This is a genomic window from Psychrobacter sp. Ps1 (genome assembly GCF_022129425.1).
Taxonomy (GTDB): Bacteria; Pseudomonadota; Gammaproteobacteria; order Pseudomonadales; family Moraxellaceae; genus Psychrobacter.
The window spans coordinates 1-115,343 of the sequence record NZ_JADQAN010000008.1; the positions used below are offsets into that span (position 1 = coordinate 1).

Sequence of the window (115,343 nt, forward strand, 5' to 3'; positions counted from 1 at the left end):
CTATGATCTTAGAATGAAGCTGTTTGCTGGTATCATTAATTCCGAGCTTAAATTATGACTTTTGCAAGAGGTCTAATTAGCAAAAAAATTATTGATACATTAATAGATTATGTATCTAGTATTCCTGATAAGCCATTTGGTGATTTTAATATTGGACTGCTAGATAGTTTTCATGAGTATTCTGAGGGTTTAGCAGACTATGCTGAATCAAAAATAATTAACCCTTGTTTTCATTATATTGAAGATATTATCAAAAATAGTAATGACTTAATAGAAGCTGAGGATGATTCAGAAATATATAATAGTAACAACCTAAATTCTGTTGAAGAGCTAATCTATACACTTGATTATTACTCGAGTAATTACAGAATAAAAAATATAATTAACAGCTATGCCGAAGCAGCAAGACGCTGCTCTCTTTTTGCATATAATATTGTTGATGACGACGATTTAGCTTTAGAACTAATTAACTGGGCGGATAGCTTACCTGCATATGGCTCTATAAAAGAAACTATCTCAAAAGATAAGCAGGTTTTACAGGATAGGTTAGCAAATAATCTGTTAGAAGTTCAGATCGAACCTATTATTGATTGTTTAAAGTCTGATATATCATCACTAGATGATGCCAAAAATAGAATCAATATGTTTGAACATATGCTTCAAAAAATACCTGTTGAAAGCGAACATTATGTTGGGATATCAAGTGCTTGTGTTAAAAAATTACTAAATTATGTGATTGATAGCTTTAATCAAACAATGGAGATGTTTAGTGATGATAAGGACATCAATAGTTTAAAATATAAAGCTAAAAAATGCGAAGAGATCATAGCAAGTCTCATATATTTTACAATGGATTATGATACTCAGCAGTTTTTTAATAAAACTTCTAGAGATATCAGTAAAGAAAAAAATGATATTGATTCTATAGCTGAAAAAGTGAGTAGCAATGAACTGACTACTACGAGCGAATCGAGTGGGGGATTTATTACTGGATCTTTATATAGCCTTAGTGAACATACTGGTATCAATTTAGCCTTTCTAAGGATAGTGTTTGTATTAGGTACTTGGATGACTGGATTTTGGGCGGGCATAATTCTATATGTAGTGTTAGCTTTTATAGTCCCTAAAAAGCAATAATTAAAATAAATATTATATATAGTAAAGGTGAAATAAATGTATAAAAAGCAAGTGTTTCTATTGTTGTTAGCTAACTTTTTAGTTGTTAATCCCGCTTTAGCCGCTACTGATAAAGAAGTATTGCAGTCAGTTACAGCGTTACAAGAGAGTAGTAAACAATATAATATTGACCTTCAGAAACTAAACAAAAAAAATGATGTGTTAAGGACTGAGCTAATAAAACGTGACCAAAAATACCTCAAAGATATGGCGGCTCTCAATATTAAAATAAGTGATTTGAGCACTCAGCAAGTAGCAACTGATGGTGAGCTAAATAAGGTCAACGACTCTGTTATTAGCTTAAATAAGAATACTGAAAATAAAATATCTCAATTATCGCAGCAGCTTAATAGCTTAAGTGAGAATACACAAAATACAACGTCTCAATTATCGCAGCAGTTAAGTAGTCGCACTATTGCCATTATTGCTGGATTATTGACACTATTAGGCTTATTAGCAGCAAGTTTCTTCGCGCTTAAAAAACGCCAAACTGAAAGCAGCGTAGGGCTATTAGAAAAAGTGCAGTCGGCGCTAACTAACGTAAAGTTGTCTGAAGAACATATTGTCAAATCTGATACGCAACTGGCTGATAAGCTCCTAGAAGTATTAGAGCAGATGAAACAAACGCCTATCCTACCAGCTGTTCCTCCTGTGACTGAGTCAGCTGTAGCCACTACAAGCCATGAGCCTGACCATGGACTGGCAATCAAATTAGCTGATGAGATACATCGGATGCGTAAGCGCATTGAAGCACTGCCAGATGATACCAAAGGACTAAAATCCTTGAGTAAATCATTAGAAAGACTAGAAGAAGAGCTTAAAGAGCAAGGCTATGACATCATTGATTATATAGGAACATCCTATAATGAGAACATGTCCATTCAAGCTAGATTTATTCCTAGTGATGATTTGGATGAAGGGCAGAGTGTCATTACTAAAGTGGTGCTACCACAGGTCAATTATCAAGATAAGCTCACTCGTATGTCTGACGTTGAAGTCAGTGTAGGCTAAAAATTGCTAAAATAAATTATAAAATAAAGGAATGATAATGCGTCAAAAAATAGATTTTGGTATTGATTTAGGCACGACTAACTCTGCTATCGCCGTCATGCAAGATGGTGAGGCAGTAATTATTAAATCAGATGACAATCAGATGGATACCACATCGTCATGTGTATCGTTTAATAAAAAACAAACTATATTCGTTGGGTTGAGCGCCAAGCAAGGTATAGACAGAGAGGCTGTTAATAACTTTAAAAGACGTAAATATGCAGAACCAAATGGCTACCAAGAGTTTAAACGTAACATGGGTACAGACCATCAATATCGTTCAAGTAATATGAGTAGAAGTTATAGCTCAGAAGAGTTATCTGCTGAATTGTTGAAGAAGCTCAAAGGTTACGTAAGGGAAGAAGCTATCGTAGCTGCTGTCATCACGGTACCTGCGATGTTTGAGCAACGTCAATTGGATGCTACTCAGCGCGCAGCAGAGTTGGCAGGTTTTGGTTACTGTGAGCTGTTGCAAGAGCCGATAGCCGCCTCTATCGCCTATGGTGTTAAAGCCAGCAGTCAATCAGGGTATTGGTTGGTGTTTGACTTTGGTGGCGGGACATTTGATGCCGCGTTGATGCATGTTGAAGAAGGCATCATGAAAGTAGTTGACACTGAAGGCGATAATCATCTTGGCGGTAAAGACCTTGATGATGCTATCGTTGATCAGCTGTTAATACCTGAACTACAGCGACAATGTAGCTTGGATGAGACTTTATCCAATGACAAGTTTCGAAAACTATTACAAGAGGCTTTGAAAAAACCTGCAGAAGACGCTAAAGTTTCACTATCTTCTAAATCACAATGGAGCTATTTTATTGAGGATTTAGGGGAAGATGATGAGGGTGACGAAATAGAGGTCGATATAAGCGTGACTTTAGAGCAATACGAACAAGTGGTCACGCCAATATTTCAACGCGCCATTGATATTACTAAAAAATTGCTAGCACGTAATAATATTGCAGGTAATGACTTAACCTCATTGATTTTGGTTGGTGGTCCTACATTTCAACAGACATTACGTCGTATGCTAACAGAGCAGATAACCCCAAAGATTGATACCAGTATTGACCCTATGACTGCAGTAGGAAGAGGGGCGGCTTTATTTGCCTCTACTAAAAATATTCCACAAAACTTACAAAAGCGTGATACCAGTAAAGCCCAGCTAACTCTAAGATATCCAGAAACGACGGTAGAAACTCTTGAGAATCTTGGGCTTAGAATCGATAGAGAGCTTTCAACAGCTAATCTACCAGAAAGTTTTATCTTAGAGATAGTTAGAAATGATAGTGCGTGGTCATCAGGTAAACTAACCATAGATAATGATGTTGAAATTATTGAATTACAGTTAAATGAAGGCAAAAGTAATCAGTTTAATATTAAATTATTCAGCCCTGATGGTGCCCTTATTCCTTGTGAGCCTAGTTCTATCAATATTATTCAAGGGGTTAAAATTGCGGCTGCCACTTTGCCTCTTGCAATTGGTTTGGAAATTTTTGATACACTCACAACTAAGCAGGGTGTATATGCACTAGATGGTTTAGAAAAAAATAAAACCCTGCCCGCTAAAGGAAAGGGTGTTTTTAAAACTATGAAAGACGTACGTCCTAGTGTTAAAGAGGATGTATTGACTATTCCTATTTATGAGTTTAAACAAGAAAGCTCGCGAGCGCTGCATAACTCTCGTTTTGGTCAATTTATTATCACTGGTGCAGATTTACCAAGCTTTTTACCAGCAGGTAGTGACATTGAAGTCACGTTAAATATCGATGCGTCTCGTCGAGGTAAGCTGTCTGTTTATATTCCAGCGTTAGATGAGAGTTTTGATTTTGATATCGTATCAACGATTGACACAGATATTTCTACAGATCAGTTAAAGCGAGAGTTATCCCAAGCTCGTCAAGTAGCTATAGAGCTGGCCTCTGAAGGTAATTATGAAGCAGAAATGAAAATAAATGACATTAATGAAGCAGAAAAACTACTAGAAGCTCGTAGTGAGGATCGTTCAACCAAGGATAAAGTTAGATCTGATTTAAAAAATACCTTTGTTGAATTAGATAAATATGAAGCAGAAGGTGCGTGGCCAAAAGCACAAGGAAAGTTAAAAGTAGCACTTAAGTCGTTAAGAGATACCAATGAGAATAATGGTAATGCTAAAACTCGTAGTATGATGTTTGAATTCGAGTCTCAAGCGCAGCAAATTTATTCAAAACAGGATGTTAATAGTGCTATAAAACTAGAAGATCAAGTAAGAGACGTTACCTTTGAAGTTTATCGTCAGGATAGAAACTTTTGGATATCATACATTATATACATGGATGAGAGCTTCGATGAAATAACTTGGACAGATGAACAAGCCGCTTATCGAGGATTACAGCAACTTAAACAACTGTTAAACTCAGAACCAAGTAAAGAGGTTTTAGAAGATGCTGTAATCGCTGTTGCTCAGTATATGACACCTGAGAGCCAAGCAAAAATGCAGAACGTCGATACCAGTTTATTACGTAGATAATTTATGAATAATCAGAGTGCTTTTGCACGCCATGACTATATCGATAATGACTATCAGGTAAAGTTTTTTCTGGGTAATGATGCTATTGCTGAAACTTATCAGATCATCACTGGTCAAGATCAGCTTAAAATCCTTAAGCTCATCAAGCCTGAAAGTATCTCTATAATAGACTTAGAGCTTCTTAAGTCTAAGCTTGGAAAATATTCGAGAGTTCTCGAAGATAACGTTATCAGCAATTCTATTTTGAAGTCTTTTACTAATGAGAGACAGCAGTTCTTTTATTTTTTACAAGACTTTGTAGTTGGTGAGTCTTTGTTAGAATTAATAAATAGAGAAATTTACTTAGACGTCTATTTAGCATCGAAAATTGCTAATCTAACTTTGATATTGTTATCAAAGTTAGATTGTTTAGAAGGCATTACAATTACTCCTGATAAAGTCTTTTTGAGTTATCTATCTGATGAACTATCTATTTATTTAGCGCCTTTTAGCCTTACTGACTTCATACTAGATGAGACAAAAGGTGTCCCAACCTTATCATTTGTATATGGGCTTGATTCAAACTTCCAACAGTCCATCAACTCCTTTTACTCAGTAGCAACGCTTCTATATCGTTGCATCGTTGGCATGCTGCCTTGGGATTATGATATTGATTGGTCTCGTTCAAAAATAAGTATCTTGAAAATAACTCAGCTGCATAGAGCATCTTTCCTATTAAAGAAATCTAACTTTTATCAATTTATGCCAGAGGAATTAGGAAATATTCTTTATGAAGCATTAGCCTATGAGAAACTTGATACCTTTGCTGATGATATAGGGAGTTTTATCCAACGTTACTATGAATTTTCTAAGTATGAAGATTATAGAGGTGTAGAAGATAAGCAGAATGATGAAATAATAGCGATAAATGAAAAGAGTGTGGGACTTGCTCAAGTTGCAGGGATGAAGGGTTTAAAAGAAACCCTACAGATAGATGTGATTAATCCTCTTAAAGACCGTACTGCTCATCTGAAATATGGTATCCAACCCCTCAACGGTCTGTTGCTATATGGACCTCCTGGCTGTGGTAAAACCTTTATTGCAAGGCAGCTAGCTGAAGAATTGGGATATAGATTTTTTGAGGTTAAACCTTCAGATCTTGCCAGTACTTATGTACATGGTACTCAAGAGAAAATAGGAAAACTGTTTCGGGATGCAAGATTAAATGCGCCTTCAATCATATTTATTGATGAGGTTGATGCGATTTTACCGAGTCGTGATAGTGATAATTTGAACCACCACTATTCTTCAGAGGTTAATGAGTTTTTAGCACAGTTAACAGACTGCAATGAGAGGGGTATATTTGTAGTGATGGCCTCAAATCGACCAGATGTTATTGATAAGGCAATATTAAGAACAGGGCGCATTGATAAGATCATATATGTGTCATTACCTGATTTCATTTCAAGAAAAGAACTTCTAAAACTATTGTTGGAAAATAGGCCAAAGGAGAAGCTGTTAGATTTGGATAGCTTATCAATGCTACTGGCTGGCTATGTCTCTAGTGACATTAAGTTCATAGTAAATGAAGTTGCTAAAATTGCAATGAAAAATGAGCAGCCTATAAATAGCAGTCACTTCATGAACATTACACAGAAAACCGCTCCTTCAGTTAGCTTTGATCAGATAGAGAGATACGACTCTTTTGCTAATTTATCATACTAAATCTTGCATTTTTTATATTGAAAATATTCTCACCCTGTATTATTAGTTGATAAGAATTTTTTGTAAATCAAGCCTTTAATACATTTATCATATTTGGAGTCTCAGTGTTCTTACGATAGATTTAATAGGTATGTTTACGTCGCTTACTATCTAGAAGCAGATTTTCTACTACTTATGCTGCTCAATATCAACTGTGAGCCATACTCTCAGCTTGTGGATCATGTTTCCTAAGATTAAGTGCAAATGATTAAGCCCTGCTGTTTGATACTATGTTACTTCTTTTATCGTTTGCGATCTCAATTCATCTAAGTAGTTCGCCCACTCTTGCAGCATCTCTTTGCGCTCAGTTAAAAATTGAGCACGATTATATGCCCGCCCGTGCATGTCAGGCACGCGATGACCCAGCTGCAACTCAACAAATCGTTCATCAAATTTAAGCTGCTCAACAATCATGGTACGGGCGCTGGCGCGGAAACCGTGGATAGTGTGAGTGTCACCAGCAATGCCAAGCCGCTTTAGAGCTTGATTCATTGTGTTTTCACTCATGGGTTGTACAGTAGTGTGAATGGCAGGGAATACGAACTCAGACCTTTTATGGTCAGATAGGGCGGTTAAAATCTCAACGGCTTGATTAGGTAATGGCACAATTAATGATATACCTGTCTTGCGTTTTGTCTTGCGGGGCGTGAAAGTCCACGTCTTTTTTTCTAAATCAATTTCATCCCATCTAGCATAGCGCATTTCACCAGCCCTGACAAACAACATCGGCATAAGCTTTAACGCGCACCTAGTCTCGAATAAGCCTTGATAGTCGTCAATAGCACGTAACATAGTACCAAACTCTTTAGGGTCTGTAATCGCAGGATAATGCTTTGTAGGGGGTTGTTTTAACGCCCCTTTTAAATCTTGAGTAACATCACGCTCAGCGCGGGCGGTCTGCACCGCATATCTAAAGACTTGACCCGCCAGCGATTTCATCTTCAACGCGGTTTCAAGATAACCTTTAGCCTCAACGACCTTGCAGGCGTCAAGCACGTCTATTGGCTTGATATGGGTGATAGGTAGATCGCCAATGCTATCGCTTAGGTAGGCAGCATAGCGGCGGTTATTCTTATGCGTGGCTGGTGATAAATGGGTTTGTCTTGATATGTACTCTTCTGCAAGCATGGCAAAGGTATTATTAGACTCTAATATCTGTTGGCGTTCATCGTCCTTTTTAACCTTACGGGGGTCATGCCCGCTGGCAAGCATGGATTTAATATCAGATCGCAACACCCGCGCATCCGCTAAGCTGATTCCAGGATATTGCCCTAAAGTCATTGTCACCCGTTTTTTAGTAATAGGCGTGGTGAAGTCAATGCGCCATGATTTTGTGCCCGTTTTGCTTACATACAAATACAAGCCACCGCCGTCAGTTAAATTATAAGCCATGCCAGTAGTTTTGGCTTGGCTTACCTGAGTGTGGGTAAGGGGTTTCACTACTTTAGCCATGTTTTTACAGTATCCTATAAGTGGTTTTTAAGCTGATACTGTATAGAATACTGTAATTATCACAGTATGCAACGGTTAATTATGGGTAGGTATGGTTAGTTAAAGGCAATAAAAAACCCCTGTAAGCTATGCTAGTAGGGGTTTATGGGTCATTATGGGTATCTTATGAAGTGCGCCCACCAAGACTCGAACTCGGATCGATCGCTTAGGAGGCAACTGCTCTATCCTGTTGAGCTATAGGCGCATTATGGAGTGACATTGTAGAAAAAAGCAGTCATAAAAGCAATCAACAAAAGATAAATAAAGACAATTTATCCTTACTCACCATTGCTAAGCGCGTCAGTGACATCTACAGCATGATCACCTGATGCATTTTTTGCCTGTGAGGTTGGTTTAAATAAGTCATTTACACTGTTCTTATAACCACTAATGTTCTCATAATCATATTTTTTTAGTATGTCTTGACCTGTGCTCGATAGTAAAAAATTACGAAAGTTAATAGCAGTTGTATCGTCTGTCAGGATGACACCTTCAAGCGCTTGTTCATCTTTTAGAGCATAGTTAAAGGGATTTAGAGTGTGTATCTCTTTATCATTATTCTTGTCAGAAGCATCATTTGTACCAACACCCTCAGTACCTTTCTGACTTTGACTATTGCTATCTTGTGCCTGTTGCAATTCTGACTGTAGGAGTGATACCCGTTCTGTAGATAGGCTATCGTCATTGGTAATAATCATATCTGTATCAAAGACATAATCAGAGAGTTTGTCTTTGGTAGAACCACTACTTGGTACTGTAAGAAGGTCGTTAGAGGGTACATAGCTCGCTAACACTTGTACGTGCGGATAACGAGATTCAAAGCTCACAATGATATCGTCCAAAGGTATCTGTAACTTCTTTTCTGCTCGAATATATAGAACACTATCAACAATCTCTCTTGATTCATCACCTTTCGTACTAGGGTCTGCTTCACTTTCACTTGCCATGATTGGCAATGGGTCTGTGTTTTTTTGATTACTGGTCCACAACCAAATGAAGACCGCGATAAAGATTGTGAGCAGTAGCAAGATTAGCCCAGCCAGCAGTAGTTTGTAGTCTTTCATATATTACTGCTCTTTTATTATTAGTTGATTCATAGCAACGTTTATATACAGGGTGGTATCTAGTTTTCAAAGCTTTTGTTCTAGTACTTCATCGGTTAATTCAGCCAACATGTCTGCAAAGATATCTGTGTCTGCAGAAGGGGTAGATACTTGTTCTTCATTAACCTCACCACTTTCATCAGTATGGCCATTGGTTTGGCAATCTGTTAGAGGATCAGATTGGTCGTTTAATACCTTGGCAGCAGGTGTAGTAGTTTGATGCGCTGCTAACGGCGATTCACCGGTTAATAGTCTGTCTTTTAACCATCTAAACCCATGTGCCTCCCACCATGCTTCAAAACGTGGCAACGTGCTACTACGTACCGCTACAGGTAGATCTAGCGTTCTCAATTTCTGCGCAAGGATAGGGTCGCTGATAGCTTGATGGATGCTCAAATAAAGTGAGCTACTATCATCGGTATAGGGTCGTCTGTTTTTCCATGATCTCTCATCGATTTTCATACGTGGCAGTTGCCACAACTCACCGCGATAATACACGACGTATAAGCGTTGTTTTGGATGGACAAAAATGGCATCAATGGGACGCAATGGCATAATATTAAGTAATCCCGTCAATAGAAAGTGTTATTTAGATACAGGTTGTAAAGGTCGATTTAAAAACCGCAATGAGATTATTTCATTGTAAATAGGAATGATAGTATAAAACGACACTAGATGTCGCAAGCTTATTATAATATCGGCATTTACACTAGTAAACGATAACCATCAATGGCACACTGATAGCAAATTTGGCAAGTCAACGTTATCAATGGATATGTAGAATTTGCTACTATGATTGTTTTTGTTTCTGGCCCTCATGCTAGCAGAAATGCATCATAGTAACGACCATCAAACATGGATTGATGAGTATCGATTTTTGTTTTGTCTGGACGTTTTATAGCGTTTTTGACATTGGATACAGACATCTCATCATAAGTGAAGCCTTTTTTATTAATCCTAATATCTAACCCTTATTTCAATCAGATTATTGTCTATGTTCACTATTATTCAGTCGCACCGTACCGAAAACCTCGTTGATCAATTGCTTGTACAGTACCAGTCCAAGGATCAGCCTGTTTTTGAGCCTTTTATTGTCATTGTACCGTCAATGGTATTGGGTGATTGGTTGGATAAAACTATTGCTAGCCGTGCTGGTATTAGTACCTTGGTGCGTACTAAATTTTGGGGCCAGTATCAATGGACGCTGATGCAAGATGTATTGACCCGCCATAATGCATACTTACTGGCGCAAAACCCTGAAGCGACAACTCTAAACGTGCCGGAAGTGGCGGTGTTGTCACCGACAGTAATGCAGTGGCGATTGTTTGGTTATTTGACTTATTATCAGGAGTCGATTGTTGCAGATGAAAAGCATCCAGTTCATCCATTGTTAGCGTCTTTGATTGATGACCCACAGGCAAGCGCTCAACAAGACAGCTTACAACAGGATAAGGCGCAACAAGATGCTCGCATTTGGCAGCTGGCAAGCGATTTGGCTAGGGTGTTTAACCGCTATTTGACTCACCGTGAGGATTGGTTGGCATTATGGTCGCAAAACAAGCCGTTGAGCGTAAGTGAGTTGATAGCGGATAAAGACGCCTTATCCCTGCGCTTTGATAAGTATGCGCGAGGCACGCCTGAGTGGTTGGTCGACCATTATGTTGAGTTAGAAATTTCCCAACGATTCTTGTGGTCGCATTTGTTTGCCGATGTTCATCTACACCGTGTGGCACTGGAGCGTGCGTTCTGGTCAGCTTTAAAAGGTAACAAAGCGAATGAGCGTGATCAGTTGCCCAAAGTACTGCGTATATTTACCATTCAGCAACTGCCACAGACCGAGTTAGACTTTCTACAGAGTCTGTCGCAATACATGAATATCACGCTATTGCATTACAATCCATCAAAGCTGTTTTGGGCAGATATCGTTGATAAATCATGGTTACAACGCCAGCAGATTATTAATCCTGAGAGTGTGTTTTTGCGTGATTATGGTCACAGCTTGCTATCGCGTTTGGGCAAGCAGTCGCGCGATGCGTTTGCGATGCTTGCCAATTTATCAGGTAATGAGCAATACGACGATGCGCTAGTCGAATGGCAAGATAACTTTGATAAAGGTGTAGATAATGTGCTCGGTCATTACGATTATGAAAGCATAGATGCTGCTGATGACGCTGTCAGTACTCAAGATGCCCAAGGTAACCTGAGCTTATTAAAACGTTTGCAAAATGATGTGTTGATGCTTGATGAGCAATCGACCCAGCAAGCAACGGCTGCTACAGTCTCACAAGCAGTAAGCAAGCAACTAGAGCCAAGCTTTGATGGAGATAAGCCAGCAACGGCTTGGTATGAAGATGAAGCGTTAGAGAATAAGCGTTTTGAGAAAGACCGTTTTTGGGCAATCTCTTCCCAAGATAATAGCCTAAGCATTCATTCGTGTCATAGTTTGCAGCGTCAGCTTGAAGTGCTGCGTATTATGATTGGTCGTTGGCTAAATGAACCTATCAGATCTGGTGAGAAGAAACGCCATATCTCCGACATCGTTGTGCTGCTACCTGATGTTGAACGTCATCATGCATTGATTGGCTCTATCTTCGTCAATGGTAAAGGTCAAGACGGTTTGACTTTGCCTGCTAAAGTGACTGGTGTTGTTGATGCCGACATTCGCCAGTTATGGGAAGCGATTATCGGTTTTTACAAGCTATTGGGTAGCCATAGTGCCCGTTTTGAAGCAGCTGAAGTCTTAGACTGGCTCATGTTACCGCCTTTATTTGAAAGCTTTGGACTGACTCATGAGCAAATGAGCCGTGGCTGTGATTTATTGGTAGAGGCGGGCTTTATTCGCGGTTTTGACGAGCTTCATCTTAAGCAAACGTTGGACGGTAATGATTACGACTATCGCTTCAGCTTTGCACAGGCATTAGACAGATTAACTTTAGGTCTGGTCATGCCAGAGGCCGAGTTAAGTGACTGCTTGTATCCTTTAGATGAGGATGAATGGCCAAGCACTGCGTTACCAGAAATGACCTTGCCGTTACCACAAGTGAGCCTAAATGATGCGTTGATTGTTGAAGCGCTTTGCCGTATTTATACTGGCTTGGTTGCACGACGTGATGATCATACACAAAAAATGAAAGCGGAAGATTGGCTCGATCAGATTGAGACACAAGTTATCCATCGCTACTTTGGCGATGTGGATCAAACACGTACCATGCGCGCCATTTACAACGCGATGAATGGCTTTAAATCAAGTCTACGAGCCAATCGTCACTATAGGCAGTACGCTAGTGGTGATGTCGACAACAGAGAAGTGGAGCAGAAGCTAGCAGGTGTGGAGCAATTGCCGCTCAAGCTGAGCTTTATGCTAGACAGTATCGAAAACGAGCTTGAGAGTCAGCAGGTCAGTGCGGAGCCGACGGGTGTGATTACCTTTGGTCGATTCGGTGCACTAAGAAACGTGCCTTTTGAGCTGGTGGTGATGCTCAATATGGATCTCTCTGAGTTTCCTGGGCGTGACCGAGACAACCGCTATGATTTGATGAAAGCGACCAATGCACGCCGCGGTGACAGAGTTAGTGAAGATGATGACAACGGTGCATTTTTAGATGCACTACTGTGCGCGCGTAGTGCATGCTGGATGTTCTACAATGGCCAAAGCTTGACGGACACTCATGAGCATCTGCCAGCCAACCCAGTGAGCGAGCTATTGCAGTTTTTGCAAGGCGAGGTGCAATGGCAGGTGAACTCGCTTGAGACATTACCCGAGAATATTGATCCGACTACCGAGAGTCTCAAGCGCTATTTGCCTAAATTGATTAAGCAGTGGTTGGTGACTGAGCATCCTGCACTCCCTTTCCATGAGAGTCTGTTTGAGACAGAAATCGAAGGCACTGATGTTTTTGAGCAAGTGTCTCCTGATATTGATGACAATGCTAATGCCAAGGTTAATATCAATGCTCAGGTTACCAGCCCTTTCGATATGATTGATGAGCTGGATACTTTATTAAATACAGCCATGCGCAAAACCAAACTGGCTCAGAAAAAGCAGTTTCCGCCTGCGCCGCTTTGGCAAGCGGTGTTTGACACATTAAAAGGTCGAGTATCTAGTGAGCATAAAGAGTTGGTGGGCTTGCCCACGAAGGCGCAGTATGAGTCAATCGCTCAGGTGCTTGGTCAAGGCTTAGGTCAGCTAGGTCAAGTAGACAATCAAACCTTGTCTGCAGTGGCTAATATGCTAGCGCTAGATACAGCTGTTGATGCTAGCGATGTCAATAACATGACAGAGGTGCTCATCCAAGCTTTATCTGATAGCATATTTAACATCGGAGAGATAGATATTGAAGGAGAGTTGGCTTACCAAATACGCCATCCTGCCAAAGCGTTCTTACGGGCTCAAAAGGTGCATGTGGTGCAAGGTGAAGAAGCGCTGTCGCAGCAAGAGCCGCTATTCTTAGACAGTTTAACTACCTATCAAATTAAAGATCATTTGATTAAACAGTTGGTTACTGATGAGAATAAGAAAAATGATAGTAGTGCAGCGGATGAAACTACCACTCCAACTCTAATGTATCAAAAAATTATGCCTGCTGGTGTCGCTCGCCAAACTACATTACCCAATCAACAAAAGAAACTGCAACAGCAATGTCTAGAGTTCAAAGAGCAGCTAATTGCTAATGGCTTTGATGAAAGCAGTATTCTCAACGAGAGTAAGGCAGATAGTAGCAGTGTATTGCAGCTACTGACGCCAACCGCCGAGCATCCGGTTCAGATAGAGCTAAAAAATATACTGAGTAGCACTGACAACGAGTCAAGTAATCAGACGTATATAGAGGGTATAGAAACACTGTTTAAGCTGTTGCCAAAAGTCATTAAGATAAAGGGCTCAGTACCAATATCAGCACCCATATCAGTTATTCAGGCAGGCGTGCCTTATGCTCAGCAATCGCCTAAGCAATGGTTAAATATACTGCCCAATTCTGCTAGCCCTAGACATTTGCTCAAGTTTTGGTTGTCACATTTGTATTGGCAAGTAGCCAGACGTACCACTGCTGAGCAAGTGGCATTAAATGATGGCGTGAGTATTTGGCGCTTTAATAAGCCTAGCTCGCAAGTCAAAAAGTATGACAAAGTGATCGCATTTAAATTAAGCCCGATCGTGTATGAAGATGCAGTAATTGAGCTGATAAAATGGGCTGTTTTTGGCAAATTAACGGGTCAAGTGCCCATTACGTTATTACCAGAATATGCACTTAACTACCTTGATAAGTATTTAACCGCTGAAGAAGGTGACAGCAACTGCTACTGGCCAAAACGAGCCGACTTCTCAGACTGGTTAAGACCTAACTACAACTCAGACACGGTATACGATACTTGTTCGCAGCATGCTATTTGGCAGTACGTGCTACGTGACCAAAATGCGTTTAAGGCGCTATCGGCAGCTCTGACTACATTAGCCCAGCCATTATACGCGCCGATGTTTAATGCGTTAACTAACTTAGATAGTTAGCCAGTTATTTAGAACAGCCTCTAATTAGTTTTTGCTATTTTGTTCTAGGGCGTGTCTTTATTTCAAAAATGGTGATAAAAATGAGATAAATTGCCGTCAAACGAGGAAAATAGTGCCGATAATATCGGGATATTAACCAGCTATTTGACGATGTTTGGCAAAATTTAGCTATTTTTAGCCCATTTAGATAACTATCGAGTGAATTGAAGACACGCCCTAATAAATAATAATTAAAAGTATGCGCCCATATGACAGACCTTAGCGATCCAACCAATACCATTGACTCGTCTACACAACCGAACTTATTTGATGAATATTCAGATGAGCTGCCTTCGTCTGCTGTACCTGAACGTAAAAATGATGTCATACCAGCAGTTGACGTCGATCTAACGGGTAAACACCTAATCGAAGCCTCAGCGGGCACGGGTAAAACTTGGACGCTGACCGGTATTGTACTACGCCTACTGATCGAAGCGCGACGTGCGCCAGAGCAAATCATCGCCACGACTTTTACTCGAGCTGCCGCTGCCGAAATGCGTCAGCGTATCCATGATCGTTTGGTAGATTTTTATCAGCTATTACAATGGGTCACTAGCCTAAGTGCTGATACTGGCAATAAAGAGAGTCTCTATCCCAACATACTGCAAGTTATGCCTGAGGGAAATAAAGACGCACAAGCAGGCAGTAATTCAGACGTAGACGCAAACGTTGAGACAGGCATTGACGATTTAAATCAAGACCTTGCTACTGATAAGCAAGCGGCGGCAGAGAAACGTAAACAAGCAAAAAAAGACCGCGAAGATTGGCTGGTTAATCAGGCCAAATATGTGCGCTTAGATGGCATCATGCAAGATCCTATTAACCTGCATCTTGTCGGCTATTTGCTAGATCACGTGTACAGTTATCCAATGGCGGAAGCTATCAGGCGTACTGCATTGGTACTAACCACCTTGGATAAGCTATTTGTAGGTACGCTCGATAGCTTGGCGCAAAAATGGTTGACGGAGTACAGTAGCGAAACTGGTCACCAGCAGGGTATGGGGATTATTGAAGACAGCAGTATTGAACAAGTTACCGATAGTATTGTTCATGATGAGCTGCGTCAGTTTCAGAGCCGCTTATATTATGAGCAGCCTAAACTTTACGCGCTGATGGATCAGCAAGGTAAGCTGTCTGCAGTGGGTGATCATAAAAAGTATGTGACTCGCTCGCTTAATTTTATCTCTGCGCCGATTGATGAGATAAGGATTGAGAAAGGCTTTGACTTTGATGCATATGAAAAGCTAATCAATGAGTTTTCTCAGTTAGATTTAGCAGATATCCAGCCTTATTTAAATCCTGATTATAGAAAGTCTCAAGGGTTTCGTGGTGGTTCTAATCTAACCAAACAGTTTGATGCCATTATCGAGGTGCATCAAAAGATATCAGAGTATCAGCTGACCTTTAATAGCTATTTAAATGAGAGCGAAAACAAGATTTTGACATCATTGCAGGATTCTAGATATCCCGATGAAGATGGTAAAATTAAGAACTTTAATAAGAATAAAGAAAAAGAGCATCAGACGCTTTTTGAATTAGAGACCATTAGTAAGTTAATGGCTATTTTAGACATGCTTGATAGTTTAAATCAGCATATTTTGTTGGTATTAGCCAATCTTAACCGTCATATTGTGCTAGCTGTTCGCAATAGGCTGCCAGTAATTTTAGAAGAGCGCGGCGAGACGACCTTTAGTTTGCAGATGGTACGCTTAAACCAAGCATTGACTGGCCGCCAAGGAGATAAGCTGGCGCGTTATATTCGTCATCATTATCCTGTGGCATTGATTGATGAGTCGCAAGATATCAATGGCGAGCAAGCCATTATGATTGAAAGCATTTATTTGCCAAAGAATAAGCGTAAACAGTCGGACAATGACAAGCAGTCAACCACTAAAAAAGCCAATAATGAGTTTCTGCTATTGGTTGGTGATCCCAAACAGGCTATTTATGGGTTTCGCGGTGGCGATGTGGCCAACTACAACTATATGAAAGCCCAGTTTGACAAGAGTACGCTTTGGACACTTGATATCAATCGCCGTTCAAATGCCGGTGTGATTAACGCATTGAACTGCTGGTTTGGCATGGCTGATGCAGCAACTGCTGAGAATAAGCTGTCGCAGTTGGGTACTGGTATTCACTACCAACATATCAAAGCGGCAAAACCGGAATATGAGCTGTCTTGGTTTAATGAGTCAGATAGGCTAGATAACGTATTGGTGACAGAGGTTCTCTCTGCTCAGCCAGTGAGCTTGTTGCATCTGCCTTATGATAAGGACAAAGAGTTTGATTACGACGAGCATGAAATCACAGCTCGCCATATAGCCACTTTGCTTAATAGTGGTCAGACACTCAAAGGTAAGCCGATTCAGCCCAGTGATATTGGGGTGCTGGCACGTGCCAAAAAAGATCTGAAAAGGGTCGAAGATGAGCTAGTGAAACTTAATGTGCCGACTTTGACTACTAGTGATGTCAGTATCTTTGAGACTATTATGGCAGAAGATGTGGCAGCATTGCTGAGTGCCATGCTATACCCGTATCGTCATGACATGATTAATCGGGTATTGACCAGTCATCTATATGGACTGAGTATCAAAAACATCAAAGCCATGATGACGGATCATGAGTCAGGCATTACCGAAGGTAGCAGTGCACCAAGCGCCCATTCAAATAAGTCTAATTCGAAAGACTTCTCAGCGAATGAAGCTACTGATATTAAAAAAAGCTATCAAGACTTTATTACTTATCTAAAAGAAGGGGCACAGCGTTGGCAGCACTTTGGCATCTTATCAGCGCTACATTATTTATTAGATAAAAGTCCTGTGCAGCCGCAAGGCGTTTGGCAGGCCCTAGCTGCTCATCCAGAAGGTGACCGTCATATCATGGACTTGCGTCATGTGATGGACATTTTGGCGCAGTATGGTCTAGGCATGGGTGAGTATGAGTTGCTGGCGTGGTTTAGGCAGCATATAGATGCAGCACCCAACAGTGATTGGGCTAAGCAATATCCGCTACCGACAGAGTCTGGTGTGCAATTGATGACTATTCATAAGTCAAAAGGGCTTGAGTTCCCTATTGTCTATGTATTGGGAATGGGTGATGCCAGTAGGAAGTCTGGTAATAAGGAAGACTATGGGCTGTACCTATATAATGCGCAACAAGCGCCTTCAGCGCTAGTGCGGCAGTCGCTAGAAGTACAGCAGCCGATAGACAGTCAATCGACGGGTAATCAGCGCCGCTTCTCACCATTGCAAGGCTCTGCCACGGATGAGGGTTACTATACGGATATCGAGACACAAGAAGGTTTTGATGAGATAAGACGGCTTGGCTATGTGGCATTTACTCGAGCCAGTGAGCAGCTTTATGTGGTGCTGCGAGATCCGAGTAACAAGACAGGATTTGAGCTAAAGCCAGTGTTTTATTGGTTTGAATCGCCAGAAGCAAAGTTTGAGCTGCCGGATAGGCTCAAAGGTACCATAGGCATGCTCAGAGGTCATAAAGTTAATGAGTTCTATGACAATAATTACGCAAGCAATGGTGCTAACTCAGCAGGCGTAAATGACAATGTTCAGATAGTTGCTATCAAGTCAAATGCTCATAAGCCTAAAACAGAGGCTATTGAGTACGCGCCATTTTCTGAGGTGATGAAAACCAATTATTTTTATGGTTGGGCTAAGACCAGCTTTACCGCTTTAGCACGTCAGCTAGATGAATCTACACAAGCAATGGCGATAGTGGATGAGCGTATTGATGATGCGATAGACATTGATATGACAGAGTCTTCAGTTTCAGACCTCTCTTCACTGAATAGTAAAGAGTCTCTCGAACAAGACGATGAACTCAGTCCTAAGTCAGAAGATGATATCCGCTTTACTTTTGTAAAAGGTGCCAATGCTGGTACGTTTTTGCATGAGATATTTGAACAGATTGATTTCACTAATAAAGCCCAGTGGTCTCAGGTTATTGATAGAGCCATTAGTAGCTATCAGTTGCCGCTCATATATAGTAGTTCGGAACAACAAAGCCGCAGATCCCAAGGTAAGAAACAAAGAAATAGCGATGGGTTTGATCTTGAGTCAATAGATACAACCAAGCATGAGGCATTAGTTAATTGGATTGAAGAGGTGCTGCATGCGCCACTGTTGGCTTCCAATCAACCCTTGATTGCTCTTGATAAAGGTAAGCGATTTGCCGAGTTAGAGTTCAACATGGGGCTGTCAGAGAATTTCAAAGCACAGGATATTAGTAAGCTTTTCCAACAGTATTTACCTGACGAGACAGATAAACACGTCACTCTAGTGCCACAAAACAAAGCACATCTGTATCGTTATTTGCGTGGTGAGATTGACTTGGTGTATGAGCATGCTGGCAAGTATTATGTGGTCGATTATAAAAGTAACTTTCTAGGAAATAGCCTAAGCGATTATAATGAAAATACGCTTAAGCAAGCAATGTCTAAAGCGGGGTACTGGCTACAAGCAGCAATCTATCAAGTAGCATTACATCGGTTCCTTGCTATGAGGATCAGTGATTATACGGGTAACGAAGATAAATACTTAGGCGCTGTAGAGTACGTGTTTTTACGCGGTGTGTATGACCCGAATGCTCAGGCAGCTACTATGCCTACATCGCAAGATGTGGTTCAGTCTAATCACGATAGCTTGAGCAGTAATAGTTGCTATGGATTGGTTACTTGGGATATTCCCATTGCATTCATTAAAGGTCTAGATGCATTGTTTGGCCTGCCGGATTAATAAACCTTATATAGCAACTAGGTAGATAAAAATTGTTATAGCAGTTAATCAGATTAATAAGAGATAAATATACAATGAGTAATGATAATAATAAAAGTAAGTCAGCCATTAGCTTACAAGAGAGCTGGGCCAGTAACATCAGCGATTATATTTTGCTGCGCCGTCAGCAAACACATGTAGCATATGACGCAACAGATGCAAAGATAAACGATGAAAATAGAAGAATAGGTAAGTCGGAAAACAATGACTTATTTACTGCTCTATTCGTTATTTTAGCGGCTCATTTGGAAGAGGGGCATACTGTATTAACTGTCGATACGGCCGATCATGAAGCTCCCATGCAAGGTCAGATTAATGGGGAAATAGTCACGTTATATGCATGGCAGCAGCAATTATTAGAGATACTAGCAACACCAATTTTTGCGCTGATTGATACTCAGATAAAAACGCAACTAGACACGCAACTAGACGATGACACTACAACGGAGACATCGCTATTTGTATTACTAGATACTTTGTTTGGTCAGCGAGATTACCTGTGGGCGCAGCTAGCACTTAGTAATCATGAAAAAGAGACGTTGATCAAACGTTTTGATGCGATAACTACGTTATATCAGCGCTTGAAAAATAGCGACTTAAATACTTTCGTCCATTCAATCCATGAGCATGCTTTATTTGCTAACGTTGAGGCGAATACTAATTATAACAACAATCAAAATAGCCTAAGCAAGGATAATCAACCAATTATTTATAACATCGCTAAGAATAAAAAGACTCAAGGTTCAAAAATCACATTTTGGCTACACCGCACATGGCAAGCAGAATTTAATTTAGCAAAAAATATCAACAATATCTTAAATCAGCAAGTAAGTCCTTTACAGATAGCAATACCTGAAAACCTTCATGAGCACCAAGTGAAGGCAATCAATGTCGCTAATAATAATGCGTTTAGTATTATTACTGGTGGTCCAGGCACAGGTAAAACATATACCGTGGCTCAATTGGTCATTGCGCTGCAGCAAGCGACAGAGAGTGGGGGGGATGGGGCTGAGTATATTCGATTCAGTACGGACAGTGCCAGTTTGGCATTGGCCGCACCGACGGGTAAGGCTGCCCAACGTATGCAAGAATCTCTACAGGCGGCTTTAGATGACGCAAATGTAGAGTTGCAGTTGCAAGAGGCAAAAACCATCCATCGTCTACTAGGTATCGGTCGAACGGGTAGACCGCGCTACGATGCCAACAACCCACTCGGTGAAGATATTATCATCGTTGATGAGGCATCTATGCTCGGAGTCGAGTTGGCCAATTACCTTGTGAGCGCTGTAAAGCCAGGTGCTAGGCTGATATTATTAGGCGATGCTAATCAGTTAGCAGCCGTCGATGCAGGAGCAGTATTGGCTGATCTATGCCGTATTCCACTACTGCAACCAATACACGCAGAGCTAACAGAGAGCCGCCGATTTAGCGCCGAGTCAGGTATCGGTAAACTGGCCACTCAAATCAATAAAGCAGAGACAAATCTTCAAGCTATTTGGCAATTATTAAGGCAAGACGCTGCTTTGAGTTTTCAATATGTTAATACGTTACAAGCAGAGTCCATATCAAATAACAAGATAAAAAATAGCCTAAGCAAAGGAAAAATTATTTTAAAAACCTCAAGTAATTACCGATCATACATAAATAAAATTAGAAGTTTACTAGAAAATCCAATAGAAAAATCCGTGCCAGAATCAGTTAAAAGTACTACCTCTTCGTTAATGGAGGTATTTAATCAATTTAGAATTTTGACCGCTGGCCACAATGGTGAATGGGGCGACCACTATATCAATAACTACCTCACTCAATGGCATCTTGCTGAGTTAAAGTTACCATTGGGTCAAAACACATGGTTCCATGGACGTCCTGTTATGGTTTTACAAAATAACTATGAGCTTGGGCTATTTAATGGGGATATTGGTTTCTGCTTACAAATATCAGATGAAAGAAGCCAATTAGAGGTATTCTTTGAAAATAAGACACAAGGGATAGCTGTTAATTTGCTAAATGAAGAGGTGATAGCCACGGCGTATGCAATGACTATTCATAAGTCGCAAGGATCCGAATTTGATCATGTTGCTATTACTTTTGATAACAGCCATGCACGGTTACTGAGCAAAGAGCTTATCTATACGGCAGTGACTCGTGCTAAGAAGCAGGTAACGATATATAGTACCAAGCACGCCTTAGAAAAAGCAGTTCAGACACCAACTGAGCGGCATACTGGTTTGGCATTACAGTTTTAACGATTCATTCAAGTTGTTGTCGACGCAATAAGTCAGCGCAATAAAAAAGCATCCAAATTGGATGCTTTTTTAGGACTTAACTATTTTAATCAATTAAGTCTAGAATTAAACTTTGTCTTCTTTGATTGCATAGATACCTGGCAGGTGACGCAAGTAACCATGGAAATCCATACCACAACCGTAAACATAGCGATCTGCAACATCAATACCCACAAAATCTACGTCAAAATCTGCAACTTTGCGATCATGTTGCTTGTTAAGCAAGACACAAGACTCAAGTGATAGAGGCTTTTCTTTGCTTAATTCTTCAACAACTGCTTTTAGGGTAATACCTTCGTCAAAGATGTCGTCAATCAACAATACGTGCTCACCTTCGATACTAACATCAGGCTTGAATTTCCAATCAAGCTCATTAGTACCTTCGTTATCACGATAACGAGTCGCATGAATATAGTGCATGCGATGGTAGAACGTAAGATGTGTCAGTAGTTGACCAGCTGGGATCAATCCGCCGTTCATCACGACCATAACAATTGGGTTTAGACCAGCATAGTGTAGATTGAGCTGAGCGGCCAAACGCTCATAAGCAGCAGCTACTTCGATACTGCTAATAAGGCACTCTGAGTTGCGTAAGGTTTTTTCAATTTCTTGGTTACTGATTTGGGTCATCGGGTGCGCCTTTGGTAAAAAGTGCCGCTTATTTTAGCAAATTTTAGTGAATTTGCCCAACGTCATATGACTTTTGGGACAAAATTAATCCAACTTTTGGGGTTATTCTGGCTTTTCTATAATAAATGGACGGTAATAATTGGCCAATCTATTCAATGAGTCATTTGGTAGGTCAGGTAATAGCTTATTAAGTGCCATACTCATGCCTTTATCAATTGCCGATTTGGCAACTGGAACTGACTTACGTTTGATCATGCCTAGCTTTAATGTCTCGGCATAACGACTGATAAAGTGGGTCAATGTTTCTTCGTTCATGGTTTCAAGTGCCGTTTTAAATTTGGCTCTATCTACATGCTCAGGCGTGATAGCAGCAAACCCTTCAGTGATTGTATTCGCATCTTTTTCTGATAGTTTAAAGCCGACACGTTTAACGCCTTCGTTATCAATAAAGGTTGCGTGATCTCTTAGAAAATGAAAACTTGGTAATACGTCTTTGTTGTTTTCTTTACCTAGTAAGATATTGAGTAGAGTGTCTGTCGCGCGTTCAATCGTTCCAACAATTTTACGCATAGAAGCTTGGCGCTCAGGGTTAGGAATAATATCTACCAAACCAACCAATAAATTATCAGTAAGATCACGCGCTGTCTGATGCGTAAGAGCATCGCGATAAGGGTAGTACTCTACATTCTCATTTGAAGCAACGACTTGTTCGGCCTCACTGATTAAAGCTTTTAGTTTATCTGAGGGTACGAATCCAAAATAATGTGCCATTGCACTTCCTTTATTTGTTGTTTTTTATGTCTTACTTGCGTTACATTTATCACCAAATCGGTTATTATTCAAACAAAGTTTTAGTCTCAGGCTCATCAAACCAAATGCTGATTAGTGAAATGCCCTAGTTATAAGATAAATGACTTTGTTGATTGGTAATAATTTTGCAAATTGCTAGAATTTACCTAAACGATAGATGAGCTGAGTCACTCATCGCACACTAATTTAGCATATTTTTCATATTTTAATTCAAAAAGCTTGAACTTATAAGGCTATTGACTACTTGTCTAGGGAGAGATGAGATGAATAGTGCTATTGTACTACTATTCGCCGTTGCCGCTATGCTCTGCGGCTACGTATTTTATTCAAAATTTATCGCCACCAAAATTTTAGCATTGGACAACAGCCGTCCTACACCCGCACATACGATGAAAGATGGGATCGATTATGTCCCTACCAATAAGTATGTATTGTGGGGGCATCACTTCACGTCAGTGGCAGGGGCTGCACCAATTATCGGTCCTGCCATTGCAGTCATTTGGGGCTGGGTGCCTGCCATTATTTGGGTAGTGGTAGGTACTATCTTTATGGCTGGCGTACATGATATGTCTGCTATTTGGGCAAGTATGCGTAATAGAGGTCAGTCGATTGGCTCTATTGCTGGTACTGTCATGGGCACACGTGTCCGCAGCTTGATGATGGTTGTTATCTTCTTATTACTACTGATGGTCAATGCTGTATTTGGTGTAGCTATTGCCAATATGATGATCAAGACGCCATCTGCGGTATTGCCAGTTTGGGGTGCCTTAGTGGTTGCCTTTATCATCGGGCAGTGTATCTATCGCTACAATATGAATTTGGTCTGGGTGTCCATTATCGGGGTAACTGCCTTGTACGGGCTTATCTATCTCGGCCCTATGTTCCCGATTGTGTTACCTGAAACCGTGATGGGCTTGCCTGATAACGCAGTATGGATCTTGATCTTGTTCGCCTATGCGGCGATTGCGTCGTTGTTGCCCGTATGGATGCTGCTTCAACCTCGTGATTATATTAATGGCTTACAGTTATTTGTCGGTTTGATTTTATTATATGCTGCTATTTTTATTGGCACGCCTAATATTGTCGCGCCAGCCGTTAACACTGCATTGCCAGCCGATACACCGTCACTGCTGCCATTGTTGTTTGTGACAATTGCTTGTGGTGCCATATCAGGTTTCCATGGTTTGGTCGCCACAGGGACTACCTCTAAGCAGATTGATAAAGAAGAAGACGTTCGTTTCGTTGGTTACTTCGGTGCATTGGGTGAGGGTATGCTAGCACTTGGGGCAATCCTTGCAGCAACCGCAGGTTTTGCGACTCTTGGTGATTGGCAAGCGGTCTATCAAAAATTTGGTGATGGCTCTATCGGTGCGTTCATCGATGGCGGTGCGACCATCTTGAATGCAGGCGTTGGTATCGATATGGTGCTATCACAGACCATGCTTACAGTAATGGCTGCATTGTTTGCTGGTACGACGATGGATACTGGCGTACGTTTACAACGTTATATCTTCCAAGAATTTGGTGAATTTTATAATTTACCCGTATTGAATAAGAGTGTCGTTGCAACGTTACTTGCTGTCGGAAGCTGTTTGTTATTAGCGTTCGGTGCTGGTGGTATCGATGGTGCTGGTGGTATGATTATTTGGCCGCTATTTGGTACGACCAATCAGTTAATGGCCGCCTTAACCTTAATGATCGTTACCATCATCTTATTACGTAAGGGCAAGCCAGTTTGGTACACCTTAGCACCATTGTCGTTCTTGTTGGTTATGACTGTCTTTGCACTATTGATTCAGCTCAAAACCTTCTTTGCTGATGGTAATTGGCTACTTATTATTATGGACATTATTATCTTAATCGCAACTATTTTAGTGACGTTTGAGAGTTTGTCTGTACTACGTAAAGAGTGGTCATTACATAAAGGCAAAAGCGGTGAGGTTTAAACATTAACCCATATTAAGTATCTGTTTAATAAAAAACGCTAGCAGCAATTGCTGGCGTTTTTTGTATCAGATAGGCATGATAGATCATAAGAATTAAGTAAAATATGAGTACATTATGGAAAATGAAAACACATCGAATGATATAGAAAACCTTCAACCACTAGAGAGCACTCAACCATGGTGGCAACGGTTTAAGAGTGGATTAAATGAGTTTTATCATGCGCCTTATCGTCAGACGATGGCACGCGCGGCACGTGATGAAGAAGATTTTTTTATGTTGCTTATGTTTGCTGAGAGCTTGGGAATTGATAATCCCGCCAGCTTTTATACATTAGAGTTGCAACCATTATTTTTAGAGAACTTTCATGAGTGGCATACACGTATGGGAATGGATAGATGTCCATTTGACCACGTCGGCTGCTGCTAACAGTAGTGGATTGACTATATAAAAAAGTAGCTAAGCATTTATTAGATAATGAGACAAAATACGAGATAATGATATGGCATTACACCCTTTACATGGATTGGTAGAGCAGTTAGAGACACAACCGATTATATTTATCGGCGGCAAAGGCGGTGTAGGGAAGACCACCACTGCAGCAGCCCTAGCCAGCTACTATGCAAGCCAGCAGCAAAAAACCTTAATTGTCTCAACCGATCCAGCACATAGTTTGGGTGATGTATTAAATGTAAGACTCAATAATGATAAAACGGTAATATCACCTTATCTAGATGCTATTGAGTTAAATCCTGATGTGATTGTCGATGAGCACTTCGCTCAAGTCGAAAATACGATTAAAGCTTATGCCAACCCAGATATGATGCCAAAAATTCGTGAGCATCTGAGGCTATCTAAGTCGGCACCTGGCGCTCAAGAAGCCGCGATGCTCGAATCCATGTGTCACCATTTAGTCGAAGCGGCAGATGCTGGGTATGAACACATCATCTTTGATACCGCACCGACAGGTCATACTTTGCGATTATTGGTATTACCAGAAATGATGGGGGCATGGACGGATGGGCTGCTTGCACAGCAGCGACGACAGGCCAAACTACGTTCGGTGGCGACGCATTTGGACAGTCACAATCAGAAAAACAGCACGCAAAAGAACGACGTAGCCAATCCGTTTGCAGCCAAAAAATCAGATCGCTGGGAGCAAGCTGTCTCAGTATTAGAAAGACGTAAACAGCTGTTTCGCCAAGCAGGGTTGCTACTACATGACCGTACACAAACAGCGATTGTGTTGGTGATGACCGCTGATGTTTTACCATTGGCTGAGACCAAGCGAGCTATCGAGCAATTAGAAGATAGTAAGCTCATGCCAGCAGCAATCGTCATCAATCAGCTGATATCAACTGCGCAGTCGGATGAGTTTTGGCGACGCCGCGCTGAGCGTCAGCAGCATCTACTGCAGGATATCGAACAAAGCTTTACCAAGTACCCGCTGTATCCGATTTACCTGCAACAGACGGATGTACGTGGTACTGATGCATTGAGTGCGTTGTTAAGTGTATAAAGTGCATAGATAGTTCGCTGGTAATTTATGACTCACGCTTATACGACTGTAGTTTACCTGACAGCGACCATGCCATGTCTGTGCGTAATAACTGAGCTTGTTCGGACTTGCCGCTGCTAAGCGACGACCATTGTGGTTTACCACGCGCTTTTTTGAGCTCACTTGGTAGTTTGTGTGCTGGCCATACCGTAATTGGATTATTGTCTTCATCTGCATGGTCACTGTCGTCAGTTAACGACGTTCCAAGACTACTGTTTTCGCTCTTATATAATAACTGAGTGGCATCTGTAGCAGCATGACCACGATGACGTAAGGCCGTAAGTAAGTCTAATGCTCGTGTTGCTAATAGCGTCAATGTTGCAGGATCAATATATAAGCGTTTTACCCCAGTAATCCTATCGGCAATACTGCTGGTGTTTGATAGTAATCCACCAGCGATACCACCTATGGCGGCACCCAATCCCAATGTCGTACCTAGGGCTGCGGCATCGATACCTAGTCCTAGAAGCGCACCAGCTGCTGCACCAGAAGTGGTACGAATACCATAGCTTTTGAGAAGTTCAGGGTCGAAAGGGTCTTGTTGATAGGCTTGTAATTCAAGCGGCGTTGCTGCGACGGCATTGTCATAAAACTTATAAAGGTTAAGTAAGTTGTGCTGCATCGCACGCTCACTTTGCCTAACCGCTTCTTGCATTTGCTGTAACACAGGAAGTGGGTCGTCATCTTCATTGATCTCGCGTACGAAGGCGGCGACATTCAACAAAAAATCAGCGATGATAATATTGGCCTCGTCATACAGCTTCGCCCAATCCTCAGTCCGTCGTTGCATCAACTGCTCAAGCATCTCAGAGTGGGTGAGCATGGTTGCTAGGTTTTTCCATAGGCGCATTTCATCTTCAAACTCAAACGCGACCGAATCGAAACGCGTTGAGATATGCAGATTGCGTCTTGCCAGCATCGTCTGCCAGTCGTCGATATTGGCATTCTGGCTGTCTGTAAAATTAAAAACAGGCATGACAGGAATCGCAGCCCAAGACAAAATAGCTAGCTCGTCTTTATATTTACCCAATACAGGCTCACGAGCATCTACCACGTAAATGGCCATATCACTTGTCAGCAGCTGACGAATTACTTTGGATTCTTGACTATAATCATAGGGCAACTCGTAGTTGTCTGCACCTTGAGCAACATCCGCCGCCAAAAACTGCTGTAAGCGTTCAATACCATCACGGCGACTGGCAGTGTTGTCCTCTAGCCAGTCCATAAGCCCTGAAGCATCTTCCAGACCAGGTGTGTCGTATAATGCCACTAGCACCTCACCAGTTCGACTGTCTGTCAGCTGTGCTTGCTCAACGTGACGTGTGGTTGCAGCTTCGTTTTTGACTTCACCAAAATATACGTCTCGCAATAACGTGCGCAGTATAGAGGTTTTACCCGTATTGGTATGACCGACAACGGCTAATTTGAGCGGTTCACCACTGGCGATGGTTTTCTTTGTTACCCTTGACACTGGTGCTGTCGTTGCTGATGCTTCGGTTGATACAGGTTGATTATCCTGAGTAGCTATTGACTGAGCTACTGTGTATTTTGATGTGTTGTCTGAAGGATGATTTGAGACATCAGAAGTTGGCTCATAAGCTTTGTCCGCAAAGAGACCTGCAGGCTTATTATTTTCATGATTATTTTTATTGTCATTATTCATAGTAACGTCTTATATTTATTGATGACCGAAATACATAGTAGCCATTTATTGTAAAACAAATCTGACTGGGTATCGGTTATGAATGCGTATTGTCATATCATAAATCGTAGGCTAAGCGAGATTGACACCGTATCCAATTTATAGAGAATTGACTATATTAGACAGCACTTGGTGGACGCAGCAGTACCTTTAGCTTTTTCTTTAACCCTTTGGCACGAAAGAACCGCTGCCACATACGGTAAAAGACCCCAAATATTAGGCTAATGATATTATCGTGGCTGGCTTCACCAACGGCACCGTATTTAACGGGATTGTTGACGGTATCTTCTTCTACATAAGTGCCGAACCAGCGGTCAAAAATAATGAGAACGCCGCCGTAATTTTGGTCAATGTATTCGTCGTTGGTGCCATGATGGGCGCGGTGATTGGATGGGGTATCAAAGACATACTCAACCCATTTGGGAAATTTCCCCACGGTTTCGGTATGGATAAAGAATTGATAAATCAAATCTAACGCATAAAAGAAGAATACCCAGACTGGATGAACCCCTAGCATCATCAGCGGAACAAAAAACAACCACCAACCCGTTACAGAGTACAGCAGGCTTTGACGCATGGCGGTGGATAGATTCATATGATCATCTGAATGATGCACGACATGTGCTGACCAAAACCAATTCATACGGTGTGACGCACGATGGAACCAGTAATAGCTAAACTCAACCGCGACGAATATAGGTATGGCGGTAAGCCATGTCACCTCAATAGTAAATAAGCGATATTGATATAACCATAAGCAGATAGGTATGACGATAAGCGCTTGGACAATCAATTCAAACCCTAGATAAGAGCCGCCCAAACTAAAATTGGTCATCGCACGGCGCCAACTAAAGCTTTTACTATTGCCACGCTTGGACTGATACAGCCATTCTGCTAAAAATAACAAGAAAAATGGGCCACCAGCCAGCGGTAGCAGCCACTCCTGCCAATACGCAGGTAGAATGCTTGCCAGCATTGGCTGCCACGACTCTGGCGCAGCCGTTAAGATACTTTGGTTTAACGCATCTCGGTAACCATCCAATAGTTGACCATACTGACCTAGGGTCATAAGGGGGCTGTCTAAAGAGATATCTGCTGCCATCTTGGGCTCCTAGCCACTATAAAACATCCTTGTCATCTTGATATAACGTCACAGCTATCAAAATATATCTTAACAACTGTTATATCAATAAGTCTTTAAGCCTGTCTGAGGTTATAGATCTATAATATTTATTTATTGTATATCATGCGAGTCATAATGATAAGTTCATATATGAAAAATAGATTGCAAGTAATAGATTAAAAATTAGAATGTATTAAGCATCTATATCAACCAAGCCAATTTTTCGTGCAGAGAGCGCTGTTTGCCATTGCTTATAGCGAACTGCTTGTTTGTCTAATGGCTCATCATCGGTACGTGCATCAGTCAAGCTAGCCGCAGAGTTGGTATCGCTAAGCAGCTGTACAATAAGCCCATCTTTGGCGTGAGTAGCGATTTGATCGATTTTTCGTAGCGTACCGCGGTCGGGCAGTGCGTTGCTATGAATGCCAAGTAAGACCTGTACAGGATGCGCATCTAAGTAGTTTTTAAGCCGTGCCATATCATCACGGTCATCAACGATGCCAAAATCCTCAACTTCGCTTGATTGTTCAAAACCATGGTTGCTGCCATCAAGCCCTGACTGCCACCATTCGTCCTGATTTGCAGGGTATTCAAGCAGCGCAACTAACTTTTTGCCCATACTGACCGTCGCTTTTGGGGCGATAGGGGCTAGCGCTTCTATAAAGTCATCAGCATCTACCACGTGCCGCTGCCAAAAGTTTAGGATTTTTTGATAATACGGCTGTTTGATATCCAAACGCATTTTTTTGCGGCGGAACATCAATGCACAAAACGCCCATGCTATCGCTCTAGGTACAATGCCGTACATCAGCAAGCTACCAATCAGTAATCCTGCCCACTGCCGTGCAACAGACAGCGGCATCGCTTCGGTGACAAGCCTGCTCTGTGCGATCGCTGTACTGTCTGGCACACCAAACCCTACCATACTCGGTAGCCATCCTAATACTTGAGTCAAGCTCACCAGCGCCTGATCAGAGAGTAAGGTTGACTCCCAGCTAAAGCTATACTGACGTACAATCAGCAAAAATATAATTGCAAGCAGCATACCGGTCAATGTCGCAAGCCACAACTGATGGCTAAACCGCCCCAAATACCAACGCATACCGCTGTGCTGCAACTGGCGTTCATACAGATCGACAGCCGCTTTGGTCACATCGTCTTTACCGCGTATGAGATAACTTGGACTGACAAAGCTCGCAAACCAGCTGGGCGATTGCTGATCTCGATTGACAAGTGTCATGAAAAGCCAGCCGCCAAGCATAATGGTATGAAAACCAAGTAGACAGACCAACACATAAAAGAAATTCACAACATTAGACTGCAATAGCGTGAATAACCCCAAAAACCCTGAGATACACCACACCACGCTCATAACGATCATAATGCCTTTTATACGACCGTCAATCTTGCCTAGCACACGCGCAAGCGCCCCGTTACTATCTATACGTGATGCCCGTCGATGCAGCTTTTGAATAGGCGTACCGTCCTCGCCCTGTAGCTTTTCCGTGATTAATAACGGGTCAGTGGCAAAGACGTGCTGATCGGTCTCTAAAGCACGTACCAGCTCGGTCAGTTGATCTTGGGGTGATAGCATAATGCGATAATATCCGTATGAAGGCGTCAATATAATAAATAGGAAGCAAAAAATGCGCGTTCTAATCGTTATAGATTATTGTAGCGTATATAGAATGAGGATGACTTGTATTATTTTTATCATAGTAAACGCTTATAAAGTCAGCCAAAATGAATAAATGAAACCCAATCGTGTCAAAAAGCGTATCAAAGAGACATATCAAAAAAAAGGAAGGTGGCGTATGAATAACGAAATGAATAATAAAACCTATCTTATCATCGGCGGAACAGGCGGCATTGGTCAAGCCATGGTGCAACAGCTAATACAAGGAGCGACTGCTAATCAAACGGACAGTCAATCTAATCAAAGCCATCGCACACAAGTCTTCGCCACTTATCATCGCAATGAGCCAAACATTGAAGCAGAAAACCTGCACTGGCTCCCGATGAACGTCAGTGATGAGGACAGCATTAAAAAAGCTGCCGATACCATCAAACAGACAGTCGGTCACGTGGATTGGGTAATCAACTGTGTAGGACTATTACATACAGCGACAGCGCAGCCAGAAAAGGCCTTGCGACAGATGGAAACGGAGTTCTTTTTGCAAAACATGCAAATCAATGCGCTAGCCAGTTTGCTGATAGCCAAACATATCAAACCATTGCTCGCCAAGGCTAATCGCAGCGCCAATCATCCTGCTGTTTTTGTGACCGTATCAGCCCGCGTCGGTAGCATCACTGATAATCAGCTAGGTGGCTGGTATAGCTATAGAATAAGCAAGGCGGCGCTCAATATGGGCATGAAAAACTTAAGTATTGAATGGGGCAGATCACTTAAAGATGTATGCGTGGTGGTTATGCAACCAGGCACCGTGAATACTCAGTTGTCTGCACCATTTCAAGGCAATGTCGCTGAAGGACATCTATTCTCGCCAGCGTATAGCGCAGAGTGCTTATTGGAGGTGCTCTCAGGTATGACTGCTAGCCAGTCAGGCAGTTTTGTCGATTGGGCAGGAGAGTCAATACCTTGGTAGCCGTTAAACTGACGCTAGCGTACTAGTAAGCCATCAATCTAATACGCTTCAAACAGCGACATAAACTCATTCACAGGCGTCTGCTCCAGCCTTTCTTGATCGTCGCATAACCCAACGATCTGCTGACAACGGCTGTCGACAAAGCGAGTTGCCAGACTGGCACGGAACTTTGCCTCTAATACAGGAATGCCTTCGGCGCGGCGGCGTTTATGACCGATAGGATATTCAACAGCCACTTTTTCTGTACTGCTGCCATCGTTAAAAAATACTTGAATGGCATTGGCAATAGAGCGCTTGCTTGGGTCATGATAGTCTTTTGAAGACTTCGCGTTTTCTTCTACAACCATCTTGCTGCGTAGCTCATCGATTGATAAATGCTGTTCGTGATAGTCATCCTCGTAGTTCTCTGCCATCAGATCGCCTGTCAACAACGGCACAGCCACCATATACTGCAAACAGTGGTCACGATCGGCTGGATTGTCAAGCGTGCCTTCTTTAGAAATGATGCGAATCGCTGAGTCATGGGTAGTTAGGACAATTCTCTCGATATCGTCAATTCTGCCTTTGATGTGTGGGTGTAGAATCACCGCGGCTTCACAAGCAGTTTGCGCATGAAACTCAGCCGGAAAGCTTATTTTAAATAAGATGTTTTCCATCACGTAACTACCAAAATCCCGCTGGAATTTAAAGCGACGATCGTCTTCAGGCTTTGTCGCTAGATCCTTATTGGTATGGCTAAATAGCACATCATAGAATCCCCACTGCGGTGCGGTTAATGCGCCAGGGACACCCATTTCACCACGCGCTGTTATATCTACCAGACGTACCGCACGACTGGTCGCATCACCTGCTGCCCATGATTTTCGGCTGCCAGCATTGGGTGCATGACGATAGGTGCGCAGTGCCTGACCATCGACGATAGCTTGTGAGATGGCTGCCATGATGCGCTCACGTGGCAGCTGATAAAGTTTTGCGACGACGGCTGTTGATGCTAACTTGACCAAAAACACATGATCAAGACCCACACGGTTGAATGAGTTTTCGAGTGCCAGTACACCTTGTATCTCATGCGCCATGATCATAGCCTCAAGCACTGCTCTCATGGTCAGTGGTGATTGACCTTGGCTGATATTTTTTTGACTAATATAGTCGGCGACCGCCAAGATACCACCCAAGTTATCAGAAGGATGGCCCCATTCAGCAGCAAGCCACGTATCGTTATAGTCAAGCCAGCGCACCATACAGCCAATGTCAAAAGCAGCTTTGATGGGGTCTAGTCTATATGAAGTGCCAGGCACGCGAGCGCCATTCGGCGTTATTTGATCGGCGCAAATGGGACCCAAATGCTTGGTGCATTCAGGGAAGCGCAGCGCAAGTAAGCCACAGCCTATGGTATCCATCAGACAGTGGCGTGCGGTATTCCACGCATCAGCAGGGTTTGGTGATTGATCGTCTATTGAGTAATTGAGAACGTAATCGGCAATTTTTTGAATTTCATCGTCGTATTCTGGACGGACGTTGCTCTCTACCGTCGCATCGTTTGTATTTGAATTGGCTTTATTTGAATGATTATCTAAGTGATTATCTAAGTGATTATCTAAGTGATTATCTAAGTGATTATCTAAGTGATTATTTAACATGGTTGTTACCTCTTCCTGAGTGTGCTACTTCCTTGACGGATTATCTCAGCCATCCTTTTAAAGGAATCATCATTTAAAAGTAGCATACTCAATATGGAACAACCAATTTGAATTATGTTAAGAATTAAGATGTTAGTAGCGAATCTAAATCATTAAGTACAACAGACCTAAAACAAACAAAGCGGCCATGATAAACAGCAGGAAACTTAAAACTTTGGTCGTGGTTGACGCAGTGTCCGTGCTCTCTTTTTTAATTTTGTTTTTCTTAGCAACGTATAGCACCATTTTTACATGCTCGATATTGTCCTCGAGGTAGTGCTCGCCTTCAGGCACAAAACCTAATGACTCATAAAAACTCAGTAAGTAAACCTGTGCTGAGATGATAATCGGACGCTTTTTACCATACTTTTTGCGGCACTGTGCAATAGCCTGATTCATCATCTGCCGTGCTAGGCCATCACCTCTATGCTCCGATAGCACAAGCACTCTACCGATAGCAGGCATCGCAGTGTGGTTGGTCTTAATGGTAGGGTCAGCAACCGATAGATTGGATTTTAGCTTATTAAACTCAGGTGGAATGATACGACAATAGCCCACCAATGCTGCATTTTGATGAGCGATTAGGTGCAAGCAATCAAAATCAACTTCATCCATATCTTGATAGGCACAGTTTTGTTCGACGACAAACACTTGCGAGCGCGCCTTTAGGATATGGTAAAGATCAACTGAGGTCAGCTCGTCAAAGGTTTTTAGAGAAAATTCACAATTCATAATAGTCTAGCTTCTGGCGATAGGCGGTAAAATAGAGGCATTATAACGATTTAAGTACGTATTAACCATTCCTAACCGTTTAGGGTCTGGCTGATTTTGTCTAAGTTTAGGCTATCAGACATAGCGCTAAAGATTTCAAAATATTTGCCGCGTTGGGCATAGAGTGCCTCGTGCGTACCTGTCTCAACCACTTCGCCATTTTCTATCACCACCAGATCGTCGGCATCGATAATTTGAGCGATATTATGCGAGACCATAATGACGGTACGGTCTTTTTTGATCAGATCGAGGCTTTTTTTGACCTGCTGACTGGCGATAGCATCTAGACTGGCTGTCGGCTCGTCTAAAAACACAATAGGCGGGTCTTTTAAAAACATCCTTGCCAGCGCGATACGCTGCTGTTGACCACCTGATAAGGATTTGGCAGTACTCTCATAGCCATCAGCTAACCCTATGATCTGCTCGTGGATAGAGGCTTTTTTTGCAGCCACGATGATGTCATCTTCGCTAGCATTCATATCGCCATAACGGATGTTTTCACTAATCGTACCCGAAAAAATATGATTACTCTGTAGGACTAGGCCGATGCGCTGACGCAACTCATGGGTATCACAGTCAGCCAAATCATGCCCATCTAGGCAAATCGTGCCAGCGTCTGGGGCATAGAACTTGACTAATAGATTGATAATCGTGCTCTTGCCTGCGCCAGAAAGGCCAACCAACGCGGTGATACGATTAGGCTTGATAGTAAAGCTGACGTTTTTTAGCGCTTGCGTGCCATTAGGATAGGTAAAATCAACGTTTTTAAGCTCGATATGGCCCTTTAGGTTTTCGCTACTGATGCCATCGATGTTTTCGACTTGTTTATCGTCTTCTAAAATATCGAAAAAACCTTCGGCATAGGTCAATGCATTATTAATCTGGTCGTAGATGCGGTGTAATTGACGGATAGGAGCGGCGACATTTTGAAATAGCATGACATGAAACAAAATCATGCCAATGGTCATCTCACCTTGTAGCACAAAATAAGCGGTGAGCAGGATGATAACCACCACACCAATCTGCTCGATAAAGGTTTTGATGGCATCATAAATAAAGCCAATACTACGAATGCGTAGCTGATTGTCGGTCATTTCCTTTTGAATGGCTAAGTGCTTCTCAGCCTCGATGGACTCACGGACAAAGGATTTCACCACGCTGATCGAATTAATCAAAGAGATCACCAAACCGCTTTTTGCTTCTCTATAGCCGCGCATCTGCCGACGAAAACCTTGTAGACGCTGCGCTTGTTTTTGACTGATAAAAAAGTAAATGGGTATGATAATAAGACCGACCATGCCCACCCAAAAATTGGTCGAAAACATGATAATAAGTGCCACAATTGCATTGGCAAATAGCGGTAGCATGTCGATAAAGAAGTTTTGCACGAGGCTGGTTAAGCTGCTGACCCCATAATCAATACGGGTTTGCAACTTGCCGCTGTCGTTTTCGCTACTGGTATAAAATGCCATCCGATAGGTCAAGATGCGCTCAATGATTTTTTGCGATAAATCACGTGATAGATTGATACGAATCTTTTCGCCGAAGAAGCGTTGCCCAAACGAGATGAATATCGACAATATCTCTTTGGTTAAGAGTACCGCACTGATAATGGTCAGCATGCGCACGCCAGCTTCCCAAGGCTCAGCGAGGGTAGCGATTTCGGTCAAGGTATCAACGGCATAGCGCAGCACAAAGGCATTAACTTGCGCGGTAAAGGAGCCTAGAGCAGTCAGCGCTAAGGTGGCGATGATAAGCAAGCGATAAGGCGCGGCAAATACCGCCAGTTTTTTGAGGATATCCCACAGTAGTGCCCGCCGTTCTTTCTTTTCGACTGGCGGTTTTTTGTCTAATTGCACACGGCGTGGCTGGGGAGATGTTGGCATAAAACTCTATCGCAAATTGAAATAAGCCATGGCTACGCTTAAAATGCATCCGCTGGCACAAAAACTTCACCAACCATAATACGCCTTGCTGAGCGGCTCATCGACACTTTTTTGGCTTGCCAGCGCCCATCGACCAGTTCGGTTTTTCCGCCGACGAGCAATGTGCCTGATGGGTGGCCAAAACGCACCTCTGTCAGCTCGCCAGCGCCTGCTGCTTGATTGACGAGCGTGCCTTGTGTGGTTGCTGCAGCGGCAATAGCGACGGCTGCTGTACCCATCATGGCGTGATGCAGTTGACCCATACTCATGGCACGTACCACTAAATCAATCTCACTTGCATCGACCGACTTACCACTAGAGGCGGTATAGCTCTGTGCTGCGCCAACCCAAGCGACTTTAGGAATGTGTTGGCTGGTCTGTGCCTCGCTCACGTCTTTAAATAATCCCATCGCAACACCGCCTGTGGCACGGATTTTCTCAAGTTTAGCAAGTAGCTCACCGTCGCTATTGATGTCGCCTTGTAATTCAGTACCGGTAAAACCTAAATCTTCTGCTTTCATAAAGATGGTTGGGATACCTGCGCTGATAAAAGTGGCTTTGACGCTATCAGATTTTAGACCACAATCTGACACATCAAAATCATCGACTAAGTTGCCAGTAGGGAACATGTCGCTGGTCGCATCTACAGGATCGATAAACTCAATTTTGACTTCAGCCGCTGGGAAGGTCACACCGTCCAATTCAAAGTCGCCCGTTTCTTGAACTTGTATTTTGTTTTTTTCATCTAAATAGACAGGCACATGGGCAATAATCGTCTTACCGATATTTTCTTGCCAAATGCGTACTTCACAAATACCGCTATCTGCATTGTCATCGATACTATTAGCAATTTTGTCGGCATCGACCAAACCCATATTAATGGCACAGGCACCAACGGCTGCGGTTAAGTTGCCACAGTTACCCGCCCAGTCAATCATTGGTTTGGCGATATTAACTTGTCCAAACAGATAATTCACATCATGATCTGAGCTAGACGAGGCCGATAAAATAACCGTTTTTGACGTACTAGAGCTACCATTGCCCAAACCATCAATCTGCTTGCCATAAGGATCTGGACTACCGATGACCCGTAATAGGAAGTTATCACGTGACTCGCCAGCGACTTGGCAACGCTCAGGTAAATCAGATAATTTAAAGAATGTCCCCTTTGAGGTACCACCGCGCATATAGGTAGCAGGAACGGATATTTGCGGGGCGAAAGAGGCTTTTGATTTAGTATTGGTTTGGGCCACTGTATTAAGTCCTTTTTATATTGTTATAAGATTGGGTATGGTGTCATCAGAAAGTAAATATAAACGCCTAAAAACGCTCGTTAATAATGATAGCGACAAGAAATAATCGTCAGATAGTTATCATCGACGGCATATACCAACCGATTGGCGTCATCGATGCGTCTTGACCAAAAGCCAGATAGGTTTTCTTTTAGGGGTTCAGGTTTGCCAATGCCTTCAAACGGATTTCGCTTACATTCGGTGATGAGTTTGTTAATACGTTTGAGTGTCTTCTTATCTTGCGTTTGCCAGTACAGGTAGTCTTTCCACGCAGCATCTGTCCATGCTAGTTGTTCACTCATTATCAGACCCTTTGCATTGATTAAAGCCTTTGAGTTCAAGCACTTTCAATATCGCCATCCGTATGCTCATTATTATCGCTGCTACCATCACCTTTATCACTATCTTCTACCGTATCTATTAGCTCACCCGTAACAGTCTTGCCAGCTTTATATTGGGCAATAGAGTCCGCTAAGTGCGCCGCATTGGCAGGAGATTTTAATAGATAGACGGTTTCCATCAGGCTATTGTAATAATCAAGCGACATAACGACCGCATCATCAGCGTCACGGCGGGTCACGATAGTGGCGTTGGCATCATCATTTACCATGTCTAGAACGGACTTTAAGTGCTTTCTGGCTTCTGAAAAACTAACGACTCTCATGGCTTATTCCTCTCACGACATACTTCATAACTTGTACAATATATCGTACATATTACGCTATTGGTGAAGCAAACTCAACATTTAGCTATTTTTCAACATTAAGATATAAGTAAGAAAGCTCAGTGTGTAGCGTGCAAACCATTTTTTGAACTAAGCTTTAACATTAGCAAATAAAAGCCGATGTCATATAAACAAGTTATACAACATCGGCGACTTTTATACTTTGCTACTTATCACACTAAAAACTACAGGATAGCCTTAGACAATATCGAGCGTACCTTCGATAAACTCTTTAGCAAAGCGTTGTAGCATACCGCCAGCGTTGTACATTTTTACTTCATCAGCCGTATCTAAGCGGCAGATAATAGGCGTCTCAGTGGTACTACCATCGGCACGATGAATCACTAGGGTCATCAACCCGCCAGCAGAGACTTCACCTGTGACATCAAAGGTTTCTGTACCATCGATATCTAACGTATGGCGAGTCGTGCCTTCCTCAAACTGTAAAGGCAGCGCGCCCATACCCACTAAGTTTTGACGATGAATACGCTCAAAGTCTTCAGCAACGACGGCTTCTACGCCAGCGAGACGCACGCCTTTGGCAGCCCAGTCACGGCTTGAGCCTTGACCATAGCCATCACCTGCGATGATGATAAGCGGCTGCTCACGGTTCATGTAGGTCTCAATCGCTTCCCACATGCGCATGACTTGACCTTCTGGTTCGACGCGCGCCAGTGAGCCTTGGACAACTTCGCCATCTTCATCGCGTACCATTTCGTTCAATAGCTTAGGGTTGGCAAAGGTGGCACGTTGCGCGGTTAAATGGTCGCCGCGATGGGTCGCGTATGAGTTGTAATCTTCAGCAGGCAAGCCCATAGTATCTAAGTACTCGCCAGCTGCTGATGAACCAAGAATGGCGTTTGATGGTGACATATGATCGGTTGTGATGTTATCACCAAGGACTGCAAGCGGACGTAGGCCTGTCAGTTTATTTTTCTTGGCCATTTTGCCTTCCCAGTACGGCGGACGGCGAATATAGGTCGTCATTTCACGCCAGTCATATAATGGGCTTAGTGCCTTACCTGTGTCTTTTTTGGCTTCATCAAACATTGGAATATATACCGCATTGAACTGCTCAGGCTTAACAGCAGAAGCAACAATGGCATCCACTTCTTCGTCATCAAACCAGATGTCTTTTAGATAGACATCATTGCCGTCTTGGTCTTTACCCAACGAGTCTTTTTCAATATCAAAACGAATATTACCAGCGATGGCATAAGCGATAACCAGTGGCGGCGATGCTAAAAATGCTTGCTTGGCATACGGATGGATACGACCGTCAAAGTTACGGTTACCAGATAGCACTGCCGTGGTGAACAAATCATTGTCGATGATTTCTTGCTCGATGTCAGGGTCAAGTGCACCGCTCATACCGTTACATGTCGTACAGGCAAAGCCTACTACATCAAAACCGATTTCTTGTAGCTCTGGCATTAGACCTGCTTCTTCTAAATACATTTTGACCGTTTTTGAGCCGGGTGCGAGTGATGACTTAACCCACGGTTTGCGCAATAGTCCTTTGGCATTCGCGTTACGGGCGACAAGACCTGCGGCAACCATGTTGCGAGGGTTTGAGGTATTGGTACAGCTGGTAATCGCCGCGATAATCACTGCGCCATCTGGCATGAGACCATCTTTTCGTTCAGGGAGTTTTTGATCAGGCGCGTGGGCGATGCCTTTGGCCACCAAATCATCGGTAGATACACGGGCATGGGGACGCGACGGGCCTGCCATGTTACGACCGACTGATGACAAATCAAACTCAAGGACGCGTGCGTATTCGGCTTTTTCCATGCCGTCAGCCCATAGGCCAGTTTGCTTGGCATACTGCTCAACCAATTTAATCTGTTCCTCAGAACGCCCCGTCAGACGTAGATAGTCAATGGTTTGCTCATCGATATAGAACATCGCAGCAGTTGCGCCATATTCAGGCGTCATATTGGAGATAGAGGCGCGGTCACCGACACTTAGCTGGCGTGCACCGTCACCAAAGAATTCAATATAGGTAGAGACCACACCTGCATCACGTAAAAATTCCGTCATCGCCAGTACGAGATCCGTACCAGTGATGCCTTTTTGCAGTTTGCCTGTTAATTTAACACCAACGTAATCAGGTAGGCGCATATAGGATGGGTTACCTAGCATGACGCTTTCGGCTTCTAGACCGCCAACACCGATTGAGATCACACCTAGTGCATCGACCATCGGCGTATGGCTATCCGTACCGACCAACGTATCGGCAAACGCGACTTCTTCACCCGCTTTATTGTGTACGACTTGTACGACAGGTGACATTTTCTCTAGGTTAATCTGATGCATGATGCCGTTACCAGGCGGTACGACGTTCACATTATCAAAGGCATACTGACACCAGTTAATAAAATGAAAACGGTCATCGTTGCGGCGCTCTTCAATCGCGCGGTTCTTCTCAAAAGCGTTTTCTTCAAAGCCTGCGTGCTCAACGGCCAATGAATGGTCAACGATAAGCTGAGTTGGCACGATAGGGTTTACCTTAGACGGATCACCGCCTTGCTCAGCGATGGCATCACGTAGGCCTGCCAAATCAACAAAGGCCGTCTGACCCAAAATGTCATGACAAACCACGCGGGCAGGGTACCAAGGAAAGTCTAGATCTTGCTTGCCTTCGATATGCTGCTTTAGCGCATCGGTTAACTCTTCTGGTGGGCAACGGCGTACTAGGTTTTCACACAATACTTTTGAGCAAAATGGTAGCTTGTCATACGCGCCAGCTTCGATACTCTCGACAGCCTCGCGGGTGTCAAAGTAATAAAGATCAGTACCGGGAAGTGGCTTTTTGAATTTTTCGTTCATTGGTTGTACTAGGGCGTTGTCCATAAGTCACCTTTGGCTGTTGGCTAATTATAATAAGTAGTTAAGCGTTGATATTGGGTAAAAATTCATTCCTTTAGCAAAATCATCGTTCGTTATCATAGGCTTTGCTAAAGAAGCGATATCGAAAATTAAAAGGGCGTGGTCTATAAAAAAGATAGCGTATGACGATTAAACCTAAAAAAATAACAAGGCTCAATCATCATAGTTGTATCAGCTAACGGCAATGCTAGCTGATAGTAAGTACGTAACAATAGCTACTTAAAAGAAATCAACTTAACGCGCGCTCATCTCTGGTACTGGGCGCAGATCTTCACCTGTATATTCTGCACTTGGGCGAATGATACGGTTATTGGCACGTTGCTCAAACACGTGAGCAGCCCAACCTGTCAAGCGTGAACAGACAAAGATAGGGGTGAATAGCTTGGTCGGGATACCCATGAAGTGATAGGCTGATGCATGGAAAAAGTCAGCATTACAGAATAGCTTCTTCTCACGCCACATGACTTCTTCACAGCGTACTGATACTGGGTACAACACTTCATCACCAACATCAGCAGCTAGCTTCTCAGCCCAACCCTTAATCACAACGTTACGCGGGTCTGACTCGCTATAGATCGCATGACCAAAGCCCATGATTTTGTCTTTACGAGCCAGCATACCCATCATTTCTTCTTCAGCTTCATCAGGTGAGCTAAAGCCTTCAATCATATCCATCGCCGCTTCATTCGCTCCACCATGCAATGGACCGCGTAGTGAACCGATGGCACCAGTGATACAAGAATGAATGTCAGATAAGGTAGATGCACACACACGAGCGGTAAAGGTCGAAGCATTGAACTCATGCTCTGCATAAAGGATAAGCGAGACGTTCATTACTTTTTCGTGTAGCTCGTTTGGTTTTTCGCCTTTGAGCAAATGTAAGAAATGTCCGCCAATAGTGGCATCATCTGTATCGGTCTCGATACGTACATTGTCGTGGGTAAAACGATACCAATAATTGATAATCGATGGGAAGGCCGCTAGCATACGGTCAGTTTGATCGTTTTGCTGAGCAAAATCAGTTTCGGTCTCAAGGTTGCCAAGCATAGAGCAGCCAGTACGTAGCACATCCATTGGATGCGCGTCGGCTGGGATACGTTCAAGTACGTCTTTTAATGCTTGTGGTAGGCCGCGTAAGCTTTTGAGTTTGGCTTGATAGGCATCAAGCTCACTTTGAGTAGGCAAGTTGCCGTATAGCAGCAAATACGCCACTTCTTCAAAAATACATTTATCTGCCAGCTCTGATACATCATAACCGCGATAGGTCAGACCAGAGCCTGATTTGCCAACGGTAGATAGAGAGGTTTTACCAGCGACTTGTCCACGTAGACCTGCGCCTGAAAGTTCTTTTTGTGCTGCCATGTTTACATTCCTTTTGTTGGTAGCTTTTTTGAGTGAAAACGATGTTTCTGATAATAAATTTATTGGTTAATGACTATAGCGCCAGTTTAGCGTTACGCAGGCTGTTCAGGCTGTGGACCGTCTAAATCGACGTTACAACGCTCAAATTCAGCTTCAATGGGGCCATTTAAGACTTCCATTGCGCTGCCTTCGCCTTCTGCATTATTGATCTTCATATACTTGGCACCCAGTGGTGACTCCATAAATGTCTGAATCTCTGTCATTTCTTCTGGAGTAGGGTCAGCCATTGGCGTTGCGACTTCTTCGCCATTCATGACACGCAATTGCTCATTGCCAAAAGCAAGCAGTTTTTTACCTACATCCGACGTATAAAAGTCATCTAACTCTTTTAACTCCGCATCGGTAAACTGACTCTTATAAAAACGATCGACTTCCGCTTTACCCAATTCTTTGTCTCGTGACTCAAGGCAGCTGACTTGCTCTTCACTGAGCGCGCCGCTATTGATAATTGGTGCAAACAATAGGCTGTTGACGGTATCTAACGTAATCGTCGTCATGATCAAGTCATTTTGAGCATCAGTCTCTGATGGCGCAGTTTCGCTTTCGCTAACCACAGTCTCGCTCGTATCACTGGTAGTATCGTCGACGTTTTCTGGTGTTTTATCACAGCCTGTCATGAATAACAGCGCCGCAAGCGTGCTACTAAGTAGTGAGGATTTGACAACCGTATGAGCAGTAGAAAATGGCATAAATAACCTAAAGGTAAATGAAGACGGGTTTTGAAACGATAAACCACACAGAGGTGGTTTATCGTTTCGGCGTTGCTAATTGCTAATTGCTAATTATTAGTCGTTAACTACTTATTATCAGCAAATAGCTTGTCTAGTGTCTGCTCAAACTCATGATAGTTCAAGAAATCATAGAGCTCCATACGGGTCTGCATAGTATCGACGACTTTGTCTTGCGTGCCATCATCTAATAAATGCTGATAAACGTTCAATGCTGCTTTGTTCATAGCGCGGAAAGCGGATAGTGGATATAGCACCATCTCGACACCCACACTATACAACTGGTCAGTGGTATATAGATCTGTCTGACCAAACTCTGTCATGTTTGCCAGTACTGGAATGTCGAGTACATCAGTGAACTTACGATACATCTCGATATCGGTCAGCGCTTCTGCAAAGATCATATCTGCGCCCGCTTCTTGAAAGGCGACGGCACGTTCAACAGCAGCGTCCAAACCTTCTACTGATAGGGCATCTGTACGAGCCATCACCACAAAATCAGGATCAGTCTTGGCATCTAGTGCTGCTTTTAGGCGATCAACCATCTCTGAGATACTAACGATTTCTTTGTTAGGGCGATGGCCACAACGTTTTTGTGCCACTTGGTCTTCGATATGTACCGCCGCGACGCCTGCTTTTTCCATTTTTCTGATGGTTTGAGCGATGTTGAACGCGCCACCAAAGCCAGTATCGATATCAACCAATAATGGTGTATCAACGGCATCGGTGATACGGCGAGCATCTTCTAGTACGTTATCAAGGCTGGTCATACCTAGATCAGGCAAACCAAACGAGGCATTGGCCACGCCAGCACCAGAGAGATACAACGCTTGATGACCAACTTGGGTGGCCATCATCGCTGTATAGGCATTGATAGCGCCTGCAATCTGTAATGGCTGGTTATTATCATTTTTTTGAGTGAGAGCACTGCGAAAGCGTCCGCCTGCTGAAGATGAAGTCATCTGATTGTCCTTACATGGAGGGAAAATATTCTAATTGTTGTAGCTGATTATACTCAATTATTCATGCCTGAAAAGTTTGGGTTCTTGATTGGTATTTAATTTAAATAATAATTGAATGTATTATTTTTAATAGTATTCATAACTCAAATAGCATTATGCATTTATTGGTAATTTCTTATGATAAGTATTCATATTGCTTAAAATCACAGCTTTTAGAACCTTCTATTTTTTACATTTAGTTACAATTACTAAAAGTGTATTGTCTTATTAGTATAATTACACTCATTAAAAAGCCCCAACAGCTAGGCTATTAGGGCTTATGTTTCGCTTAAATAAAATTGTTAAGCGATGAGTTTTAAATTAAGCAAAAAGCTTAAGAAAATAGACCTGACATATTGGCCAAGAACAATAACGCGAAACCTGCTAAGAATATCAAGCCTGCGATAGACAGAGCATTCATACCTGCTGACAGTTTCTTATGCTTTTTAACCAATGAGTAGTTTAACCAACCAAAAATAGGCGCAGAGACGAACGCCGATATCATGGCAAATTTAAGCATAGCGCCTAGTTGTCCTGTGAAGAAAGTGATAATTACTAGACCACCACCGATAGCATAGGTCGTCCAAAAAGCGATCTGCTTTTTATTGATTTCGCTTTCACCTTTTAGCAGGCGCCAGCATTCAGCATTAGCGCGTCCATAGCCATCAGCACAGGTAATGGTTGTGCCGAACATACACATAAAGGCGACGAAAGCGACCAGCAATCTCGACCATTCACCAATGGTTGCGGTATACATATTGATTAACTGGTTGATATAAGCACCGCCGACCAACTCAATCTCTTGTCCTGATCCGTACTGGACAAACACGCCTAACGATAAGAAGAACAAGGCCAATATCGCTGAGACGGCATAGCCAACATTAAAATCTAACAAGCCTTGGCTATGCGTGGTGTGATCCGCTTTGACTTTGGCAGAGGTCCACATAGAGGTAATTGCAGCAAACTCAAGCGGTGCTGGCATCCAGCCCATGAGTGCTACGATGAATCCCAACGTGGCTAAATTCCAAGGAGAAGCCGCCACAAAATCTACTGCCATAACGGTTGGCTTGCCAGCTGCAATGATAACTGCAGCAACGGTAGCCGTGGTAAGCGCAATCATAATCCACTTAGTCACACCATCGAGCAACTTATAATGCCCTGCAATCAAAAAGAACCAAGAGACTGCGACGATAATGAGAGATAACGCCATTGTCGACAGACCAAGTGAGGCTGGCAACATAAAGCCCAAAATTACGGCAGCAATAAGTGAAACCGCACCCGTACTAATAACCGCTGACAAGATAGAAAGAATAAAATATATCCAGAGGTATACCTTTGAGCGTTTGGCATAGCCTGCAATCAAACTCTCGCCAGTATCGTAGACGTAGTCAGTTGCAAAGCGAAAAAACGGATACTTAAACACGTTAGCCAATACAATCATAATAGCCAATTGCCAACCATAGATAGCACCCGCCTGTGTTGATGAAATCAAATGCGAACCACCAATGGCAGCAGTTGCCATCAAAATACCTGGGCCAAAGATGCGCCAGCTAAAGCCCTCTTGTTGCGAGGCAACGCTATCGTCAGGGGCACTTGGGTTGTTGAGTTGTTGTGTGGACATGAATACCTCGAAATGGTTAAAACAGCAAATTATCACTTACCTGTGTCAGCTTGCCAATGATCATGAAAGAACGTCCTATAAACCGTCTAAATATAAAACGATTTACATCGTATCGACTTTATCACACCAACACTGTCTAGGAGAATGATTATTCTAGTTATTATTACTATTTGTTTGCATTGCTATTCTTGTTAGTTAGCATACTTATAAAATAATATCAATATTTAAAATGAATTATTTTTGGCGGTTCTTTATAACACAATATTCATCGGATATCTGCCCATTTAGGCCTGTGAAACAAAATTTTGCTGCCGATAAGTAATGCCGCGCTGTTCGTAGACGTGATAAATGGCTGTGAGCAAATCAGGTATTTTTGGGTGTACAAAGTCTTTGAGGGTGTGTAAATAAATAGGGGAGGTGACATTTTCATGAACCAAACGTTGGTAGCTGATCTGTTCCGTACGTACGGTTTGCAAGCTGGCAGGCACCAATGTAATGCCTTCGCCTGCCGCGACCAGCCCCAATGCGACCTGCAAATCGCTGACTGTCGTGGTCATGAAAGGTGAGATGCCATACTGGGCAAATAGATGTAGTAAAGGCTCAGTAATAGGATCGCTAGACGCTGCTTCATGAGTAGCAGCACGGTTGACTCTATTTGTAGACAGCTTATCGTTCGCTTGGGTCACTGCCTCTGTCGTCACCGTGGACGATACTGGCAAATGTGTTTGATGATATAAAATTAAGCGATTGTTCGCTAGGTCTATCAAGCGTTGCTTACGTACATTGGCAAGCGGGTGTGATTTTGGTAATGCCACCACATAGCGTTCATGACGTAGCAGAATCTGCTGAATCCATGGATCTTGATGCGCAAATCGGCCAAAGCCAATATCAATCTCACCAGACTTGAGGGCATCCATTTGTTGATATGAGCTAATGTCTTTTAAATTAACGTCGATATCAGGGCTGAACTGTTTAAGCGTGGCAATGATTTCAGGCAGCAGGCCGTATAGCACTGAGGGCACAAAACCTATATTTAAAACGCTGCTGGGTGCTGATAGACGCTGAGTCATACTGGTCACAGTGTCAATCTCGGTCAGTATGGTGCTTATTTTATCGTAGAAAAAACTGCCCGCTTCAGTCAGATGTAGTGGTCTGTGGTAGCGATCAATAAGCACCACGCCCATGTCAGTCTCTAACTGTTTTAGCAACCGACTCAGGCTCGGCTGAGACAGTCCTGTCTTGGTGGCGGCCGCGCTAAAGCTGCGCAAATCTGCAACCGCGATAAATGCATTGAGCTGTTTTAAATCCATACTATTGAGCCTGTCATAGTCTATGCTATCTCTACATAGAACAGTTCTTAAGATTGGTTTATCATATTATTTAGAATAGTTCTTATCAATATTAGCGCTATCCCATAAATTGTGCTTGAAGATAATAGGTCGAGCAACTATATTGTTGGCTAATAACACTGTTACACTATAGTAAGAAAATTCATTCTAGCAATCATTTAAGACCAGTAAAAAAACTGGTTTGGTATTATTCTATGAGCGACGAAAAAGAAGACGCTGGCACCGATTTTGAAGGAAAATTGGCTAGAATTATTGACCAAAAGTCGCGTAAGCGTAATAACAATGATATCTATGAACGCTTTATTAATCGAGTTCATGGTTCTGAAGAGAACGATCAGGCTGCGTTTGAAACACTAGAAAGTGCAAAGAACCTTGCCGCTTTCGAACCCTTGAGCACAGAAGAGTTGCAGCTGTTTGAAGATCAAAGCAGTGAACAAGAATTATTACTAGAAACAGAAGATGCTACAGCAGAAAACACCACCTCTAAAGCCTCTACAAGCACATTATTTGAAAATGTATCTGAAAATCATGTGCTGAATATCGCTAATGATAGCGACAGTATTAGTATTGATGTCAATGATGTCAGTTCAGATACAGAGGCCCCAGAATATATAGATCGCAACAATATAGATAGTAGCAATCAAACAGAGTCGCCCTCTACGGTTGACCATAGTGAATCTAACATAACTGAGATATCGGATGATGATTCTTTAAACATTTCTTTAAACATAGAGAATGTGTCTGAATCAGTTATCGAAGAGCCAGTCATAGACAACAAAGTAATCCAAAGCAAGAAACCTCTTATTATGGCTATGGCGATTGGTTTAGTCGTATTGGTTGCTATTGGATTAATGCTTATATTTTCAGGAGTCTTATCTACTTCTGCGGTTGATAGTATAGACAACAGCACTGATGGCAACGTAGAGAGAGACAGTAAACCAGCCACTAATCAGCAAGATACTTTGGGCAACAATAGTCAGGACCTGCCAGCTGCTAATGAATTAGAGTCAACTTCTAAAGATCCTACACCAGAAGATGATGCCACTGTTATGGCTACTGAAGAAGCTGCTATAACTTATGAAGATTTTAGACAAGAGTCACAGACCACCTTATACCGCGAAACCAATGATTAAAGGATTTACGTTTTATACCATTTTTAACAGTTAGATAACCGTCTATCAATTTATTCGAGACGTTCGTACTAGAAATCTTTGCAATACAATATAAAATTCGTATCATTATGTAAAAGGCATGGTTCTGTGCCATTGATGATATGAATTATATGGTACATAACTATGAACGACTCAGAAAACGTGAATAATGATATCGAGCCAAAAAGCATCAGACCCCGTAGTCTTGTTCTTGCTATTATCAGTGTCATCTGTATTGTTCTAATATCTGCCTTCTATATGTCTAACCGTATCTCTTCCACGCTATCTCAAGCGTCGACGACTAATAACGGTTTAACAGTCAGCAATATTACTAAAGAAGTTAATGCTAATCAGACTGTACAACAGCATTCGAATAGCCAAAATCAACCTAGCAGACCTATAGTTATTGACGGTCATGAAGATGACACCGCCATTAGCTATCATGACTTCAAGCAAGAAGCGCAAAATGTGCTGTTTCGTGAGGAAGAAAAGATCATACAAGCTAAGTACAGTACACATGGTCTTACGCCTGCTGTCAGCGCTGCAGATTTTAAGATAGAAGCACATAAAACCTTATATCGTGAATCCAGTTATTAGAGCTGCTATTAGCGCTATAAAATTATATTAACAGCTATAAATCAGTAAGTGACTAACATTAAGCCTCATTACTCTTCTCTCATGTTTAGAGAAGAGTAATGAGGCTTTTTTTGTGGGCTTAATGCTCCATGCTTTAGCTAGCTTGCAGGTCGTGTTAAGCCAGTTGCTTTTTAAGCGTTCGTAAACGGCTTTTAAATTCTGAGCGGTCAACATAACAGCCTTTGAGACGACGCTCACCGACGTTTTCATCAAATGCGTTACGCCCATGCAGGACTCGGCGGTTATCAAAAACCACCATTTGACCAGCCGCTAGTTTTAACTCAATCTTATAGCGACTGTCTTTTAATCGAGCCATCAGCTCTCGATAAGCAAGGTAGTAGTCGTACATAACGTCGCTTGGCAAATCAAAAACATCTGCAAGATGGGCGTTGTATTTGATTTCGACAATATTGCCAAAGTTGTCTAGATTGATGACGGGGTGGTGCTCACGGATATCATGGGCGCTGTCATGAAAACGAAAGGGGATGGCATATTCGGCCAGCAAGCGAAAATACTCAGGCTGTTCTTCTCGTAACCCTTCTAACACCTTTAATCCGTCTACGAAAGTAGATTCGCCGCCTATGCTTTCATTACTCAAAAAATGCAAAAATTGATAGCCTGGAGGTAACTCCTGATTTGGCAAGTCGGTATGCAAAGGTAATGAGAGCGAGGTATAAGCTAAATTGATCGGCGACTTCTCTGATATCACATCAAAGGTCATGCCAAAATTAGTCTGCCGCAGGTAATCAACTCGCATGGCGGTCTGTACGCCAGCATCAGAGTCATCTGGCATATTATCAATAATAGTAAGCCCATATTTATCTAGCGCACTCATCCACTCATATAAAGCGCTGTCACTGGTCATGATGCTGTGTTGGTCATACATCGGAATGTGGTCAATAAACGTGCCATTCCAGCTTTCATAAGGACTGCTATGATCCTTGGCCAATGCACTAGAATACCCAAACTCACGTAACCAGCTTTGTTCAAAGTGGCTGATATGTGCTTGTTCTGACCATTCAATCGTCAGCGTTGTATCATAAAAAGAGACAGAGAGTGGATGGATATCTTTTGAGATACTCAGCAAATCAAAGCTACGCTCGCCAGTGTGCGGATGAAAAGCCGATGGGCAGTTATCACGCAGCCAGATATAGTGGTAGGTGCTGTCAATACCATCATTCCAGCGTATTTTAATAGCGCGGTCAATGAGCGCAACGGATTCTATTTGATAGTCAGTTGCTACGGCGATGTCTAGAGATGGTGTTGATTGAGGCGTTTCCATTGGAGCAGACCCTATATATACATGAAGTAAAAATATATTTTACGGTATCTTGTTCGGATCGGTTATTCAAACAATGAATTACGAATCACTTAATAGGCAATATCAATCAACGCAGTACTAAACTGCGATTGATATCTGGCGAGATATTTTTTGAAGGGTTTTGAATAATATTAAGGCTTCGCGAACGAAGCCTTAATATTTGCGACAATTGGTATAAGCTTTTTATTTATCCGAAAGCTAATTATCGAAAAGCTACCTTAACCAGTATTTCGTAACCCTGCAGCTAGCGCATTGATACTACGGATTAATGGATCTTCTACATTAAGGTCGCCATGTGCCGAATCGTTTGGGGTGTCCTGTTGTCTGGCACGCTTTAACAGCTCAATCTGGATATAGTTAATAGGATCTAGATAAGCGTCTCGCCATTGCAGGGATGAGGCAAGGTTTTGCTGATTGGACAATAAAGAGTCTTGCTCAAGCAGAGAGTTTAATCCTGAATTGGTCAGCGTGTATTCATCGGTGACCGCTGTCATGATTTTTTCGCGTAACGGCTTATCATCACACAGTTGGCTATAAGCCTCAGCGATATTCATATTGGCTTTGGTAAAGGCCATCTCGATATTACTGATAAACACGCTAAAGAAAGGCCAATGCTGATTCATCTCTTTCATCAATGCTTCGTCTTTTTTGACGCTATCTAGCGCACTGCCTACGCCATACCAAGCAGGTAGGGTAAAGCGTGCCAATGACCAGCCAAACACCCAAGGAATCGCTCGCAAGGTGGTTTTACTTGGTAGGCCTTTTTTGCGATGGGCAGGACGTGAGCCAATGTTTAATAACGAGATTTCTTGTACTGGGGTCACCTCGGAGTAGAATTTATAAAACCCTTCGGTATGATCGGTCAGCTCGCGATAGCGTTGTTCACCTGCATCTGCTAAGCGTGCAAACAGCGCTTCATACTCTGGCAACTCAGTCGGTTGTACCACAAACCTTGTCGAGCAGGCTTTAAGTGTACCTGTAATAGCCATGGTCAGCTCAAACACAGCGGTGTCTGTATTGGCATACTTGGCATAGAGCACTTCGCCTTGCTCAGTTACCTTAATCTGCCCATGCAGCGTGCCTGCTGGCTGTGCCGCAATGGCTTTGTGCGTTGATCCACCACCACGGCTCACAGAACCGCCACGACCATGGAACAAGCGTGTTTTTATACCATATTGTTCAGCAATGTTATTAATGGTTTGCTGGGCACTATAAAGCTGCCATGCTGAAGTGATAATACCGCCGTCTTTTGATGAGTCTGAATAACCCAGCATAATCTCTTGCGTGTTATCCGTGTTCTGTAGTAGTCCACGATACAGTGGATTATCTAATACGGCAGGCAAGATTTTATCGATATTTTTAAGATCTTCGATGGTTTCGAACAACGGCGCAACTGGCAAATCAGCAGACAATTGACCTTCGTCATCAATTCTGCATAAGCCTGCAAAACGCATGAGCAGCAATACTTCTAGTAGCTGGCTAGCGTTATTGGTCATCGAGATCACATAGCTACCAAAAGTAGCTTGTCCCACCAGTTTGCGTAGAGTAGCGACCGAATTCATCAGTGACAATTGCTCACGCGTTTTGTCTATTAGGTTGTCAGTATAGATAAGCGGCGTGCCTGGTTTTTCTAGCAAGCGCGTCAACCATTCTTGACGTTCGGTTTCGCTTAACGTCTGATAATCAGGCAGGTTGGAGGCACTAGCAAAAATATCAGCAATGACTTCGCCATGATAAGACGATTCCTGACGGATATCGAGCGCAGCTAGATGGAAACCACAGGTTTTGACCAGACGAATCACATCGAGTAATAACCCATCTGCATGTGCTGTGTCATGAGTATTCACGCTATGACGGATAATGCGTAGGTCTTCTAGTAATTCTTCTGGGTTGGTATACGCATCTTTTTCGGCCTCGATATCCGTGCCTTTGCTTTGAATGCGGCGATTGGTGGCTTTGACTTTAGTCAGAATGATAGAGAGCAGTCGACGATAAGGCTCATTACTGTAATCATCGAGATTGTAGTCAAATACCCGCTGATCGAGCTCATCGTAGCTTTTTATTTTGTTATATACGTCAGAAGATACCGTCACGATAGTGTCGCTATGAATAAGCTGTCGGCGCAGTTTTTTGATCAATACTTGGTAGTGACGCAGCACGGTATCAGCATGCATCAACACGGCACGCTCTGTGGTTTCAAAAGTCACAAAAGGATTGCCATCTCTATCGCCACCGATCCAAGAACCAAAGCTCATAAAGGCAGGCAAGGGATAGTCTGTAAGCTCCGGATAGATATCGACAATGGCTTTTTTGATATTACGATACACTTTAGGAATGGCATTGAACAAACTGGCATTAAAGTAATGCAAGCCATTGTTAATCTCATCATATACCAACGGCTTACGGGTGCGCACTTCATCAGAAGACCATAATAGATCAATCGTTTGCGCAGTTTGTTCTTTAGCTTGCTCGTAGGCGAAGCTGTTTTCAGACACGTTATTTAAAGCGTCGCTATGCGTGAATAGACTTTGTAAGATATTCATCGTAGTACGGCGACGCGCTTCGGTAGGATGCGCCGTAAATACAGGTGTAAACTTCAGCTGATCAATCAGCTCTTGCATTTGAGCAGGCTCAATATTGCGCTCACGACACTCAAGTAAGGTACGACGAAATGATCCTTCCCAGCTTTGCTCGGACTGCATACGCTGCGCATGACGCTGCTCACGCAAGTAATTCTCTTCGCTTAGATTGGCTAGGAAAAAATAGATAGAAAAGCCGCGTATGACGTTTTTTAAGGTTTGATTGTCCAAAGAAGCAATAAAATCGATAAGCTGCTGTTTATGTGCCTCATTCGGCTCACGGCGCTGTTGAATAAAGCCTTTACGCAGCGTCTCAATCGTATCTAGCGTCTGCTCACCAGATTGGCGAGAAATAGCATCACCTAATAATGAACCCAACAAGCTGGTGCGTTTACGTAGTACGTTGTTATCTAGTGTCATCTTCAACCTTCCTATCAAATGAGTGGATACAATACTATGGTTATCTTATACGTAATATCCTTATGGTTTTTTGCAATTTAACATAAATAGGTGAGGCCTGCTTGATGTTGATAGCAACTTTTTTACTAGTAGATATTAGCAGACCTCTAATGCACTATTATTAAAGCGATTTTTTATGACCATGCTCATTGCTATATTCTATCCAAAAGTCCGCATTATCCACTCCAGCCTTTCTAGGGTCAAAGACAGGGTTTATACCTAATTTCATCTGCTCGTCGTAGTCTTTTAGAACTTTTAGAGCAACTTTACTTAGAAGTAAAATGGCAATGAAATTTAAGTAGCACATACTACCAAACCCTATATCACCTAACGCCCACATCATACCGATTGACTGGACACTACCAGTGAAACAAACGATTAAAAAGACCAGTTTGAGTACATGCTTGAGAATGGGGTAGCGCAGTTTATTGTCCAAATAGACCAACGTAGTTTCGGCAATATAGTAATAAGCAACCAAGCAGGTGAAGGCGAATAAAAAGATAGCAATCGCAACAAAGCCACTTCCATACTGGTTAAAGACAGTAGAGACAGCCGCTTGGGTAAATGCCGTACCAGCTTCAACACCAGGCATATTATCAACTAGGGTTACACCTTCAGGGGTCACCACGTTATACATGCCAGTTGATAGGATCATTAGCGCTGTTGCAGTACAGACAAGCACCGTATCGATGTAGATAGAGAAGCTTTGCACTAAGCCTTGTTTAGCAGGATGTGATACTTCGGCTGCCGCTGAGCTAAAGGTCGCCTCGCCAGCACCCGCAACGTTTGAGAAAACAGCACGGCGTACGCCCCAAGAGATTGCGGTCCCAACCATACCACCAAACACTGCATCCATGCCAAAAGCGCTCTTAAAGATAAGTGCAAACATTGCAGGAATATTTTGAGCGTTAAATGCCAATACAATCACCATCATAAGGATATAACCGATTGCCATGACAGGTACGACTTTTCCTGCAAAATTAGCAATACGCTTTACACCGCCAAATATAATGATACCTAAGAGTACGACTAGGATAATCCCTGTTACAACAGGCGGAATATTAAATGCTGTATTAAAAGAGTCCGCAATGGTATTGGCCTGAACACCAGGCACTAACACGCCGTAAGATAGACAGGTCACGATAGCGACGATGATAGCAAAAGGTTTTAGCTTCAATCCTCTTTCAATATAGAACGGGGAGCCGCCACGATATTGATCACCGACCTTATGTTTGTATACCTGCGCTAAGGTAGACTCAATAAAAGCGCTAGCACCACCTAACACACCCATGAAAATCATCCAAAATACCGCCCCAGGGCCACCTGCTGCGATGGCTGTTGCCACCCCAGCGATATTACCCACACCAATACGTCCTGATAGCGCCATACAGAAAGCTTGGAAGGAACTAATCCCTGCTGATGAGCTTTGTTTGTCGAACAACAGACTAATCATTTCTTTGAAATAACGGATTTGTACGGCGCGAGTCATAATCGTAAAATATATGCCGACGCCTAACGCAAGATAGACCAGGGCGTCACTCCAAATATACCCGACGATAGTATTGATGATATTTTCCATAACTTTACTTCCTTGTAATGTTTTTGGTTATGCTGACTTGGGCGTGGATAGCGGACAATGTCAGTTTTTAGTTCACCAACCAGATAGTTTTGGTTTGGGTATACTGGGACAACGCCTCTAAGCCATTGTCACGACCGCCGAAGCCAGATTGTTTATAACCACCAAAAGGTGTCGTAATATCGCCCTCAGAAAAACCATTAATCGAGACGGTACCAGTTTTAATAGCGGATGCCACGCGGAATGCGCGATGGATATTTTGTGTATAAAAGGAAGCGGCAAGCCCATAATTACTCTGATTGGCGAGCTGAATAGCTTCTTCTTCGGTTTCAAAACTTGTGACAGCTAAAAGTGGACCAAAAACTTCTTCTTTAAACAGCGTCATATCCGGGCTGACATTATCAAAGATGGTAGGCTCGATATACCAGCCACTACCGACTTCCATTAGCAATGCTACCTATACAGGTATTATCAATAGGGCTGTAGTTAGGGAGTGTTGTCTCGGATACTGGTGCTGTGGTATCTATTAAATGGCCTGCCCAAAGCTGTTGGTTGCTGGCGAGTTCGAAGACTTGCGCTGTGGTCATACTCATTAGATTGTCCTTTTCTATACAATGGTAGGAATGATAAGAATGGTGCGATGTATCAAGACAGAAGTGCTAAAAATGACTGAGTCTCTTCTTTTGACATATCAGTCAAAGGTAGTCGTACTGACCCAATATTGATGCTCCCGTAGAGTGGATAGCAGGATACATGGCTGTCATCAGCTCCTTAGCATGGTTCCAATCGCCTTTTTGTGTGGCTTCAAACAATGCGACTTGTTCTGCTGGAAATACGTTAGCCGCACCAGCGATCCAGCTCTTAGCACCCCAAAAGAAGAAATCTACTGGTTGATCGTCACAACCACAGACCACTTCAAAGTTTTCAAAATCAGCCTGTAGCATACGTAATGCATGGCTAAAATCGCCACTGCTCTCCTTGACGCCTACAATATGAGGATGTTTGGATAAATGCGCGACGGTTTCAAATTCAATGCTCACACCGACGCGTGCTGGAAAATTGTACATAATGATAGGCAGGTCAGTGGCATCAGCGACGGTTTCAAAGTGCGCAATAATACCGTCTTGGTCTGGTAGGCTATACGGATTGGCTGATAACATTAAACCGTCGTAGCCCAAATTTTTGGCTTGATGAGCAAGTTCGATAGAATGATTGGTCGATAAACTGTTGATACCTGCAATCAGAGTGACTTTGCCTTTGGCAGCATCAGCGATAGTGGTCAAAACCAGTTCGCGCTCTGCAGGCGAGAACGTGTAGTATTCACCCGTTGTACCGCAAGCTACGATTCCGGTAACGCCTTTTTCTATGAATACATTGACCAGTTCGGTTAACTTTTGAGTATCGATATCTCCATTAACATCGAAAGGAGTAACGATAGGGACTAAAACGCCATGAATGTTCATATAAATATCCTTATTTGGAAGTAAAAGCCGTTAGTCAGCCATGAGCTGTTAGCGACGTTGTTGGTTCTATGAGTTGTCATAGAGATAAGATGTTCGATTATTATTTAAAAGATTTAAGTTTGAAGCGGTTTAGACGATAGGCAGTAGGATCTACCATGGCAGTATCGCCAAAATACAAAGCCGCGATCATCTGTGCGCTTATGACAGCTTGGGTCAGACCTAGATGCTGATGACCAAAGTTTAAAAAGACTGAATTACGTCTATCTATGACAGGTAGTGAGTCTGCTGTAGAAGGTCTAAACCCCATCCATTGCGTATTGCTGTCACTATCTAGTGGGATCTTTAGCATTGCTTGAGCTTGTTTCAACAGCATATTCGCACGGTTCATGTTTGCTGGCGCCTCAAGTCCTGCATACTCAACAGTGCCAGCCAAGCGCAGCCCTTTTTCCATTGGTGTCATAATAAAGCGGCGATCCATGCTAGAAATAGGGATGGTAAGACGCTGACTTTCGTTAGGAAGCATCAGGTGATAGCCTCGCTCTGTATCCATTGGTACTGAGACGCCTGTTAGCTGTTTGGCTAAGGCTTTAGAATGCGCCCCTGCGGCGAGCATAATTTTGCTGGCATGAAGCTGCTTTTGTGTCGTCGTCAAACGAATACCATCAGTTATTACTTCCGCGCTCAGAACACGGCAATTTTCATAAATCTGACCACCAAGCGATCTAAAAATAGTACTTAATTTATGGGTAATGGCTTCTATATTGGTGATATGACCTGTCTCTGGAAAAAACAAAGCACCCAATTGATTGTCTTTTAACGCAGGCTCAAGATCTGTCAGTGCTGATTGTGAGAGTAGTCTATTAGAGACACCTAAACTATTTAAGCGTTGACCATGTTCAGTCAGCACTTTTAGACTGTTGGGCGTCTCTGCGGTTAATACAGATCCTTGTATTTGTACCCAAGAATGTAACTGCCACTCTTTGGTGAAATCTTGCCAAGCTTGAAGGCTCTGTGCATTTAATGCCAAAAGCGCTTGGTGACTGCGTGCAAATGGTTCGGTACGCATATTAAGTAATAACTTGAAGGCCCATGGTGCTAAGCGTGGAAGGTAGCGCCAATCTATACGCAGAGGTCCTTCAGGGTTGAGTAGCATGGCAGGAACATGTCGTAAGATACTGGCATCAGCGATAGGGAAAACCTGTTCAGTGGCAATGTGACCTGCGTTGCCATAAGTTGCACCGCGACCGATTTTATCCGCTTCCAAAATCGCAACTTTTACCCCACGAGACTGTAGAGTAACCGCAGCACATAGCCCGATAATGCCACCACCGATGATATGTATATCAAACACTTGTGTGTCCATGAGAGTCTCGCTTTTCTGACCTTACTGAGCAGTGATTGGTTGCGTTCTAGAAGCCATACAAACTGGTATCTATAAAGAAATACCCCATTTGAACGGATCGCTATCTTGAACGATGAGAGAGGTCTCTGCACATACGTAGGCGTACCCTCGGATCGTGGGGATAATAGTATTGATAGAGTGGTTATGAAGAGGGCTATGATGACTAAGTACATCAATAGACTGATAGCTGGCACTAAAGACACTGCCAATGATGCTTTGCTGATACCAAGTCTCACCAGGTGCAAGTACATTGTCTGCGGCTAAGCAAGCCAATTTGGCACTGGTTTCAGTACCACAAGGAGAGCGATCGTAGGCAGATCCAGGGCATAATACGAAGTTTTTGCTGTTAGTGCCGGCGAGATCGCTCTTGCCAAACAGTTCTATATGATCAATTTCGCCATTGTCAGCACCCGTGATTCCAGACTTATGAAGTGCTTTTTTAATCTGTATGCTAAATTGAGTAAGCGCCTCAACATTATTGGCTTCAATAGCTTGCTTATGATCGTTGACTAAGAAAAACCAATTACCACCCCAAGCGATATCTCCATAGACAGGACCGATATTGGGTACTTGAACTTCTACTTGTTTTTGGTAGCGGTAAGAGGGTACATTCTGGACGCTACAACTACCATCATCATGCAAGGTTGCTTTAACTAGGCCTACGCTTGTTTCTAGATAGTGATCACCAGCGGTTATTTTTTGTTGATAAGCTAGAGATGCAATAACGCCGATAGTGCCATGGCCACACATACCTAAATAGCCATGATTATTAAAGAAGATCACGCCAGCCGTGGCACGAGGATCGGAAGGCGGGCACAAAAGCGCTCCGACAAGCACGTCATTACCACGGGGTTCTAGGATAATACTTTGACGTAAATGATCGAAATTCTGTTTAAAGTCTTGAAGTTTTTCTTGAATCGTTAGTCCACTAAGCTCAGGAAATCCTTCATACACCATACGAGTAGGTTCACCGCCAGTATGGGAATCAATAATCTTAAGAGTGAAAAGCGTATCAAACATGATTGCCTACCTGATTCATCCGTGAGTTAATAGCGTTATTCATAAATGAACAAGGCGTAAATATAGAATGACGTTTTTCAGAAAAGCAGTCTTGATGTTTTTATATGAATAAATGCGCATTTCTGCACAGGTTATAAGGATATTTAGGAGTATAAATATGGTGTAGCACCCTAAAATACCTGAAAAGCTCAACGACAAGCTTGAGATGCTATATGGGAATATACCGATGCGGCCGTTAGTATTAGAAACACCTACAGAACAACTGTCAAAACACCTACAGACTTATCAACCAGCCAATTTTGATGAGTTTGTTGGCAATATATCGTTATTGATGCCTCTGTTTGACACTATGAAAAATGTGGTGTTCTTTGTTAAAGATGACCAAGCATGCTATCGATTAGTCAGTAAAACGCTCATTAGACGCAGCGGGCTTAAAAACAAAAAAGCACTAATAGGACTGACTACAGAGCAAGTATTTTTGGAGTCTCAGGGCAAGGATTATCTCAATCAGGATCTTAGAGTGTTAAGGGAAGGCAGGGAGATTATTGATAAGTTAGAACTACATAGTTATGCATCAGGACAGCTAGGATGGTGTATCACGCAAAAAACCCCCGTCTATGATGTAGAAAATCATATTGTAGCGATGGTAGGTATATCAGTAGATATTGATGAATATAACGAGCGGATATTACGTAAGCACGCTCGGTTGGCAAGCGTAGATCAATACGTACGAGACAATCTTGATCAAAAAATTAATATTGGCCAATTGGCGAAATTGGCAAATCTTAGTCAATCGCAATTGGAGCGTACCTTCAAAGCAGTGCTCAATATGTCACCCATTCAGTTTGTACAAAAAATGCGCTTAGAGCATGCCATTCGACTATTAGCGAATCATAAGCTAACAGTAACTCAAGTCTCCTTAAACTGTGGATACGGTGATCATAGCGCCTTTAGTCGACAGTTTAAGCAGTTTACTGGCATGTCTCCTGTGAACTTTCGTAAAATACATTTCAAAGAGCCATAAATAAAAGCAAAAAATATGGTTTTTGATTTGAAAATAACTCTCTAACGACTCCGAAGCTCATCTATATAATCTGCCCAATCTTGCATCATCTGTACCCTAGTATCGATTTCGTCAAGTCTGTTGTAAGCCCCGCCATGTGTGTCTTTTATCCTGTGACCTAGTTGTAATTCTGTGACGATGTCAGAATAGCGTAGCTCAGGCTGTTCCATGAGCAAAGTTTTAGCGGATGCTCGAAATCCATGCGCACACTGCACATCTTTGTATCCAAGCCGATGGAATATCTGTACCAACGTCGCTTTACTGATATAGGCATTGCTTGAACCTCGCATCGACGCAAATACATATTCCTTATGCCCAGTAATTGACTGAATATTTCGTAATCGAGAAATCACTTGCGTGGCCAAGGGAACAACTAAGTGCGAGACCATATCATCACGACCTTCGCCTTTGGTCGGGGAGAATGCCCATGTATTATTGTCCCAATCGATGTCATCCCAACGCATCGAGCGCAGATCGATACTACGCACAAATACATAAGGCAATAAGTTCATCGCCTCTAATGTGATCTTACTTGCACCTCTAAAATCAGACATATCTTTTAGAAGCGTCGCAAACTGATCTGGTTTGGTGATGGCTGGCAAGTGATTGCCTGAATTAGCAGGTGCAAGCTCACCACGGGTATCAATTGCCACATTTCTATCGCACAACCCTCGAGCAACAGCGAATGAAAACACTTTTTCAGTATACAGACGAGTGCTTGCACCAACGAAAGTTGCTTGATTTTCATTGTTTTGGATAGACTCACACACACTCAGTATCATCTCACTGGTGATATCGTCCATTCTTAAATCACCAATTTCTTGGCACATATATCCTAAACATAAATCCCAAAACTTGAGGGTTGACTCACTGTATGACGGTTTTTTAGATTTACTTTGATTGCGACCTGCTGTTTTGTGTTCTCGCCATGCTTGAGCAATGTCAGAAAATGGTGCGTTTTTTAGGTGAGTATATTTATTGGTTTGTTCTTTTTGCTGGATAGCTTTAGGGTCAGAGCCTTTTGCGACCATATCAAGAATGGTGTCTGCTTTATACTTAACCTCATGGAGACTGACATCCTCAATCTTACCTAACATCATCCTAGGGCGTTTGCCCTCGATATGCGGATGGGAGTAACGTAAGTAGTATTCCTTTTTGCCATTTGGATAAATACGAAGACTTAAGCCAGCTACACCTGAGACACTGACAGAATAATCTTTGTCTCGGCATTCGAGCTTGTTGATATCGTTTGCTGTGTCGATAGCCATAATGTATATCCGTCATATGATAATTAAGGTTGATGATAGGTTTATGATTGATGACTTATAAAAAGTCTCTTCTGTAGAAAAATATAGAAGTATTGGACACTATCATGGACACTGGTATTCGTTAGTGTTGTTAGTAAAGCCTTTTAGATAATAGTTTTTAAGACGTAATTATCCCCAAGTGAACCTTGGGGATAATTATAGCATAGTGGCCAAATATTGAGTGGGCCATACGCTGAGAGGGTTACACGGCATTTCTACCAGTTATTTCGGTACATAGTTAAATGCGATTATGGTATCCATGATTGATTCGGCAAGGAGTTGAGCATATTCTCTATAAAACACATGCTCCTGTACTCGCACAGAATATAAAAATCAGGGTCATAGTACTGTTCTGTGCAAATTTAGAATGCACCAATTTTGAAGGGTTTATAGAAAATATATAACGAAAGGCTGAATATATTAAAAAATATCAATAGATAGCTCATTCATCTTAAAAATGGCTTGATAACAATAAACAGAGGATGGCTGTTTGTGGGTAGATAAAATTTATCGCTACGCAAAAGAAAACAGCGTCAGTTCTAATTATTTAACAATCTGTCTATGATTTAAATTTAAAAGGTTATACGTGATGACTTGGGTATAGCGTTTGAAGGCTAGATAAGATTAGAAATATTCGAAGGAGTTATATCGTTTGGCTGGGTTTTTGCAATTTAATCTATTTTGGCAATATTAGAAGATATCTAACCATACAAATGATGGTTATCAAAAATAGGCTATTAGCATATCTATATTAAAGACTTAGCCAGCGGGCATAGATAATAAAACCAAACTATCGCAGACGAGCAGCCATGATCATCTCGAATAAAAAGATAAGAACATATTTGGACGTAGTTATGAGTATTTTAGCGAAGCATAGAATATTAATGGCCAATTATATAGAGCATTCAAATCTCAATGCCTAATAAATCGTTAGATGACCGATGTAATAATATGCCTGCCAGAGATGCTTAGAAGTAAAACTGATCAAGCGTAAAGTATCGTCCAAAAGATTCGATTGAATTAACAGGACAGAGTTAGTTGGCGAGAGCTAAACAGTTTGGTAGGATGTTTATATCCAGTAGCATTAGAAGTATCTGATAATCCTGATTCTATAGTTAGTAAGATCTAAGCCCGCTACTTGATAGACTTAATTTAACATAATATACATTATACGAAAACAAACCAACGGTTTTAGTAGTTAGGCGAAAAACCATTTATACCATGTCATTCTGATACCTTAACTCGGATTTGATATTAGTTATAGACTTTTACTAACGACAAGTTTCAAGCAAATGCTGACGCAAAGTTTTGCCATCCCGATCTAAAACCACGTCTGCGACTTGGCAATTTTTATCATTGTCATCACATGACAGCTCATAATAAACATCGCTACCTTGTGCCAAGCTAACCTGAACCAATCCTTGAGCAGTTATTGAAAACTTCTTGTCTTGCGTATAGTCAGGATCTTGCGAGTTCCAAAGCACATCGTAATCTATATTGCAGGACGTCTGAGTTTTATCAAAATATTCTTGCTCAAGTTGCATGGCTGCTTGCAAGTCAGCATCTGCATATTGCTGCAGCACTACAGGATTACTCATACCTTGGTCATCAATATCTTGTTGGTACATTTTCGTGATAGTCGCAATCTTTATATCAGCCATGGCATTTTGTTTCTGATCTACTTTTGATACATCCGCTATAGCGTGACCGACAGGCATCAGTCCTATGGTCAATAGTAATGTCAGCGATTTATATGTTGGCATCTTATTCTCTGCGAGCTTTTATCCTATAAGTGTTACCGACTATTACATCATACCTATATTCGGACTCTGCTGTATTATCGTATCATTCAGGTTTACTTACCAAAATATCGATTACATAGTGCTTTTATGGTATTTTTTACCAGTTCCCATGACAATTTATAGTGATGTTTCTTTCGCTAATAACTGTGCTAAGGATGATTTTATGATGACATTACCTTCTTTTTTTAAGGAAAAATCTGCGACATTAGTCTCTAGCAGCCTTCTGTTATTCACGCTAGCTGCTACGGGTTGTCAGTCTGCTTCTGAGTCCAGTGAAGCCATTGTATCTCAGCCAACCAGTAGCTCATCAACACCTAGTAATGCTGATATCAGCCAGCAAACCCTTAGGCAGCAAGCGTTACGTATACAGCGCGCACTGGCAAATAAGGACTTTTCTAGAATCACTAATGATATCCATCCAACACGTGGCGTTCGTTTTTCGATGTACGCTTATGTACGGCCTGAGTCAGATAAAGTCTTTAGCCGCGGGCAATTTGCACAGTATTTACAGCAGTCTAACATTCAATTTACTTGGGGCGAAAAAGACGGTACTGGCGATCTATTGGTCACGCCGTTGCCTGCTTATCTGGATACTTGGGTGGATGGCAAAAAGTTCAATAATGCTAGTATCAATGTCAATGAATTCAAAAATAATAGTAATTCTATCAATAATTTAAAAGAAATATACCAAACATCAGATGTTGTAGAATTTTATTATAAAGGCACGGATGAGTATGATGGTATGGACTGGCGGGTACTACGCTTGGTATTTGATGAGTATCAAGGCAAGCGTTACCTAGTGGCTATCATTAATGACCAATGGACGGTTTAAGGTGTAGAGAAAGATTGCCCGACAACTTTTATAAGGCTTGTTTAAAGTGACAGCTTACTCTATCTGGATATAAATGCTATGTATATTCAATTAAAGATATATAGCGGATTGTGCTACATGGTTTTTGGTATAGTTTTTAATGACAAGCTTTGTTACTAGCCCTCTAACGACAACATATTCATAATCAATTTGATCAAATTTTTTTTGGTTGGGGTCAGACTCAGCGACCAGTAAGATTAAAGCTGCAAGCCCAGTATTATTGATGACCATGTCGCCTTTATTATTCAGCAGTCGGTGGTTACGGCGTAAAAAATCCACGAACAAAAAAGCGCCGCTGCAGTGCTCAACGTCTAAATTGCACGCCTTGAGGAGATTTGATGCGATAACCGACTGATATAACCACGTCTAAGTCATAAAAAGTCACCGGGCGATCAGAATTTGCAATATGCATTTTTTGTATATTGCTTTTTTCAGCGATTTCTTCATCTTTTATGGCCTTGGCGATATGACAAGAAATTACTGATTGATCACGACCAAACAACTCAGTCATTTGTGCTTATGACAGCCAGACAGTCTCTTGCTCAAAACGTACATCCACTTGCGCCTTTCCATCAGCACTTTCATAGATCTCTACTTTTGCCACATTATCACTTATAGTGTTAATCATCTCAGCTTCCCCAATTCCAACATGCTTATGCTGTCTTAAATACAGTTTACTGTCACCATCTCTATAAATATCATTTATAACGGCGTCTGCCGAAAGAATTTCACCATAATCTGATAAATATCCGGATAAGCATCAACCAGCTTTTGCGGTGTTTCAAAAAACACTTCACTCAAAACCGCAAAAAACTCAGCAGGATTGGTTGCGCCATAACGATCAAGTCCTGACTTGCGATGTGTTTGAAAATCTTCAAAATCGCGGCTCATAATCTGTGTCCAGTTTGCAGGATCCATATCAGGTTGCATCGGTGGAAAACCATTGGCGCGGCCGTTCATCATATCGAGCTTATGTACAAATTCATGAATGACAACGTTGTGTCCGTCACGTTCGCCTGAGTACTTAGCGTCCATCCATGAGAGAATGACAGGCCCTCGCAGCCATGCTTCTCCGCTACGGTGCTGAGTGCCCTCATGGACGATACCAAACTCATCCACCGTGGTGCTAGCACTCTTGTACGAGCCAGGATAAATGATGATGGATGACCAACCAGCATACCAATCAAGGCCTAAGTTCAAGATCGGCAAACACGCTTGCAGTGCAATCGACTGTCTGATAGCATTCGTAATTTCAAAGCCTTGTGCACCAGTGATAGATTTATCAGCTAAAAATAATGTTGCTAACTCAAATAAATGTTTCATCTCGTCAACATTTAATCTATCAAGTATCACGATGCGCTCAGCCGCTTGCATCCAGTCAGCCTGAGTAAATTCACTGTTGTCTAGTATGCGCTGTTCACGCCAGTCTTTTATGATGCCAAACATAATTTGCTATCCTTAAACCTTACGATATTGAAATAACTCAGCCTAGCATGCACTCACTTGCCACAAATATGCCAATATCGTTACTAAGAAGACTTTATGGCATCTAACTGCACTTCTACCACTCGTAGCGCCATTGATTTCCAGTCCAAATTTATATCATCAGTAAACACCATGTGGTGACTGATACTCACGTACCCATGTACGATTGCCCAAATATCTAGCGCTATTTGTCTGCGCTCCTCAATAGTCGCACCATCTGGTAGATACGAGCCAGCCACCCGTACCAGTTTTGAAAATGCACTGTCTCTGGCTGCAACTGCTTCTTCAGAGGGCTGATATCCTGCATCAGATTCCCCAAAAATCAGCCGATAGTGCGCCTCATATTTCTCGCCTACATTGAGATACCCTAGGCACGCCTCTAGCACTTGCTCTTTGTTTGCCTTACCTTCTGGAATGACATCCATGGCTTCACGGACGAGATTAAATCCTTCTATGTACAGCGCATCTAGTATGCCTTGCTTACCTTGGAAGTGACTGTATATACCGATGGTGGACAGTCCTGCCCGCTTGGATATGGCGCGTACACTCAAGGCTTCCCCACCCCCTTCTAAGAAAAGCTCAGATGCAGCGTTTAGTATTTTGGTTCTGGCATCCATTAGATTCTCACTATGTCTTGACAATTATAACAGTGTTATTCTAGTATATAACACTGTTATGCACAAACAATTATGAATTGATTGTGTTGATAGAAGCTCAACTTAGAGTAAGGACACTATGAGTATTCAACAGCTAGAAACGGATTATCTAATCATTGGTAGTGGCGCGGTGGGCATGGCTTTTGCCGATGTGCTGCTCACAGAAACAGATGCTAATATTATTATCGTCGATAAACATCATAAGCCAGGCGGTCATTGGAACGATGCCTATTCGTTTGTCACCTTACATCAGCCGTCGTCTTTTTATGGCGTTAGCTCACGTGAGCTTTGCGGCGGTATGATTGATAAAATTGGTTTAAATAAAGGCTTGTCCGAGCTGGCGTCAGGCGCAGAAGTCATGGCGTACTTTGATAAAGTCATGAAGCACACGTTTTTACCAAGTGGCAGCGTGAAATACTTCCCGATGTGTGAGTACAAAGGCGACGGCAAGTTTTCATTGTTGCTGTCTGATACCAGCTATGAGGTTAAGGTCAATAAGAAAATCATTGACGGTACTTACTTCAAAACCTCAGTACCAGCGACCCATACCCCAAACTTTGAGATTGCTGATGGTGTTAAGTTTGGCCCATTAAATGATTTGCCGAGTCTAACCAAACCTCGTGATGGTTACGTGATTATCGGCGGCGGAAAAACAGGTATTGATGCGGTTTTATGGCTACTAGAGAGTCAAATTGACCCAGACAATATCACGTGGATTATGCCAAGAGATGCTTGGCTGATCGATCGTAAAAATACCCAACCCTCTCGTGATTTTTTCACCCATACTATTGGAGCACAGGCTACTCAGGCAGAAGCGATTGCTGAGGCAGAAAACATCGAAGACCTGTTTAATCGTTTAGAAAAAGGCGGCGTATTAATGCGTATTGATCCAAATGTACGCCCGCAAATGTTCCATGGCGCTACCATTAGCAGTGAAGAGCTCAAGCAGTTACGCCGTGTTAAAAACATTGTACGTAAAGGTCGCGTGACCCGCTTAGATACTGACAAGATTTATTTTGGTGAGGACAGCATTTCTACCACCCCCAACACCATGCATATCGACTGCTCTGCACGGGCAGTACCAGTGACAGAGACGTACGATGTATTCAAAGGTGATACCGTGGTGGTGCAAACCGTACGTACCTATCAACCTGTATTTAGTGCCGCATTTATCGCCCACATTGAAGCCAGTTATGATGATGAAACCATCAAAAATGAGTTGTGCCAAGTGGTGCCAATTCCAAATCATGATAAAGCAGAGAGCCTTGCCAATAAACTCTCTGCTTTTTTTGCTTTATATACTGACTACAGACATACACCTTACTCATAATCTTTAAACTTAAAAGCTGTAGTTTACATTGCGGTTTAATGCACCCAACCTTCGTCTTTTAGATAATCATGCAACCCTTCAGCGAACTGTCTGTAGCCCGCAGCATTGGCATGAATTTTATCAGACTTTAAAGCCTCATCTGACAGTACAGTTGACCAGCCATCAGAATACAGAGGTATGCCTTCAGCTTCCGCAATATCTTCATACAGTGGATTATCACTTGCCTTGCCAAACAAAGCACTGGTACTGAGATACGGCTCAGCGATTAGGACAACGTCAATATTTTTGGATTGTAAGGTGTCTATAGTCGCGATGATATTGGCACGAGTGGTATCAGGCGCAATGCGCTGCAATACATCATTACCACCCACACCCAGTAAGACCAAATCAGGGTTTTGCTCAATGATCTCATTCACTCGAGTAAGCACATCTGCAGATGTATCACCATTGACCCCCGCATTAACGACGTTCCATTTGCTTAGCTCTGCTAGCACCGTAGGATATGCTGTTTTAGGATTTGCGCCGTAACCATAGGTTAATGAGTCGCCAAGTGCGACCACTGTGCTACCAGCGGGCAAGGTATCTTGTTGTGGTTCGCTACCACAGCCAGTCACACTGATAATCGCTGACAACCCTATACCTGCCAGCATTAAAAACCTACCACGTAGCTTCATGTCTTCTCCCCTCCTGTTTTTATTGAGTTAAACTTATTAGAATTAGGTTCAAGTTTTTAAAAATCTATTATTTAACTCTTGTTGTATATTGCTCATTAACCGTTGTATAGTCCATACAGGAGATAGACTACCTGTTGGGCGCAGTACAAGTGCTACTCTACTTAGCATAGACAGTGTATTCATCATAAAGTATAACTTTACCAAGGATACGTGAGGTATTTATGAATAAAACAGCATCTCAAAGTCAGTCTAAGGATGGAAACCCAGACAAAGAAAAATCTGCAAATCAAAGTCAGAGCCAATCCATTAAAGTGCCCAATGATAATACTAAAAGTCCCGCGTCAACACCGACCGAAGATACCTTCACAAAAGACACTTCAGAAAAACCTGAGAAAAAACCACAAAGTTTCGATGAATTGCAGATAAGTAAGGGTAGGTATCGCCCAGTGGCACAAGCTGTTGGCCATTGGCTTGATAACATCAACATGGATGCCCTCAATTATCTAAACGAACAAGCAGAAAATATCTTTTACCGTAAAGGGGTTACCTTTACCGTCTATAGCGATGCCAAAAACATCGAGCGTATGATTCCGTTTGATATCATTCCACGCATTATTGCCGCGAGCGAATGGAAACAAATAGAAGCAGGCTGTAAACAGCGTATCACGGCTCTCAATGCATTCTTACATGATATCTACCATGACCAAGCCATCATGAAGGCAGATATTGTCCCTGCCAGCTACGTCTATGCCAGTGGTTGCTATGAGCCATGGATGATGGGCATTGAGCTCGACAAGCCTATCTATTCGCACATCAGCGGTATTGACTTGATTCGAGACGAGACAGGTAAATTTTGTGTGTTAGAGGATAACTTGCGTACCCCATCAGGCGTCTCATATATGCTTGAGAGCCGCAATATATCAGAAACACTATTAGCTGACATATTTACTGAAACGCCTATCATGGGCATCAGTGATTACCCTAGCCGTCTCAAGGCCTGTCTTGCCAGCTCAACATCCAAATATGATCCACAAGTCGTCATTCTAACGCCAGGTCGTTTTAATAGTGCCTATTATGAGCATGCCTTCTTAGCGCATGAGATGAATGTACCACTTGTCCATGGTTATGATTTGGTCGTTGAGGACAGTAAAGTCTATATGCAAGGCATTCGTGGCAAGGTACAAGTCGATGTGATCTATCGCCGCATTGATGATCCCTATATTGACCCGTTAGCCTTTAAATCTGATTCCATATTGGGTGTATCAGGGCTAATGAGTGCTTATCGCGCTGGCAACGTGGTGATTGTTAACGCCCCAGGTACGGGCGTGGCCGATGATAAGAGTTTATATCCTTTTGTGCCAGATATGATCAAGTTCTACTTAAATGAAGAGCCTATCCTACCTAATATTGAGACATACCAGTGCCGTAAGCCCGACGATCTCAAATATGTGCTCGATAATCTAGACAAGCTGGTAGTAAAAGAAACACAGGGCTCAGGCGGATACGGGATGCTTATTGGTCCGACGTCGACCAAAAAAGAAATCGAAGAATATCGTGTACGCCTACTTGAAAACCCAGCCGGCTTTATTGCCCAACCGACTATTTCTCTATCTACCAATCCCACTGCCGTAAGCGATGGTATCGCACCACGTCATATTGACTTGCGTCCTTTTATCCTCAGTCATGGTGATGGCACAGTAGATATTGTACCCGGTGGTCTGACACGAGTGGCCATGGTTGAAGGCTCTTTAGTCGTCAATTCATCACAAGGCGGCGGTATCAAAGACACTTGGATTATTGATGATAGTGATTTAGACAGCCAGCAGACCGACAAGTGCTCGCCTTTATCATCAATAGGTGTCAATGCTTCAGGGCACGCGAACTACTATGATCGCGTCCAGCCCTTAGAAACAGGTTACGAGAGTTTAGATGATGCGCCCATGATACTGCTACTCTCTACCGCCAGCCACTTGATATGGCTAGGCCGATATAGTGAGCGTCTGTATTACTACGACGATGTTATGAAACAACTTATCAAAGGCGATTTCAAAAAATCACAGATCAGACATCTAATTAGTCATTTAGGGTTTGCCGTTGATGGTGAAGTGTCACTGACCACCATGAAAGCACAAATGATGGCTGATTTGGAACAAAACATCATACCCAATATCGTGCAATCGATTGAGGATAATGTCCAAGAGGCCAAAGGTGTCATTGGTAAAGATACTGCTGAGTTATACAACTTGATCAAGCGTTTATCGAGTGCTGGCACGTATCGAGCAGCGACCTTGCAGCTACACGCGTGTAACGCTGCGATGAAACAAGAAAATCCGACAGTGACTTGCTTCTGGCAATTAGGGCGTCACTTTGAGCAGCTTGAGCGTGCCGTCTTGTTGGGAGAGGATTCAACAGAGATCAGTTTTGAATTCAGACATTGGATTAATGAGTTGCCGGAAAATACGCGCTGGCGTGAGCTTATCCGCTTGACCAACCAGATGATCAGGTCAAAGAAATTTAGTGATTTTGCGCTGATTAGCAAGGAGTTCAATCTCATACTGCGTCAAGGTGTATAGAAGGTGTCTAGCCAAAAACCAATAGCAATGGCTCATGAGACATATGGAATAAACAGAAAATAGAAAGACGCTATAAGGAAAATGCCATGAAACTTCAAATCAGTCACCAAACCAACTATTATTACGATGAGCTGGCGCAGCGCAGTGTACAGTATATACGTATGACACCCATGCAAATGCCGCACCAAACCATTCATAAATGGGATGTCATGCTGCCTAAAGTGGCGACCAACCAAAAGGACGGCTTTGGTAATGCATGGCTCACGCTCAGTCGTAACGAGGCACATAACAACTTACAAATGCAGGCGTCGGGTATCGTTGAGATCAACACCGAAACCGAACGTTTAGAGGATATGGATCATGTCCCCTACCTGCTATTTACCGTACAAACCCCTTTGACCAAATGCTCACAAGAGATGCGAGAATTTGCAGCACCATATCTGAAAACCCCTACTCATGACAGCTTAAAGGCGATGGCGAATGCCCTTATTATGAAAATGCCTTTTGTTAAAGACGTCACACATGTGGGCACAACTGCTGCTGAGGCGTTTGCGACAAGTGCCGGTGTGTGCCAAGACCATACACATGTGTTTTTAAGTATCTTGCGCGATCAACAAATTCCAGCGCGTTATGTGTCCGGTTATCTGTATGACGATACCGAAAATCACATGGCCAGTCACGCATGGGCTGAGGTTTGGCTGGATGGTTACTGGTATACTTTTGATATCTCAAATCAGGCGTTTACCCCAAACTCACATGTGTATGTGGCTATTGGGCGAGATTATCTAGATACGGCGCCTGTTCGCGGCGTGCGTATGGGCGGCGGTTACGAAAATCTTTACAGTTTGGTATTAGTCAAAAAGCTATCATAGCGTTTGCTATTTTTTATTACGTTTATTCATCAAGGGTATTTTATGACTTATTGTGCTGCCATTCGTCTAAAAGACGGTATGGTCTTTGCCAGTGACACGCGCACGAATGCCGGTGTTGATCACATATCGACATTCAGAAAGTTGTATCAATACGGCGTTGAAGGCGAGCGCTTTATGGTGCTACAGACAGCTGGTAGCTTAGCGACATCGCAGGCAGTGTTCAATAAACTACAAAGCGACATTGACCAGCGTGCTGAGAGTAACCTCAATACAGTAGCGACGTTGTTTGATGCCGCGCAAATGGTTGGTGAATGTATGCGTGATGTTATGAACCATGCAAAAGCAGTCGCTAACTCTACTCGCGATGGTGCATTTACCAGCTCGTTTATGCTTGGTGGTCAAATAAAAGGACAGCCACCTGAGCTATACCTGATTTATCCTGAAGGCAATTGCATCAAAGCCACTGAAGATACGCCCTTCTTTCAGTTAGGTGAAAGCAAATATGGCAAACCTATTTTGGATCGTTCTGTCAGCTACAACACGGATGTAAGGCACGCGGCACGTGCGTTGATGCTGTCATTTGATTCCACGATTCACTCAAACCTATCAGTCGGTATGCCGATAGATTTTGTACTTTATAACAATGACAGCCTAGCTCTGCCAAACGGCCGACGTATTGATGAGCGTGATGAATATTTTAATACCATCCGTCATCAATGGTCAGATGCGTTACGTCGCACGTTAGTTGAATTGCCTAAATGTCCTGATGGTTATTGGGGATAAATAGTTCCGTATAAAATCATACTTTCTGCACTAAGAAGCCCTTTGTGATAGACAGAGGGCTTTTTTATTATCAACTAATAATCAGGCAATAAAAAACCGGAATAGCGCTGAATAAACAGCCCTAATCCGGTTTTGCTTTAAAGGCCTTGAATGCCATCATAATGATGTCACACTCAATTGTTGTGTAATCTACCTCATGACCTGGTACATGGAAGACTCACTGGACTGCACCTAGATAAAGGCCCTAGTGCATTAGCTCAATCACGATTGCGTGATTGCGCCAGCGAGCTAATGACACTAGGGCCTTTATCTAGGTATTAGCAGGACTGAAACAGTCTTCCTTGGGTAAAATGTAATGGCTTGACTCGTGGACGACGCAACGTCGCCCCTCACCGTAAACGGTGAAACGCTAAATCTCACAACTCGTTAAGTTTGCCTCATAACAGTTATTATTGTCAATATATAATTGCAAATAAAATCGTGCGCGACGCTATATGTCGCAGACCATATATTTCCTTACAAAAGTCCTTGATATTTTCTGTGAAACGCGCTTTTATGGTGCTACAAAATTACGCGCACTGACAAAATAAAAATTAAGGCAAATTTCTATGAGTCTGTCATTTTCACAAATTCAGCAAGCTTGGCAAGCCCAAGATCCAAGTTTGGTCGATAAATTATGTACATTGGCAACTCAAGCTGATGCAATTCCCGAGACGCCCATCCCTGAGCATGAGCTTACTTTTGATCGGTTTTTAGATGAGATATTTAGTCATCAGTTTCGGGACCAACATTCCGAAGTACAGTTTGCAGAGCGCGTGGCAATGATTGCCAAACTGGAAGCAGACGAAGGCGTTTACCCCCTCCCAGATCGCTATAAGATCCATATAACACTGACCGCACTGTGGGAAGATGGCAGCGCGTACTCTAGAGCCATCTTAAAACAAGCCATTACGGCTTTGCCAGTCAGCTATGGTGCGTGGAAGGGTTTAAAGCGTATTTATAAGCAAGCTGAATTTTCTCAAGATTATGAGATATTTGGACAAATAGCCGCCAAGATTGATTTACAGCGTTTCAATCAAACCGCCAACTCTGCGGTCAGTCTCGCCACCAAAACCTATATGAGCCTTAGAGCATGGCGTTATCTGCGGCAGTTGGGTCAGCAAATGCCGATTGGCTATATTGATGCTGCCGTCTGTGTACTCGCCAGCTATGACGAAACCATGACGGCAGGTAGCCTTGAGCAAACGAACAGCTGGGTACTTAATCACATCTGTTTCCATAACAGCCTTGATTATGGCGTCAATCGATTCAGCAGTCGCTCACCTCGCAAGCTTTTTGATGCCAAAGGTCGCGCGTTCTCTGAAGCGTGGCAACGAGACCCTGAACCACTTATTGAGTTACTGGCCATCGCCAGAAACGAGGCTATCAGACAGTTTGCAACCGATAGCCTAAAGCACGATTTCAAAACCCAATTACGTGATGTGAGTGGTGAGACGCTACAATATTTATCTGCCGGACAAGCGCACAGCAAAGCACGTGATGAGATGATTGTTTGGCTATTAGAAAATTCACCGCATTTTGAAAAGTCTAAATTTCAAGTATTGGGCTTGCATCAAGTCGTACTGCAACTACTCCATTCACACTATCCTGCCGCCTATCAATATGCGATTGGCTATGCCAAAAGCTATGCTCCAGACTTATCACTCACTGAGCTGATGTTACTGGCCATGTCAGATTATGAGCCTATTAGAGCATTTGCCATCAACAATATCTTGAGTCGTGACCCTGTTGCTGATATTGGTGTCAACGGTTGGGGTCAGCTATTAGACACCGAATGTCACTATCAAACGGCGAGCAAACAACTTAGCAAACACTTTACAAGGCGCGACTTGACCCCTGAGTGGTTTTTTGAACGATTGACCAGCGGCAAAACACACAGCGTAAAATTTGCCATAAAAAAACTACCTGAGCTCTATAGTGCTAAAGAGCTAGGGACTGACTACTTTATTCGCATTGCCCAGCAGTTAGATATACCAGAGCAACAGGACTTCTCTGCTTATAACGACAGCTACTGCATGGACTTTGCGTTGGACCAGCTCAGACGTTTGGATTTGAGCCAAGTAAACGCTGACGTGTGGCAAATACTGCTATTACATCCACTATCGCAAGCGACTATTACCGATTGGTTTGATGAAGATGTACTGTCAGCCGCGACGCTTGATATGAGCTATTGGCATGCGCTTGCCTATGAGCGTGATTGGCAAGTGAGTGAATATATTGAACGATTAAAATCTGCTGATACTTCTATTAAAAACTGGCAAAAGCACTTAGCTTTTGATGAGTACTTAGCAGAAAACGTGAGAGATTGGCTGTCTGATGTGCGTCGGTTTGCGCCGATAGATTTAGGTTTCGACTGGCTTATGAACCTTGCGCATAGCGAACAAGCACTCTATCGTGAATTTGCGATTGAACGCATTAACAAAGGGTTCTTGCCTGCCGACTTTATCGCATATCTCGACAGCAATGAAGGCGACTCTACTGATAACGCTTCCAGTAATAGCACTGACAATAAAGACTCAAATAGCGATGCTGCTACTGAAGTAGATTTAACCGGCCAACGCTATTTATTCACAGGCAAGATGCAAAGCATGACTCGTGGCGAGGCCGAAAAAGTTGTGAAAGCGGCTAATGGTGCTATTAGCAGCGCCGTCAACGGCAAGTTAGATTACTTGGTCATCGGTGATGATGGTTCACCATTATATGGCAATGGCCGTAAAGGTAGCAAGCAAGTTAAAGCCGAGAGCTTAATCGCCGATGGTGCTGCCCTAAAGATTATTTCCGAAACCGCCTTTTTACAGATGCTAAGCGGTCAATCACGAGAGGTGTCTGAAGACGATACTTTTGCAGGTGCCAACGCACTGTGGCATATGGCAACAGATGATGCTACTGCACCTATCAGCGAGCTTGCGATCAGCTACCTCAGTCATCATCATGAGCATATCTGCATGGCACTGACAGACAGACCAGTCGATCCCGATGCGATTATCCCTTCTTCATTCTTTGATGCAGAGCGCGTCATTCCTTTGCTGCAACATCGTAACAGCCAGCTGCGAGACTTTGGCTTATTACTGAGTGAGTATGAAATGGCGACGTGGCAACCGACGCCAGCCCTATGGCTGATGATGGCAGAATCTCCCTATACGGATATCACTCAACTGCTGAAGCGTGCGCTATTGGATAAGCCATCCGTTGCCAATCGACATTACCACGTTCAGTCAGCACAATTAAATGCTGGCATGCTGAATGCGTTGATTGAAAGCAAAGCGCGAGTCGCTCGCCAAATCGGTATCACCCTACTACAGCGTCACGCCAAGTTCCAAGATGTGCAGTCTTTATATCGATTGACCCAAAGCACAGACCGTGAAGTACGTTATTCCGCCGTGACCATGCTATGGAAACACTACAAGGCGCGTCACGTGTCGCCAAACTGGCAACCAACCAGTAGCGATAGTAAAGATAAAGATGCTGCACGAGATAAAGACAGCAGCGCTCAACCAGTCATAACAGAGCAGTCAGATAAACGTTTGGCAAGCTTGCCTGCAGAAGTCGATCAGCTACTAATGCTGCTACGCCGTGGTCTTTTTGAGCTACCACCTGGCCGTCTAGGCAGTTCGCAAGAGCCAAGTACTAGTGACAGCAGTAAGCATAAGCAACAACGCTACTCAGATAAAAACTCAGCATCACCACAATCATCAGAGGCAGCTGGGTCAGATAGCAATATCACACTAAAACCTATATCTGCGAGTCGTGCTAAATTGGCGTTGATTGAGACCTTTCGTGATGTGGCATTGGCTGATAGCACCTTTGCGGCGCTCATTATGCCCACACTGTTCACCTTTACGCACTCTGCAGGCAAGATGGAGCGTCATGCGTGTTTGGTTGCCGTCACACGGTTATTGCATCGCTATCCTGAGCTATCCAAAAACCTGCAGCCAGTGGCATCGGCTTAACGGCTTTGGTAAGCAAATATAGATAAAAGATACTTAAAAAATATGACGTCACCTCAACTGAGATAACACCATGAAAACAATAACACTCCCCTATTGGGGTCAAATTATTGGCCTAGTCAGTAAGGCCAACAGCACCCAAGCAGCAACTCAAAAGACAACCAAGCAAGATGGGCGCAGTCTTTTTATTACTCGCCAGCAACAAGCATCTGCTACGGTCTTATATGTCCTTGATCAACAAGGTGAGCAATTTAGCTTATCGACAACTGCGCTGCCTTGTGCGATGCAAGCCATCACCAAAATAGATGACAGCACTATTGTGATGATTGGTGATGATGGTCATCTTTATCAAACGGATTGGCAAGCCAAGAAAGTTAAGAAGACCAGTGCTACATCCTTGTTCGATGCACCTAAAAATAATAACAATGATATAGGCCGTGCCGTAGCCATGGCGCCGCTACAAGATGCACTGGCTATTCTATATCCAAAACATATCGTGGTATGGCCTTATCAGGACAGTCAAGCCAGCAGTACTGTCATCATTGAGCCTTACTCGTCTTCTATAGCAGCATCAAGTAAGGAGTCTGCATTAACCGCGCTAGCAACCTCAAGTGATGGCTCGTGGTTAGTCGTAGCAGATAAAACGGGAGATGTTAGTAGCTATCAATGGAGCTCAGATAAAGCTCAGCTCACTCTAAGTAGCCGAAAACAGCTCCACCAAGGTAGGGTAAACGCGCTGTGTTTTGAGCCAGTCGGGCAGTACTTCTTCTCAGCAGGCACAGACAAATGTCTATACCGTACTCATGTCCAAGGCGATCTGCATCCTGTTGATAGAGCCAAGTCTAGCCAACACAGCGAAATGATCACGGCGCTTTGTGTCTCAGACACTCGGCTCTTCACTGCCGCCGATGACAAGAGCGTCAAATCATGGGCATTTGATAAAGGTCAGCCAAACAGCTGTAAAGAGGATCTAACCAAGGCGCGACAGATCGTCTTATCTTCTTACGCTGAACAACCAACGCTCATCGTAGTCAGTGCTGATCAGAGCTTACGTTTTATACCTATTGACCACACTCAAAGTACATCACAGAATAGCACCTCACAAAATAGTACGGCAAAAAATAGCAAGCTATTACCAGTCAATTATATTATCAAAGACGGCTATCAGAGAATCAGCCAATTACTGACAGATACTTCAAACAATAATGATGTGTCGTTTAAAGAAGGCTTAGCGCTGCTACAGGCGCAAGCAGATAATCAAACATTAGAGCTGATTAAAAAATTACTTGCTGATAGCGACACGCTCACGGCCAACCAAGCATTGCAATTGGTACAGTGGATTGCTACTACTAATCTTGATAAAACTGCACAGGTTTTAGAGCAGCAACTAAGCTCGGCACACAGTGCAAAAGTACGCCTTGCTGCTTTTCATGCCTTGGCCGACCGCGCAGACACGGCGAAGCGCCCGCTGCATTATCTAGAAGAAGCCTTTAAAAACCGTTACTACGAGGAAGTGGTAGCCTCTGCGTTACAAGGTTACCTAAAAGTCGCGATGAAGGATGCCACAAGCCAGCGCCGCATCTTACCTATTTTAAGAGACGCGTTGTCACACAGTTTTGCAAATATTCGTAAGCAAGCATTGGCCTCGCTTGAGACACTATTGCCTGACAACAGCCCTCAAGCAGATTTGATGGCATTAGACTGCAATCAGTCAGACATTGTCCAATCAGGACTGATTCGTCTGTATCAGCGCGGTATGCTAAACCATCTTGAAGTCTCGCGTCAGTTGATGCTGCTACAGAATCATCGTAATACAGAGATTAGGCAAACAGCGTTTTACGTCTCATTGTTGTCTCAGCCTAAGTTGATAGAGGCATTGAAACAGCAAGGTGACACGCAAACATTACGTACCCTGACTGATTTTGATGACTTTCGCTTACTTCGCGGCACGCTACTAGATAATGCTAGCAACGCAGCGGCAAATGATAAGAGTGTTAAACAATCAGAATCCGATGAGGCGATCCGTTTAACCTTATCCACGCAAGATTTTATCTCACAAGCAGATAGTACCCAAGCATCTAAGAGTAAGGCTAAAACGGCAAAATCCAAGAAGCCTGCTACTGAATCTATAAAGCTAAGCAATGACACGTTAGAACCCTTATTACAAAGCTTAAGCAATAGTCACGAAGATATCAGTTTCCGAGCGGCGTATGCGCTGGCTTGCCTACAAGACAAACGAGCGTTTGGCACCCTGATTAGCCTAATGAGCCATGATGACAGTGCCATCATCCGTGCTGGTGTCGCCACAGCGCTTGGTCATTTAAATATAGAAGACGCCAAAGCAGTCCTACCGACATTACTAGATGATAAGGACGCTGGCGTGCGCCAAGTGGCCATGCAAGCCTATGGCAAATTGGCAGACAATGCATTGTCTTGGGCAGCGACAGGTTTTGCTTCTAAACATCAAGACATTCATGAGCAGTCTTTAGCACTGTTTTTAAAACATGTCGCACCAGATAGCTCAAATAGTGGTGACAAAAGCACTCAGATGTCGTCAGAGATGACAGACATACTGCTACAGGCATTGAATAATCCTTTTACCAGCATTCGGTTAGAAGTGGTAAAAGTTCTATTAAACCGCCAATTTAAGCAGTCATCTGACACTATTTCTAAAAACGTTTCTGACGATGTTTCTGATAGTACTATCGTTGATATTATCAAGCTATTGCAGCAAAGCCTCTTTGAAGATGTACATCAAGTTGCGATAGAAGAATGGCAACGACTGTTGCTAGCAATGAACTCGAAACATAAAACAAATAAAGCCAATAACACTGAAGAAACCAGCCACCAAAAGACCAATCAAGCTGTCCTGACCCTGTTCTTTGCGGATACGTTTGCCGCTATCCGTAAGCAAGCCTTTGACATCGCACTTAAGCAAAGCAAACACTTAGGGTTTACTGACGTCATGTTAAATGCACTTGCCAGCCCTTATGCGGACACTAAGCAACTGGCCCTTACGACAGTGCAAGCCAGAGCCAATACGACTCAGCTGACACAACTGATGCCAGCTCTAGTGGCCATGTTCGCTGATGACAGTATTGAGCTACGTAAACAAGCTTTGACGGTCGCTTTGGCGCTGACAGACTTACAGCCTACTATTTTAGCGGATTACAGTAGCCTAGATGATAGTAGCACCGATGATCAACCTAATCATCACGAAGCATTGATTGCCGCGGCCCTCAACAGTCCTTATCCTGATATTCAGCTAACAGTCGCTCAACTGCTGGCCAGCCAATCACGCTTATACACTGACGAAGAACAGGCAAAGCGAAGTGATGAGCAAGCGTACCAAGTCTTTAAGCATTACTTAGATCTACCAATACCCTCTCAGGACAAAAAAAGTGAAACATATACTCAGTGGTACAGTCATGTAGGCCAAGCATTATTTGGTTTATCAAAGCTAGCTTATCCCTCAACATACAACGCGCTTAACTGGTACGATAAATATTTACACCACCCTGACGCCGATTTTAAATCACTTGCTCCAACACTCACGCTCATGGTGACTGTAAACGATATTGATCTGCTGCTCAAATGGCAAAAAGATGAGAGCCCCATTATTTGCCATTGTGCCAATTTTGGTTTGGCTATCCTAGGTGATACGCGTGGGCAGGCTTTGTTGACTCATGATATTTATGGCAATATCGACAATAGCAATCTGGTAGCATCAAAAATGCCTGTTTATTGGCTTCAAGCGCAGCACGGTTTAGGTATTACACATGCACGACAATTACAGCCTTTGTTTGAGTCAGAGTCCTATGCAGTAGCAGCCAGACTGTTATTGATATTTAATGACTTACAGAATGGCTTGCAAGGTGGCTGGCAAGATAGCCTGCAAGCTACTAAAACAGACACTACTAGCATTGGTCGACCTAACCGACTGATAGAAACATTAAGCTTTGCGGATAATGACACGGCAGTAGTCTATGCCAATATACTCGCTCGTTACCCGAATGACGTACAACAACGCAATAACCAGCAAGCACTATCGTCAGCATGGCAGTACCTAAGTGATTACTTGTCACGTCAATTAGGCAGTGTTTTATCGTCTCACTCTGAAGTCATTACAATGATGATAGATGCCATGCCAAACACGGTATATAAAGGTGGTGTTAAAGGACAGTCGCATAATACATCCTCTATCCGAGCAAGTATCCTAACGACGGTGAGTACCGAAAACTTACAACAGCTCGCCAATCTCAGTCGACATCAACAGCCATTGGTACGCGCAAAAACCATTAGTGTCATTTGCAACTTATCTGAATTACTCGCCCATGACTACTATGACGATGAGGACGATGTTTTTGAGACATTACAAAAATGGCAACGCAGTTTACAGGCATTGTTAAGTGCTCACCCAGTTACGGCCACCGTTAATATGGCAGGCAATGCGCAAACAGTCGGTAGCTCTCCTACTGAACAACAAGACAGTCAGGAAGTGCATTATCCTTATCAGTCTCTTGCCTTTGGCGCTTGGATTGGTGTCATACGTGCAGGCGACGATTATTATGCTAATAGCAGCACCACAGACCAAGCCATTCGAGGGCTAATGTGGCTTGCTACTCAACCATCGCAGCTGAACACCAATAACAACACTAATAACGATGAGGACTGGCGAGACAGTACCAGTCGCGTGTTGTTGCCACTACTGAACCATAGTAGTTTTGACATTCGTGAGTTGGCTTGGGCATGCTTGTATAAGCTGGACATGCCAGCCAAAAAGCTGGCTGACTATGCCATGAGTACGCCCTACCGTGATATGGTCAAACGCGGCTTGGATCTATTGCTAGATACCGCAAATAACAATGCTATACAGCAGCAAAGCAAACCATCGGATACAGCTACTGTCAGTAGTAGCGCTGATCAACAACTCATTGATTTATTAAAAACCAATAATCACACCTTAGCAGAAGAGGCCTATCAGCTGTTAAAGGGCCGACTAGGCCATCTGCCTGCTAGCTTACTTGGGCTACAGTCTTATTGTCAGTCGCTACTGCCTCAGATCGTTGCTGAATGGAAACAAGTCATCGTCACGCCCTTTGCAAACAGTCAATCGCCGTCAGTGCAACGCCAAGACAAACTGACGTTTTTGTTGCATGCTGTGAAGAGTGATGATTGGAATGCAAAATATCAAGCACTGAGTCAACTGGTTGAGTTTTATGACGTACTCTTTGCGGACAGCACGCTATTTGATAGCTTGTTCGATTTTGCTGAAGATGCTCAGGCCAGTAATGAGAAATACCGTAGCTGGCAGTTGCTTGTTGATGCACTCACGTCGTACCAATTCATCAATAAGAACACTTTAGAGGGTCATTTAAAGAATGGTTTGGAGAGCAGCTTTGATATTGCGACTGCTGAACAAGTTGCTAATGAAGCGCACTTACGATTATTAGCCTTACTTGACGATCCCCATATCAACAAACCTAAGCAGTTTATTTATGGTGATATCGCTGACCTGCGTAATACGCATCTGGTCGCACCATTACTACAGCGTTTAGAGAATCTGTTTGAGTACACGCCGCAAAAGCATAAAGAAGAGCGTAAATACTTATTTGACACTTTGGTGAAAATCAGCGGTTACGATCAAAACATCGATGACTACCTAGATGAGCGTGAAGACACGCGTTGGTTACAACGTCAGCATCCTAGAGACTCGAAAGTCTTGCTGTCACTGTTTACGACCCTTATGAGTCATAGTGATTATGCACTTGCCGCGCTGCTATTGCCGTCACTTGCATGGGCAAAATCGGACGACAGTGATTTATCCTCGCGCATTGATAGCGCTTTGGCGCTAGCCTACGAGCAGATGCCAGCTAAATATATCTTTAAGTTGGTTGAAGCACTGGCATATCGAGCCAAAAGACGACATGGTAGTATTGCCTCATTACAAAACGCCCTGCGTAATAAAGACGCTGATGTGCAATTTGCCGCGGCTGAAGGACTCGCTAAATGCGGTCATGCTGATGGGGTCAATATCTTGATGGCCACGATCGATTACAACCCTGATGCTGAATTCCGCAGCTGCAGTGTGTTAGCCATTGGCGAGCTACTAGGCAGCAATAACAATCAAAATTCTGATTTGCCTAATGCTAGCTCGCCTGCGGACAACGCTGATAAAAACTTACAGGTTCATACCTTATACAAAGCCTATGATAAGTTAATCAAACTGGCTGAAGATGACGAGCATTACCTGCAAGACGTGGCCAGTGAAGCCTTAGGCCGCCTTGCACAAGGTGGTGACTTTGAGCATAGTCCGCATATTTTTGAGCTATTAAAATCGCACTTGTCAGACCCCGCAGTCCATTTCACCAATCCCGCCATTGTCCATTGGTTAAATGGACTGCGCTGGCTCAACACAACGCCTGCTTGGGAACAAATCCGCAGCTATATCCGCACTCATATCGATAAAGCCATATTCTTCCGTCCACAAAGGCATGCGGTATGGCTACTGCAGATGAATGATAACGATGCCAATAAAGCATTAATTTTAGATATCTTAAAGCAAAACAACCTAGATCGTGCTGTGCTCATGGCGGCTTATACTGCGGCACAGAAAACCTGGGGCAGTCTCGCGTCGCAGATTTATCCTTATGATTGGGCAGCCATCCAAAGCCATAATGATGACTTTGTAGAAGAGACGGAGCATTTGAGTCTAAAGCGTATCATTGATAATAGCAGCATCGATGAGCTGGCAACATTCATCACGCAGCATGGTGAGCACTTGCCAGCCGATACCCTGATGGCACTGCAAAACGCCATTATGGCCAAGCAAGATATGCCAACATCACAGCTTACCGCGTTAATTACCAGTAGTAATCCCCTGACACAGCATATTGGACTGTGTTATCTGACCCAATATCCAACTAACTATTTAGACAAAGAAATGGTTGCGACGTTGCAGCAGCGTTTTGACACTGCAAGCGAGCAATGGCACACGCTTATCGACACCATCAACCGCAGTCCAACGACCATCAATAATAGTCAGTGGATTGGCATGGTTGAGCAAGTGGGTACCACCATCAGACAACTGGTGTGGCTAATCATGCGTCATATATCCATTACCATTGCCAAAGGTGCTGTCGATAAAGCGGCTACTAAGCAAATCGCGGCAATGCTTGATTGGCTCAATGATTCTCGTCAACCATTGACCATCACTTCTATTCCACTGCTTTCTACGACTGTTAGCGGTTGGTGGCAGCAAGCGCTATTGGCACTACTGGCCAGACCAGTCGCTGAAGATAAGGTATTATCAAATATAGTGCCAACATTGAGCACTGTATCAGCTATAGCTCAACCGCAGCTAACTTATGACAACCAAACCTTACTATCAACGCTGCTAACTCGTATTGAACAAAGTGGTACATCTACCCAAAAATCCATACTAACTATAGTAAAGAATGCGCTGAAACATAAGGGCTCGTCTACCGAGATACCAATCAATCAACAGCTGCTACAGTGGAGCAAAGCAAAAGACGCTGACGCACTTTATCATTGCGCAAGTAATGACAACATGGAGATGACGGTTCGCATCCGTGCCATCGAAGCGCTTGGACAGTTACATGATCCAAATATTGAACAATGGCTGACGGCGCTCATGGCACATGAAAATTCAGACATTCAGAAGCTTACTTATAAAGTACTACGCCGCTGGCAGCGTGCCATGATACGAGCACAGCAAAAGCGTCCGTCGTCATCCATTGCAGCACAAAGTAGTCAGGACAGCAGTCAAAAAAGCAATCAGGGTGAAGGAGACAGTCAATGACTATAGATAATCAATTAGACCAAGCATCAGAAACAGAGTCAGACGTAGTAGCAAACACTGATGGCCTGATGATGCAATTGGACTACGCCGCACCTAGCCAAATCAGTCAAGTTAACGAATCGTCAGACTCACTATCGGAGGTGCAAACGACCGAACACACTCAGCATGTGGCACTATTTGCTCAGCTGAATCGATCGGAGGTTAACTTCCACGGTAAGGTAAAGTCTCCCCTTGTCTTTCGTGACAGTTTGCTAGCGCTGTTTGATGTGGTGAGTAGTGATTATCGTTATGTGCCAAAAGACCGCTCAGCGTACACGGTATTTATGCAGATGCGCCGTGCCAGCAGCAATAAAAACCTATTTACTGCGCAGCGTGATTATTTCACGTGGTTGTTCGATAATGACCCACTGGCTTTTTGTATTTTGGACCCGATTATTCAGGTGCATGAGCAAGGGGTTAGCTTTGAGGTATTTAGCCGTGATGAAGGCTGCTACGCCCAACTGACATTGACCAATGAGATTTTTGAGCAAAGCGCCAAAGCTACCCTTGGTACTACGAGTATTGATTATAGTGCGGCTTTGTTTAACGGTATTGAGAAAATTCGCGACCATCAGCAAACAATGTTAGACATTGGTCATGAAGCGGTCGGTTTGCAGTTGCTCGAAGCCAAACCAGAGACCGCTGAAGCAGATGCTGATAGTACAGTAACCAAGCCCACCGTAAAAAAACAGATTATAGAAAAACGTATCAACGTGCCCAAAAGCTGGATCAGAGCGCTGCTACAAGTACAATCTGCAGGTCAATTACCACAAGACACCATCCATCTTGATCCAATCGCATTGTACAACGTGTTGTTTGAGCTGCGTATGCATGCTGATATCAAAGGCAAGCGCCGAGGATTGCTGATTGAGCTTAGACCTCAGCAGCTGCCGGCGATTATATTAGAACCTTTTGATATTACTGTCACAAGCCAAGTCAGCCAACAGCAAAAGCCCTATCAAGGTCAACAAGCAAAGCTCATTCGCTTATGGGGTCGCCGTCGTCTCAGCCTATTAAAACGTCTGTTGCCACATACTGACAGCGTTTCAGTATCGCTACTGGGGCAAGGCATGCCAAGCTATTGGACACTAAAAGGCAAAGGCTTTCATTTCACCTTTGCCATGACAGGCTTTAGCCAAGCCAATTGGTCACAGTCATTAAACTTTGACTTGTTACTGCCAAAGCGCCCATTACACAATACATTAGCTGCTAGTGAAAACTTGTCAGACAGTAGTAAAGCAACTTTAAATGACAGCAATAATGATAGTAACGATGAGCATAATGGCTTGTCCGTATCGATTAAAACCCTGGAAAATACCCCTAGTACGCTAGAAGATTTGGTAAAGTCGCTATCAGCAGATGCTTCATTAACGTCTGTGCCTGTTTCTCACTCACAAGTACAGCAGTGGTTACTGTCAGGTACTCAGCAAGGCTTGATTCGCTATGAGATGGCGACGCAGCTGTATCACTACAGACCTTTGAGCCAAGTGCCGCTTGATATGGCACAGTTCGCTTATCACAACGAAGCAGAAAAGCAGGCCTTTGATTTGATTGGCCGCACGGATGCCGTACAGAAATTCTCTGTTGAGACTGTCGCTACCAAAGGCGTGAGCATCAGTGCTGATGTCTATGTTGAAGAGGATCGACGTACTTACCACAGCCAGCTACAATTAGGCGATGAAGGGATAGTCACCAAGGCGGAATGTAGCTGTCCGCAGTACTTGCAGCACCGACTCACACAAGGCGTGTGCGCGCATCTTATTGCGCTACGACTTAGATATAATCAATACGACCCAAATAACACGGGCAATGACAGCTGGCATGACACTCGTGTCTTGAGTAAACGCGTACCGAGTAAGCGCTTTAATCAGCCTAAGAATAAAAAAGAAAGCGTACAAGTAGCATCCAATAGCTCGCTGATGACATTACCTTCTGCACCGACGCTTGATTTAACGGCCTTAGCCCAACCAGCTGCTCAGATACACGCGACTACAAGCGATAAGACACAAGCGTTAACCGCACAAGAGACCGCTATTGCGTATGTTTACATCACCATTGCCCATAAGAAGATTACCATTGAACAAACAATAGGTGACAAGGATACGCGCCAGCAGCTGGTGTTCAATCAGCCGGCCCAAGCCAAAGCCGCATTTTTACAACATATTGCCAGATTTGAAGCCAAAGGCTTTATCGAAAACCAAGGGATGTAATGTATGACCACACACACAGCCAACAATAACGATTACATCAGCCCTGAGCCAGTACCCACTCCTTTTGAGCGTCAGTGGCAGCAACTATGGCAAGATATTGAGCTGGCGGGCGGACGTTACCAATATGTTCAGCAGCAGCTGGTCAGTCAAGGCTTTATGGTCGATCGTCAACCTGTCGACAATATGAGCCCAAAAGAACGGGATCGCTATAAAAAAGCCTTAAAAAAGGAAGCAGCTGAAGAAAGAAGTCTCAAAAAAGCTGCTTGGCAAGCATACAAAGCGCATCACATGGTTTATCTTGGCCGCCATGTATATTGGACGGACGATACCAGTACCGATAAATGGGATATCAAAGACGCGACCAATCGGCTGATTGAAAACAAACTGCCACTGCTGCGTAAACATAATGAGCTAGCAGAAGCGGTTAACCTTACCATCCCGCAGTTAAAAGGATTGTGCTATCAAAGAGAGGTCGCCACCAATCTGTCTTATTCGCATTTCACTATCGCCAAACGCAATGGCACAGCACGTCAAATATGGTCGCCGATACCACGTTTGAAGTTTGTACAACGCTGGATTTTGCACAATATTTTGAATAACTTAACGACGCATGGTGCCGCCCATGGCTTTGTACGCGGCAAATCTATCGTGACCAACGCAGCAGTACATAGCAATAGCGAGCTCCTTATTAAGCTTGATGTCAAAGATTTCTTCCCTAGCGTGAGCTGGCGCCGTGTCAAAGGCGTATTCCGTCATGCCGGCTACCCAGAGCAAATTTCGACATTACTGGCATTACTCTGTACGGAGTCGCCTAGGCAAGTGGTACAGCAAGATGGCATCACCTATTATGTGGCATTGGGTGATAGAGCCTTGCCACAAGGCGCACCCACCGGTCCTGCATTAACGAACATCGTTTGCTTAAATCTGGATCGACGCTTGACAGGGTTGGCAGAAAAGTTGGGGCTACGTTATAGCCGTTACGCCGATGATTTGACCTTTAGTGTTCCCACTATTAAAGACACCAAACCCAAATCGAAGGCTAAAACAACGATTAAAGCCACGACCAGCACCGCAAAAAAACAAGCCGATGCACAGCACAATAAGCTAATCGGACAACTGCTCGGCTCAGTCCATAAGATATTACGCGAAGAAGGTTTTGCGTTAAATAATGATAAAACGCGCGTGATTCGTAAAGGCAATCAGCAACAAGTGACAGGCATGGTGGTCAATGGTAGCGGCGTGCCAAGGGTATCTCGTCAGATTAAGCGCATGTTACGAGCAGCTGTTCATAACCTAGAGTCAGGCGGTACATTACGCGCTGATGAGACTTTAAATACGCTGTCAGGATATGCCGCTTGGATAGCCTCGGCAGAGCCAGAGCTAGGACACCGTTACCTGACTAGGATTGAGCGTTTGCAAGTGCAGCAAGAGACATCTGCATAGATATTTCTTTATATTTATAAAAAATGAGTATTAGAAAACCCCATTTCTAATACTCATACTTATTTTAATGACGCGTACTAATATAAATATATTTCTATTACATCAATAAAAACGGTGCAGTACGGCTGTCTTTCGATTGGGCAACGTCATATGGCGTACCTTGAGCAACAATCATTCCGCCCGCATCCCCTGCTCCTGGCCCAATATCAATAATCCAATCACTATTGCTTGCCACTTGCATGTCATGTTCAACCATGATGACGGTATTACCCGCATCGACGAGACCATTTAACTGCTTCATGAGCATAGACACGTCAGCAGGATGTAGGCCGGTGGTTGGCTCATCTAATATGTATAACGTGTCGCCTCGCTGCGTGCGTTGCAGCTCAGTGGCAAGTTTAATGCGCTGTGCTTCGCCGCCCGATAATTCGGTAGCAGGCTGGCCCAGACGTAAGTAGCCAAGTCCAACTTGTAGCAATGCCTCTAATGCACGCAAGATAGGCGCTTCATCAACAAAAAATTCGTGAGCCTCTTCAACTGTTAAGTTTAATACTTCAGCGATATTTTTATCTCGATAAGTGATTGCTAGCGTATCCTCGTCATAGCGTTGACCATGACAAACCTGACAAGGCGCATAGACGCTTGGTAAGAATAATAATTCAACACTGACAAACCCTAAGCCTTCACAGTTTGGGCAGCGACCTTTTTTTGTGTTAAATGAAAACCTGCCAGTATCATAGCCATGTATTTTTGCTTGCTTGGTCGCCGCAAACAGCTTACGCACATCATCAAACAAGCCAGTATAGGTTGCCAAGTTAGAGCGCGGTGTACGTCCAATTGCTTTTTGATTAATATTAATGAGACGTCGGACATGCTCCATGCCAGCGACGATTTCACCGCCAGTTACTGACTCAAGCTCCTGCTCAAGTAAGTCCGCCTCACCGACAGGCGATTCTGTGACTGTTTTTTGCCCCAACGCTTCACTGATCAGCTCTACCAAAGCTTGACTGACGAGACTTGATTTGCCTGAGCCCGAGACCCCTGTGACACTGGTCATTACCCCAAGCGGAAACTCAACGTCTAATCCTGTTATGTTATTTCGCTCAATATTGGCAAGCTTAAGCCAGGCTGCTGGCTGCCTTGTATTAGATTTTGACTGTGCGTTAGATGTCGCATCGGCAAAGAGATATTGACCAGTATGCGACTGTTCAATCTCACGAAGTCCATCTATAGGGCCACTATAGACAATCTCGCCACCATGCGTGCCTGCCTTTGGCCCGACATCGACTACCCAATCAGCATGTCTGATGACACTAACGTCATGCTCAACAACAAACACTGAATTCCCAGCTGCGATTAGCTCATCCAATGCCCCTAGCAATGCTTGAGTATCAGCAGGATGTAGACCAGCCGATGGCTCATCAAGGACATAGACTACGCCAAACAACTGCGAGCGAATTTGAGTGGCCAAACGTAATCGTTGTAGTTCACCAGGAGAGAGTGTCGGTGTGGTACGCTCAAGTGAGAGATAGCCTAACCCTAACCTTGTTAGCGCTTCAACACGAGAGAGAATATCACTGGCGATACGCTGGGCAACGATGGCTTTCTCGTGGTTTGGCGTGTCATCAGTTACCTTAGTCCGCGCTGTTTTTTCCAGTTTTTCCGCCATTTCAGTCAGTGTTAGCTGTGATAGCTCTCCGATATCGAGTCCTGCAAACTTAACCGATAGCGATTCTTTCTTTAGTTTTTTGCCGTGACATTCAGGACACTCAGATATCTGCATAAACTGCGAGACACGCTTTTTAGTACGCGGGCTTTGAGTGGTAGCAAAAGAGTGCAAAATGAAGTTTTTGGCACTGGTAAAAGTACCCATATAGTTTGGCTTTTCGCCTTTTTCGATCGCATCGCGCGTTTGCTCAATATTGTATTCAGGATAGACAGGTACTGTTGGCGTATCATCTGTAAACAAAATCCAATCACGCGTCTTTTTCGGCAGTGTGTGCCATGGTTTATCGATATCATAGCCCAATGTAGTCAATATACGGCTGAGGTTTTGACCTTGCCACGCTGGTGGCCAAGCTGCAATTGCCCGCTCACGGATGGTTTTGGTATTGTCTGGCACCAGCAGCTCTTCAGTGACCTCAAAGACACGGCCGATACCTGAGCAAGTCGGACAAGCGCCATCTGGGGTGTTGGGAGAGAATGCATCAGCGTATAGAATCTCTTGATCAGCGGGATACTCTCCTGCGCGTGAGTACAGCATACGCAGGCCATTGGATATCGTCGTAACACTACCCACAGACGAGCGCACTGAAGGCGTACCCCGCTTCTGCTGTAAAGCGACTGCTGGTGGTAACCCTTCTATAGAATCAACGTCTGGCTCATCGACCTGATCAATGAGTCGTCTGGCATAAGGCGATACAGAATCAAGATAACGGCGTTGTGACTCGGCAAATAGTGTACCGAATGCTAATGACGACTTGCCTGAGCCTGAGATACCAGTAAAGACCACCAAGGCATTACGAGGTAAGTCAACATCAACGTTCTTCAAATTGTGTACGCGCGCACCTCTGACCTGAATATTATCTTGGTCAGGGTTATAAAGGGTATTTCTCACTGTGCTTGTTTTTTCTTCTAATTTTTCTGAATTTGCCATAGCGTTATTGTTCCTATCGAATCGTTGTTTATTCCTAACGTGCTTAGTTTTCTTTACTTGATTAGTTGTCTTTATTTAATTAGCAGAAAGGTTAACACGTACTCATGTGTGGCCATGGCTAGGCTTACATATCAATAGCATAGATAGACAAAACGATAACTCAAGTCACCCAATCATTAATAATAAAAAACCCGCATCAAGGCGGGTTTTGTTTAGCAAGAACTGAAAATTTAGACATTAAGACACAACCAAGCGCATCAATTGGGTGCTGATATAACCACCAAATGTCCCTACTGCGTAACCTAAAATACCCAAGAACACGCCAACAGGCGCTAGCGATGGATGAAAAGCTGTGGCGACAATCGGTGCAGAAGAAGCACCGCCCGTATTGGCATTAGAGCCAACTGCCAAAAAGAAGAACGGTGCTCGAATGATTCTAGCAACGGCAAATATGATAACGACATGGATGCTCATCCATAGTAAACCGATAAGCAATAGTCGCCACTGTGAGACGATTCCAGCCAGATTGATTTGCATACCGATTGCGGCGATTAATACAAAGATAAATACCGTGCCGATTTTTGATGCGCCAACATGATCTAACCTACGTATCTTAGTGAACGAAAATATAACACCTATTACCGTAATAATTACCACCATCCAAAAGAACGAGCTGGCAAAGCTATACTGAACGGCCCAGCTATAAGGTGCAAAGAACTTTGCAATCTGGCCACCGATAAAGTGTGCCACTCCGACCATCGCAAAGCATAAACCAAACATCACCATCAAATCATTAATGGTTGCTGGGCGGGCATGATCACGCTCATAGCTTTCAACTGCTTTGACTATTTTATCAATGCTACTGGTATCCGCGCGTAAAAAACGGTCTATCTTATCGCTATGTTTCGCCATCACCAAAATAGCCAGCAGCCACAATGAGGCATTGGTAGTATCAACCAAAATCATCATACCAAACAAATCATCACTGACCCCAAACAGCTCCTTCATTGCCGCTTGGTTGGCTGCGCCGCCGATCCAACTGCCCGCTACGGCCGAGAACCCACGCCATAACGTATCATCGGTAAACATCGCAGGCGATATCCACTTAGCGACTCCCAAACTGATCGGGCCACTGATGACGATAGCAATACTGGCAGCAAAAAACATCGCGATTGCTTTCCAGCCTAAGCCCAGTATTTTAGGCACATCCATGGACAAGGTCATCAACAGCAAACTTGCTGGCAGTAAGTAAGTGGCAGTAAAACCATAAATCTGCGAACCAACACCATCAGCAAACACGCCCAAACTGTTTAGAGTAGCTGGTATAAAGCAGCAAAGCACAATACCAGGCAATATGGCATAAAATCGACGCCAAAATTTACCCGGTAAGCCTTGGGTATAAAAAACCAGACCAATAATGGCCATGATGATGCCAAAGGCTAATGGCAAATTATCAATTGCTAAGTTTGAGGTGGCAGGCATCAAGGCGCTCCAAGAGTTACAACGGGCAAAAGTAAATCAGTATAGACAAGGCAAAAAACTCCTGCAAGCAGCCATCGACTATTAGCTAGGATTTGCCGAGTAGTATTTGACGGAATAAATAGCAAGGTAACGGTTAGGCAAGTAAGGGCATAAAGTAATCATGGCGCAATATAAAACAGGTAAACACAAAAAAGCCAGATAACAAGTATCTGGCTTTTTCAATGCTATCTTTAGACGATTAATGAATCAATGATTTTAATCGTCAAATATAGCTGTATTACGAGTTGTTACCACGGTTGCCGCCGTTTGGACGACCTTGGCCACGGCTGTCAGAACGACCAGCTGGACGACCTTGGCTGCCGCTTGGACGACCGCGACCAGTTGCAGCACGCTCACCACGTGGAACGCCATTGCTATCACCGCGGCTTGGGCCACCAGTGCGCTTGCCTTGATACGGCTTGCCACCTGAACGCTCATTTGGTTTGCCTGACGTGTCACGTGGCTTACCTTGATAACCGCTGTCATTGCTAGCGCGTTGACCAGTTGGAGCGCTGTCGCTTGAACGACCACGACCTTGACCACCACCGCTAGATTTACCAGCATAGCCACCGCCTGAACGACCACGGCCTTGACCGCCACCGCCGTTAGAACGACCACGGCCACGGCCACGACCATTACCTTTGTTTTCGCTAGGTACGTAAGTTTTCTTAGGCTCCATACCTTCGATGATACATACTTCCATTTTGCGATCTAGATAACGGTTGATAGCGTTAAGCTGTGGACGATCATCCATGCTACATAGGCTGATAGCAACACCAGTACGACCAGCACGACCACAACGACCGATACGATGGACGTAATCTTCAGTCTGACGCGGCAAGTCATAGTTGATAACGTGCGAGATAGCTGGGATATCTAGACCACGAGCAGCAACGTCAGTCGCTACTAGGATTTTTACTTTACCATTACGCAAGTCTTGAACGATACGGTTACGCTTGCTCTGTGGCAAGTCACCATGTAGGAAGCTTGCTTTATGGCCTGCTTCTTGTAACTGTTTAGCCAGTTTTTCAGTGCTACGTTTGGTAGCAGCAAAGATAATGATTTGTTCCATATCTTGTTGGCAAACGATTTTGTCAAGTAAACGGTTTTTGTGATCAAAATCATCACAGTAGTACACTTTTTCTTCGATGTGTGCAGATTCTACTTTGATTGATACGCGCTCAGGGTTCTTAGTGAAACTGGCAGCGATTTTACCTACTGGGCCATCCCAAGTTGCTGAACACATGATCGTTTGACGATCGATTGGCGCTGCACGAAGGATGTCACTGATGTCATCAGCAAAACCCATGTCTAGCATACGGTCAGCTTCGTCAAGTACCAATACTTCTAGGTTTGACAAATCAACGCGACCTGCATTGATATGGTCAAGTAGACGACCAGGAGTTGCAACGATTACTTGAACGCCCTTTTTCAAAGCAGTGATCTGACCGTTGTATGGTGCGCCGCCAACTAGTGGTACACAAAATAGACCGCGCATATCTTTAGAATAAGTGCGAACGCTGTCATGTACTTGCTGAGCAAGTTCACGCGTTGGCGTTAGGATAAGTGCTTTGGTTAGTTTGTCAAAGCTAGTAGCACGGCTCAAACGGTCAAGTACAGGGATAACGAAAGCCGCTGTTTTACCACTACCCGTTTGCGCTGACAATAAAAGGTCACGACCAGCTAGAGCAAAAGGAATGGCTTGTTCTTGAATAGGGGTTGGATTGGTATAGCCACTGCGATCAAGGGCAGTAAGAATTGGCTTAGCAATGCCAAGATCAGTAAAAGTGATTTTGTTTTCTTCAGTGGCGTCAGTAGCAGCCGCTTGAGTATTGTTATCAGTATTTGGAGTGTCAGTGCTTTCGATGATGCCGTTTTCAGCGGCGATTGCAGATAAGATGTCAGTCATAAGAATCCTTGGTAAGTATAAGTTGCTGTAAATTCAGCAAACTTGATGCATACCACTGATAACCGTTCACCACGCTGCTCTTATTAGCATTACCGAGCAATATAAAATTGTCGATAATTAGAAACCAAGCCAATAGAGCTTAGCGTCTTTATAATAAATGCGTTCGTGCTGTCTGACGTATTTTGGTGGTAGTGCCGAGTGTCTTATCCTTGCTTGATATACGCTCATTATCAATGCTTTGTCCAAAGCAGATAAAGGCAAACAGCAACCAATCTAGACCCTAGTTATAGGCCAGTAGATAAGATATGAGTCAAAAATAACTGATATTTTTAAAGGTTATTTAAGTACACAAAATCATCGGCAACAATTACTTATGGTCATCCTAGACCCAAAATCGCAGGCGATGTTATCAATCTCATAATTCACGAAAGCCTAAGCTAACGTGGCGACGCAGTATAGCACAATAAAAAAATATATGTACCTATTTCTTCAATTACTGAGTAAATAAGCACTAACAGTGTTGATAATAAACAAGTTTAGTTGTTTTATTTAATAACTACAGCAAATTTAATAACTAAAGTAAATGAACTATTAGCGATTTATCTATCGTACTACTTTAACTTCTGTGACATAGGTAGGTAGCTGCCATGCCCCGCCCGCCTCGATTAAGCGGCAAAGTCCTGTGGTGCTTTCATGACTTTTTTCAAAGGCACGGCCTGTCCATAACCAATCGGTTTTGCTTATGCAATCACCGATGCCGCGACCTTTTTGTACAGAGGTAAGCTTGCCTTTATCGTAGCCAGTAGCATTGGTCGTTACCAACGTTGGCTTATAAGGTTTACTGTCATTAATCACCCAAACCCCTGCTCCAGCGTTATAAGCGCCTGTCCAGCATTCATGCTGTGCCAACAGTTGCGAGCCATTTAGACGACTGATACGCCAAGGTGATTTGTCTGAAAGATTGGGACAAACTCTGTCCGCATCTTTCATTGTGCCTTTTACCAACGCTGCCAACTGAGAGGACCTCATTACAAACTTTTTGTCATTACCATCGTCCGCTTTGGCGCTTGGAACGATGAACTGCAGTACCGGTGCGGCTTTAGGAGGTAGTATACCGCCACTAGATTTCACAGCATCGTCATTTTTGATAAAAGCACTGGATGTACCAACGCGACCTTGGAACTCATCGGCTTTTAGCATAGCAGCACTGGCACCTTTGTCAGAGAGCTGCCAACGTGAATTGCGCAAGGCCAACGTAATCTTGCTAGATTTGGTCAACGCCTCTAACAATGCAGTTACCTGCGCTTGAGTAAGCTCAGCGTTACCTGCAGCGGCTGAATATGGCTTCGTTTCACCATAATCCTTGTCGTTAATAAACAACGAGATGCGATGACGATTACCGAGCTGCATTAGGGCTTTAGACGAGCTGTCCTTTGCCCCGCCAAGCTTTACTTTACCATCCACGCCAGCATTCGCACCTGCGCGGCGTACGAGCAATATAGAAACCGGGAACTCGCTGTTATTCTCTGCTTGATACCCTGCCAGCCGGCATGTACGCGTATTATCACAAGCGACTTGCCAGTCTTGACTGGTAAACTCAGTCGATGTACTGGCCATACTGGTGGTACTAAATAAAGCTGTGCTAAGCGCTGCAAGTACAGGCAGTAATATTTTATTTTTTATCATATAGGTGGGTTGTTCTTTTATTTTTTTAGGTATGTTTTCTGAGTAATACTCTACAATGATGTTTTTGGGATTTTTATTAAACTGGGCACTATCTTTATAGCTATTGTCATCATACTTATTATCGTCATAGGTAATCCCTGACCTACTAACACCAGTTAAATCAACGCCTTTTGATAGCGACATATTGTTTATATAATTATTGTCTTTCATAATCATCACCTTTCAGTAGAAGAAGTATAAACACCTGTCTATTGTAATGGTGCTCGGCTATCTTAACGCACTAGTGTTTCTATCTGTTGTACTAATGTATCATTGTGTAAATACAAAAGGAAGACCTAGCATACATTATATTCATTTTTATGAATATAAGTAAAAAGGCTGATAAGCTATTTGCTTATCAGCCTTGCTGCTCTGTTTAAGGTTTATTTATGCTTAAACTGTACTGTTAGATCTAAGCTGTACTGAGTACTTAGTTTAGTCGATTGGTTTTAGCTCTAGCGCTACTGCACGTTTGACCGCAGGACGTTCGGCGATTTTCTTAGCCCAACGCTGCAAGTGTTTGTAGTCTTCTACTTGTAAAAATTCTGCTGCATCATAGAGCTTACCTAGTGCCAACTGGCCATACCAAGACCAGACAATCATATCCGCAATGTTGTAATCAGATTCATTATTGCCGCATAGGTACTCATGATCTTTTAAATGCGTGTTTAATACATCGAGCTGACGCTTGGTTTCCATCGTATAGCGGTTGATTGGATACTCTAAAGGTTCAGGCGCATACGCATAAAAGTGCCCAAAGCCGCCACCTAAGAAAGGCGCGCTACCCATTTGCCACATAATCCAAGACAGACAATCTGCTCGCGCTTTGCCAGTAGCCAGTGGCAGAAATTTATCAAACTTTTCTGCTAGATACATTAGGATAGCGCCTGACTCAAAGAGTGCTATCGGCTCCCCCGCTGTATCAGTAGAATGATCGACCAAGGCTGGAATCTTTGAATTGGGGTTTATCTCTACAAACCCTGAGCCAAACTGCTCGCCTTTAGAAATATCGATTTTGTAGGCATCATATGCTGCCCCGTCAATACCAAGCTCTGCCAGCTCTTCTAATAGTATGTTTACCTTGACACCATTTGGTGTATTTAACGAGTACAGCTGTAACGGGGCATCACCAACGGGCAGCTCTTTATCATAGCGAGCTCCAGACGTTGGACTATTAATACTAGCAAACTTGCCGCCGTTGTCTTTATCTTGCGTCCAAACTTTTGGTGGTACGTATTTATTATTATCTTGACTCATAATTTATCCTCGGTTTGTATTTATGACTGCCGCGAAGGTTTACTATAACGAGAACTCATAACGATATTAAAGTCCTCTCTTGTAATCAATGTTGTGTTTCTACTGCCAAAGTAAATAGAGACGAGCTATTAGCACGCATCGAATTTTTTGTCTTATTTCGCCTCTTTAGCTGTCTGTTAGCTACCCTTTGCATCGTTGCTTTTATATAAGTTATCTTATATCAGTTACTTTGAGTCACTTTTATTATAAGCCAGGCTTTCTTATACTACTCAGCTTGCATAGTGATCTGCTCGCAAATACGCTATTTTCTTACTTCATAACGAGACGTTCAATGGGACTCACATGGTAACGCTCACCCCGACTCAAGATAAATATCTGCCTTACGTACTAGCGGTAGCGCTATTTATGCAAATTTTAGACGCTACTATTTTGAACACCTCGTTGCCACAAATGGCGCAAGCACTGGGTGAGTCACCACTAAAAATGCAGTGGGCAGTCATCAGCTATGCATTGACCCTAGCGATTTTTATCCCTATCAGTGGTTTTTTAGCGGATAAATATGGCACACGCCGCGTATTTTTATCCGCGATCATCATTTTTTGTGTTGGCTCATTACTATGCGCGGCATCGCAAACGTTAGATTTTTTGGTTGCTTCACGTGTGGTACAGGGTATCGGCGGGGCCATGATGACGCCTGTCGCTCGCTTGATATTGGTTAAGTCTTATCCGCGCAATAAGCTGCTCACTGTGATGAATTTTGCTGTGATACCTGCATTGGTTGCACCATTAGTCGGTCCAGTATTGGGCGGCTATATCGTGCAATATGCCAGCTGGCATTGGATATTTTTGATCAATATACCGATGGGCGTGGCAGGTTTTATTATGGGCAAAAAACTGGTGCCAGCGCTATATGAAGATACTAAGCGTCTTGATTGGACAGGGTTTGTATTGTTTGCTGCCGCTGCTTGCGGGTTTACACTGGCTGTCGAGTTTGGTTCACAGACAGGTCGCGGAGTTTATGGGTTGTTGCTTGGGTTGGGCGCAAGTCTATTGATAGGCGCGTATGTCTGGCATGCCAAACGGCGAGCAGCTCCCCTGTTTCCACTCAGCTTGTTTGATATTCGCACCTTTCGAATTGGTATTACAGGCAATTTGTTTACGCGGCTTGGTATCAGTGCCGTGCCATTTCTGCTGCCCTTGTTACTCCAAGTGGTGTTTGAGTACTCACCTTCGCAGGCAGGTTGGTTGCTTGCCCCGATTGCGGTGGGTGCTATAGGTATCAAACCTTGGGTTAGCAAGATTATTCAGCGGTTTAGCTACCGTAAAGTACTGGTCTATAATACCTTGTTTATGGGTTCGCTTATCATTGTGCTAGCGCAGTTTAATGATGCCTCGCAGTGGCTATGGTTTATACCCATCCTGACCATCATGGGTGCCTGTAACTCCATGCAGTTCAGTGCGATGAATACGATTACTATTGGCGATTTACAGGGCACACAGACTAGTAGCGGTAATAGCTTAATGGCGGTCAATCAGCAGTTGGCGATTAGCTTTGGTATTGCGTTCGGTGCTGCTGTGTTGAATCTATTACGTGAGCGTCTACAGATGGATACGTTAGTAGCGTTCCAAACCACTTATTGGATATTGGGCATTTTGACCATTCTCTCGGGGCTGTATTTTTTACGTTTAAAACCTGAGGATGGCCGCGGTTTATACTAGGGCGTGTCTTCAATCGAGATAAGCTTTCTATTGAGTGAGATTTTACGTACGACAAGTCTTTATTCTGTATAGCCAAAATGTTAAAAATAGCTTATCTATAGACAGAAAAAAGCCAGTATGTGATTGGATTATCAATCTCATACTGGCTTTTTATTACGACTTACATCAATAGTTAATACTATTATGCGTCATCATCACTCATTTGCGATTGGATGTAGCGCTCTACACCAATACTCTCGATTAAGTCCTGCTGCGTCTCTAACCAATCTTCATACTCTTCATTGCCATCTTTTAGCGTGACTAATAGCTGGCGAGAGACATAGTCAGACTTTGTTTCACATAAGGTGACGGCATCAGTAATAATATCAAATTTTTGTCTCTCAAGACGTAAATTGCACTCAATGATTTCTGGTACATCTTCACCGACCAAGACCTTGCCCAGTTCCTGCAAGTTTGGCAAACCGCCTAACAGTAAAATACGAGCGATTAGGTCGTCTGACCATTTCATCTCAGCAATAGATTGCTTATATAATGAGTCATTAAGCGCTTCTAGCCCCCAATGACGTGCAATACGTGCATGCAAAAAATACTGGTTGATGGCAATCAATGACTGCCCAAGTACTTTGTTTAACGCGCGAATAACTTCTTTATCCCCTGTCATTACCTTTCTCCCTTTATCTCTATTATTTATGCTGAATACTGTGAATGCTAGTCATACGTAGGATGATATCAGACAATATTAGGAGTGACTTCAGCCACTTGGCTTTGTAGGTAATTCGGTAGACCAATCATGTCGATGAGACGGAGCTGCTGCTCAAGCCAATGCGCATGATCTTCTTCGGTGTCTTTCAACTGCTCAACCAGCATCTCACGCGTGACATAGTCATGCTCTGCTTCGCAAAGTGCGATGCCTTCTTTTAGATGCTTTTGTACTTGGTACTCTAAATCTAGGTCAAACTGCAACATCTCAGGGACAGTCGCACCAATATGGATAGCGTCGACCGACATCTTTGGCGTGCCACTCAACATCAAGATACGGCGAATGATATTCTGTGCGTGTAGCGTTTCGTCTTCCATTTCATGATGGATACGGTCGTATAACTTGCCATAGTGCCACTCAGCGTACATCTCTGAATGAATAAAATATTGGTCACGAGCGGCAAGCTCACCACCTAGTAAGAAATTCAAATAATCAATGACTTTCTGGCTACCTATCATAACGCGTACTCCCCTATTTATTTTTACCGATCACCATACATCCACAATTTATCATATAAGGATAGCATAATTGGCAAACTGATCAGTAAAATCAAAATCAATAAAATGGCTTCTAATCTCAGGTAAATATAGTAGCATACAGGCGCAGTATAGGGTGTAACGTTATGAACTAAGAATAAGATGCTAATTGAGAATTATAATTAGCTACAACCAGTATTGATACGTATTATGTAACATGCTGGCGTTTGAGTGAGATTATATGGACGCTTGCACCCGACCCTTTATGTATAATAAAGTTAGATGCAGAATATTGAATATATTTTATCGTATTATATTACAAGGTATATGATTGATAATATTTAAACGGCGTATGCTAGATTATCGAGTTTTGCATGGTGTTCGTCTAGGTAGTCATTGACCATCGGCTCACAACAGCCACAGCACGTTGCTACATCGAGCGTATCTTTTAGACCATCGAGCGTATCAACACCTGCAGCAATAGCTGCTTTGATTTGCTTTTCTTTTACGTTGTTGCAGATACATACGTACATGGATTGGCTCCTCGGGATACCACTATTCGATAATGACAGCATACGACACTTATACAAAAACCTTTGTGATAAGTGTCATTGATAAACGGATAATTTACTGTTTTTTAGCAATGAAAACTTAGTCGTTGAAATCACGTTTATCGCTTGCAGTATAATAACGATAATTATTATCATTTTCAATCACATTCGATATATTTATTTTTCGAGACAGTATCCTTATATTACAGGCAGTTCATTTATGTAAGTGGATATAAGTGTGCGTGTAACCGAATATTGTCAAAGGTAGTGAATTGACGATGAACTGTAAATTTGATTATTTTTTAATCGATTTTGTAGATAACTGCTGTTATATTGAACCCCTATTAACGAAGCCCATTGGAATTCACCTATGTCTGATAATAATTTTACGATACGACCTATCGATTTATTCAAAGTCCTATCTGATCCGACACGTCTAAAAATATTTCAAATTCTTTTTAAAAAAGAAGCACGTTGCGTGGGTGATTTGGTAGATATGCTGGACCAGCCACAACCAACGATATCACGCCACCTAAACCACTTGAAAAAATTGGGTATTTTGAGCTGTGTACGTGATGGTACTTGGATGTGGTATGAGGTCGCTGATGATTTACCAGATTGGTGTCAAGATATCTTGGACATCACCTACGAGCAAATCACTCCTAGAGACACTAGTAGAGATGTATCAGATCTTGCTTAGACACTAGTGTCCGCTTAGATTTTTGGTTCTTTGACTGTGCTTTATAAAAAGCGTTAAAGACCATAAATCTGCGGCAATGCTCCAGACCAAAAAAGACCTACTTTCGTAGGTCTTTTTTTTGCTCAACTATTGATAATTTGACTTAAATTGCGCTAGATCAAATGCTTATACAAGATCTAAGAAGTCGCTAATAAAGGCATTGGCAGGCTGGTGTATTAGCTCTTCTGAAGTGCCTACCTGCTCTACTCGGCCTTGATTCATCACGACGATCTCATCTGATACCGCACGTGCCTCTTCTTGATCGTGCGTTACCATGATACTGGTGATACCAAGCTCGTGGTGGATGTTCTTTAGCCATGTGCGCAGCTCTTTACGGACTTTGGCATCTAGTGCACCAAACGGCTCATCTAGCAGCAACAGCTTCGGTTTGACAGCAAGTGCACGTGCTAAGGCAATGCGCTGACGCTGACCACCTGATAGCTGATGTGGATAAGCATTGGCAACTTGTGGTAGCTGTACAAGGTCTAAGAGCTCTGCCACACGCTTATTGATATCAGCTTTGCTTGGGCGTTCGTTTTTTGGCAACAAAGTCAATCCAAAGGCCACATTGTCCGCGATGTTTTTATGGCGAAACAGCGCATAATGCTGAAACATAAAGCCAATATGGCGCTTTTGAACTGGGGTATTAGTCACATCTAGCTCATCAAACAATACCTGTCCAGAGTCGGCATACTCTAGACCCGCGATAATACGTAGCAAAGTGGTCTTACCGCAGCCTGACGGGCCTAGTAACGTCGTCAGTTTGCCAGTCGGCACGGTGATATTGATATTGTCCAAAGCCGTAAAATTGCCGAATTTTTTATTAACGTTGCGAATCTCAATGCTCATAATCGTATCTCTTATTATATCTTTTGTCGTATCGTGGCAAGTAGCTGAGTAGCGACTGCATCCGTAGTATTAACATCATTTATCAGATAATGGCAGTTATACCTTGCCAGTGCTGTCCGCACTCGTCGATTCAGTGGCGGCAGTGGCGTTAGCACTTACTGGCAGCTCAGGTGCGCTGGCAAGCCGCTCAGACTTGGCAAATTTACGCTCTTGTATCTTGGTCATGACTTGCTGAATCAGTAGCGTCACTAAGGCCAATGCAGCCAATATGCTTGATAAGGCAAACGCAGCGGTAAAGTTATAATCGTTATAGGCAATCTCAACCAATAGCGGCATGGTGTTGGTCTCGCCGCGAATGTGACCGGAAACCACACTGACCGCACCAAACTCACCCATCGCTCGGGCATTGGTCAAAATCAAACCATATAGCAGCGCCCATTTGATATTAGGCAATGTCACATGCCAAAAAGTCTGCCAACCAGTCGCACCTAAGGTTAACGCTGCTTGCTCTTCAGAGTCGCCTTGAGTCTGCATCAATGGAATCAGCTCACGCGCAACAAAAGGAAAGGTCACAAACAATGTAGCCAAAATGATACCAGGTACTGCATATATGACCTGAAAACCCATACTCTCAAGCCAGCCGCCAATAGTAGAGTTCAGTCCAAACAGCAGCACAAACATCAAACCTGCAACCACTGGTGATACCGAAAATGGCAAATCTAGTAAAGTGGTGACCAGCTGCTTACCTTTAAACTGATAGCGCGTGACCAACCATGCAATTGCGATGCCCATTACCATATTAATTGGTAAGACAATCGCCGCTGTGATCAATGTCAGTTTGATCGCTTGCAAAGCTTCAGGGTCTACTAATGAAGCAATATACAACTGCCAACCATTTTTAAAGGCTTCGTAAAACACTGCCAGTAATGGAATGACCAACATGACAATCATGAATAGCACTGCAATGGCAATAAAGGTGCGACTTATCCATGGCGTATCTTTGGTCGCGGCGTTGCTTTGGTAGTCGTAGCTATTAGATATTTGCATATTAGCGAGCTCCTACACGGCGCGACAGTTTCCACTGCATGATATTAATGGTCAGCAAGATGACAAATGATATGAGTAGCATAAATAATGCAACCGCAGAAGCACCTTGAATATCAAACTGCTCAAGCTTACTGATAATGATGAGTGGCAAAATCTCAGACTGCATCGGAATATTACCCGCGATAAAGATAACTGAGCCATACTCACCAGTGGCACGAGCAAACATCATACCTGCACCCATTAGCAAAGCAGGTAACAACTCTGGCAAAATCACTTTACGAAAAGTCGTCAAACGATTGGCGCCCAATACCGCAGCGGCTTCTTCAAACTCAACGGACAGCTCAGCAAGTACTGGCTGCACCGCGCGGACAATAAAGGGGAAGCTCACCACAACCAGTGCTAGCCAAATACCTATCGGCGTAAAGGCGACTTGAATATCGAACTTGGCAAACCATTGACCAATCAAACCATTAGGTGCATATAAAGTGGCAAGCGAGATACCTGTAACGGCCGTTGGTAGTGCAAATGGTAAATCAACCAAGGCATTAATCAGTGACTTACCCCAAAACTCATAGCGGACAAGTACCCATGCGACTAGTGTGCCAAATACCATATTGGTCAACATCGCCAAAAACGACATCCATAAGCTCAGCTTGATAGCGGCAGTGACTTGTGGCTGGGTAATAGTTTCCCAAAAGCCCGTCCAACCCATCTGCGTCGTGGTATAGGCCATCATGGCAAACGGTAGTACCACCAATAACGACAAGCTAAAGACAGTAATACCCATGCTCAGACCGAACCCGGGTAGCACATTGCGCTGACGCAAACGGGTCAGCCAACCTTTTTTATTGCCGGGCTTACTGGCAGAAGAAGATGTTGCACTCATAGTGATGTCCTATTGCCTAACTGATGGTACTTAGCGAGGGTGCTCACTGTAAGACCATTATTACCATTGTTATCAAAATTATTATTGGTCGGCTTATGATATAAAGGACATAGTGCGTACGACCATGTCCTTTACGGGGTGCTTCATGACTGACTGTACGATTAACTGAGTTAATCCGTTTCAGTGGTTAGCGCAGTAGCTGCTCTAAGTACTTAGCAAGTGATTACTGAGGCGCGTTAATTGCCAATTGGTCAAATACACCGCCATCGCTGAAGTAAGTGCTCATGATCTCATCCCACGTACCAAAGGCATCATTCGGGCGGAAAGTCTCAACTGGCGGTAATTTGTCACCGTTTTTGTCAAGCACGCTCTTAACGCTAGGACGTAGATATAGATTGGCCGCTAGCTGCTGAGCAGGCTCACTCCATAAGTAATCAAGATATGCTTTGGCAGCGTCTGTAGTGCCTTTTTTATCTGTTACGGTCTTCACAACTGCCACAGGGCTTTCTGATTTGATCGAGTATTTTGGATAAACGATGTCTACTTGACCTGCGCCAAAATCAGTTGCTGCAAGGTTGGCTTCGTTTTCAAACGTGACCAACACATCACCAATACCGCGCTGTACGAAAGTCGTTGTCGCGGCACGTCCGCCGTTTTCATAGACTTTGACATTTTTTAGCATGTCTTTTACGTAGCCTTTAGCTTTTGTTTCATCTTGATTAAAAGCATGTAGACCATAACCGTATGCACCCAAGAATGCATAACGACCGTTACCTGTGACCTTTGGATTGGCCATGACAATCTCAACACCGTCTTTGGTCAAATCTTCCCAGTCTTTGATATTTTTTGGATTGTCTTTACGTACCAAAAATACGATCGTACTGGTAAACGGCACCGCGTTGTCTGGGAATTTGCTTTCCCAATCTGACTCAACCAAGCCTTTTTTCTCAAGCAGCTCAATATCAGAGCCTTGGTTCATGGTAGCAACATCGGCTTGTAGACCGTTGGCAACAGACAATGCCTGTTTGCTTGAGCCGCCATGTGATTGTTTGATTAAGATATTGCTGTTTGGGTTCTCAGCTTTGTAGTGCTCAACAAACAACGGGTTGTAGTCTTTGTAGAAATCACGTGCCACATCGTATGAGACATTAAGTAGCTCGATATTTTGCCCTTCTGTCATCGCTGAACCATCAGCTGCGGCCTCAGTAGTTTCACTGTTGCTACAACCAGCTAGACCAAGAGTCAAAGCAACGCCAGCAATACTCAAGGCACTAAGAGTTTTACTTTTCTGTTGATAAAGAGCTACGTCTGTCATAAATACCTCAAAGATGTCTGTTGTGTAATGCAAGTATGCTAACAGCGCCATCTTATTATGTTTAATGATGAATATGCGTATGTTATTGCCAAAAGGGAATAACCAGTAAACAAAGCCAGATATATCAATAAGTTGTTAAAAGAATCTCTATGTATAACTGACTGTTTGTTTATTGATGGTTTGAATGCTGACATGCGCCCTATCTATCTTGTCCGCGTTTCATTGAAAGCGGCTAAGATAGATAGTTCTATAAACTAAAAATTAACCACTACTTAGTACTTGCCAGCTGATCGAAACGGCCACCATCTACAAAGAAAGCATCCATAATCTCTGCCCATGAGCCAAACACAGCCACAGGTTCAAACGTTTCAATATCAGGCAAAGTATCTTTATGAGCAGCTAGGATTTGCTCATCACTTGGACGCATGTACATTTTTGCCATGAGCTCTTGGGCAGGCTTATCCCATAAGCCTTTCAGATAAGCACTGGCTGCTTCCGTCTTACCAGATTTTTCAGTCACTGCCGTTACGACCGCTACTGGGTTGGCAATCGTAATCGAATAGCTCGGATATACGATATCAACGTTACCCTTTGCAAATTGCTCTGCAGTCAAATGTGCTTCGTTTTCGGTCGTGATCAACACATCACCTAGACCACGCTGAGTAAAGCTGGTCGTCGCAGCGCGCGCCCCATTGTCATAAGTGACCACATTTGCCAGCAGCTTTTTGATAAAGTCATTGGTTTTTACAGGGTTTTCATTACTGTTTTCTTTGAATTGGTGCAAACCATAACCGTAGGCACCTAAGAAGGCATAACGCGCCGTGCCACTGGTTTTCGGGTTCGGGATGACCACATCGATATCATTACGGGCCAAATCTGACCAGTCTTTGATATTTTTTGGATTACCAGCGCGGACCAGTAGCACCATGGTGCTGGTGTACGGTACGCCATTATTTGGGAGTGCTTGCTGCCAGTCAGCAGCGACCAAGCCTTTTTCAACCAATAAATTCATGTCAGTTTCTTGGTTGAAAGTAACCACATCAGCCTGTAAACCATTGGCAACAGAGAGTGCTTGCTTACTAGACCCACCATGCGATTGGTTAACCTTTACCTCGCTGTCTGGATGGGTTCTGAGATACTCGGTACTAAACAACTCGTTATAGTCTCTATAAAAATCGCGAGACACATCATAAGAGACATTGAGTAGATTGACATCTTGCGTCTCGCCACTGGCATTATTTGCCGCGTCATCTTGCGTCGCTTCGGTTGGACTGCAGCCTGTCATTATCATCGCTGCTGCGAGCATGCCGCTGGTGGCAAGTACACGCGCTTTTACAGGCTTATTATTAGTTGATTGAATGCTAGCAATGCTAATTTGTTGGAATTTTTTTTGCATGATGCTCTCGATAAAAGTATTAGAAGCGTTTGTCAAAATCTTGACCATCATCACAGAGCCTACAATTTTTTGAGTTCGGTTGTCGGGATGATGCAAGCTATGCTAGCAGCATAAATAGCAAACGCTTAGTGACGAATTAGCTTATCGACTAGTGAAGTTGGCATAAGTGATAAGAGCAATCGTTTTGCATTCGTTTTGCATTATTAAGAACAAAATGGGTTGAGTAGTTGCTGACAGGTTTATTAAGTAGACTATGACTTGGGTAGGCTGTACCATTATTTGTACGTCATAAAGCTTATTGTATCAATAATCCTTTTATCATCTCGCTACTATGCAAACCTTACCCTCCTACTTGACCAAAGGCCCTTATATGAATACTTCATACCGTCAATTTCGTTCTATTGTAGGGCTAATAATAATGACCTCTACCCTAGCTGCTTTAACAGGCTGTAATAGTATGTCGCCTACGGTGAATAGTGATAGCCACAGCGCTGTTAAAATAGTCACTAGTGAAACACTAGCCATGCCAGTGAGTAACAACAATATTCTTGGAGACAAGGTTTCAGCGGATTACGCTACTGCCGACTACGACAAACGAGCACAAGGCTATGATTGGGTTGGCGTGATGGTACGAGCAGATGGTGATCGACAGATTGACATTAAAGTTCGCTCACGCAGCGATATCAAAAAACCTACTTGTCATTTTGATGGTAAGGCAACACTCATGGGACAAGATACTGCTCACGGTACGATTTTTCAGGCAAAGGTAAATGATAGTACGGCTTTTTTCCAATTTAAGGGTGACACTCTCGTCATCGACAGCTCAGATAAATATGCACTGAACTATTTTTGCTCAGGTGGTGGCTCTCTTGCTGGAGAATATAAAAAGCTGGCAGCAGGTTTAGATATTTAATAGACAGCGCTAACATGCGTTAAGTTGTTTTTCATTTTAAAATAGTGCTAAAAACAAAAAGGTGCCAGACCATAAGTCTGACACCTTTTTTACGACTGGCTTAATACAAGTTTTTTATACTGATAATCTGCCCTTATACCGCAGATGCACCCGTTAATTTAACTTCAGCACGCTCTTCTTTTGCAATGCCAGCATAGTAGTCACGCAAAATTTGTAGTACTTCTGGACGGCTAAAATTATCTGGTACATCTTCGTCTTCTGATAGCGCTTTACGCAGCTTAGTACCTGACACTTTAACGTGCTCAGAGGCGTCATGCGGGCAAGTTTTGTCTGACGCCATCGCGTTACAAGCGTTACACCAGAACGTCCAGCCAATTTTGAGCGGCTGAGTGATAAGGTCGTCTTTACCAACATGTTCAAAAATCGTTTGCGCATCAAACGCACCATAGTAATCGCCGACACCCGCATGGTCACGACCGACAATCAGATGGCTACAGCCGTAGTTTTGACGGAATAGCGCATGTAGTAACGCTTCACGTGGGCCAGCATAGCGCATATCCAACGGATAACCTGCTTGGATAACAGTATCTTGTCTAAAGTAGTTATCAATTAGCGTTTTGATGGCTTCTTGACGAACTTCTGCTGGGATATCGCCAGGTTTCAATGCGCCTAGTAACGAATGAATCAATACCCCATCACAGATTTCAATTGCAATCTTAGCCAGATACTCATGTGAGCGGTGCATCGGGTTACGCGTTTGGAAAGCCGCCACAGTCTTCCAGTTTTTCTCTTCAAAGATTTGACGTGTTTGCGCGGGCGTTTTATAGATACCAGGATAACGCGTTGGGAACTCGCCTTCGCTCAGTACTTCTACGCTACCTGCAATATTGACCTCATCTTGATCCAACACTTGCTGGACGCCTGGATGCTCTGGATCTGTGGTGGTAAATACTTGCTGACACTCGTGTTCTTTATCAATGGTATAGGTCTCTTCTACTGTTAAGATGCCCATAACTTCGCCATCTTGTGCGACCAATGCCACTTTGTCGCCTTGACTCAAACTATCCGCAGTTTCTTTTGGCGCAGACAAAGTGATAGGAATTGGCCAAAACAAGCCAGCGTTTTCACCGCTTTGCAAACGCATATTATCAACCACGCCCTGCCAGTCCGCTTGATTCATAAAACCATTTAACGGAGTGAAACCACCAATACCGAACATGATTAAATCGCCACGCTCACGTGAGCTTAAGGTGATGGTCGGCAATGTGCTGGCAAGCTCTAATGCTTGATCGCGTGCTGCACCGTTTAATAATAGTGGCTTAAGCTCTGCACTACCATGTGGTGGAACAAGTTTTGACTGGGTCGGAGCTTGAGTTTGAGTCATATAATTTTTAAAACCTCTTAAATAAAAGCATGGTCGGAGAAAATAAGTTGCTGTAAAGTGTCGCTTATATAGGCGGCCACTAGCAAAAGCTAAATAAAGCAATAGTCATTAGAAGAGTGATAACAATCAGGCATTAAATTTGATACGCATAGGCTACCTAACTTTCGTTATGAAAATTTATGCTGTGTTTGGATATGGATATGTCTGAAAGGAATTTATGTTTCTGGCTACAAGCTTATATGATGTATAGCTGAATTATTTACATTGCGAACGGCAATAAAACCTATTACACACGCAAATCATTTTCGTCGCTGATTTTAAGATTAAAAACAAAACTGAGATTACGTCATGTACCAATATAATTATGCTAACCAAACCTTGGTAGAAGAACGAGTCGCCCAATTTCGCGACCAAACCGAACGGTTTTTGGCAGGCGAGCTGCCAGAAGAGCAATTTTTGCCGCTGCGTTTGCAGAACGGTCTTTATATCCAGCGTTATGCGCCTATGCTCCGTATCGCCATTCCTTACGGCTTGCTTGCCAGCTATCAGCTACGCAAATTGGCTGAGATTACCCGTAAGTATGATAAAGGCTATGGGCACATGACCACCCGTACCAATATGCAGCTGAACTGGCCAAAACTTGAAGAAGTGCCAGATATTTTGGCGGAGCTGGCATCGGTACAGATGCATGCCATCCAAACCTCAGGTAACTGTATCCGTAATACGACAACGGATCCTTACGCCGGTATTCATAAAGAAGAGATTGCCGATCCACGTCCTTATTGTGAGATTATTCGCCAGTGGTCAACCTTTCATCCTGAGTTTGCCTTTTTACCGCGCAAATTTAAGATTGCCGTCATTGGCACCGCCAATGATCGGGCAGCGACGCAGGTGCATGATATCGGACTGCATTTAAAAACCAATGAAGAAGGCGAGCTTGGATTTGAGGTGATTGTTGGTGGCGGGCTTGGACGTACGCCAGTGATTGGCAAAACCATTAATAAATTTTTACCACGCCATCATTTACTCAGCTATTTAGATGCGATTTTGCGCGTCTATAATCTGCATGGTCGCCGCGATAATAAATTCAAAGCGCGTATCAAAATATTAGTCGAGAGCATGGGCGGTCCTGCCTTTGCTAAACTGGTCGACGCTGAATGGGAAGCACACACCAAAGATGGCTCATTAACTCTAACCGATGCCAACTTTGACAAAGCCAGTAGTTATTTTACCGAACCTGATTATCTAAGCTTTGATGCGCTCCAAGTACAGTCGGACTTGCAGCAGCAATTAAACGCTGATAAAGACTTTGCCAATTGGTATAACCAAAATACGGTCGCCCATAAAATCGCAGGTTATCGCGCCGTGGTGATTTCGTTAAAAGCAGGGTTGGTCAATGGTAAGTACGTGCCTTCAGGTGATATCAGTGAGTCGCAAATGGACGCCCTCGCCGACCTCGCTGATGAACATAGCTTTGGTGAATTGCGTGGTACCTATCAGCAAAATCTGGTTTTCGCTGATGTACAAACCAACCGCTTATACGAGCTATGGCAACAGTTGGTTGCGCTACATTTGGCCCGTCCAAATATCAATACCCTCACCGATATGATCGTCTGCCCAGGCTGGGACTATTGCTCACTGGCCAATGCCACAACCCACAATATCGCTGAACAAATCGAAAAGCAATTTGATGATCTCGACTATCTTTATGATTTGGGTGAAATCCGCCTCAATATGTCTGGCTGTATGAATGCCTGTGCGCATCATCATACCGGCGATATCGGTATCCTTGGTGTCGATAAAAAAGGCGAATACTGGTATCAAATCAGCCTCGGCGGAAACTCTAGTAACGACGCCAAAATCGGCAAGATATTGGGTAAAGCGGTGCCATCTGATGATGTCGCGACGACGATACAAAAGATAGTAGATGTCTATCTAGAGCAACGCGTGGCTAATGAGAATGAGGTAGAAGGCTTTGGTGAGCTGATCAATCGTATTGGCCTTGCACCCTTTAAGGAGAAGGTCTATGGGTAATCATCATGTGCTTGATAGCCATGGCGCAGACATCAGTGGCGAAGATACTTGGCAAGCGCTAGCGACAGCGCAGCTGCCTGACGGTATCGCGTTATCAAGCCTGACCTTGCTTGAGCTGTTACACAAACAAGAAAAAGTTGATGTACTTGTCCCACTAGCAGATTTATTAAATGCTGATGGCAAACTGGCAAACGGTTTGCTAGAGCAAGTATTGGATATCCTCAAGCAGCACAGCAGCCGATTGGGTGTGTGGATCACATCCAACACCGATGCTGATGATCTGCCTGATGTAAAAGACTTTTTATTGACGCAAGACTTGATCGTCATTCATGTCCCAAGTTTTGTAGACGGTCGCGGTTTTAGTTTTGCACAGACCCTGCGTCAGCTTGGTTATGAAGGTGATATTCGCATGGCAGGCGCGTTTGGTCGTGATCAAATCGCTTATTTGCTGCGCGCTGGTGCGACCAGCTTTGTACTCAATGAGCATGATGCTAAATCTGATATTAGCCAAGCCTTCACTGCCCTAGCCAGTAGCTATGATGGTCGAGACGCTTCAGCATTACCGATGTTCTCAAAAACCTAAACTCAATATTAAAGACCCATTTTTATAGTAACTATTATTAAGGAATGTATTATGAGCCAATTACACCCAAACCTAGATATCGACCAAGCCAACCAAGATTTGCAAGGTAAATCACCTGAGCAAATCGTTGAGTGGGCATTGACGCAAGCCAAAAACCCAATCATCACCACCAACTTCCGTCCTTATGAGTCAGCGATCTTGCATTTGGTTGCCAAGCAGCGCCCTGACATCACGGTATTGTGGGTAGATTCAGGCTATAACACCGATGCGACTTATCAGTTTGCCAACAAATTGATTCGTGATCTTGATCTCAACGTCGTGACGTATATTCCAAAACAAACCGCTGCCCATCGTGACGCCACCATGAATGGCATCCCAGGCATTGACAACCCGCAACATGGCGAGTTCACTGAACAAGTGAAACTTGAGCCATTCCGCCGCGCCCTTGCTGAGCTAAAGCCTGACGTATGGTTTAACGCGATTCGTAAAGACCAAACTGAGTTCCGTCAAGGGCTTGATGTACTTAGCTTATCAAAAGATGGCGTATTGAAAGTAGCGCCATTGTTTGAAAAAACCGATGCAGATTTGGATGTGTACTTAGATGAGCACAACTTGCCAAACGAGCATGACTACTTTGATCCAACTAAAGTAGAAGAGAGCCGTGAGTGCGGTCTGCACACGCAGCTGTAATTTTAGCTGTTTATGAATTTGAGAAGCCCTTTCTTTGATTTAAGAAAGGGCTTTTTTTAGCTTTTCATTGGACTTAAAACTTGTTTTCTACACGTTTACCTTGTCTATTAATGTAGAACCATTCACCATCTTTTTTGACATAGGCGGTACCATCTTTAAAAGGATCAATAAATGGAATGTCATCATAGTTTAATTCAATTGCTACATCACCATTTTTGTCAATAAATCCATGCTTACCGTTATCATAGACAAGTGCTAATCCGTTAATGAAGGGGAAGACCATTGCATAGTCTAGCTCTTTGACTACTTGATTCGACCTATTAATGATCATAAACTTATCATCATTATTAACGACGGCTAAACCACCTGAAAACCAAGTCGCACTATAATATTCAATGGGTATCACGATATTATTTAGCCTATCTATAAATCCGAACTTTTCATTTTTTTCAACCGCTGCTAGGCCTTCTGTAAAGGAAATAGTAGAATCATATTCATAAGGAATAACTAACTTATTATTAATATCAATGTATCCATACTTCCCTTCGTTCTCAACTGCAGATAAACCATCATTAAAACCCATTAAATCATCGTATATTATCGGAATAATTATCTGTCCCTGTTTATCAATGACTCCTCTTCTATTATCTACCCCAACCACAGCTAAACCATCTTCAAATGGATAAGTAAGGCTGTATTTGAGAGGTATAATAACTTCACCCTGCATATTAATATATCCAGATAAGTTGTCCTTATGAACATTTGCTAGACCTTCTACAAAAGCAATTGGAAGGTCATACTGTGTTGGTATTTTTATCACACCTTGCTTATCGATGAATCCATACTTACTACCTTTTATTACGGGCGCGAGTTCACCATCAAACTCACAGTTTTCATCAAATACAACCCCATTTGGTAACTTATAACCTTCAGCCAACGCGCATTCTGCTAGTACATCTGAACTAACTAGCAACCCTAAAATCAGTCCGAAAAAGACAGTACTTGATTTTTTTAGTCTATTAAACGTATTGTTTTGACTCATTATGATGCCTTCATAATTGTTCTGAATTAAAAAATATAAAATTATGCCCTTCTAAACCTCTAGTACGCCTATCATATCTCATAAAATCTATTCCCTTTCTCACAAAAAACCATCATTAACATGACAAAAACGAATATACTAATGCCAATTCACTAGGTGAGAGTGTGCCTGTGATACCTCATAATGGCGGCATTCCTCATATCTTTTCTACCTTTTATAATAAACAATTAAATATATGGTGACATTATGAACACCTTCCCGCTATTTTTTAAATTAGAAGACCGTAAAGTGCTTATCGTGGGCGGCGGCGAAGTGGCACTGCGTAAAGCGGATTTGCTCAGCCGTGCAGGTGCCTGTATCACTATACTTGCACCTGATATCAGCCACGAGCTACGAGCTTTACTCACTGACAGCAAACATGAATTTATCTATGAGAATTATAATAAAGCTTATATGTCAGGCGCACGGGTAATCATTGCCGCGACTGACGATGAGACGCTGAATCACCAAATTCATGCAGATGCGACTGAGCTAAACATTCCAGTCAATGTGGTCGATACCCCTCATTTATGTGACTTTATCTTTCCAGCGATTATCGATCGTAATCCTATTGTGATTGGTATCTCATCAAATGGTAAAGCGCCTGTGCTGGCACGCTTATTACGGGCACGCCTTGAGACATTAATCCCGCAAGGCTATGGAAAATTAGCCAAGCTGGCAGGTGAATTCCGCAGTGAGGTAAAAGCCAAGATACCAACGCTTACTGGCCGTCGTCAGTTTTGGGAGCGCGCATTTGAAGGTCAGGTCAGTCAGCTCATGTTTGCAGGTAATGAAACCGAAGCGACTGCACAGTTAAAAGCTGATTTGGATAGTACTGCCGCTGCTATTCATGATAAAGCCCATGCTGCGGAAAATACAACGCCTACGCTATCAGACGAGTCAGAAAAAAAATCACCCCCCGTAGGCGAAGTCTATATCGTTGGCGCAGGCCCTGGTGACCCAGAGCTTTTGACATTTAAAGCGCTGCGTTTGATGCAGCAAGCAGATATTGTCTACTATGACGCCTTGGTATCTCCACAAGTGCTGGATCTTTGCCGCCGTGATGCAGACAAAGTGTTTGTCGGTAAAAAACGCAGTAACCATACTGTCGCACAGCTTGGCATCAATGAGTTATTGGTCAATAGCGCCAAAGAAGGTCGGCGTGTGGTTCGATTAAAAGGTGGCGATCCATTTATCTTTGGTCGTGGCGGTGAAGAAATTGAAAGCCTGCGCGCTCATGGTGTGCCGTATCAGGTCGTACCAGGGATCACCGCTGCCAATGCCGCTGCTAGCTATGCTGGCATACCCTTAACTCACCGTGACCACTCACAGTCCGTACGTTTTGTGACAGGATTCTTGAAGGCAGGCACGCCCAATAGCAACTTTAAAAACTTCTTGAACACCGATGAGACGGTGGTATTTTATATGGGTCTGCATTCGCTGGCGCGCTTGACTGAAGGCTTGGTTGACGCTGGTCGTAGCGCTGATACGCCAATTGCCATTGTCTCTAATGCCAGTATGCCCAATCAGCAAGTACTGACAGGTACGCTTGCAACGATTGTTGCCAAACAAGAGGACGTCGAGTTACCGACGCCTGCCCTGCTTATTATGGGCGACGTGGTCAGCTTGCATCATGATTTGGCTTGGTACAATTTACAGAATCAGCAGCACAACCAAAGCAGCGATGACATAGCTAAAAACTGGTTACGTGAAGGCTCAAGAGGTGAAGCAATCAAACAGCCCATAGATCAACAAGCTCATGCGCTATCGATGATTGCAAATCTTGCGACAAATTCAGGGGACGATCTAGAGCAGCTCATCATTGATTAATCTTCTGTG

The 115,343-nt window shown here is 43.2% G+C and carries 78 protein-coding genes, 1 tRNA gene and 2 pseudogenes; 30 read left to right on the forward strand and 51 right to left on the reverse strand.

Annotated features, from left to right (window positions below):
* Positions 1-54 precede the first annotated feature (54 nt).
* Genes I3249_RS05610 through I3249_RS05625 form a run of 4 tightly spaced genes read left to right on the forward strand, consistent with a single transcriptional unit; the run spans position 55 to position 6,442 of the window.
* Complete coding sequence (locus I3249_RS05610) at positions 55-1,137, forward strand: PspC domain-containing protein (protein WP_238069015.1); 1,083 nt, start codon at positions 55-57, stop codon at positions 1,135-1,137.
* 36 nt (positions 1,138-1,173) lie between these two features.
* The gene (locus I3249_RS05615) at positions 1,174-2,187 is read left to right on the forward strand and encodes a hypothetical protein (RefSeq protein ID WP_238069016.1); all 1,014 of its coding nucleotides are present in this window, start codon (positions 1,174-1,176) and stop codon (positions 2,185-2,187) included.
* A gap of 31 nt (positions 2,188-2,218) precedes the next feature.
* The gene (locus I3249_RS05620; protein ID WP_238069018.1) at positions 2,219-4,738 is read left to right on the forward strand and encodes an Hsp70 family protein; all 2,520 of its coding nucleotides are present in this window, start codon (positions 2,219-2,221) and stop codon (positions 4,736-4,738) included.
* 3 nt (positions 4,739-4,741) lie between these two features.
* Positions 4,742-6,442 carry an ATP-binding protein gene (locus I3249_RS05625; protein WP_238069019.1) on the forward strand — a complete coding sequence of 567 codons (1,701 nt, stop codon included), beginning with the start codon at positions 4,742-4,744 and terminating at the stop codon, positions 6,440-6,442.
* A gap of 267 nt (positions 6,443-6,709) precedes the next feature.
* Here I3249_RS05625 and I3249_RS05630 read toward each other — a convergent pair whose 3' ends face one another.
* The 4 genes from I3249_RS05630 to I3249_RS05645 form a co-directional block, all read right to left on the reverse strand.
* Positions 6,710-7,933 (reverse strand): integrase arm-type DNA-binding domain-containing protein, encoded by a 1,224-nt coding sequence (locus I3249_RS05630; protein ID WP_238069020.1) that lies wholly within the window; start codon positions 7,931-7,933, stop codon positions 6,710-6,712.
* A 171-nt stretch (positions 7,934-8,104) separates the two neighbouring features.
* Positions 8,105-8,177: transfer RNA gene (locus I3249_RS05635), tRNA-Arg, on the reverse strand.
* Between the two features lie 73 nt (positions 8,178-8,250).
* The gene (locus I3249_RS05640; protein WP_238069021.1) at positions 8,251-9,036 is read right to left on the reverse strand and encodes a hypothetical protein; all 786 of its coding nucleotides are present in this window, start codon (positions 9,034-9,036) and stop codon (positions 8,251-8,253) included.
* Positions 9,037-9,102: 66 nt separating this feature from the next.
* Positions 9,103-9,630, reverse strand: a complete 528-nt coding sequence (locus tag I3249_RS05645; RefSeq protein ID WP_165597344.1) for a hypothetical protein — start codon at positions 9,628-9,630, stop codon at positions 9,103-9,105.
* A 439-nt stretch (positions 9,631-10,069) separates the two neighbouring features.
* On the opposite strand from I3249_RS05645, the gene I3249_RS05650 reads away from it, so the two are divergent.
* From I3249_RS05650 to recD, 3 genes are all read left to right on the forward strand, one after another.
* Positions 10,070-14,578 carry an exodeoxyribonuclease V subunit gamma gene (locus I3249_RS05650; protein WP_238069022.1) on the forward strand — a complete coding sequence of 1,503 codons (4,509 nt, stop codon included), beginning with the start codon at positions 10,070-10,072 and terminating at the stop codon, positions 14,576-14,578.
* 248 nt (positions 14,579-14,826) lie between these two features.
* Positions 14,827-19,368 (forward strand): UvrD-helicase domain-containing protein, encoded by a 4,542-nt coding sequence (locus I3249_RS05655; protein ID WP_238069023.1) that lies wholly within the window; start codon positions 14,827-14,829, stop codon positions 19,366-19,368.
* Between the two features lie 74 nt (positions 19,369-19,442).
* Positions 19,443-21,653, forward strand: a complete 2,211-nt coding sequence (recD, locus tag I3249_RS05660; protein WP_238069024.1) for an exodeoxyribonuclease V subunit alpha — start codon at positions 19,443-19,445, stop codon at positions 21,651-21,653.
* A gap of 105 nt (positions 21,654-21,758) precedes the next feature.
* Here the strand turns inward: recD and I3249_RS05665 are convergent, their stop codons facing one another.
* Both I3249_RS05665 and I3249_RS05670 read right to left on the reverse strand, forming a co-directional pair.
* On the reverse strand, positions 21,759-22,322 hold the full coding sequence (locus I3249_RS05665) for a hypoxanthine-guanine phosphoribosyltransferase (RefSeq protein ID WP_057760160.1): 564 nt from the start codon (positions 22,320-22,322) through the stop codon (positions 21,759-21,761).
* 102 nt (positions 22,323-22,424) lie between these two features.
* A complete protein-coding gene (locus I3249_RS05670) occupies positions 22,425-23,093 on the reverse strand; it encodes a hypothetical protein (RefSeq protein ID WP_238069025.1) in 669 nt (222 codons plus the stop codon).
* 302 nt (positions 23,094-23,395) lie between these two features.
* On the opposite strand from I3249_RS05670, the gene I3249_RS05675 reads away from it, so the two are divergent.
* The 3 genes from I3249_RS05675 (at position 23,396) to I3249_RS05685 (ending at position 26,595) form a co-directional block, all read left to right on the forward strand.
* Positions 23,396-25,078, forward strand: coding sequence for a carbon starvation protein A (locus I3249_RS05675; RefSeq protein WP_238069026.1), 1,683 nt, complete (start codon positions 23,396-23,398; stop codon positions 25,076-25,078).
* A gap of 115 nt (positions 25,079-25,193) precedes the next feature.
* The gene (locus I3249_RS05680) at positions 25,194-25,505 is read left to right on the forward strand and encodes a cory-CC-star protein (RefSeq protein ID WP_238069028.1); all 312 of its coding nucleotides are present in this window, start codon (positions 25,194-25,196) and stop codon (positions 25,503-25,505) included.
* A gap of 73 nt (positions 25,506-25,578) precedes the next feature.
* Positions 25,579-26,595 carry an ArsA family ATPase gene (locus tag I3249_RS05685; RefSeq protein WP_238069030.1) on the forward strand — a complete coding sequence of 339 codons (1,017 nt, stop codon included), beginning with the start codon at positions 25,579-25,581 and terminating at the stop codon, positions 26,593-26,595.
* A gap of 25 nt (positions 26,596-26,620) precedes the next feature.
* On the opposite strand, the gene I3249_RS05690 is transcribed toward I3249_RS05685, so the two are convergent.
* From I3249_RS05690 to I3249_RS05700, 3 genes are all read right to left on the reverse strand, one after another.
* On the reverse strand, positions 26,621-28,297 hold the full coding sequence (locus I3249_RS05690) for a DUF3482 domain-containing protein (protein WP_238069032.1): 1,677 nt from the start codon (positions 28,295-28,297) through the stop codon (positions 26,621-26,623).
* A gap of 157 nt (positions 28,298-28,454) precedes the next feature.
* The gene (locus I3249_RS05695; protein WP_238069034.1) at positions 28,455-29,438 is read right to left on the reverse strand and encodes a sterol desaturase family protein; all 984 of its coding nucleotides are present in this window, start codon (positions 29,436-29,438) and stop codon (positions 28,455-28,457) included.
* Between the two features lie 214 nt (positions 29,439-29,652).
* On the reverse strand, positions 29,653-31,053 hold the full coding sequence (locus I3249_RS05700) for a DUF2868 domain-containing protein (protein ID WP_238069035.1): 1,401 nt from the start codon (positions 31,051-31,053) through the stop codon (positions 29,653-29,655).
* A 220-nt stretch (positions 31,054-31,273) separates the two neighbouring features.
* Between I3249_RS05700 and I3249_RS05705 the strand changes: the two genes are divergently transcribed.
* A complete protein-coding gene (locus I3249_RS05705) occupies positions 31,274-32,065 on the forward strand; it encodes an SDR family oxidoreductase (protein WP_238069036.1) in 792 nt (263 codons plus the stop codon).
* A 38-nt stretch (positions 32,066-32,103) separates the two neighbouring features.
* Here I3249_RS05705 and I3249_RS05710 read toward each other — a convergent pair whose 3' ends face one another.
* From I3249_RS05710 to I3249_RS05765, 12 genes and pseudogenes are all read right to left on the reverse strand, one after another.
* Positions 32,104-33,705, reverse strand: a complete 1,602-nt coding sequence (locus I3249_RS05710) for a bifunctional 2-methylcitrate dehydratase/aconitate hydratase (RefSeq protein WP_238069038.1) — start codon at positions 33,703-33,705, stop codon at positions 32,104-32,106.
* A 144-nt stretch (positions 33,706-33,849) separates the two neighbouring features.
* Positions 33,850-34,476, reverse strand: coding sequence for a GNAT family N-acetyltransferase (locus I3249_RS05715; protein WP_238069040.1), 627 nt, complete (start codon positions 34,474-34,476; stop codon positions 33,850-33,852).
* A gap of 71 nt (positions 34,477-34,547) precedes the next feature.
* The gene (locus tag I3249_RS05720) at positions 34,548-36,401 is read right to left on the reverse strand and encodes an ABC transporter ATP-binding protein (RefSeq protein WP_238069042.1); all 1,854 of its coding nucleotides are present in this window, start codon (positions 36,399-36,401) and stop codon (positions 34,548-34,550) included.
* A gap of 38 nt (positions 36,402-36,439) precedes the next feature.
* On the reverse strand, positions 36,440-37,693 hold the full coding sequence (gene prpF / locus I3249_RS05725; protein ID WP_346268579.1) for a 2-methylaconitate cis-trans isomerase PrpF: 1,254 nt from the start codon (positions 37,691-37,693) through the stop codon (positions 36,440-36,442).
* A gap of 80 nt (positions 37,694-37,773) precedes the next feature.
* Complete coding sequence (locus I3249_RS05730) at positions 37,774-38,034, reverse strand: Txe/YoeB family addiction module toxin (RefSeq protein ID WP_037025847.1); 261 nt, start codon at positions 38,032-38,034, stop codon at positions 37,774-37,776.
* Positions 38,035-38,147: 113 nt separating this feature from the next.
* A pseudogene (locus I3249_RS05735) lies at positions 38,148-38,396 on the reverse strand (type II toxin-antitoxin system prevent-host-death family antitoxin); the annotation flags it as partial.
* Positions 38,397-38,654: 258 nt separating this feature from the next.
* Entirely contained in the window at positions 38,655-41,288 is a 2,634-nt protein-coding gene (gene acnD / locus I3249_RS05740) for a Fe/S-dependent 2-methylisocitrate dehydratase AcnD (protein ID WP_238069108.1), read from the reverse strand.
* 294 nt (positions 41,289-41,582) lie between these two features.
* Entirely contained in the window at positions 41,583-42,710 is a 1,128-nt protein-coding gene (prpC, locus tag I3249_RS05745) for a 2-methylcitrate synthase (RefSeq protein WP_238069044.1), read from the reverse strand.
* A gap of 92 nt (positions 42,711-42,802) precedes the next feature.
* Complete coding sequence (locus I3249_RS05750) at positions 42,803-43,459, reverse strand: DUF2059 domain-containing protein (protein ID WP_238069046.1); 657 nt, start codon at positions 43,457-43,459, stop codon at positions 42,803-42,805.
* A gap of 107 nt (positions 43,460-43,566) precedes the next feature.
* The gene (gene prpB / locus I3249_RS05755) at positions 43,567-44,460 is read right to left on the reverse strand and encodes a methylisocitrate lyase (RefSeq protein ID WP_238069048.1); all 894 of its coding nucleotides are present in this window, start codon (positions 44,458-44,460) and stop codon (positions 43,567-43,569) included.
* A gap of 373 nt (positions 44,461-44,833) precedes the next feature.
* A complete protein-coding gene (locus I3249_RS05760; protein ID WP_238069109.1) occupies positions 44,834-46,021 on the reverse strand; it encodes a divalent metal cation transporter in 1,188 nt (395 codons plus the stop codon).
* Positions 46,022-46,404: 383 nt separating this feature from the next.
* Complete coding sequence (locus tag I3249_RS05765) at positions 46,405-47,430, reverse strand: LysR family transcriptional regulator (RefSeq protein WP_238069050.1); 1,026 nt, start codon at positions 47,428-47,430, stop codon at positions 46,405-46,407.
* 233 nt (positions 47,431-47,663) lie between these two features.
* Here I3249_RS05765 and I3249_RS05770 point away from each other — a divergent pair, with 233 nt between their 5' ends.
* Together I3249_RS05770 and I3249_RS05775 are read left to right on the forward strand one after the other, a co-directional pair.
* A complete protein-coding gene (locus I3249_RS05770) occupies positions 47,664-48,602 on the forward strand; it encodes a hypothetical protein (RefSeq protein WP_238069052.1) in 939 nt (312 codons plus the stop codon).
* A gap of 162 nt (positions 48,603-48,764) precedes the next feature.
* On the forward strand, positions 48,765-49,217 hold the full coding sequence (locus tag I3249_RS05775; protein WP_238069053.1) for a hypothetical protein: 453 nt from the start codon (positions 48,765-48,767) through the stop codon (positions 49,215-49,217).
* A 154-nt stretch (positions 49,218-49,371) separates the two neighbouring features.
* On the opposite strand, the gene I3249_RS05780 is transcribed toward I3249_RS05775, so the two are convergent.
* The 8 genes from I3249_RS05780 to I3249_RS05815 all read right to left on the reverse strand — a co-directional run bounded on the left by I3249_RS05780 (position 49,372) and on the right by I3249_RS05815 (position 59,076).
* Positions 49,372-50,538, reverse strand: a complete 1,167-nt coding sequence (locus I3249_RS05780; RefSeq protein ID WP_238069055.1) for a TauD/TfdA family dioxygenase — start codon at positions 50,536-50,538, stop codon at positions 49,372-49,374.
* 257 nt (positions 50,539-50,795) lie between these two features.
* Positions 50,796-53,576 (reverse strand): phosphoenolpyruvate carboxylase, encoded by a 2,781-nt coding sequence (gene ppc / locus I3249_RS05785; RefSeq protein ID WP_238069056.1) that lies wholly within the window; start codon positions 53,574-53,576, stop codon positions 50,796-50,798.
* Positions 53,577-53,736: 160 nt separating this feature from the next.
* A complete protein-coding gene (locus I3249_RS05790) occupies positions 53,737-55,194 on the reverse strand; it encodes an alanine/glycine:cation symporter family protein (protein ID WP_101205878.1) in 1,458 nt (485 codons plus the stop codon).
* Positions 55,195-55,261: 67 nt separating this feature from the next.
* Positions 55,262-55,636 carry an aldehyde dehydrogenase family protein gene (locus I3249_RS05795; RefSeq protein ID WP_238069057.1) on the reverse strand — a complete coding sequence of 125 codons (375 nt, stop codon included), beginning with the start codon at positions 55,634-55,636 and terminating at the stop codon, positions 55,262-55,264.
* On the reverse strand, positions 55,623-55,784 hold the full coding sequence (locus I3249_RS05800; protein ID WP_238069058.1) for a hypothetical protein: 162 nt from the start codon (positions 55,782-55,784) through the stop codon (positions 55,623-55,625). Before I3249_RS05800 ends, I3249_RS05795 begins: the two co-directional genes overlap by 14 nt.
* 102 nt (positions 55,785-55,886) lie before the next feature.
* On the reverse strand, positions 55,887-56,654 hold the full coding sequence (gene dapA, locus I3249_RS05805) for a 4-hydroxy-tetrahydrodipicolinate synthase (protein ID WP_238069059.1): 768 nt from the start codon (positions 56,652-56,654) through the stop codon (positions 55,887-55,889).
* 100 nt (positions 56,655-56,754) lie between these two features.
* Positions 56,755-58,017 (reverse strand): FAD-dependent oxidoreductase, encoded by a 1,263-nt coding sequence (locus I3249_RS05810; protein ID WP_238069060.1) that lies wholly within the window; start codon positions 58,015-58,017, stop codon positions 56,755-56,757.
* A 69-nt stretch (positions 58,018-58,086) separates the two neighbouring features.
* Positions 58,087-59,076 carry a proline racemase family protein gene (locus I3249_RS05815; protein WP_238069061.1) on the reverse strand — a complete coding sequence of 330 codons (990 nt, stop codon included), beginning with the start codon at positions 59,074-59,076 and terminating at the stop codon, positions 58,087-58,089.
* Between the two features lie 226 nt (positions 59,077-59,302).
* Between I3249_RS05815 and I3249_RS05820 the strand changes: the two genes are divergently transcribed.
* Positions 59,303-60,100, forward strand: coding sequence for a helix-turn-helix domain-containing protein (locus tag I3249_RS05820; protein WP_238069062.1), 798 nt, complete (start codon positions 59,303-59,305; stop codon positions 60,098-60,100).
* 41 nt (positions 60,101-60,141) lie between these two features.
* On the opposite strand, the gene I3249_RS05825 is transcribed toward I3249_RS05820, so the two are convergent.
* Both I3249_RS05825 and I3249_RS05830 read right to left on the reverse strand, forming a co-directional pair.
* Positions 60,142-61,407: a site-specific integrase gene (locus I3249_RS05825; protein WP_238069064.1), complete on the reverse strand. Its 1,266-nt coding sequence runs from the start codon at positions 61,405-61,407 to the stop codon at positions 60,142-60,144.
* A 1,310-nt stretch (positions 61,408-62,717) separates the two neighbouring features.
* A complete protein-coding gene (locus I3249_RS05830; protein WP_238069066.1) occupies positions 62,718-63,209 on the reverse strand; it encodes a hypothetical protein in 492 nt (163 codons plus the stop codon).
* 202 nt (positions 63,210-63,411) lie between these two features.
* Between I3249_RS05830 and I3249_RS05835 the strand changes: the two genes are divergently transcribed.
* A complete protein-coding gene (locus I3249_RS05835) occupies positions 63,412-64,080 on the forward strand; it encodes a hypothetical protein (protein ID WP_238069067.1) in 669 nt (222 codons plus the stop codon).
* A gap of 90 nt (positions 64,081-64,170) precedes the next feature.
* Here I3249_RS05835 and I3249_RS05840 read toward each other — a convergent pair whose 3' ends face one another.
* The 4 genes from I3249_RS05840 to I3249_RS05855 all read right to left on the reverse strand — a co-directional run bounded on the left by I3249_RS05840 (position 64,171) and on the right by I3249_RS05855 (position 66,221).
* Complete coding sequence (locus I3249_RS05840) at positions 64,171-64,398, reverse strand: hypothetical protein (protein ID WP_238069068.1); 228 nt, start codon at positions 64,396-64,398, stop codon at positions 64,171-64,173.
* A 25-nt stretch (positions 64,399-64,423) separates the two neighbouring features.
* On the reverse strand, positions 64,424-64,630 hold the full coding sequence (rhuM, locus tag I3249_RS05845) for a RhuM family protein (RefSeq protein WP_238069069.1): 207 nt from the start codon (positions 64,628-64,630) through the stop codon (positions 64,424-64,426).
* A gap of 191 nt (positions 64,631-64,821) precedes the next feature.
* A complete protein-coding gene (locus I3249_RS05850) occupies positions 64,822-65,565 on the reverse strand; it encodes a M90 family metallopeptidase (RefSeq protein WP_238069070.1) in 744 nt (247 codons plus the stop codon).
* Positions 65,566-65,648: 83 nt separating this feature from the next.
* Entirely contained in the window at positions 65,649-66,221 is a 573-nt protein-coding gene (locus I3249_RS05855) for a TetR/AcrR family transcriptional regulator (protein ID WP_238069071.1), read from the reverse strand.
* 118 nt (positions 66,222-66,339) lie between these two features.
* Between I3249_RS05855 and I3249_RS05860 the strand changes: the two genes are divergently transcribed.
* Positions 66,340-67,590, forward strand: a complete 1,251-nt coding sequence (locus tag I3249_RS05860; protein ID WP_238069072.1) for an FAD/NAD(P)-binding protein — start codon at positions 66,340-66,342, stop codon at positions 67,588-67,590.
* Positions 67,591-67,625: 35 nt separating this feature from the next.
* On the opposite strand, the gene I3249_RS05865 is transcribed toward I3249_RS05860, so the two are convergent.
* Complete coding sequence (locus I3249_RS05865; protein WP_238069073.1) at positions 67,626-68,264, reverse strand: GDSL-type esterase/lipase family protein; 639 nt, start codon at positions 68,262-68,264, stop codon at positions 67,626-67,628.
* A gap of 512 nt (positions 68,265-68,776) precedes the next feature.
* On the opposite strand from I3249_RS05865, the pseudogene I3249_RS13125 reads away from it, so the two are divergent.
* The 7 genes and pseudogenes from I3249_RS13125 to I3249_RS05900 all read left to right on the forward strand — a co-directional run.
* Positions 68,777-70,069 (forward strand): annotated as a pseudogene (locus I3249_RS13125) (circularly permuted type 2 ATP-grasp protein); the annotation flags it as partial.
* 854 nt (positions 70,070-70,923) lie between these two features.
* Positions 70,924-71,709, forward strand: coding sequence for a transglutaminase family protein (locus I3249_RS05875; protein WP_201579743.1), 786 nt, complete (start codon positions 70,924-70,926; stop codon positions 71,707-71,709).
* 42 nt (positions 71,710-71,751) lie between these two features.
* Complete coding sequence (locus I3249_RS05880) at positions 71,752-72,492, forward strand: peptidase (protein WP_179799172.1); 741 nt, start codon at positions 71,752-71,754, stop codon at positions 72,490-72,492.
* 608 nt (positions 72,493-73,100) lie between these two features.
* Positions 73,101-76,502 (forward strand): BRCT domain-containing protein, encoded by a 3,402-nt coding sequence (locus I3249_RS05885; protein WP_238069076.1) that lies wholly within the window; start codon positions 73,101-73,103, stop codon positions 76,500-76,502.
* A gap of 70 nt (positions 76,503-76,572) precedes the next feature.
* Entirely contained in the window at positions 76,573-84,321 is a 7,749-nt protein-coding gene (locus tag I3249_RS05890) for a HEAT repeat domain-containing protein (protein ID WP_238069079.1), read from the forward strand.
* Positions 84,318-86,570, forward strand: coding sequence for a hypothetical protein (locus I3249_RS05895; RefSeq protein WP_238069081.1), 2,253 nt, complete (start codon positions 84,318-84,320; stop codon positions 86,568-86,570). The genes I3249_RS05890 and I3249_RS05895 overlap by 4 nt, the downstream gene beginning before the upstream one ends.
* A 3-nt stretch (positions 86,571-86,573) precedes the next feature.
* Complete coding sequence (locus I3249_RS05900; protein WP_238069083.1) at positions 86,574-88,013, forward strand: reverse transcriptase family protein; 1,440 nt, start codon at positions 86,574-86,576, stop codon at positions 88,011-88,013.
* A gap of 97 nt (positions 88,014-88,110) precedes the next feature.
* On the opposite strand, the gene uvrA is transcribed toward I3249_RS05900, so the two are convergent.
* The 5 genes from uvrA to yghU form a co-directional block, all read right to left on the reverse strand.
* Entirely contained in the window at positions 88,111-90,669 is a 2,559-nt protein-coding gene (gene uvrA / locus I3249_RS05905) for an excinuclease ABC subunit UvrA (protein WP_238069085.1), read from the reverse strand.
* A gap of 237 nt (positions 90,670-90,906) precedes the next feature.
* Complete coding sequence (locus I3249_RS05910; RefSeq protein ID WP_238069087.1) at positions 90,907-92,151, reverse strand: DUF819 family protein; 1,245 nt, start codon at positions 92,149-92,151, stop codon at positions 90,907-90,909.
* A gap of 277 nt (positions 92,152-92,428) precedes the next feature.
* Positions 92,429-94,099, reverse strand: a complete 1,671-nt coding sequence (locus I3249_RS05915; RefSeq protein WP_201607158.1) for a DEAD/DEAH box helicase — start codon at positions 94,097-94,099, stop codon at positions 92,429-92,431.
* Positions 94,100-94,702: 603 nt separating this feature from the next.
* On the reverse strand, positions 94,703-95,995 hold the full coding sequence (locus tag I3249_RS05920; RefSeq protein WP_238069089.1) for a DUF1176 domain-containing protein: 1,293 nt from the start codon (positions 95,993-95,995) through the stop codon (positions 94,703-94,705).
* A gap of 264 nt (positions 95,996-96,259) precedes the next feature.
* Positions 96,260-97,081, reverse strand: a complete 822-nt coding sequence (gene yghU / locus I3249_RS05925) for a glutathione-dependent disulfide-bond oxidoreductase (RefSeq protein WP_179799168.1) — start codon at positions 97,079-97,081, stop codon at positions 96,260-96,262.
* A 342-nt stretch (positions 97,082-97,423) separates the two neighbouring features.
* Here yghU and I3249_RS05930 point away from each other — a divergent pair, with 342 nt between their 5' ends.
* A complete protein-coding gene (locus I3249_RS05930) occupies positions 97,424-98,800 on the forward strand; it encodes a DHA2 family efflux MFS transporter permease subunit (RefSeq protein WP_201548237.1) in 1,377 nt (458 codons plus the stop codon).
* A gap of 181 nt (positions 98,801-98,981) precedes the next feature.
* Here the strand turns inward: I3249_RS05930 and bfr (I3249_RS05935) are convergent, their stop codons facing one another.
* The 3 genes from bfr (I3249_RS05935) to I3249_RS05945 form a co-directional block, all read right to left on the reverse strand.
* On the reverse strand, positions 98,982-99,461 hold the full coding sequence (gene bfr, locus I3249_RS05935) for a bacterioferritin (RefSeq protein ID WP_057760255.1): 480 nt from the start codon (positions 99,459-99,461) through the stop codon (positions 98,982-98,984).
* A gap of 68 nt (positions 99,462-99,529) precedes the next feature.
* Complete coding sequence (bfr, locus tag I3249_RS05940; RefSeq protein ID WP_201607172.1) at positions 99,530-100,018, reverse strand: bacterioferritin; 489 nt, start codon at positions 100,016-100,018, stop codon at positions 99,530-99,532.
* Between the two features lie 359 nt (positions 100,019-100,377).
* Positions 100,378-100,569, reverse strand: coding sequence for a (2Fe-2S)-binding protein (locus I3249_RS05945; RefSeq protein WP_101205900.1), 192 nt, complete (start codon positions 100,567-100,569; stop codon positions 100,378-100,380).
* Between the two features lie 388 nt (positions 100,570-100,957).
* On the opposite strand from I3249_RS05945, the gene I3249_RS05950 reads away from it, so the two are divergent.
* Positions 100,958-101,287, forward strand: coding sequence for a metalloregulator ArsR/SmtB family transcription factor (locus I3249_RS05950; protein WP_238069091.1), 330 nt, complete (start codon positions 100,958-100,960; stop codon positions 101,285-101,287).
* A gap of 165 nt (positions 101,288-101,452) precedes the next feature.
* On the opposite strand, the gene cysA is transcribed toward I3249_RS05950, so the two are convergent.
* The 5 genes from cysA to I3249_RS05975 all read right to left on the reverse strand — a co-directional run bounded on the left by cysA (position 101,453) and on the right by I3249_RS05975 (position 106,819).
* Positions 101,453-102,175 (reverse strand): sulfate ABC transporter ATP-binding protein, encoded by a 723-nt coding sequence (gene cysA / locus I3249_RS05955; protein ID WP_082624600.1) that lies wholly within the window; start codon positions 102,173-102,175, stop codon positions 101,453-101,455.
* 96 nt (positions 102,176-102,271) lie between these two features.
* A complete protein-coding gene (gene cysW, locus I3249_RS05960; RefSeq protein ID WP_238069092.1) occupies positions 102,272-103,222 on the reverse strand; it encodes a sulfate ABC transporter permease subunit CysW in 951 nt (316 codons plus the stop codon).
* A gap of 1 nt (position 103,223) precedes the next feature.
* Positions 103,224-104,108 (reverse strand): sulfate ABC transporter permease subunit CysT, encoded by an 885-nt coding sequence (cysT, locus tag I3249_RS05965; RefSeq protein WP_057760265.1) that lies wholly within the window; start codon positions 104,106-104,108, stop codon positions 103,224-103,226.
* A 223-nt stretch (positions 104,109-104,331) separates the two neighbouring features.
* Positions 104,332-105,423 (reverse strand): sulfate ABC transporter substrate-binding protein, encoded by a 1,092-nt coding sequence (locus I3249_RS05970; RefSeq protein WP_238069093.1) that lies wholly within the window; start codon positions 105,421-105,423, stop codon positions 104,332-104,334.
* Positions 105,424-105,691: 268 nt separating this feature from the next.
* A complete protein-coding gene (locus I3249_RS05975; RefSeq protein ID WP_238069110.1) occupies positions 105,692-106,819 on the reverse strand; it encodes a sulfate ABC transporter substrate-binding protein in 1,128 nt (375 codons plus the stop codon).
* 418 nt (positions 106,820-107,237) lie between these two features.
* On the opposite strand from I3249_RS05975, the gene I3249_RS05980 reads away from it, so the two are divergent.
* Positions 107,238-107,732: a hypothetical protein gene (locus I3249_RS05980; protein ID WP_238069094.1), complete on the forward strand. Its 495-nt coding sequence runs from the start codon at positions 107,238-107,240 to the stop codon at positions 107,730-107,732.
* A gap of 133 nt (positions 107,733-107,865) precedes the next feature.
* On the opposite strand, the gene sat is transcribed toward I3249_RS05980, so the two are convergent.
* Positions 107,866-109,116, reverse strand: a complete 1,251-nt coding sequence (gene sat / locus I3249_RS05985; RefSeq protein WP_102090737.1) for a sulfate adenylyltransferase — start codon at positions 109,114-109,116, stop codon at positions 107,866-107,868.
* A 348-nt stretch (positions 109,117-109,464) separates the two neighbouring features.
* On the opposite strand from sat, the gene I3249_RS05990 reads away from it, so the two are divergent.
* The 3 genes from I3249_RS05990 to I3249_RS06000 are packed head-to-tail and all read left to right on the forward strand — an operon-like array spanning position 109,465 to position 112,423.
* Complete coding sequence (locus tag I3249_RS05990) at positions 109,465-111,150, forward strand: nitrite/sulfite reductase (protein WP_238069095.1); 1,686 nt, start codon at positions 109,465-109,467, stop codon at positions 111,148-111,150.
* Entirely contained in the window at positions 111,143-111,733 is a 591-nt protein-coding gene (locus tag I3249_RS05995) for a DUF934 domain-containing protein (RefSeq protein ID WP_238069096.1), read from the forward strand. The genes I3249_RS05990 and I3249_RS05995 overlap by 8 nt, the downstream gene beginning before the upstream one ends.
* Before the next feature lie 51 nt (positions 111,734-111,784).
* The gene (locus I3249_RS06000) at positions 111,785-112,423 is read left to right on the forward strand and encodes a phosphoadenosine phosphosulfate reductase family protein (protein WP_101205909.1); all 639 of its coding nucleotides are present in this window, start codon (positions 111,785-111,787) and stop codon (positions 112,421-112,423) included.
* A 73-nt stretch (positions 112,424-112,496) separates the two neighbouring features.
* On the opposite strand, the gene I3249_RS06005 is transcribed toward I3249_RS06000, so the two are convergent.
* Complete coding sequence (locus I3249_RS06005; RefSeq protein ID WP_238069097.1) at positions 112,497-113,465, reverse strand: WG repeat-containing protein; 969 nt, start codon at positions 113,463-113,465, stop codon at positions 112,497-112,499.
* 246 nt (positions 113,466-113,711) lie between these two features.
* Between I3249_RS06005 and cysG the strand changes: the two genes are divergently transcribed.
* Positions 113,712-115,334, forward strand: coding sequence for a siroheme synthase CysG (cysG, locus tag I3249_RS06010; protein WP_238069098.1), 1,623 nt, complete (start codon positions 113,712-113,714; stop codon positions 115,332-115,334).
* The last annotated feature ends 9 nt before the right edge of the window (positions 115,335-115,343 follow it).

Excerpts from the sequence above, each read along its gene's own strand:
- cysG (WP_238069098.1), top strand. The coding sequence starts at position 113,712 with ATGAACACCTTCCCGCTATTTTTTAAATTAGAAGACCGTAAAGTGCTT.
- I3249_RS06000 (WP_101205909.1), top strand. The coding sequence starts at position 111,785 with ATGAGCCAATTACACCCAAACCTAGATATCGACCAAGCCAACCAAGAT.
- sat (WP_102090737.1), bottom strand. The coding sequence starts at position 109,116 with ATGACTCAAACTCAAGCTCCGACCCAGTCAAAACTTGTTCCACCACAT.
- I3249_RS05705 (WP_238069036.1), top strand. The coding sequence starts at position 31,274 with ATGAATAACGAAATGAATAATAAAACCTATCTTATCATCGGCGGAACA.
- I3249_RS05995 (WP_238069096.1), top strand. The coding sequence starts at position 111,143 with ATGGGTAATCATCATGTGCTTGATAGCCATGGCGCAGACATCAGTGGC.
- I3249_RS05835 (WP_238069067.1), top strand. The coding sequence starts at position 63,412 with ATGATGACATTACCTTCTTTTTTTAAGGAAAAATCTGCGACATTAGTC.
- I3249_RS05900 (WP_238069083.1), top strand. The coding sequence starts at position 86,574 with ATGACCACACACACAGCCAACAATAACGATTACATCAGCCCTGAGCCA.
- I3249_RS05675 (WP_238069026.1), top strand. The coding sequence starts at position 23,396 with ATGAATAGTGCTATTGTACTACTATTCGCCGTTGCCGCTATGCTCTGC.
- I3249_RS05920 (WP_238069089.1), bottom strand. The coding sequence starts at position 95,995 with ATGAAAGACAATAATTATATAAACAATATGTCGCTATCAAAAGGCGTT.
- I3249_RS05970 (WP_238069093.1), bottom strand. The coding sequence starts at position 105,423 with ATGACAGACGTAGCTCTTTATCAACAGAAAAGTAAAACTCTTAGTGCC.
- cysW (WP_238069092.1), bottom strand. The coding sequence starts at position 103,222 with ATGCAAATATCTAATAGCTACGACTACCAAAGCAACGCCGCGACCAAA.
- I3249_RS05730 (WP_037025847.1), bottom strand. The coding sequence starts at position 38,034 with ATGAGTGAACAACTAGCATGGACAGATGCTGCGTGGAAAGACTACCTG.
- I3249_RS05700 (WP_238069035.1), bottom strand. The coding sequence starts at position 31,053 with ATGCTATCACCCCAAGATCAACTGACCGAGCTGGTACGTGCTTTAGAG.
- I3249_RS05880 (WP_179799172.1), top strand. The coding sequence starts at position 71,752 with ATGACTTATTGTGCTGCCATTCGTCTAAAAGACGGTATGGTCTTTGCC.
- cysT (WP_057760265.1), bottom strand. The coding sequence starts at position 104,108 with ATGAGTGCAACATCTTCTTCTGCCAGTAAGCCCGGCAATAAAAAAGGT.
- I3249_RS06005 (WP_238069097.1), bottom strand. The coding sequence starts at position 113,465 with ATGAGTCAAAACAATACGTTTAATAGACTAAAAAAATCAAGTACTGTC.
- I3249_RS05640 (WP_238069021.1), bottom strand. The coding sequence starts at position 9,036 with ATGAAAGACTACAAACTACTGCTGGCTGGGCTAATCTTGCTACTGCTC.
- I3249_RS05810 (WP_238069060.1), bottom strand. The coding sequence starts at position 58,017 with ATGGACACACAAGTGTTTGATATACATATCATCGGTGGTGGCATTATC.
- I3249_RS05615 (WP_238069016.1), top strand. The coding sequence starts at position 1,174 with ATGTATAAAAAGCAAGTGTTTCTATTGTTGTTAGCTAACTTTTTAGTT.
- I3249_RS05820 (WP_238069062.1), top strand. The coding sequence starts at position 59,303 with ATGCGGCCGTTAGTATTAGAAACACCTACAGAACAACTGTCAAAACAC.
- I3249_RS05795 (WP_238069057.1), bottom strand. The coding sequence starts at position 55,636 with ATGGAAGTCGGTAGTGGCTGGTATATCGAGCCTACCATCTTTGATAAT.
- I3249_RS05890 (WP_238069079.1), top strand. The coding sequence starts at position 76,573 with ATGAAAACAATAACACTCCCCTATTGGGGTCAAATTATTGGCCTAGTC.
- I3249_RS05850 (WP_238069070.1), bottom strand. The coding sequence starts at position 65,565 with ATGTTTGGCATCATAAAAGACTGGCGTGAACAGCGCATACTAGACAAC.
- I3249_RS05625 (WP_238069019.1), top strand. The coding sequence starts at position 4,742 with ATGAATAATCAGAGTGCTTTTGCACGCCATGACTATATCGATAATGAC.
- uvrA (WP_238069085.1), bottom strand. The coding sequence starts at position 90,669 with ATGGCAAATTCAGAAAAATTAGAAGAAAAAACAAGCACAGTGAGAAAT.
- I3249_RS05950 (WP_238069091.1), top strand. The coding sequence starts at position 100,958 with ATGTCTGATAATAATTTTACGATACGACCTATCGATTTATTCAAAGTC.
- I3249_RS05610 (WP_238069015.1), top strand. The coding sequence starts at position 55 with ATGACTTTTGCAAGAGGTCTAATTAGCAAAAAAATTATTGATACATTA.
- ppc (WP_238069056.1), bottom strand. The coding sequence starts at position 53,576 with ATGACACTAGATAACAACGTACTACGTAAACGCACCAGCTTGTTGGGT.
- I3249_RS05790 (WP_101205878.1), bottom strand. The coding sequence starts at position 55,194 with ATGGAAAATATCATCAATACTATCGTCGGGTATATTTGGAGTGACGCC.
- I3249_RS05650 (WP_238069022.1), top strand. The coding sequence starts at position 10,070 with ATGTTCACTATTATTCAGTCGCACCGTACCGAAAACCTCGTTGATCAA.
- I3249_RS05800 (WP_238069058.1), bottom strand. The coding sequence starts at position 55,784 with ATGAGTATGACCACAGCGCAAGTCTTCGAACTCGCCAGCAACCAACAG.
- I3249_RS05630 (WP_238069020.1), bottom strand. The coding sequence starts at position 7,933 with ATGGCTAAAGTAGTGAAACCCCTTACCCACACTCAGGTAAGCCAAGCC.
- I3249_RS05770 (WP_238069052.1), top strand. The coding sequence starts at position 47,664 with ATGAGCGACGAAAAAGAAGACGCTGGCACCGATTTTGAAGGAAAATTG.
- I3249_RS05775 (WP_238069053.1), top strand. The coding sequence starts at position 48,765 with ATGAACGACTCAGAAAACGTGAATAATGATATCGAGCCAAAAAGCATC.
- rhuM (WP_238069069.1), bottom strand. The coding sequence starts at position 64,630 with ATGACTGAGTTGTTTGGTCGTGATCAATCAGTAATTTCTTGTCATATC.
- I3249_RS05680 (WP_238069028.1), top strand. The coding sequence starts at position 25,194 with ATGGAAAATGAAAACACATCGAATGATATAGAAAACCTTCAACCACTA.
- I3249_RS05750 (WP_238069046.1), bottom strand. The coding sequence starts at position 43,459 with ATGCCATTTTCTACTGCTCATACGGTTGTCAAATCCTCACTACTTAGT.
- I3249_RS05695 (WP_238069034.1), bottom strand. The coding sequence starts at position 29,438 with ATGGCAGCAGATATCTCTTTAGACAGCCCCCTTATGACCCTAGGTCAG.
- I3249_RS05980 (WP_238069094.1), top strand. The coding sequence starts at position 107,238 with ATGACCTCTACCCTAGCTGCTTTAACAGGCTGTAATAGTATGTCGCCT.
- I3249_RS05720 (WP_238069042.1), bottom strand. The coding sequence starts at position 36,401 with ATGCCAACATCTCCCCAGCCACGCCGTGTGCAATTAGACAAAAAACCG.
- I3249_RS05715 (WP_238069040.1), bottom strand. The coding sequence starts at position 34,476 with ATGAATTGTGAATTTTCTCTAAAAACCTTTGACGAGCTGACCTCAGTT.
- recD (WP_238069024.1), top strand. The coding sequence starts at position 19,443 with ATGAGTAATGATAATAATAAAAGTAAGTCAGCCATTAGCTTACAAGAG.
- yghU (WP_179799168.1), bottom strand. The coding sequence starts at position 97,081 with ATGAGTCAAGATAATAATAAATACGTACCACCAAAAGTTTGGACGCAA.
- I3249_RS05930 (WP_201548237.1), top strand. The coding sequence starts at position 97,424 with ATGGTAACGCTCACCCCGACTCAAGATAAATATCTGCCTTACGTACTA.
- I3249_RS05830 (WP_238069066.1), bottom strand. The coding sequence starts at position 63,209 with ATGCCAACATATAAATCGCTGACATTACTATTGACCATAGGACTGATG.
- prpC (WP_238069044.1), bottom strand. The coding sequence starts at position 42,710 with ATGGCAGCACAAAAAGAACTTTCAGGCGCAGGTCTACGTGGACAAGTC.
- I3249_RS05710 (WP_238069038.1), bottom strand. The coding sequence starts at position 33,705 with ATGTTAAATAATCACTTAGATAATCACTTAGATAATCACTTAGATAAT.
- I3249_RS05885 (WP_238069076.1), top strand. The coding sequence starts at position 73,101 with ATGAGTCTGTCATTTTCACAAATTCAGCAAGCTTGGCAAGCCCAAGAT.
- I3249_RS05665 (WP_057760160.1), bottom strand. The coding sequence starts at position 22,322 with ATGACCCAAATCAGTAACCAAGAAATTGAAAAAACCTTACGCAACTCA.
- I3249_RS05825 (WP_238069064.1), bottom strand. The coding sequence starts at position 61,407 with ATGGCTATCGACACAGCAAACGATATCAACAAGCTCGAATGCCGAGAC.
- dapA (WP_238069059.1), bottom strand. The coding sequence starts at position 56,654 with ATGAACATTCATGGCGTTTTAGTCCCTATCGTTACTCCTTTCGATGTT.
- bfr (WP_201607172.1), bottom strand. The coding sequence starts at position 100,018 with ATGATAGGTAGCCAGAAAGTCATTGATTATTTGAATTTCTTACTAGGT.
- I3249_RS05765 (WP_238069050.1), bottom strand. The coding sequence starts at position 47,430 with ATGGATTTAAAACAGCTCAATGCATTTATCGCGGTTGCAGATTTGCGC.
- I3249_RS05780 (WP_238069055.1), bottom strand. The coding sequence starts at position 50,538 with ATGGAAACGCCTCAATCAACACCATCTCTAGACATCGCCGTAGCAACT.
- I3249_RS05655 (WP_238069023.1), top strand. The coding sequence starts at position 14,827 with ATGACAGACCTTAGCGATCCAACCAATACCATTGACTCGTCTACACAA.
- I3249_RS05910 (WP_238069087.1), bottom strand. The coding sequence starts at position 92,151 with ATGCCTGCCACCTCAAACTTAGCAATTGATAATTTGCCATTAGCCTTT.
- acnD (WP_238069108.1), bottom strand. The coding sequence starts at position 41,288 with ATGAACGAAAAATTCAAAAAGCCACTTCCCGGTACTGATCTTTATTAC.
- I3249_RS05975 (WP_238069110.1), bottom strand. The coding sequence starts at position 106,819 with ATGCAAAAAAAATTCCAACAAATTAGCATTGCTAGCATTCAATCAACT.
- I3249_RS05760 (WP_238069109.1), bottom strand. The coding sequence starts at position 46,021 with ATGGCAACTGCTGCCATTGGTGGTTCGCATTTGATTTCATCAACACAG.
- I3249_RS05670 (WP_238069025.1), bottom strand. The coding sequence starts at position 23,093 with ATGGCACATTATTTTGGATTCGTACCCTCAGATAAACTAAAAGCTTTA.
- I3249_RS05620 (WP_238069018.1), top strand. The coding sequence starts at position 2,219 with ATGATAATGCGTCAAAAAATAGATTTTGGTATTGATTTAGGCACGACT.
- I3249_RS05945 (WP_101205900.1), bottom strand. The coding sequence starts at position 100,569 with ATGTACGTATGTATCTGCAACAACGTAAAAGAAAAGCAAATCAAAGCA.
- cysA (WP_082624600.1), bottom strand. The coding sequence starts at position 102,175 with ATGAGCATTGAGATTCGCAACGTTAATAAAAAATTCGGCAATTTTACG.
- I3249_RS05865 (WP_238069073.1), bottom strand. The coding sequence starts at position 68,264 with ATGAAGCTACGTGGTAGGTTTTTAATGCTGGCAGGTATAGGGTTGTCA.
- bfr (WP_057760255.1), bottom strand. The coding sequence starts at position 99,461 with ATGACAGGGGATAAAGAAGTTATTCGCGCGTTAAACAAAGTACTTGGG.
- I3249_RS05685 (WP_238069030.1), top strand. The coding sequence starts at position 25,579 with ATGGCATTACACCCTTTACATGGATTGGTAGAGCAGTTAGAGACACAA.
- I3249_RS05645 (WP_165597344.1), bottom strand. The coding sequence starts at position 9,630 with ATGCCATTGCGTCCCATTGATGCCATTTTTGTCCATCCAAAACAACGC.
- I3249_RS05895 (WP_238069081.1), top strand. The coding sequence starts at position 84,318 with ATGACTATAGATAATCAATTAGACCAAGCATCAGAAACAGAGTCAGAC.
- I3249_RS05855 (WP_238069071.1), bottom strand. The coding sequence starts at position 66,221 with ATGGATGCCAGAACCAAAATACTAAACGCTGCATCTGAGCTTTTCTTA.
- prpB (WP_238069048.1), bottom strand. The coding sequence starts at position 44,460 with ATGACTTCATCTTCAGCAGGCGGACGCTTTCGCAGTGCTCTCACTCAA.
- I3249_RS05815 (WP_238069061.1), bottom strand. The coding sequence starts at position 59,076 with ATGTTTGATACGCTTTTCACTCTTAAGATTATTGATTCCCATACTGGC.
- I3249_RS05915 (WP_201607158.1), bottom strand. The coding sequence starts at position 94,099 with ATGACTGACATCTTATCTGCAATCGCCGCTGAAAACGGCATCATCGAA.
- I3249_RS05875 (WP_201579743.1), top strand. The coding sequence starts at position 70,924 with ATGAAACTTCAAATCAGTCACCAAACCAACTATTATTACGATGAGCTG.
- I3249_RS05690 (WP_238069032.1), bottom strand. The coding sequence starts at position 28,297 with ATGAATAATGACAATAAAAATAATCATGAAAATAATAAGCCTGCAGGT.
- I3249_RS05860 (WP_238069072.1), top strand. The coding sequence starts at position 66,340 with ATGAGTATTCAACAGCTAGAAACGGATTATCTAATCATTGGTAGTGGC.
- I3249_RS05990 (WP_238069095.1), top strand. The coding sequence starts at position 109,465 with ATGTACCAATATAATTATGCTAACCAAACCTTGGTAGAAGAACGAGTC.